The organism is Rhizobacter sp. SG703, assembly GCF_012275445.1.
Classification (GTDB): Bacteria; Pseudomonadota; Gammaproteobacteria; order Burkholderiales; family Burkholderiaceae_C; genus Rhizobacter.
In genome coordinates this window covers 376,432-486,837 of sequence record NZ_JAAZQK010000006.1, presented here as the reverse complement: position 1 = coordinate 486,837, position 110,406 = coordinate 376,432, and the positions used below count along the sequence as shown (strand labels likewise).

Here is a 110,406-nt window from a genome sequence, read left to right as displayed (position 1 = left end):
CGCCGCACTTGAGCAAAACCTCACGGCGCTCAGCGCCCGCCGAGCTTCGTCTTCACGTCCATGCCGACCTTCTTGTTGACGAACTGCAGCGTCGCGACCTTGGCCAGGTCGACCTCGCCCGGCTTGTACAGGCCGGCCTTCACCATCTGCGCGTAGAAGTCCTGGATGCGCTCCGCGCTCATCGCGCCGATGCCATTGCGCAGCGCCTCGCCCGAGTCGACGATGCCCTGCTGCTTCATCAGCGCGACCGACGCCTCGATCTCCGCCTCGGTCATCTCCGGGTTCTCCTTGATCATCATCGCGTTGGCCGCCTTGCGGTCGCCGTACAGGTAGTTGACCCAGCCGAGGATGGACGCGTCGACGAAGCGCTGCACCAGCTGCGGCTTGTCCCGGACGGTGTCGGTGCGCGCCTCGATCACCGTCGAATAGGTGCTGAAGCCATGGTCGGCCAGCAGGTGCACCACCGGCTTGAACTTGCCCTGGTTCTCGACGTAGATCGGCTCGGCCACGGAGTAGCCCTGCTGGATCGCTTTCGGGTTCGCGAGGAAGGGGCCGAGGTTGTAGTTGTAGGGCTTGAGCACCTCGTCCTTGAAGCCGTGCGTGACCTTCAGCCACTGCCACCAGCTGAACTGGCCGTCTTTCGCGATCAGCGCGAGCGGCGCCGTCTTCAGCTTCTCGAACGATTCATAGCCCTGCCCCGGGTGCGCGATCAGCGCCTGCGGGTCTTTCTGGAACATCGCGGCGACGACCACCGTCGGCACGCTATTCTTCACGTTGTCGAAGCTGTGCAGCAGGTTGCCGGTCATCAGGAAATCGATGCGGCCGGCCGGCAGCAGCGGGCGGTTGTTGACCTGCGGGCCGCCCTGCACCAGCGTCACGTCGAGCCCGAACTTCTTGTAGGTGCCGTCGGCCACTGCCTGGTAGAAGCCGCCGTGCGCGGCCTGCGCCTTCCAGTTGGTCGCGAAGCTGACCTTGTCTTGTGCGAAGGCGGCTGCGGCCGTCAAGGTCAACGCCAGTGCGGCGAGGCGGATCGTGTTCTTCATGGTCTCTCCTTGGATGGATCAATTCTCGGTGGCGTGCCAGCGGCCCAGCAGCAGGCGCGACACGGCATTGAAGCCGGCGAAGATCAGCACGCCGGTCAGCACCAGCAGGCTCAGCGCGGCGAACATCTTCGGCGTCTCGGTGCGGAAGCTCGCCTCCAGGATGCGCGAGGCGAGACCGGTCTCGCGGCCGGCGGCACCGGCCACCATCTCGGCCGTCACCGCGCCGATCAGGCTCAGGCCGCCGGAGATCTTCAGGCCGGCGACGAAATACGGCAATGCCGACGGCACCAGCAGCAGGCGCAGCCGCTGCCACGGCGTCGCGCGGTACAGCCGGAACAGCTCGCGCAGGTTCAGGTCGGCCGCGCGCAGCCCGACCACGGTGTTCGACAGGATCGGGAAGAACGCGACGATCCAGGCGCACAGCAGCAGCGCGGCGGTCGTGCTTTCGACGTAGATCAGGATCAGCGGCGCGACCGCGACGATCGGGGTCACCTGCAGCACCACCGCGACCGGAAAGAACGCCTCCTCGACCGGCCGCCACAGCGCGAACACCGCGGCGACCAGCACGCCGCCGGCGCAGGCCAGCAGCAGCGCGCCGAAGGTGATCTTCACGGTGAACCACCAGCTGCCGGCCAGCGACCCGAAGTTGCCGGCCAGCGTCTGCAGCACCAGGCTGGGCGCCGGCAGCGTGTAGTGCGGGATGTGGGCCAGGCGCACCAGTGCCTCCCACGCGGCCAGCAATGCGAGCAGGACGACGGCCGGGGCGATGCGGCGGCGCCAGGCCGGCTTCATGCGGTTGCCGCGTGCGCGGCCTCCAGCGAGCGCGAGACGGCGCGGCATTGCGCGACGTAGTCGTCGCTGTCGCGGAACCCGGCATCGTGCCGTGCCGGCCGGCGGACCTGGAACTCGGCGACGATGCGGCCGGGCCGGGCGCCCATCACCAGCACGCGTTGGCTCAGCGCCACCGCCTCCAGCACGCTGTGCGTGACGAACAGCACCGCCATCGGGCGCGCCTGCCAGGCGTCGAGCAGGTCGGCGTTCAGCCGCTGGCGGGTGATCTCGTCGAGCGCGGCGAACGGCTCGTCCATCAGCAGCAGGCGCGGCTGCGTGACCAGCGCGCGGGCGATCGATGCGCGCATCTTCATGCCGCCGGACAGCTCGCCGGGGAAGGCGTTCGCGAAGGCCTCGAGCCCCATGCGCTGCAGCAGCGGCATCACGCGCGCGGCGGCATTGCGCCGCGAGACGCCGGCCAGCCGCAGCGGCAGCCAGGCGTTGTCGAACACGCTGGCCCACGGCATCAGCGTCGGTTCCTGGAACACGAAGGCGGTGTCGCTCGCCGCATCGGCCCGCAGCGCCGGCGCCAGCACCTTGCCGGCACTCGCGCGATCGAGCCCGGCGACCAGCCGCAGCACCGTGCTCTTGCCGCAACCGGACGGGCCGAGCAGCGAGACGAATTCGCCCGGCTGCACGGCCAGCGACACCGACTGCAGGGCCTGCACGCCGTTGGCGAATCGCTTGTCGACCTGCTGCAGCGAGATCAGGGCATCGGAGGCATCTGACATAGGGTTGGCAGTGTGCCGCAGAACCCGTTCGCGTTAGGCTCCAGGGTCTGCTGCGGAGCTGCCGATGAATCACCTCGCCCTGCCTTCAGGAACCTCTGTGCCGACCCTGGGCCTGGGCACCTGGCGCATGGGCGAATCGGCCGCATCGCGGCGGGCCGAGGTGGCAGCGATCCGCCTGGCGATCGACCTTGGCTACCGGCTCTTCGACACCGCCGAGATGTACGGCGAGGGCGGCGCCGAAGAGGTGCTCGGTCAGGCCGTCGCCGAGGCGCTGCGTGCCGGCGCGGTGCGGCGCGACGAGTTGTTCATCGTCAGCAAGGTCTATCCGCACAATGCAAGCCGCACCGGCACCGCGGCCGCCTGCGAGCGCAGCCTGCAGCGGCTGATGCTCGACCACGTCGACCTCTACCTGCTGCACTGGCCCGGCTCGCACCCGCTGCACGACACGGTCGAGGCTTTCGAGCGCCTGCGGGCCCGAGGGCGCATCCGCGAGTGGGGTGTCAGCAACTTCGACGCAGACGACATGGCCGAGCTGTGGGGGTTGGATGGCGGCACGGCCTGCGCCACCAACCAGGTGTATTACTCGCTGGCCGAGCGTGGCGTCGAATTCGACCTGCTGCCGCGCCAGCGCGACCGGAAGGTCCCGCTGATGGCCTACAGCCCGCTTGCGCAAGGCGAACTGGCCGCGCACCCGGGCTTGCTGTCGCTCGCCGAATCCATCGGCGTGACGCCGACCCAGCTTGCGCTCGCGTGGGTGCTGCACCAGCCCGGCGTGATCGCGATTCCGAAGGCGGTGCGCGAGGCCCATCTGCGCGAGAACCTGGCCGCCGCCACCCTGAAGCTCGGCGCGGCCGAGCTCGCCGCGCTCGACCGGCTGTTCCCACCGCCGCAGCGCAAGACCTCGCTCGCGATGGTGTGAGGTCGGTATCCGGCACGCCCTGCGGTACCGCCCCGATTGACGCGGCGGGCCGGCTGCGGCGACACTGTCTTCCGCAAGGGGAGTAGCCCCCGATCAAGCCGCCGTCAGCACGGGCGCCGCTCCCGCGGTGCCCCGGCACTTGAGCAGTGCACGGACCCGAGGGACCGGCGCTGTGGGCAAGACCTTCACCCGCCGTGCATCCGCACGGCGTGCACTCCTGCAAGGTGAAGGACCATGGAACTCTTCTCAGCTGACTTCTTCTCGGCCTTGATGGCCATCGTGCTGCTCGACCTCGTGCTGGCCGGCGACAACGCGATCGTGATCGGCCTGGCCGCTCGCAACGTGCCGCCCCAGATGCAGCGCCGCGTGATCCTGTGGGGCACCGCCGGCGCCATCGTCATCCGCGCGCTGCTGACGCTGGTCGTCGTGTGGCTGCTGAAAATCCCCGGCTTCCTGCTGGCCGGTGGCCTCGCGCTGGTCTGGATCGCGTGGAACCTGACGCAGGACAACGATGGCGAAGGCCACAACATCAAGCCGCAGTCCACCGTGCGCGGCGCGATCCAGACCATCGTGATCGCCGATGCGGTGATGGGCGTCGACAACGTGCTGGCGATCGGCGGCGCGGCCCACGGCAGCATGCTGCTGGTGGTGCTGGGCCTGCTGATCAGCATCCCGATCGTGGTCTGGGGCAGCCAGCTGATCCTGAAGCTGGTCGACCGCTTCCCGATCATCATCGTCCTGGGCGCCGGCGTGCTCGGCTGGACCGCCGCGAAGATGATCAGCAGCGAGCCGCTGATCAAGTCGTGGTTCGAGCACCGGCACCTCGCGCACCTGGCGCTGTACCTGCTGTGCGTCGGCGGCGTCACGCTGCCGGCGCTGTGGCGCCACTGGAACGATCGCCAGCGCGAAACCGGCCTGCTGCTGGCGGTGATGGTGACCTGGCTCGGCGTGTTCGACCTGATCGAAGAGGCGATGGGCTGGGAAGACCAGCCGGTCGACACCTGGCAGTGGTGGCACGAGGGCATCGACCTGGTGATGTGGCTGGGCTGGGTGCCGGTCGCGGTGCTGGTGCACAAGCTGTGGGAGAAGCGGCATCCGAAGCCGCTGCCGGTGCACCCATGAAAACGGGGGCCGCGAGGCCCCCGTTTCGCTTTCACGCTTCAGCGGTGGATCACAGGCGCGTGACGCCTGGCACCCATCCGACGAGTTCGCCGTCGAGGTACAGCGCGCCTTCGGGCGCGCCGGACTGCGCGTAGAACTCGAGCACCGGCGGCAGCGGCGGTGCGGGCGGCGCCGGCGGCACTGCCAGGCGCTGGGCCAGTTCAGCGAGCACGGCGCTCGCGGACTTCAGGGCGGCCGCTGCGGTGCGGCGCGCGAGGGAGGAGCCGGGATGGCGCGGCGTCAGGGCGCGCCACGTCTGGGGCTTCGAGCTGGTCATGATGAGGTCCTTCGGCGGCAGCGCATCGGCGCTGCGGTGGATTCATGGGCTGTGGCGCAGCCTGGGGCTGAGCTGGTCGAGTTCGCGGCGTAGCGCGCGGCGCATGTCCTGTCGCGACGTGCCACCGGGCTGGTGGCTGCCGGCACGGCGGAAATGGGCGGGCGCCACCAGCGGATTGCGGGGCTTGCGGGCGGTGACAGTGATCTTGGTCATGAGACATCTCCTGTGCGGACGAGGACGGCAGGGCCGGAAAGCACGACGGCCCGGTGCGTGAAGCGACCGGGCCGTCGGGATGAGCGCGCGTGCGTCGCGAAGCTCAGCCGGCAAGCGGACCGGGCGGGGCCCGACGGCCACCGAGACACTGAAACGCCGGCACCGACGGCGCGACGGCGCGGCGGGCAAGGGCGGGGTTCAGTGCGAAGGCGATCAACGTGGGGACTCCGGGGTTGAGGGGCGGGGCGTCGCCGTGATCAAGGTGTTCATCACGGCTTGCGCATATGATAAACAATCGATTATCAATTTCAACCCCCTTGTTCAAAGGTGTGGGGCCGAATCAACGCTTTTTCTTGAGCGGCGCGATGCCGGCCTGCGTGCGCGCCCACAGGTCTTCGGCCGGCGGGGCCGGGCGGGGTGCCGCTGGGGCCGAGCGCGGCGGCGGTGCGGCCGGGGTTGGCGCATGGGCTGCCTCGGCCGGCGGCACCAGCACCTCGCCCAGCAGGTCGAGCAGCCGCGTGCGGGCCCGTTGCGGATGGCGGCGGTAGTAGGTCAGCACCAGCCCGACGATGAAGCGCTCGTCGTCGTCTTGCGGCACGTTGCGCAGCGCGTCGTCGGCGAGCGCCGGGGCGGGCTGTGAGCTGGCCGCGGCAAGGCTGGTCGCATCGTGCGGCTGGTCCATCCACCCGTTCGGTTTGTGGCACAGCACCTCGAACTGGCGCGCGAGCCGCTCGCCGATCTGCCGCGAGCGGCTCTTGATCTGGCTCCAGTAGCTCGGCTGGATCTGCAGGCGCTCGGCGAAGCGCCGCTCGAGGCCCCTCAGCGTGGCGGCATCCGGATGCTTGATGGTGTGGTGGACGAATTCATCGAAGAGGGCCAGCGCGTTGTCAAGGCGGATCTGGGCCACGTCACGGGAGCCGGATTGCATGGTGCTGCATGATAAATCTTCGTGCATCAGCAGATGCGGGCAGGGGCGTCGGCAAAATCACGCTCTTTCCGCCCACAACCCTTTCACGGCCGCGCAGCACCATGACGACCCTCGGAACCCCCCTCTCCCCCCAAGCCACCAAGGTGATGCTGCTCGGCAGCGGCGAACTGGGCAAGGAGGTGCTGATCGCGCTGCAACGCCTGGGCGTCGAGACGATCGCGGTCGACCGCTACGAGAATGCGCCGGGCCAGCAGGTCGCGCACCATGCTCGCACCATCACGATGAGCGACCCGGCGCAGCTGAAGGCATTGATCGAGGCCGAGCGCCCGATGCTGGTGGTGCCCGAGATCGAGGCGATCGCGACGCCGATGCTCGAGGAGCTCGAAGCCGCCGGCACCGTGCGCGTGATACCGACCGCCCGCGCCGCGCGCCTGACGATGGACCGCGAGGGCATCCGCCGCCTGGCCGCCGAGACGCTCGCGCTGCCGACCAGCCCGTATGTGTTCTGCGATTCGCTGGCCGAGCTGCAGGCGGCGATCGACGGCAAGATCGGCTACCCCTGCATCGTCAAGCCGGTGATGAGCAGCTCCGGCAAGGGCCAGAGCAAGATCGACGGCCCCGCCGACGTGAAGACCGCGTGGGACTACGCGATGGCCGGCGGCCGTGTCAGCCATGGCCGCGTGATCGTCGAGGGCTTCATCGATTTCGATTACGAGATCACCCAGCTCACCGTGCGCGCGCTCGGCGCCGGCGGCCAGGTCGAGACGCACTTCTGCGACCCGATCGGCCATGTGCAGGTGGCCGGCGACTATGTCGAGAGCTGGCAGCCGCACCGCATGACGCCGGCCGCGCTGGCGCGTTCGCGCGAGATTGCGAAGGCCGTCACCGACAACCTCGGCGGCCAGGGGCTGTTCGGCGTCGAGCTGTTCGTGAAGGGCGACATGGTGTGGTTCAGCGAGGTCAGCCCGCGCCCGCACGACACCGGCATGGTGACGATGATCACGCAGTGGCAGAACGAGTTCGAGCTGCATGCGCGCGCGATCCTCGGGCTGCCGGTCGACACCTCGCTGAAGAGCCCGGGCGCGAGCGCGGTGATCTACGGCGGCGTCGAAGCGAAGGGCATCGTGTTCGACGGCGTCGCCGATGCGATGCGCGTGCCCAACAGCGAGATCCGCCTGTTCGGCAAGCCGGAAAGCTTCAAGAAGCGCCGCATGGGCGTCGCGCTGGTGCACGACCAGGACGTCGAGGTGGCCCGCACGCAAGCGAAGCTGGCCGCAAGCAAAGTGAAGCCGCGAATCGCTTGAGATCAAGCAACGCCCGCGGAACCGGCTTTGCCGGGCCGCCGGGTGGCGCCCCTTGGGGGCAGGAGCGATTAGCGACTGGGGGGCTCCGTCAATCCTCGTCGCGGGCCTTGTACTGACCCATCAGCACCGTCTGCGCCGACGGCGGCACCGCCTCGTAGTGGCTCAGCTCCAGCGTGTAGCGCCCCTGCCCGCCGGTCATGCCGTTCAGCCGCGCCTGGTAGCCGTTCAGCTCCGACAGCGGCACCAGCCCGTGCACCGTGATGCTGCCGGCCTGCTCGGTGCGTGTGCCGTTGACCTGGCCGCGCTTGGCCGACAGGTCGCCAGTGATGTCGCCCATCGAGAAATCGGGCGCGGTGATTTCCACCTTCACCACCGGTTCCAGCACGATCGGCTGGGCCTTCAGCACCGCGTCGATGAAGGCCTTGCGGCCGGCCGTCACGAAGGCCACCTCCTTCGAATCGACCGAATGGTGCTTGCCGTCGTAGACGATCACGCGCACGTCCTTCACCGGGTAGCCGGCGATCACGCCGCTGTCGAGCACCTGACGCACCCCCTTCTCGACCGCCGGCAGGAACTGGCCGGGGATGGTGCCGCCCTTCACCTGGTCGACGAACTCGAAGCCCGCGCCGCGCGCGAGCGGCTCGATGCGCAGGAACACCTCGCCGAACTGGCCGGCACCGCCGCTCTGCTTCTTGTGCCGGTGGTGGCCCTCGGCCGGCAGCGTCACCGTCTCGCGGTACGCGATGCGCGGCGGCCGCGTCGACACCTCGCACTTGTAGGTCTCGCTCATGCGCTCCAGCAGCGTGCGCAGGTGCAGCTCGCCCAGGCCGTAGACCACCGTCTCGTTGGTGCTGGCCGCATGCTCGACCTTCAGGCACGGGTCCTCGTCGACCAGCTTCTGCAGGATCTCCCACATGCGCTGTTCGTCGCCGCGCCGCTTCGGCTCGATCGCGAGGCCGTGCACCGGCACCGGGAACTCCAGCGGCTTCAGGTGCAGGTGGTCGTCTTCGGCCGCGTCGTGCAGCACCGCGTCGAAGTGCATCTCGTCGACCTTCGCGACCGCGCACAGGTCGCCGGGGATGCCGCGCGGCACCTCGACGTGGTCCTTGCCCTGCAGCATGAACAGGTGCCCCACCTTGAACGGCTTGCGGCCGTCGCCGATGTAGAGCTGGCTGTCGCGCGTGACCGTGCCCTGGTGGATGCGGAAGATCCCCATCTTGCCGACATACGGGTCGACGGTGACCTTGAACACATGCGCGATCACGTGCAGCGACGCATCCGGCTGCGCATGCAATTCCTTCGCGTCGGCGCCTTCGCCCTTCAGGAACTGCGGCGGGTTGCCTTCGGTCGGGTTCGGCAGCAGCAGGTCGATCACGTCGAGCAGCTCGGCCACGCCGGCACCGTTGCGCGCCGACACGAAGCAGATCGGGATCAGGTGGCCTTCGCGCAGCGCCTGCTCGAGCGGCGCATGCAGCTCGCGCGGGTCGACGTCGCCGTCGTTCAGGTAGCGGTCGACGAAGCCGGGGTCGACCTCGACGACCTGCTCGACCAGCGCGCGGTGTGCGGTCTCCACAGATGAAAAATCCGCCTCGCCGGACGGATTGAAGAAGCAGTCGACCACCTGGGTGCCCTGGGCCGCGGGCAGATTCAGCGGCAGGCACTCCTTGCCGAAGGTGGCCTGGATCCGCGCGACCAGGCCCGGCAGGTCCAGCCCCAGCGCATCGATCTTGTTGACGATGATCATGCGGCACAGGCCGCGGTGCGCCGCCCAGTCCATCATGCGCGAGGCCATCATCTCGATGCCCGACTGCGCGTTGATCACGATGGCCGCGGTCTCGACCGCCTCCAGCGCCGTCATCGACTGGCCGACGCAATCGGGCATCCCGGGCGTGTCGATCAGGTGGATCTGCGAACCGCCATGCCGGAAATGCATCACCGTCGAATTCAGCGAGTGCTGCACGCGGCGCTCCAGCGGGTCGAAATCGCTGACCGTGGTGCCGCGGTCGAGGCTGCCGGGGGCGCCGATCGCGCCGGCCTTGCACAGCAGCGCCTCGGTCAGGCTGGTCTTGCCGGAGGCCGTCTGGCCGACCAGCGCCAGCGTCCGGATGGCCGCAATGCCGGCGTTCGCTGGGTTCGCAGCAGCCGCCGGGTTCGATGGGCTTGGCATGGCGCTCTCCTTTCGCGCCGCAGGCGCTGAGCGGTGAGGGGCCGGTCGAGGTTAGTGGATCGCCCCGCCTGCGGCAAGCGGGAGCACCCGCGGCTGTTTCAGGGCGTGTAGCTGGACGGCGTGCCCGGGCCGTGTCCTACAGCACCGCGCAGCCGTGGCCGACAGCCTGCCCCTGCAATGCGGGTCACAGTGTCCCGACAGGCAAGCGTCGATTGCCCGAAGGATCTGCCATGACCACCCAGCCGACCCCCGGCCAGAAGAGCGACACCACCGTGCGGCGCGACCAGGATTCCGAACCGCAGCTGCCGCATGAGCGCGACGAATCGAGCCAGCGCGACGACCAGCCGCGTCCGCGCATCGAGCAGGCGCACCGCGACGTCTCGCGTGGCCTTGTCGACACCGACCGCGGCCCGCCGGCGGACCGAGCCTACAGGAAGCAGAAGTAGCCCCGTTTCGCTCAAGCCCGAAGGACGGCCAGCCCCAGCTTCTCGAAGCCGCTGAGCGCCTTCTTCGGCGTGTCGCCGTCGACGATCAGCCCGGTCGCGGCGCTGCACGGCGCGATCGTGTACGCCGAAGCGCTCTGCAGCTTCTCGGCCGACGCCGGCACCCAGGTCTCGGCCGCCTGCGTCATCAGCGCGCGCTTGATGTGCGATTCCTCCAGGTCACCGGTCGACAGGCCGGCGCCGGTCGACACGCCGGTGACGCCCATGAAGTACAGGTCGGCCCGGATGCGGCCGATCGCCTCCAGCGCGCCGGCGCCCACGGCCACGACCGAATGCTTGAACAGCCGCCCGCCGATCAGCACGACCTCGACCCGCGGGTGCTCGACCAGTTCGAGCGCGATGGTCGGGCTGTGCGTGACGACCGTCGCGCGCAGCGTCGGGGCCAGCTGCCGCGCAATCTGCTGGCAGGTGGTGCCGCCATCGATGAAGACGATCTGCCCCGGCTGCACCATCGCGGCCGCCGCGCGCGCAATGCTCGCCTTGGCCTGCGGCTCGACCGCGCGCCGCGCCGAGAAATCGGCCACCGCGGCCGACGCCGGCAGCGCGCCGCCGTGCACCCGCTGCAGCAGGCCTTCGGCCGCGAGCGCGCGCAGGTCGCGCCGGATGGTGTCCTCCGACAGTCCCAATTCCTCGCTCAGCGTCGCGGCGACGACCTGACCATCCTGCCGCAGGCGGCCCAGGATCAGTTGCTTGCGTTGTTCGGTCAGCATGTCTGCGAGTTTGCACGAAAGTGCTTGACAGTGCACGAGTCTGCACGAATCATCGCGTTTCCATCCCGATCCCGGAGAACGCCGTGAACGACCGCGTGCGCATCGTCGACGTGAAAGTGCTGAGCGACGACTGGTACGTGCTCAGGAAGACGAGCTTCGACTTCCTGCGCAGCGACGGCAGCTGGCAGCGCCAGAGCCGCGAGACCTACGACCGCGGAAACGGCGCGACGATCCTGCTGTACAACCGCGAGCGGCGCACCGTGGTGCTGACGCGCCAGTTCCGCTTCCCGGCGTATGTCAACGGTACGCCCGACGGCATGCTGATCGAAGCCTGCGCCGGCCTGCTCGACCGCGACGACCCGGCCACCTGCATCCGCCGCGAGACCGAAGAGGAAACCGGCTACCGCATCGCCGAGGTGCGGCAGGTCTTCGAGGCCTACATGAGCCCCGGCTCGGTGACCGAGCGGCTGCACTTCTTCGTCGGCGCGTACGAGGCGCGCGACAAGGTGTCCGCCGGCGGCGGCGAGCAACACGAGGGCGAGGACATCGAGGTGCTCGAACCGACGCTCGACGAGGCGCTGGCCTGGGTCGCATCGGGGCGCATCCGCGATGGCAAGACCATCATGCTGCTGCAGTACGCGAAGCTGAACCGGCTGGTCGACTGATCAGCCGGCGTCGGAGGCCAGCCGCGACACCGGCACCGTCACGCGGCGGTCGATCGTGCCGTCCTTGCCCTGGTCGACGGTGATCGTCGCGAGCGCATCCGCGATCGACAGGCCGACCGCGACGCGCGGCAGCGTGATCGTCCACGCGCCGCCGGTCGGCAGCCCCGCGGCGTCATAGGTGGCGCTGCCCTGCGTGGCGACGGTGTAGCTCGACGAGCCGCTCGGCAGCGTCGCCGACAGGGTGTGCGTGCCATTGATCGAACTGGCTTGCAGCACGCCATTCACCAGGGTGGCCTGGCGCGTGATGTCGGCCGCGCTCAGCGTGAAGTTGCCGGTGCGGCCGTTGTAATGCGTCGTCAGCGCGAGGCTGGGCGATGTGAAGTGGCTGGTGAGTTGCGTCGTGCCGTTGCCGTCGGTGGTCGACGACACGCTGCGCGTGGTGATGCCGTTCAGCGAGGCGCTGCCGCGCGGCAGCGCGACCGACAGCCCGGTCGCTTCGGTCGTGACCGACAGCGTGCCTGCGGTGGCTTCGAGCACCGTCAACTCCAGCGCGCCGTTGACGACCGCCGCGCCCGCCGCGCCGCGGCAGTCCATGAAGGCCAGCGTGTAGACCTCGCCGGTGTCGAGCTGGCCGTTCAGCACGCTGCCGGCGCTGCCGCCGGCGATCGTGAGCAGCGCGGTACCGCCGCCGGCGCAGTCGACCGTCAGGTTCGTCACCGCCGAGGCGGAGACGCGTTGCGCCGCCTCATGCGCGGCGGCCACCGTGGCCTGCGTGGCCACCACCGATTGCGCGGCCAGCACGCTGGTGTCGAGTGCGGTCGCCGCGTCGCCGGAGAGCAGCGCGGCATTCGCGCCGTAGCTGGTGGCGGTGTCGGCGTCGAGCACCTCGTCGGCGGCATCGCTGCCGCCGCCGCCGCAGGCGGCCAGCGTGGACAAGGCAGCCAGCAGGGCCGCGCTCAGCAGCGTGAGCGGGGCGCGGGGGGTGCGGATCGGTCGGCTCATGGTGGGCTCCTGGGTCAGTGGTTGGTCTTCATTGAACGCGCTGCGCGGCGAGAGGGCGACCTCGCGGCGCGACAAATTGCGACGGCATTGAAACATCAGCCGAGCGTGACGCGCACGCGGTGCAGGCCGTCCACGCGCTCGAACGACAGCTCGCCGCCCAGCCGCGTCGCGACCTGCCGAACGATCGCCAGCCCGAGGCCGGCGCCGGGCCGCGCGCGGCTGCCGTCGCCGCGCGCGAACGCATCGGTCAGCCGCGCCGCGTCGCCGGCGGGGATGCCGTCGCCGGCGTCGTCGACCGTGATCCAGGCCTGCGCGGGCGAGCCGCCGACGCCCACCCGCACCGGCGCGCGGCCGTGCTTCAACGCGTTGTCGACCAGGTTGGCGAGCAGCCGCTCGACCAGCAGCCGGTTGGCATGCGCCCGCGGCAGCGTGGCCGGTGCGTCGATCGCGAGTTCGGCGGCCGGGCGTTCGAAGCCGGCCACCACCTGCCGCGCGACGGCGGCGAGATCCACCGTCTCGTCGCAGGCCAGTTCGCCGGCGCGCACGTGGTCGAGGAAGCTCTCGATCAGCCGGTCGGCGTCCCGCACGTTGCGCACGATGCCGGCACGGCGGGCCCGCGTCTCGTCGGTGTCGGGCAGCAGCTCGACGGCCAGGCGGATGCGGCCGAGCGGGCTGCGCAGGTCGTGCGAGACGCCCGCCAGCAGCACGGCCCGTTCGCGCTCGTGCTGCTGCAGCCGTGCCAGCAGGTCGCCGTAGGCGGCGTCGATCGCGGCGATCTCGGGGGACGCGGCCATCCGCTGCGTGGACGAGACCGGCTGCCCCGGCCGGTGCGACTGCATGCGCTCGCGCAACTGCTCCAGCGGACGCGTGAGGCGCCGCGTGAAGCGCCAGCTGACGCCGACGACCAGCGCGCTCGTGATCAGCAGCGCGAGCAGCGTACGCGCAGACCCGGCCGGCACCACCACCTGGCCGGCCACGCCCAGCCACCTGGCCGGCCGGTCCGCAGGCACCACGTGCAGCCACACCATCGGTTCGCCGCGGCCGGGGCCCAGCCGCACCTCGTCGACCGGCACGCCGCGTGCCAGCAGCGCCTGCCGCAGCGCGACGAAGCGCGGTGCGCTGCGCGCGGTGCGCCGCGTGTCCGGCGGAGCCTCGTCGCGCTGCTGCACCGCGAGGCTGTCAGGCACCGGCGGCGCCAGTCCTGCCGCCGCGGCCAGCGGCGACGCCCAGCGCTCGGCATACAGCGTGGCCACCGTCACGTTGCGCTCGATGTAGAACAGCAGCCCGAAGACGAGCGCGAGCGCGGCCACCAGCCCCAGCTGGGCGAGCAGCAGGCGCGCGAACAGGCTGTCGAAGCGGCGCATGGCGACGGGCCTGGTTCGGGTCAGCCGCGCGGCACGAAGACGTAGCCCTCGCCGCGCACGGTGTCGATCCATTCGGCGCCCGGCGCGGCCTCGGCCAGCTTGCGCCGCAGCCGCGCGACCTGCACGTCCACCGTGCGGTCCAGCGGCTTGTAGCTGCCGTTCTGCACCGCGTCGCTGAGCTGCTCGCGCGTCAACGGCTGGCCCGGCGTGCGCGCGAGGGCGGTCAGCAGCTTGTACTCGACGCTGGTCAGCGAGACCGCGGCGCTGCCGACCAGCACCTCGCGCTTCAGCAGGTCGATCGTCAGGCCGTCGAAGCGCAGCTGCGGCGCGTCGGCCCGGCCGGGCGCCTGGCGGCGCAGCAGCGCGCGCACCCGCGCCACCAGCTCGCGCGGCTCGAACGGCTTCGGCAGGTAGTCGTCGGCGCCGATCTCCAGCCCGAGCACGCGGTCCATCGGGTCGCCGCGCGCCGTCAGCATCACGATGCCGAGCCCGGGGTGGGCCGCGCGCCAGCGGCGGCAGAGCTCGAAGCCGTTGGCATCCGGCAGCATCACGTCGAGCAGCACCGCGTCGGGCCGCCATTGCGACAGCGCGCGCTCGCCGTCGCCGGCGGTCAGCACCGCGTGCACCGCCCAGCCCTCGCGCTCGAGCAGCTCGCACACCATGCCGGAGAGCTCGGCATCGTCGTCGACCATCAGGACCAGCGGCTTCATGGGGCGGCAGTCTACGGGGCGCCCGCCGGTGCGACGCGAACATTTCAGCGCTGTCGCAATTCGTCATCCGCGGGGCGCGGCGGCAGCGCGCTTCGGCGTTCCAATGCCGCCATCCCCTTGCCGGAGTCCGCCATGACGATGAAGTCGATCCTGATGTGCTTGTCGCTGCTCGCGCTGGCCGGCACGGCCGCCGCGCGCGATGCCAACCCGATGGCGCAGGCCTGCAAGGCCGACCACGCGAAGTTCTGCAAGTCGACGCCGCCCGGCGGCGGACGCATCGTCGACTGCCTGAAATCGCACGAGGCCGAGCTGGCGCCGGCCTGCAAGTCGGCGCTCGACACCGCATCGGCCTGTGGCCCCGAGGTCCGGAAGATCTGCGGCGACGCGAAGGGCAGCGCGGTGCGCGACTGCGTGAAGGCGCATGCCAGCGAGTTCAGCGAGGCCTGCCGGGCGACGCTGGCGAACCGCTGACGATTTCACTGCAGGGGCCGGTTTCAGCGCGTGCTGAAATGCCCCTTTCGAGTGAAACTGCCTTCGTCCGCGCGACCCCTTCCCCTACCATCCGCGCCAGCGCCCGTGAGGGCAGCCGCACTGGGACGAGGAAGGACCGAGGGAATGAGTTCACCGATCAAGGCGCAGCCGTCGACGCTGGTCGCCAAGCTGGCCCGGCCCAGCGCCGCGTACAGGCGCCATGCCTGGGCGGCCGTCGCCGCGCTCGCGGCCTTCATGCTGCTGTACCTCGGCCTCGCCGGCTGGTTCCTGTTCACCGCCTGGCGCCTCACGCTCGGCGCCGAGCATTCGTCCGGCGGCGCCGTCTGGGGCTGGGTGATCGGCGGCTGCGCCGCCTTCCTCGCGGTCTTCATGCTGAAGGCCGTCTTCTTCGTCAAGCAGGGCTCGCAGGACAACACGCTCGAGATCACCGCGGCCGAGCAGCCGCGCCTGTTCGAATTCCTGCACAAGCTGGCCGACCGGGCCGGCGCGCCGCGGCCGCACAAGGTGTTCCTGTCGGCGCGCGTCAATGCCGCGGTGTTCTACGACCTGTCGGTGCTGAACCTCGTGATGCCGTCGCGCAAGAACCTGGAGATCGGCCTCGGCCTCGTCAACGCGCTGACGCTGGGCGAGATGCGCGCGGTGCTGGCGCACGAGTTCGGCCACTTCGCGCAGAAGTCGATGGCGGTCGGCCGCTGGGTCTACGTCGCGCAGCAGATCGCCGGCCACCTGGTCGCGCGGCGCGACAAGCTCGACGCGTTCCTGAACGGCCTGTCGCGCTTCGACATCCGCATCGCGTGGGTCGGCTGGGTGCTCGGCGTGATCGTCTGGGCGATCCGCTCGCTGGTCGACAGCGCGTTCTCGGCGGTGCTGCTGGTGCAGCGCGCGCTGTCGCGCGAGATGGAGATGCAGGCCGACCTGGTGGCGGTGTCGCTGACCGGCAGCGATGCGCTGATCCATGCGCTGCACAAGCTGCAGGCGGCCGACGATTCGTGGGACCGCACGCTCGGTTTCATCGGCGGCGAGCACGCCAAGGAGCGCATCGCCCGCGATGCCTTCGCGATCCAGTCGCGCGTGATGCAGCGCATGGGCCAGGTGCTGAACGACCCGCAGTACCACCGCGTGCCGGCGCTGCCGGCCGAGAAACCGCAGCAGCACCGCCTGTTCAAGGCCGAGGTCGCGCAGCCGCCGCGCATGTGGCTGACGCACCCGCTGAACCACGAGCGCGAGGCCAATGCGAAGCGCCATTACGTGGCTGCGCCGTTCGACGACCGCAGCGCGTGGGCGCTGTTCGACGACGCGCCGGGCCTGCGCGAGCGCGTCACCGCGCAGCTGATCGGCGACACGAAACTCGCGCCGATCGCGATCGACGATTCGCTGCAGGCGCTCGACGAGCAGTTCGCCCGCGAAAGCCTGCAGGGCCGCTACCGCGGCGTGTACCTCGGCCGCTCGGTGACGCGCAGCGCGAAGCGCGCCGCCGAGCTGGTCGACCCGGCGCAGCGCGACGGCACGCGCGAGGCGCTCGCCGCGCTCTACCCCGAATCGCTGCTCGACGACGTGGCGCGGCTGCGCGAACTGGAGCGCGAGGTGGCCCAGCTGCGCGCGCTGGCGTCCGGCGCGCTGAAGGCCCCCGGCGGCGTGATCCGCCACCGCGACCGCACGCTGAAGCACGGCGAGCTGCCCGGCCTGCTGAAGCGCGTCGAGCGCGAGCACCGCCAGGTCGAGCAGCGCCTGCTGGCGCACGACAAGGCCTGCCGCAGCACGCATCGCGCCGCGGCGGCGCAGCTCGGCGGCGGCTGGGACGCCTACCTCGACGGCCTGCTCGCGCTGCTGCACTACGCCGATCACAGCGAGGCCAACCTGCGCGATGCGCAAGGCCTGCTGTCGAACGCCTGGCAGGTCGAGAGCGCGACGCGGCGCGTCGGCAAGGCCGGCGTCGCGCGGCTGGTCGTCGTCGCGAACCAGTTGCAGTCGGCCTTGCAGCGGGTGTCGGACCAGCGCGGTGCGGTGCTGCTCGACAGCACGCTGCGCGACAAGCTCGGTGTCGCGAGCTGGAGCGAACTGCTCGGCGAATTCAAGCTGCCGCCGACCAGCAAGGACAACCTGGGCGACTGGCTCGGCGTGGTCGACGGCTGGGTCGACCAGCTGGCCGGCGCCTGCGGCCGGCTGCGCTCGCAGGCGCTCGACCAGCTGCTGCGCACCGAAGCGGCGATCGCGCGGCATGCCCGCGGCGAGCCGGTGGCCGAGCTGTCGGTGGCGGCTCCTGAAGCGTCACGCGCGCCGGCGGATTACGACACGCTGCCGGCCGGCAGCGAGCGCGAACGGCAGACCCGCCTCGGCTGGCTCGCGCGCTTCCAGACGGCCGACGGCGCGCTGCCGGCGCTGGCGCGGCTCGGCGTGGCTGTCGGCATCATTGCCGCGGTGCTGGGCCTGGGCGGCTCGGTCGGCGATGCGCAGATCGTCGTCTACAACGCGCTGGGCACGCCGGTCGAGGTGTCGGTGGCCGGGCACAAGCTGGCCGTCGGCCCGAACGCGCTCGGCCGGCTGACGCTGCCGGCCGGCCAGATCGTGAAGGTCGAATCGCGCGCCGCCCGGGGCGCGCTGATCGAGTCGTTCGACGCCGATGCGAAGGGCAGCTTCGGCACCTACGTCTACAACGTCGCGGCGGCCGCGCCGCTGGTCGAGTGGACCGCGGTGTATGGCCGCACGCAGAGCATTCCGGAGCGCCTGCTCGGCACGCCGCGCTGGTCGTCGACCGGTGCGGAGCATGTGTTCGAGGAACCGCCGAAGACGATCAGCACGAAGGGCGGCGGCGGTACGCGCACCGTGCTGCAGGGCCTGGGCGACCTGTCGCCCGAACGGCAGCTGAATGCGCTGGCGAACGACGCGCAACGCCGCCAGCTGGTCGCCACGCACCTGCGCTGGGATGCGGCCGGCAGCGCACCAGCGATGGCATGGCTCGGCATGGTCGGCGACGATGCACAGTTGCTCGGGCTGCTGCGCGAGCGGCTGAAGACGACGCCCGACGACGTGGCGGCGCTGCGGGCCGAACAGGACGGCACGCGCGACACCGCGCACGCCGAGGTCTGCGCGCGCCATGTGGCGGCCAGTCGCGCCGCACCGGACAACCCGAACCTGCGCTATGCCGCGGTGCGCTGCGACACCGAGAACCCGCAGAAGTGGCAGGCCTTCATCGACGGGCATGCGCGCTGGCCGGCGCATGCGTGGTTCGGCTACGCCGCGGCGTATTCGGAGCTCGACTTCGGTCGGCTGGACGCCGGCCTGATCGGGCTCGGTGAAGCGCGCACCCGGTTGCCGCCGCTGGCCGAGCACATCGCGATCGACGAAGCACGGCTGCGGCGCTTCCTGAAACAGGACGACGCCAAACACATGGCCGAGCTGACGCATGCGTCGCCGATGCTGCGCCTGCGGCTGGCGATGGAGAGCGGCACGTCGACGGCCGACGAGCCGCTGCCGACCGAGTACGCCGAGCTGGCGCGCGGCCGCTTCGACGCCGCGGCCAGGGCCGCGGCCACCGGCACGGCACACCGCCAGGCGCGCCTGCTGCGGCTGGTGGCGGCATCCGATGGCGCGGACGCGCAGCTGGTGTCGCGCGCGATCGCGTTGCCGGCGGACCGAGGTGTCGACGACTCGACCGCCTGGCTGGCGGCAGCCGTCGCAGTGCGCGGCGGGCAGGACGTCGAGCCCTTCGTCGCGGTCGTCGCACGCCGTTCGCCGACCGATGCGGCGCTGATGCGGGTGTTCTTCGAGCAATTGCAGAAGACGCGCGATGTCGGCGTGGCCGACCGCGTGCTTGCCGAGGTGTCGTTCCAATGGCGGATGCAGGCGTATGCGGCCGGCGTCGTGTTGATGGGCCGCGAGGCGCCGTCGGCTTGGCGCGATGCGGCGCGCACGCTGTTGTTCGCCGACGAGCGGCCGTATTTTCTGTAGGCTGGATTTGCCCGCGGACTGCGAAAACTCTGCCGTTCGGGCTGAACCTGTCGAAGCCTGCGAACAGCGCTTCGACAGGCTCAGGGCGACCCTTCGACAGGCTCAGGGCGACCCTTCGACAGGCTCAGGGCGAACGGATTGGTGGGACTTTTCGCGAATCAACTCGATGAACGCCCGCAAGCCCGCCGGCACGTGCCGGCGCGTCGGGTAGTACAGGCAGATCCCGGCGTACGGCGGCGTCCACGCGTCGAGCAGGCGAACCAGCCGGCCCTGCTTCAGGTCCGCGCCGACATGCAGCTCCGACAGGTAGCCGATGCCGACCCCGGCCAGCACCGCGTCGCGCATCAGCGACGGCTCGTCGAGCGTGATCGGGCCGGGCACGTCCAGCGTCATCGCTTCGCCGTGCCGCTCGAACTCCCAGCGGTAGCGCGCGCCGCTCGCCAGGCGCCAGCGGATGCAGCGGTGCTGCATCAGGTCGCCCGGCGTGGCCGGCGTGCCGTGCGCCGCCACGTAGGCCGGCGACGCGACCACCGCGGTGCGCATCTCGCCGCTCATCGGCACCGCGATCATGTCGCGCGGCACCGCCTCGGCCAGCCGGATGCCGGCGTCGTAGCCCTCGGCCACGATGTCGATCAGCCGCCCGTCGGTCACCAGGTCGACCTGCATCTGCGGATAGCGCTTCAGGAACGCCAGCACGATCGGCTCGAACACGATGCGCGCCGCACCGACCGAGGTGTTCAGCCGCAGCGTGCCGGCCGGCGTGTCGCGCAGCAGGTTCACCGCTTCCATCGCGCCGCGGATGTCGCCGAGCGCCGGCGCGATGCGCGCGACGAACTGCTCGCCCGCCTCGGACAGCGCCACGCTGCGCGTCGTGCGATTGAACAGCCGCACGCCGAGCCGCGCCTCCAGCCCGGCCACCGCGTTGCTCAGCGCCGAGGTCGACATGCCCAGGTCGACCGCCGCTGCGCGGAAGCTGCCATGCCGCGCCACCGCCAGCACCGCTTCCAGCTCGACCAGGCCCGATCGGTGCATTGTCCTGATTTCCGAAATGAGTCGTGAGGCTTCGTGCAGCTTATCAAATCAATGGCCGGCACCTAGATTCGCTGCATCGCTTCACCACCGCAGGAAACCGACATGCACGACATCACCCGGCTCTACATCGACGGCGCGTTCGTGGCCCCGCACGGCCACGAGCGCTTCGACCTCTTCAACCCCGCCACCGAGGAACGCATCGGCCAGGTCACGCTGGGCGACGCCGACGACGTGCGGCGGGCGATTGCCGCCGCGAAGCGGGCGCTGCCCGGCCTGTCGGGCAGCCCGAAGGCCGAACGCGTCGCGATGCTGCGCCGCCTGCACCAGGCGGTGCTGGCGCGGGTCGACGACATCCGCGACGCGACCATCCTCGAATACGGCGGGCCGGTCTCGCGCGCGCAGTGGGGCGCTCAGTACGCCGCCGACGCCTTCCTGCTGGCCGCGCAGACGCTGGAGGACTACCCGCTCGAGCGGCGCATCGGCCGCGCCGAGGTCGTGATGGAAGCGGTCGGCGTGGTCGGGCTGATCACGCCGTGGAACGCGAACGCCGGCTTCATCTGCACCAAGCTCGCGACCGCGATCGCCGCCGGCTGCACCGCGGTGATCAAGCCCAGCGAGATGAGCGCGATCCAGACCCAGGTCGTCGCCGAGGCGCTGCACGCGGCCGGCCTGCCGCCGGGCGTGTTCAACATCGTCAACGGCCGCGGCGACGTGGTCGGGGCGGAGCTCGCCACGCACCCCGACATCGCGAAGATCTCGTTCACCGGCTCGACCGCGGTCGGCAAGGGCATCCTGCGCGCCGGCGTCGAGACGATGAAGCGCGTGACGCTGGAGCTCGGCGGCAAGTCGCCGACCGTGGTGCTGGACGACGCCGACATCGGCGACGCGGTGAAGCTCGCGGTGGCGGCCGGCTTCATCAACAGCGGCCAGGCCTGCATCGCCGGCACGCGCATCCTGGTGCCGCAGGCACGCATGGCGGCGTACGCGCAGCGCATCGGCGACGCGGTGGCGCAGCTGCGGGTCGGCGACCCGGCCGATCCGTCGACCGCGATCGGGCCGATGGTGAGCCGGCGGCAGTTCGATCGCGTGCAGCGCTACATCGGCCTCGGCATCGCCGAAGGCGCGCGGCTGGTGGTCGGCGGCGAAGGCCGGCCCGACGGGTTGTCGCGCGGCTGGTTCATCCGCCCGACGGTGTTCGCCGACGTGCGCAACGACATGACGATCGCGCGCGACGAGATCTTCGGCCCGGTGCTGTCCCTCATCGGCTACCGCGACGAGGAGGACGCGATCGCGATCGCCAACGACACGGTCTACGGGCTGCAGGCGTATGTGTCGTCGACGAACCCGGCCCGCGCTCGGGCGGTCGCGGCGCGGCTGCAGGCCGGCCGGGTGCAGATCAATGGCCTGCACCACGAGCCGCTGGCGCCGTTCGGCGGCTTCAAGCAATCGGGCCTGGGCCGCGAGTTCGGCGAGTTCGGACTCGAGGCCTTCCTCGAGGCGAAGAGCGTGCTCGGCGCCGCGTGAGCGTCATCAGGCGGGCTTGCGGTTCAGCAGGCTGAAGCCGTGGGTCCAGTGGTTGTTGGCGAAGCCGTAGCGGATCCAGATCATCGCGAGCGACTCCAGCAGGCGAGCCTGCTCGATGCCGCCCAGGTCGATCGCGCTGCGCCAGCCGAAGCTGCGCAGGATGGCCGCGACCTCGGCCTTGGCGCCGGCGTCGTTGCCGGCGATGAACATGTCCGGCGCGCCGTCGGCCAGCGCCGGCTGCACCATGTGGGCCGCGGTGATGATGTTGAAGGCCTTCACGACCTTCGAATGCGGCAGCAACCGCTGCACGGTTTCGCCGGCCGAGTCGGTGAAGCCGAGCGCGAGTGCCGGCTGGCCCGAGCTGAAGTCGACCGGGTTGACGGCGTCGATCACCGTCTTGCCGGCCAGCGCGTCGGCCAGTGCCGGCGTCAACGCGGTCTTCAGCGCGGCCCACGGCAGCGCGATGACGGCGCTGTCGGCCTGCCGCGCGGCATCGAGCAGGCCAGCCGCGGTGCTGCCGGGTGCGGCAGCCAGCGCGGCGCGGGTCTTGTCGCCGCCGGTGTCGCGGCTGCCGAACACCACCCGGTCGCCGCGGGCGATGAAGCCCTTCGCGAGGGTCGTGCCGACGGTGCCGTTGCCAAGGATGGCGAAGGTGGAAGAACTCATGGTGGGCTCCAGAAAGATGTCGATGTGGGCATTGTGCGAAGCCGACATCCTCAACGTAAGATCGTTGCTGGTTCATGAACTCATAACCCGAGGTTGAGAATGGACGCTGCGCAGCGGGTGCCGGCCATCTTGTCTTTCGTGCAGACCGCCGACCGTGGCAGCTTTGCCGCGGCCGCCAAGGCGCTGGGCATTTCGGGCGCGGCGGTCAGCAAGAACGTCGCATCGCTGGAAGCCTCGCTCGGCGTGCGGCTGCTGAACCGCACGACGCGGGTGCAGCGGCTCACGACCGAGGGCGAGGCCTTCCTGGCGCGGGCGCGCGTCGCGATCGATGCGCTGGATGCGGCGGTCGACGCGGTCGCCGCGCAGCGGGCCGAACCGAGCGGCCGGGTGCGCATCTCGTGCCCGAGCAACTATGGCCAGCACTTCCTGCTGCCGCTGATGCCGGGGCTGCGGGCGCGCCATCCGGGGCTGACGGTGGAGCTGGATTTCGACGACCGGCGGGTCGACCTGATCGCGCAGGGCTACGACCTCGCGCTGCGCGGCGGCAACGCCACCGATTCGAGCCTGGTGTCGCGGCCGGTCGGGCGGCTCGAGATGCTGCTGGTCGCGACACCGGCCTACCTCGCGAGCCACGGCGTGCCGCGACGCCGCGCCGACCTGCCGTCGCACGACGTCGCGATGGTGCGGTTCCTGAGCGGCGAGGTGTCGCCGTGGACCTTCCGCGAGCCCGATGGCTCGACCGTCGACATCTGGCCGGAGCGCTGCGTGATGACGATCTCGACCGGCGCCGCGGTGGAGACCGCGCGCATCGGCCTGGGCATCGTGCAGGTCGGGCTGCCGCAGGCCTGGCCGCTGCTGAAGTCGGGCGAACTGAAGGCGCTGCTGGTCGACGAGCATGTCGCGGGCGATCGCGAACTGGCGCTGCACTACCCGCACCGCGCGCTGGTCGCGCCGCGCGTGCGGGCGACGGTCGATCACCTGGTGGCGCAGCTCGCGTCGAGCGAGGCGCTGCACGTCACGCGCGAGGCCGTCAGGCCCTACGCTGCCTCATAGCGAGTACATCCGAGGTTGGCCCCACTTTCGCGCGTCTACTGGAACGCCACCTCCGCAAAACTGCGCAGCTTGCGGCTGTGCAGCTGATCCACCGTCTGCGCCCGCAGCAGCTCCACCGCCCGCATGCCGATGCGCAGGTGCTGGTCGACGCGTTCGCGGTAGAAGTGGTTCGCCATCCCCGGCAGCTTGATCTCGCCGTGCAGCGGCTTGTCGCTGACGCACAGCAGCGTGCCGTAGGGCACGCGGAAGCGGAAGCCGTTGGCCGCGATCGTCGCGCTCTCCATGTCGAGCGCCACCGCGCGGCTCTGGCTGAAGCGGCGTTCCGGCGTGCGCTGCGGCAGCAGCTCCCAGTTGCGGTTGTCGGTGGAGGCCACCGTGCCGGTGCGCAGGATGCGCTTCAGCTCGTAGCCGGTCAGCTGCGTGATGTCGGCCACCGCGGTCTGCAGCGCCACCTGGATCTCGGCCAGCGGCGGGATCGGCACCCACAGCGGCAGGTCTTCGTCGAGCACGTGGTCCTCGCGCACATAGCCATGGGCCAGCACGTAGTCGCCCAGCGCCTGCGTGTTGCGCAGCCCGGCGCAGTGGCCCAGCATGATCCACGCATGCGGGCGCAGCACCGCGATGTGGTCGGTGATGGTCTTCGCGTTGGCCGGGCCGACGCCGATGTTGACCATCGTGATGCCGGCGCCGTCCTCGCGCACCAGGTGGTACGCCGGCATCTGCGGCAGCCGCGGCGGGATCGAGCCCAGCTCGTCGCCCGGGCGGTGCGCGGTGCCGGTGCGCCGCGTGATCACGTTGCCCGGCTCGACGAACGCCAGGTACTGGCTCGCCGGATCGGCCATCGCCTCGTGGCCCAGGCGCACGAACTCGTCGATGTAGAACTGGTAGTTCGTGAACAGCACGAAGTTCTGGAAATGCTCCGGCGCGGTGCCGGTGTAGTGGCGCAGCCGGTGCAGCGAGTAGTCGACGCGCGGCGCGGTGAACAGCGACAGCGGGTGCGACTCGCCGGGCCGCGTCTCGTAGGTGCCGTTGGCGATCGCGTCGTCCATCGCGGCCAGGTCGGGCAGGTCGAACATGTCGCGCATCAGCAGCCGCCGCTCGGGGCCCAGGCTGCCTTCGAGGTGGTCGTGCTCGGCCAGCGAGAAGTGCACCGGGATCGGCTGGCTGCTGACGCCGACCTCGAGCGCGACGTTGTGGTTCTTCAGCAGCAGCCGGAACTGCTCGAGGTAGTAGCCGTTGAACAGGTCGGGCCGCGTCAGCGTGGTCTCGTAGGTGCCGGGGCCGGCGACGAAGCCGTAGCTCAGCCGCGAGTCGGCGCGCGCGACGGTATCGGTGTGCACGCGCACGAACGGGTAGCAGGCCCGCACATGCTCGGTCGGCGCGGTGCCCGCGACGAAGCTGTGCAACGCGCCGCGCAGCTGCGCCAGGCTCCGCTCGTAGATGGCCCTCACCTGCGCGAGCGCGGCAACCGGGTCGTTGAAGCGCTGGGTGGGGACCGGGCCGGCCGGCAGCGTGGGAGCAAGGGACATGGAGGGTTCCTGGAGCCGTTCGTGACTATTCTCGCGCGCCGCCATGTCCCGCGCCGCCCCGGGCTTCCTACAATTTGCGTCCATCAGAATCATTCGAGGAGGACGCTCATGCCCATCGCAGGCCTCGGGCTGCACATCGTCATCGCCCTGTTCTTCGCGGTTCACGCGGTGCGCAGCCGCCAGCAGACCTACTGGCTGTTCGTGCTGTTCTCGTTCCCCGGGCTCGGCAGCATCGTCTACTTCCTGGCGATCTACCTGCCCGATTCGCGGCTGGAACGCGGCGCGCGCAAGGCCATCACCGCGGCGGTGAAATCGCTCGATCCGACGCGCGAGCTGCGCGATGCCCGCGCGGCGTTCGAGTACACGCCGACCGCGCAGAACCAGATGCGGCTCGCCGCGGCGCTGTACGACGCCGGCGAGTTCGACGAATCGGCGCAGACCTGGGAGGCCTGCCTGAAAGGCCCGTTCTCGACCGACCTGGAGATCCGCCGCGGCGCCGCCCGCGCCAGCTTCGCGCGCGAGCGTCCGCAGGAGGCCATCAGCCACCTGAACGCGATCCGCGCCCAGGACGCGAGCTTCCGCGAGGAAGAGATGGCGCTGCTGATGGCCCGTTCGCTGGCGGCGGCCGGCCGCCATGGCGAGGCGCGCGAGGCGTTCGAGCAGGCGGTGGCGCGCTTCGGCAGCTTCGAGGCGCGTGCCGAGTTCGCGATCTGGGCGCTGGTGCAGCGCGAGACCGACCTCGCCGCTCGGCTGCAGGTCGAGATCCAGCGCGCGACCGAGCGCTGGAACCGCCACACCCGCGAGCTGAATGCCGAGCTGATGCGGCGCCTGCGCCTGGCGCACGAGCAGACGAAGGCGCCGCCGGCCTGATCGGCCGCCCGGCGGGATCGGGGCTCAGGCCGTCGCCGGCTCGCCCAGGTACACCCCGCGCGGGGCGGCCAGTCCCTGCCGCACGCCGCGGCTCAGGTCGTCGGCCAGCACCTCTTCGGCGCCGCTCGCGAGCGCGTCGACGACCTGCTGCGCCACCTGGTCCGGGTCGGCCTTCGGCGTGTCCAGGCCCTTCGTCATGTCGGTGTCCATGTAGCCGACATGCACTCCCACCACCTGCGTGCCCTGCGCGCGCAGCTCGCCGCGCAGCCCGTTGGTCAGCGACCAGGCGGCCGACTTGGTCGTGCTGTAGGTGGCGGCACTTGGGATGTTGACCCAGCTCAGCACCGACAGCACGTTGACGATCGCACCGCCGCCGTTGGCCTTCAGCACCGGTGCGAAGGCCTGGCTCAGCGCCAGCGGGCCGAAGAAGTTGGTCTCCATCTCGGCGCGCGCCGCCTCGGCACTGCCGGCCGCCAGCAGCGGCGAGCCGCGCGTGATGCCGGCGTTGTTGATCACGACGCTCACGTCCTGCAGGCGCGCGGCCGCGGCGGCGATGTCGGCCGGCTTCGTCACGTCGAGCTTGACCGCTTCGACCCCCGCGAGCGTGATGCTGGCCGGGTCGCGGGCCGCGGCATAGACCTTCTTCGCGCCGGCGGCGAGCAGCTGCTTGACCAGCGACTTGCCGAGGCCACGGTTGGCGCCGGTCACCAGGATGACGGCATTGCGGATGTTCATGGCGGGGTCCTTTCGAGGAACGTGAAGCGGTTTTAAATGACGGTCGTCATGATTGAATTATATGACGCACATCATTTATCATGTCAAGCGTCGTCTTCAGCACCCCTTGCCGGAAAGGTCGTCCCGCGATGAAAGTCAGCCGTGAACAAGCCCTGCAGAACCGCGAGCGGGTGCTGGCCGTGGCGGCGAGGTTGTTCCGCGAGCGCGGCTTCGACGGCATCGGCGTGGCCGACCTGATGAAGGGCGCCGGCATGACGCACGGCGGCTTCTACGGCCAGTTCGGCTCGAAGGAAGACCTGATGGCCGAGGCCTGTTCGCGGGTGTTCGAGGCCGGGGGGCAGCGCTGGCAGCGCGTCGTCGGCGATGCGGCGGCACGCAGCGAAGACGGCCTGGCCGCGCTGGCGCGCAGCTACCTGTCGGCCGAGCACCGCGACGAACCCGGCGACGGCTGCGCGGTCGCAGCGCTCGGCGCGGAGGCCGCGCGCCAGGGGCCGGCATTGCGGGCCGCGTTCACCGCCGGGGTGCGCGGCGCGGTCGACTTCATCGCCGCGCTGGTCGGCGGGCGCAAGGCGCGGCGGCGCGAGCGCGCGATCGTCGCGTATGCCGCGATGATCGGCGCGCAGGTGCTGGCCCGCGCGGTCGACGACGAGGCCTTGTCGAACGAGATCCTGCAGGCGGTCGCGGCGGACCTCGCCGGCGAGCCGGCCGCCGCCTGACGAGGGTCAGTTCGACTCGACTGTACTCAGCGCAGCGGCGCGAACAGCGTCGCGAGCCGGTCCGGCGTGCCGTCGATGCGCTGCAGCGACGGGTAGCGCAGCCCGCCGCGCCAGTCGATGCGCACGCTGCGGTAGAGGTCGCCCGACTTCAGCAGCAGCTCGAGCGGGCCGCCGGTCTTCGCGGCGGTGACGGCCTCCTTCAGCAGTTCTTCGGTGTATGCGCGGCCGTTGACGGCCAGCAGCGTCGCGCCTGGCGCCATGCCGGCGTCGAAGGCCGGGCTGCCCCAGTTGACGTTGCGCACCTTCGCGGCTTCGCCGATGTCGAAGCCGAGCGAGTAGCTGAAATCGGCCACCTTGTAGCCTGCCATCCGGGCCTTGTAGTGCTCGCTCGGCGTGTCGCTCCACGCGAGCTTCCAGCCGGCGGCAGCGATGCCGCCCATCGGCGCCGGGCGGTCGTTCGTGTCCAGCCGCTGGCGCAGGAAGCCGGCCCAGTCGTGCGGCTGCACGCGATTCAGTTCGCGCACCACGTCGTCGAAGGTGTAGGTCAGCGGCTGCACGCGCTTCGGCTCGGCACCGAAGAAGGCGCGTGCGAAGTCGTCGAGCGAGCGCCTGCCGTTCGAGCGCTCGCGGATCAGCATGTCGGCCTCCAGCCAGATCAGGCGCGATTCGTCGTAGTAGTCGGCCGAGCGTTGCCACGAGGTCCAGTCGCGGCGGCCGCGCGTGGCCCACAGCAGCGGCTCGTTGGTGGTGTCCTGCAGGTTGCGCCAGGCGCGGCCGGCGCGGGCATCGAGCAGGGCCGCGGTTTCGGCCAGCTCGTCGCGCGCGTCGGCCGCGCTCACCAGCCCGGAGCGTGCGGCCAGCACCGCGCCCCAGTACTGCGTCTGGCCTTCGTAGACCCACAGCAGGCTGTCGCGCATCGGCGTGTTGAAGTGCGGCGTCCACAGGTCGGCCGGGCGGCGGAACTTGCCGTTCCACGAATGGGTGTACTCGTGCGGCAACAGGTCGCGCCCGAACGAGCCCTTGCTCCAATCGGTGAAGTAGGCTGCCTTCACGCCGTTCTCGCTGGACTGGTGGTGCTCCAGCCCGATGCGGCCGAACTGGTCGCTGAGCGCCAGCAGGAACTCGTAGTGCGTGAAGTGCCGCGACGCGAACACCTTGTCGGCCTGCGTGACGAGCGCGCGGTGCGCCGCGAGCTGCTCCGGGCTGATGATCCCCTGCGACGCGCGGTCGGCGACCACGTTCAGGAACACCGGCGCGCGGCCGGCAGCCGCCGCACCGGGGTCGAGGTCCAGCCGTTGCAGGTGGCGGCCGGCGAACACCGGCGAGTCGACCAGCGTGTCGAGGTCGGTGGGCTTGAAGGCGAAGGTCGTGCCGCGTGTCGATGCCCCGTCTTTCGACGCCACGTCGAGCGCGGTGCCGGCCTGCCACCCGGTCGGCAGCGTCAGGCTCGGCTGCACCGCGATCTGCGCGGCGGCGTGGCCGGCCGGGTACAGCACGACCGCGTTCCATTGCACGCCGAGCATGTCGGGCGTGACGACCACCCGCTCGGTGCCGGCCTCCACCGGGGTCAGGAACTGGAACTCGATGTCGAGCGCCGTCGCACCGGCCGGCACTTCGACGTGGAAGGCTGCGCTGTCGACCGTGTCGCGCAACCACGCGACCGGCTTGCCGCCGGCGCTGATCTGCAGGCCGCCGAGCTGCGCGAGCGCCGCGCCGGGCGAATGCGTCCCCGGCAGCCAGCGCGGGTAGTACAGCGCGAGCGGGCCGGGCGAGGCGGGAATCCTCTCGCGCACGCGGAAGATCTTGCGGTCGAGGTCGGTGGCATCCACCGACAGCTGGATCACGCCCGGGTAGGGCGCGTCGCTCAAGGCCGGCAGGGTTTGCGCGGCGGCGATCTGAGCAAGGGTGGCCAGGGTCGCCAGGGTGATGGCGGCCACGGCGGTGCGAAGGGTCGGGGTCATCGGGGTCCTGTGAGTTGGATTGCGGACGATATTCGAAAACGCGCCGACGCCATCCCGTCCCGTCGCCGGATGGGAATCGGTGCTTCGTCACGCTGCCGGCGCCTGGGGGCGCAGCGGGTCGCGACGTGCCCGGATCCGTGGCGACAATCCGCGTTCCGCCTCGCTCGTTGCGGCGCCCCTCCGTCGCCATGGACCCCGCCACCGTCATCCTGATGCTCGCCATCCACCTGCTTGCCAGCAGCGGGCTGATGGCGCTCGTGTGGCGCCGCATGCCGGCTGCGCCGGGGCTGGGCCGCTGGGCGCTGGCGAGCGGGCTGTTCGGTGCGGCCTATCTGGCACGGCTGCTGGCCGGGCTGCAGGGCGTCGATGCGCTCGGCCTGGCGTCCGACGGCACGATGCTGCTCGCGGTGCTGCTGTTCGGCGACGGCGTGCGCGAGTTCGTCGGCCGGCTGCCGATGCCGCCGCGGCGGGTCGGCCTGCTGGCGCTGCTGATGTTCGGCGCCGAGGTCGCGGCGGCGCAAGTGGGTGGCGCGCAGGCGCGGCACGTCGCGCTGAACGCGATGATCGGCCTGCTGTACGCGCAGATCGCGTGGATCCTCGCGACCGAGCGGCGCCGCCAGGGCGCGCCGCTGCAGGCGCCGCTGGCGCTGCTGGTCGGGATCGTCGGTGGGCTGTCGGCGTTGACGCTGCTGCGCGGTGCCCACATCGCGCAGGCCGGCATGCCGGTCGCCTTCCACGGCCCGATGGCGAAGGTCTACTACCTCTTTGCGTCGGTCACCGCAGTGGTCACCGCGCTGACGCTGGTGTGGATGATGCTGCTGCGCCTGAACGGCCAGCTCGCCGACCTGGCGACCCGCGACGCGCTGACCGGCGTGTTCAACCGCAACGGCCTCGCGCAGGCGCTGAAGCAGCACTTCGGCCAGCGCCAGGCCGTGCCGCTGACGCTGCTGCTGGTCGACATCGACCACTTCAAGCGCATCAACGACACGCTCGGCCATGCCACCGGCGACGCGGTGCTGCAGGTCGTCGCGTGCGAACTGACGGCGCAGCTGCGCACCGGCGATTTCGTCGCGCGCATCGGCGGCGAGGAGTTCCTGATCGGCTGCGTCGGCGCCGACCCTGCCGTTGCGCTCGCACTCGCCGACCGGCTCAGGCGCACCATCGGCCGGCTGCAGGTGCCGGCGGCGGTCGGCAGCGAACGGGTCGGCTGCACCGCGAGCATCGGCGTGTCGGCCGCCTTCGACCGCTTCGACGGCTGGGAGCCGGCCGCGGCACAGGCCGACGAGGCGCTGTACCGCGCGAAGGCCGCGGGCCGCGACGGCGTGCAGTCGCACCTGGCGACGCTCGGAACCTGAGCCATGGCCACCGACCCGACGCCGCAGATGCGCATCGGCGAACTGGCCGAACGCACCGGCCGCAGCGTGCATGCGATCCGCTGGTACGAGGCGCAGGGACTGTCGGCCACCGTGCGCAGGTGGAGGCGCAGATCGCCGAATGGAAGACGGCGCTGAAAGTGGCCGACGACCTCTGCTGGACGATCACCGGCAGCTCGGCCTAGTCCGGCACCTGGCGCGGCAAGAAGGCGGTGCGCGAGCAACTGCTCGCCCCGCTGTTCGCGCAGTTCGACGGCACCTGCACCAACACCGCCGAGCGCTTCATCGCCGAAGGCGAGCACGTCGCGGTGCCGTGCCGCGGCCGGGTCGACACCCGGGCCGGCAAGCCCTGCGACAACCACTACTGCTTCGTGTTCCGGCTCGCCGCCGGTCAGCTGACCGAGGTGGTCGAGTACCTCGACACCGCGCTGGTCGATGCGGTGCTCGCGCCGTCGCCGGCCGCCGCCTGAGCGCCCATCTGGCGCAGCCAGGCGCCGGGCGCCAGCCCGGTCGCGCCCTTGAAGCGGCGACTGAAGTGGCTCTGGTCGGCAAAGCCGGCGTCCAGCGCCGCGAGCGCCGGCGCAACGCCGGCCAGCAGCAGGCGCTTCGCGTGCTCGAGCCGCACCGCGTTCAGGTAGACGTGCGGCGGCACGCCGAAGTGCCGGGCGAACGCGCGGCTCAGGTGCACCCGCGACAGCCCGGCCTCGCGCGCCAGTTCGGCCACCGACAGGTCGCGCGACGCATGGGCGCGGATGTGGTCGCGCACGCGCAGCATGCGCCGCGCGCCGGCGGCCAGCGGCTCGGCGTGCGTCGCCGGCGTCTCGCCATGGCGTTGCAGCAGGCGCACCAGCACGTCGGTGGTCAGGGCCTCGCCGCGCAGCGATTCCTGCGGCTGGCCGATGGCGGCCATCGCGCGCTGCAGCGCGGCGGCGGCCTGCGGGTCGTGCACCACCGGCTGCCGGAAGAAGGCGCTGGCCAGCGTGCCGGCCTCGCGCTGCAGGTGGCGCGGCAGCGCGGCCGGGTCGACATAGAGGATCGCGTAGCCGAAGCCTTCGTCGGTGCCGCGCTGCCCGTCGTGGGCCTCGTCGGGGTTGAACAGCAGCAGGTCGCCCGGCAGGCTGGCGTGGGCGGCACCGCGGCAGTGGAAGGTCTGCACGCCGCTGTGCGTGACGCCGATCGCGTACTGCGCGTGGCTGTGCCGCTCGAAGACGTGCTCGGTGAAATGCGCCTGCATCAGCGTGATGTCGGGCGTGGCGCCCGGCTGGAAGCGGGCCCAGTCGGAGGCACTCGGGGCGCCGGGGCCGCCGGAAGGCGCGGTGATCATGCGACAAGCGTACAAGACCCGCGCCGCGTGCGTCGGCAGACTGTGTGCGGTTTCACTCTGCACGCCAGGCTTCCATGAACGCGATCGACCTGCACGACAAGCTCGAACTTTTCGACGACCACTGGGCCCCGCACACCGTGGCCGAGTACAACGGCCACGACGTGATGGTGGTCAAGGTGGCCGGCGAGTACCGCTGGCACGCTCACCCCGACACCGACGATTTCTTCCTCGTGCTGAAGGGCCGGCTGCACATCGACCTGCCGGACGGCACGGTCACGCTCGGGCCGGGGCAGATGTTCATCGTGCCGCGCGGCGTGCAGCACCGGCCGTGGGCCGACGAGGAGACGCACATGCTGCTGATCGAGCCGACCGGCACGCCGAACAGCGGCGACGCGGCGACGGCAGCGCCTCGGCGCGTGCTGTGATGGCGCCAGGGCGGCAGACAAAGCGCCCGAACACGCGGCCGCACGGAACCGGCGCGCCCGCGCGGTCACCCACCACCGTCTTCCACCTTTGAACGGGCATCACGTCGTGGGAATCGGTCCGGTCGGTCCAGTCGCCAATGCCGATCACAAGGCCAGGGCCCTGTCGGCCTGGGCTGCGTCGCACGACCCGCTGCCGGACCCGCCGGACCGCCGGGCCTACCTCGTGCTGAAGGTCTCGAAATGCCGCGGCGGTGCCCGCTTCACGGTGGCAACGGCCTGCTTCGACGGATCGGACGGGAACGGCGTCGATGCGCTGGCCGACATCACCGGCGGCGACGCGTCGAGCGACGAAGGCCTGTCGACCGGCGCAACGCAAGAGCCCGGGCGCAAGGGCCGGCGGGGCGTGTCGCGCGCGCGTGGCGCGTCTCGCAGCGGGCGCCGCCGGCACGATGGGCGAGGCGACGACCGCGGGCGCGACGCCCCGCACGACGACAACGACGACGACACCGGGCCGGACGACGATGGCGCCTAAGCCCCCGGGCCTTCGGCGCCCTTCACCACCGCATAGCGCGCCAGCGTGCGCTCGCGCGCCTCGTCGTGCATCACGATCGGCAGCGGGTAGTTGTCGCCGAGCCGCACGCCGGCTTCCGCCAGCTCGATCGGCCGTGCGAGCCACGGCGCGTGGATCGCCTTGTCGGACAGCCCTGCCAGCACCGGCAGGTAGCGTCGGATGAACTTGCCGGCGGCATCGAACTTCTCGCTCTGGCTGACCGGGTTGAAGATGCGGAAATACGGCTGCGCATCGCAGCCGGTCGACGCGGCCCACTGCCAGCCGCCGTTGTTCGCCGCCAGGTCGTAGTCGTTCAGCTTCTCGGCGAACCAGCGCTCGCCCCAGCGCCAGTCGATGCCCAGGTCCTTGGTGAGGAAGCTGGCCACCACCATGCGCAGGCGGTTGTGCATGTAGCCGGTCTGGTTGATCTGCGCCATCGCGGCGTCGACCAGCGGGTAGCCGGTGCGGCCGTCGCACCAGGCGTCGAACAGTGTGTGGGCCTGTTTTCCGTGCTCCCAGCGGATCGCGTCGTAGGCCGGCTTGAAGCTCGCATCGACGACGCGCGGATGGTGGTGCAGCACCTGGTGGTAGAAATCGCGCCACACCAGCTCCGACAGCCACACCGCCGCGCCGGCCGAGCCGTGGTGCATGCGCTGCGCCGCCTCGCGCGCCAGCGTGCGGACCGAGACGGTGCCGAAGCGCAGGTGCATCGACAGGTAGCTCGGCCCCTTCACCGCCGGGAAGTCGCGCGCCTCGCCGTAGCGGCCGATGCGCGGCAGGAAGTCGTCCAGCAGCGCCTGCGCGCCGGCCTCGCCGGCGCCCTGGTGCAGCTCGCGCAGGTTGGTCGGTTCGAAGCCGATGTCGGCCAGCGACGGGACCCCGCCGCCGATGTTGTCGGCAACGTCGTCCGCCGGCGGCGCCAGCCGGTGCACGTAGCGGGCCACCGGGTAGGCGCTGAGGTAGAACGGCTCCAGCTTGCGCAGCCAGGCGTTCTTGTACGGCGTGAACACGCTGTAGGCCTTGCCGCTGCCGGTCAGCAGCTCGCTGCGTTCGAACACCACGTGGTCCTTCGCGGTGTGCAGCGCGATGCCCAGGTCGGCCAGCGCGCCGCGCACGCGCGTGTCGCGGGCCAGCGAGGCCGGCTCGTCGTCGTGGTTCGCGTACACCGCCTGCACGTGCAGCGCCTGCGCCAACCGCGGCAGCTCGTCACGCGCGACGCCGTGGCGCACCAGCAGCCCGGCGGCACCGGGCGCCAGCGCGCGCAGCCGGGCGTCGAGCGCGGCCAGGCTGTCGCGGATGAACTCCACCCGCCGGTCGGCGCGCGGCAGCGCATCGAGGATCTCGCGGTCGAAGACGAAGCCGCACCAGACCTTGCGCGCCGCCTTCAGCGCGAGGAACAACGCGGCATGGTCGTCGGCACGCAGATCGCGCCGGAACCACACCAGCGCCGAGTCCAGCGACGGCTCTGTAACCTTTTCCATCGGGCGAGTGTGCCGCAGTCATAAAATGCCGCCTTATGCCTGCCGCGACCATCAACCTGACCAACCAGTTCCTGATCGCCATGCCGGGCATGGCCGACGACACCTTCGCCGGCGCGGTGATCTACCTGTGCGAGCACACCGAGAAGGGCGCGCTCGGCCTGGTGATCAACAAACCGATCGACATCAAGCTGAAGAACCTGTTCGAGAAGGTCGAGCTGACCCTCGACCGCGCCGACCTGGCCGACGTGCCGGTCTACTTCGGCGGGCCGGTGCAGACCGAGCGCGGTTTCGTGCTGCACGAGCGGCTGGGCGGCGAAGCGGGCGAGGGCGGGCACTACAACTCGTCGCTGCAGATCCCCGGCGGGCTCGAGATGACCACCAGCAAGGACGTGCTGGAAGCGCTGTCGCACGGCGCCGGCCCGAAGAAGATCCTGGTCACGCTCGGCTACAGCGGCTGGAGCGCCGGCCAGCTCGAGGAAGAGATCGGCCGCAACGGCTGGATCAACGTCGGCGCGGCGCCCGAGATCATCTTCGACACGCCGGTCGAGCAGCGCTACGACAAGGCGCTGTCGCTGCTGGGCATCGACCCGCGCATGCTCTCGCAAGAGGCGGGGCATGCATGAGGCGGCCCGTTCGTTCCTGGCCTTCGACTTCGGCACGCTGCGCGTCGGCGTGGCCAGCGGCAACACCGTGACGCGCACCGCGACGCCGCTTCGCACCGTGGCGGCGGTCGGCGATGCGCGTTTCGCGGCCCTGGGCAAGCTGATCGCCGAATGGCAGCCGAGCGCGCTGGTGGTCGGCGTGCCGCTGCATCCCGATGGCGCACCGCACGAGAACACCGTGCGCGCCCAGCGCTTCGCGCGCCAGCTGCACGGCCGCTTCCGGCTGCCGGTGCACGAGGTCGACGAGCGCTACACCACCACCGAGGCCCATGCGATGGGGGCGAGCGACGTCGATGCGGCGTCGGCGGCCATCATCCTGGAGCAATACCTGCGAGCGCTTCCTTGAACTCCACCGACAGGACCACCTGATGGGCACACTGCATCTCGACGCCGAAGCGTTGTACAAGGACCTGCAAGCGGTCGTGCGCAACCTGCTGCAACCCGATACCGTGCTGGTCGGCATCTGGTCCGGCGGCGCCTGGCTGGCCGAGCGGCTGCACGAGCAGCTGAAGCTGCCGGGCGAGATCGGCGTGATCTCGAGCGCGCTGCACCGCGACGATTTCGCGTCGCGCGGCATGTCCAGCGCCGACCCGACGCGGCTGCCGTTCGAGGTCGACGGCCGGCCGGTGCTGCTGATCGACGACGTGCTCTACACCGGACGCACGACGCGCGCGGTCATCAACGAACTGTTCGATTTCGGCCGGCCGGCCAGTGTCACGCTGGCGGTGCTGGTCGACCGCGGCGGGCGCGAGCTCCCGATCCAGCCGGCGTACTCGGCGGCGCGCATCACGCTGCCGCGCGAGCAGCGCCTTCGTCTCGCCCGCGACGACGAAGGCCGATTCACCTTCGACATCCAGGAAGGCAGCTGATGCTCTCGAAGCGAAACCCGCAACTCAACGCGCACGGTGAACTGATCCACCTGCTCTCGATCGAGGGCCTGCCGCGCGCGGTGATCCACCACATCCTCGACACCGCGGGTACCTTCCTGAGCGTCAACGACCGCGACGTGAAGAAGGTGCCGCTGCTGCGCGGCAAGAGCGTGTTCAACCTGTTCTTCGAGAACAGCACGCGCACCCGCACCACCTTCGAGATCGCGGCCAAGCGGCTGTCTGCCGACGTGATCAACCTCGACATCGCCAAGTCGAGCGCGGCCAAGGGCGAGAGCCTGCTCGACACCATCGCCAACCTGTCGGCGATGCATGCCGACATGTTCGTCGTGCGGCACGGCGAGAGCGGCGCGCCCTACCTGATCGCGCAGCACTGCGCGCCGCACGTGCACGTGGTCAATGCCGGCGACGGCCGCCATGCGCACCCGACGCAGGGGCTGCTGGACATGTACACGATCCGGCACTTCAAGAAGGACTTCAGCAACCTGACGGTCGCGATCGTCGGCGACATCCTGCATTCGCGGGTCGCGCGCTCCGACATCCATGCGCTGACCACGCTGGGCGTGCCCGAGATCCGCGCGGTCGGCCCGAAGACGCTGGTGCCGGCCGACCTGAAGGAGATGGGCGTGCGGGTGTGCCACGACATGGCCGAGGGCATCCGCGGCGCCGACGTGATCATCATGCTGCGCCTGCAGAACGAGCGCATGAGCGGCGCGATGCTGCCGAGCGCCGGCGAGTTCTTCAAGAACTACGGGCTCACCGACGAGAAGCTCGCGCTGGCCAAGCCCGATGCGATCGTGATGCACCCGGGGCCGATCAACCGCGGCGTCGAGATCGATTCGTCGGTGGCCGACGGCAAGCAGAGCGTGATCCTGCCGCAGGTCACCTTCGGCATCGCGGTGCGCATGGCCGTGATGTCCACCATCGCCGGAAACAACGCATGAAACTCCTGATCAAGAACGGCCGGCTGATCGACCCGGCGTCGGGCCTGGACCAGACCGGCGACATCGCGATCGCGGCCGGCCGCATCGTCTCGCTGGGCGGCGTCAGCGCCGATTTCCACGCCAGCCGCACCCTCGACGCCACCGGCCTGGTGGTGGCGCCCGGGCTGGTCGACCTGGCCGCGCGGCTGCGCGAGCCGGGGCACGAGCACGAAGGCATGCTCGAGTCGGAGATGGCCGCGGCGGTGGCCGGCGGCGTGACCAGCCTGGTGTGCCCGCCCGACACCGACCCGCCGCTCGACGAGCCGGGTCTGGTCGAGATGCTGAAGTTCCGCGCGCGCAACCTGAACCACGCGCACCTGTACCCGCTGGGCGCGCTGACGCGCGGGTTGGCCGGCGAGGCCATCACCGAGATGGCCGAGCTGACGGAGGCCGGCTGCGTCGGCTTCTCGCAGGCCGACGCGCCGCTGACCGACACGCTGGTGCTGCAGCGCTCGATGCAGTACGCCGCCACCTTTGGCTACACGGTGTGGCTGCGGCCGCAGGATGCGCACCTGGGCAAGGGCGTGGCCGCGAGCGGCGCGCTGGCGACGCGGCTCGGCCTGTCGGGCGTGCCGGTGATCGCCGAGACGATCGCGCTGCACGTGATCTTCGAGCTGATGCGCGTGACCGGCGCGCGCGTGCACCTGTGTCGCCTGAGCAGCGCGGCCGGCATCGCGCTGGTGCGGCAGGCCAAGGACGAAGGCCTGCCGGTCACCTGCGATGTCAGCGTCAACCACCTGCACCTGACCGATGTCGACATCGGCTATTTCAATGCCGCGATGCGGCTGACGCCGCCGCTGCGCCAGCAGCGCGACCGCGACGCGATCCGCGCCGGGCTGGCCGACGGCACGGTCGATGCGCTGGTCAGCGACCACACGCCGGTCGACGAGGACAACAAGAACCTGCCGTTCGCCGAAGCCGAGCCGGGCTCGACCGGGCTGGAGCTGCTGCTGAGCCTGGCGCTGAAGTGGGGCGACGAGCAGCGGCTGCCGCTCGCGACGACGCTGGCGCGCATGACCTGCGACCCGGTGCGGGTGCTCGGCGAGAGCCTGGGCTCGCTCGGCTCGAGCGCAGGGCGGCTGGTGCAGGGCGGCATGGCCGACCTGTGCCTGTTCGACCCGAGTGCGCGCTGGACGGTGGAGCCGGCGAAGTTCCGCAGCCAAGGCCGGCATTCGCCGTTCTCGGGCTACGAGCTGCCGGGCCGCGTGGCGACGACCATCGTCGCCGGGCAGGTGGCGTTCGAAGCCGAACCACCCGGCTCGCCGCGTTGACCCCCGTGCGGACGCTGCGCGCCGCCTGGCGCATCGTGGCCTGCCTGGCGCACGTGCTGCGAGGGGTGCTGATCTGCGCCTTCATCTTTCCGTTCCTGAGCCCGGCGCGGCGCGTTGCGCGGGTCGGGCCGTGGTGCGCGGCGATGCTGCGGCGGCTGGGCATCCGCGTCGTCGTGCACGGCGAGGTGCATGCGGCGCCGGTGATGGTCGTCGCGAACCATGTGTCGTGGATCGACATCCTCGCGATCAACGCGGCCTGCACCGCGCGCTTCGTCTCGAAGGCCGACATCCGCCAGTGGCCGGTGATCGGCTGGCTGACGGCCTGCGGCGGCACGCTGTTCATCGAGCGCGAGCGCAAGCGCGACGCGATGCGCGTGGTGCACCAGGTGGCCGAAGCGCTGCAGGGCGGCGATGTGATCGCGGTGTTTCCGGAAGGCACGACCAGCGACGGGCACGGCGTGCTGCCGTTCCACGCGAACCTGCTGCAGGCGGCGATCACGACCGGCACGCCGGTGCAGCCGGTGGCGCTGCGCTATGCGGATGCGACGCATGCGGTGAGCCCGGCCGCGGCCTACATCGGCGACACCAGCCTGCTGCAATCGCTGTGGTGGGTGGTGATGGCCGAGGGCCTGACGGCGCAGGTGACGGTGCTGCCGGCGCATTACTCGGCGCATGCGCAGCGGCGGGAGTTGTCGGAGGCGGTGCGGGCGGGGATCGTGGGGAGTTTGCGTCTCGGGTGAGCGGGATCAGGGCCCATTTATTGGAACGGCGGCTTTATCCCGCTATTGACATGCAGAGTCGCAGAGCGACTCGCGGGGCGCAACCTTGGCCTGCGCCACCGTCCACTGCGATCCCGATTTGACAAGACGAAGTTCGACCTGAGCAGGTGTCAACGCATGAGTCGAAGTGGCAGCGATCGTGAAAAGCGCTTCGCCCTTTGCGCCGTTGTCTCCTACGACTTCCTCGATACGCGCTTCGTTCGTCCAAGAAAGGCGCGATGACGCGATGACTTCAAATCGTCGCTGCGCGATTTGTGAGTGGCGTAGCCAGTGGTCAGCCGACTCGTATGCGCTACTGCATTCCACCATCGCAAAGACAGTTGCATATGCGAGCCCGCCAAATACAAGAAATCCAACGACAACAAGCGCTCCGATCTTTATCCAACGGCTACTTTGCTTTGCACGCACACTTGCCTCCTCCAAATAGTGTCAGTTGCGTTCCAGTCGACACGGTCATGTTGATGCCGCTAAGGATGCGCTGATCAATGACGGTTCTGTCGAACAACGCCGGCGAGTGGCGACGACCAGAACTGCAGACACGATGCACATCCGCCCACTGGCAGCGGCGCCGAGGGTCGTTTGAGGCCTCCAGCGAGGCCGTCGCCTGTCATCAAGAGGCACCTCGGGCATGGAGGGCCATCAATCGCCTCTTGGCGATGACGATGTTGGCCAGCCCGAACAGCGCGAACAATTGCGCTTCGTTCTTCGCCAGCCCCTTGTAGCGAACCTTCCGCTGGCGGAACAGGTTCTTGATCATGTGGAACGGATGCTCGACCTTCGCACGAACGCTCGCCTTGAACTGCTCGACCTTGTCCAGCAACTGCGCCCACTTGCGCGTGAGGTCCAGCTTGCGGCGCTTGCCCGGTTGCATCGCCACGTGCCACTGCGGCCCTTGCGCCTCGGCGCGCTTGCCCACGCCGCGGTAGCCCGCATCGCCGAACGCAACGCCCTCCTTGCCATGCAGCAGTGCTCCGGCCTGCGTCACGTCGTTGACGTTGGCTGCCGTTCCCACCAGCGAGTGCACCAGACCCGACTCGGCATCCACCCCGATGTGCGCCTTCATCCCGAAGTGCCACTGGTTGCCCTTCTTCGCCTGGTGCATCTCGGGGTCTCTGCCTTGTCCTCGTTCTTCGTCGAACCGGGCGCGGCGACGATGGTCGGGTCAACGATGGTGCCTGCACGCATCAGCAGACCCTTCTCGCCCAGGTGCGCGTTGATCTCGTCGAACAGCGCCCGCGTCAGTTGTTGTCGTTGAGCAGCCGCCTGAACTTCAGCAGCGTCGTCGCGTCCGGCACCGACTCGTGCGACAGATCGATTGCGCGACTTCGTGGGCAACTGCCGTCCGACCCGACCACTCGTCGGGTACAGCGGCTCGATCACCGCCATCAGCGTCCACGGCACGATCCGCTCCATCTCGCCCAGAAACTTCTCGCGCCTCGTCTGCTTCTTCTTCATCGCGTACTCGGCGCTCGCAAAGCTGCGTTGGCTCATCGGTCTTTGCCTCTCAGTTCGATGCCCACCGGCATGCATACGGCGTGCCGGGATGCGGGGCTCAGCAATCGCCTGCTCACCGGCAAACCATGACGGTGGCGTGAACGAACTTGCGCCGCCAACGCGGCCGCAAAGCCTGCTTGCGGACCAAACTCCCATCGAAGCAAGCGTTCATGAGTGTGGGCAACGTCTACGTCGTCAAATTGGTGACTGTTGGTTCTGCTTGAAGTGCTCGACCACCACCGCCTCTTCGCAGTGCGTGCACATGTTCTTGAGCGACGTGGACAGATCCGCGCGTAAGCAGATAGCTACCCGACATGCAGTCCCACCCTCCAGGAACGCTCTTTCCAGGATGTCTTGAGGCACTTTCGGTTGCTCGCAAAGCTCAGCCAGAGCTGAACGCGCCAACTCCAAATTCGCCAACTCAAGCAAGAGACTAGAGAACTTGCGCAAATCGTTCTCGCTTGCTGGGAAGTCGACCTCCAACACAGCGTTTCTAGCTGCATCCCATTTCATAGCAAGCTCTTCAAATTGAACCCGAGACAAATCGGGCCGCACTTGGATCGTCACCATACCAATTACCTCCTTGGAAACAGCATCACGAGAAGCGCCCTCGTGCTATGGATTCTCGTAGTGCTTCTTCAACAGGCTCGGAGGTGGCGTTGTAGTGCCTCGCCCACTCGGTCCTTTAGACCATTCAATAGGTGGTTGGCTGGCCGGTGTTGAAGATGCATTTGCCTTCTCGCACTCTTCACAACTCCACAACTCAGACACAGGCCATAGTGCCCCATTAATCGCAGCACCCGGCCCCTTGGAGATTACGTCATACACCAATATGAAGGGAGCAAAGCATTTCACCGAATGCCCGGCCTTCTCCAAGAACTTCTTCCAGAGAAGCGTTTCCTTCTTCGACAGCTTGCCGACGACTTGCCCTGTGTTCTTGTTGAAAATGTTCCCCTCAACATCGACAACGTGGTTCTTGTCATAGATGTGTCCATGCGGACTGCTCGGCCAAGGATCAACGTCGTTTTTGTGAACCGTGATGTTCTCTCCGCCGAGTTTTATCTTCGCCAATCCGCCGGGATCGACGAAGCTCAGCGGATCTGCATCCACATATGCGTACGTCGACAAGCTGCCACTTGTCAACCCAATTGGATCACTCTGCGTGTAAATCCCACCCTTCTGGTCGTAGTAGCGGTTCCAGTTGTAGAACAGCCCACTCTCCTGATCCGCATACTGCCCCGGGAACCGCAGGTTCTGCGTAAAGACCCCCAGCCCGCTCGGGTTGGTCTCCGGTGCGGTCGTGCCAAAGGGCTCGGCCAGCCAGCGCCAGCGCACGCGGTTCTGCCGATCCACCACCACGCGCGGCGTGTTCAGGTGGTCGGTGTGGATGTAGAACACCAGCGGCTCGCCCGTGGGGTTCGCCGGGTCGGGCGTGAACATCGCCATCGGCGTGTCGCGCAGCCACACGTATTCGCGCAGCGCCGCGCCGTTCTGGTCGTACTCGCCCAGCACGTGCCCGGCCTGGTCGTATGCGAAGACCACCGTGCTCTGCGCCCCGGTGCTGCTCACCTTGCGCACCCGCTGCCCCGCCGCGTTGTAGGTGTAGCTCGTCGTCACCCCGGCCTTCGTCAGCGTCGCGAGCTGCCCGCGCAGGTTGTACGTCGCGGTGTAGCCCTCGCTGTCGGTCGTCGTATTGCCCGCGCTGTCGTAGCCGAAGCTCCTTGCCGGGTTCGTGATGCTCGTGGTCCGGTTGCTCGTCGCCTCCACGCTGTAGGCGCTCAGGCTGCCGTTCAGGCTGATGCCCGTGCGGTTGCCGTTGGCGTCGTAGCCGATGCCCCAGCTCGCCGTGGGCGTCGTGATGCTGGTCAACCGGCTGTTCTCGTCGTAGCCGAAGGCCTGGTCCAGCGCGGGCTGCGCCGTGCCGTCCGCGCTCAGGTGCGTGAAGCTCACGATGCGGCTCGCCTCGTCGTAGCGCACATCGCGCAACAGCTCGCCCAGCGGGTAGCGCACCGCGCGGCCCGCCAGGTCGTAGTAGCGCTCGTTCGCGATCTCGCCACCGGCCATCGCCCACCGCCAGCGTTTCACGGTGCCGGCGAACGGCGTCCACTCGATCTGCGTGACGAGCGCGTTGCCGCCCAGCGTGAGCCCAGTCACTTCGCCATCGACCCAGCTCAGCCCCAGTTGCCGCCCTGACGGGTAGCTCACCCCCGTCAGGTTGCCCAGCGTGTAGCTATAGCCCACCGTCTGCGTGAGTTGCGTGGCATTGCCGCCGGCCACCGCGTCCACGCGCTGCAGGTCGCTCGTGATCTCGCCCTGGTCGTCGTAGGCGTACTGCGCCGAGCCGCCCGGGTAGCTGCTGCTCGTCAGCCGCCCCACGCCGTGGCTGAAGCCCGCGCCGGTCTGGCTGTAGGTCAGGCTCACCGTCTCGCTCGGCTGCCCGCTCTTCGTCGCCACCGCCCCGGTCAGCCGGTCGCTCGCGTCGTAGCCGTACGTTGTCAGCACGCCGCGGCTGTCGGTGCGCGTCTTCAGGTTGCGAGAGGCGTCGTAGGTCAGGTTCTCGGTGCCGGTGTCCGGGCTGATCACCTGCGTCGCATCGCCGAAGCCGTTGCGCGGGTACTGCGTCGCGAGGTTCCTCGGGTCGGTGACCTGCGTCGTGCGGCTGCCGCTGTCGTACGCGAAGCGCGTCGTGCCGTTCTTCGGGTCGGTCGTGTCCTTCACGCGCTCCAGCGCGTCGTAGCTCAGCCGCGTGACGAGGTTCAGCGTGCCCGCCCCGCGGGTGATCTTCGTGCGGTTGCCCTGCGCGTCGTACTCATAGCGCTCCAGCGGCAGCGGCGACGTGGGCAGCGACGGGACGACCTGCGAGGCCGGCACCGCATCGGTCACGCCCGCCTGCTGCTCACGCCCGAGCGCGTCCATCAGCCGGTTCAGGACCTGCGTCAACTCGCCCGCCGGGTCCTTGACCCGCTGGTCGGTGCGGTTGCCGGCGTTGTCCAGCACGTAGTCGATGCGGTTGCCCTTCTTGTCGGTCACCGCCACCACGCGGTGGGCATCGTCGTACTCGTAGCCGATCCAGCTGCCGTCGGGCAGCGTCACCTTCGTCAGCAGGCCAGCCGTGTCATACGCGTATGCCGTGGTCTTGTCGCCCACCGTGCGGCTGAGCATGCGCTGGCGCAGGTCGTAGGTGTAAGTCGTGACGGTGCCGTCCGGGCTGGTGCTCTGCAGCACCTGACCGTACCTGTCGTGGCGGTCGAAGCGCGTCACCTCGCCGCTCGGCGACGTGATGCTCAGCAGGTCGCCCTGGGTGTGATCGGCCGTGGTCTGCGCTGCGCGCAGGTAATCGCTGGTGCCGGACGCCGTGCTGGCCGTCAGCACCCGACCGTCCACGTCGTACGTCCAGGTCTGCACCGTGTCGGTGGTGCCGGCCTGCCGCGTGGCAGCGAAGCCGAGGTGCCCGTCGGCATCCGTCGTCGCCTGCGTCACCTGCTTGCACAGCGCGGCGATCGGCTGGCCGTCCAGCAGCGTTGCCGCGGTCGGTGCGCAGCTCGCGACCGCGTTGGCGTTGGCATTGAACGGATCGGGCTGGCCGTGGTAAACGTAGGTCGTCATCCGGCCAGGCGCTGCCACCTTCGTCGGCAAGCTCCAGTCCGGGTGCCACTGCGTGCTGGTCTTCAGCGCCCCGGCCGGCAGCGTGGCGTTGGTGGCCGTGACCGCCGCGCAGTCCTGGCTCGTGCCCAGCGAGGCGACGCTCACCGTCTGCAGGTTGCGCGTCAGGTCGTTCAGGTCGCAGCGGCGCGTGCCGTTGAAGTCGTCCCGGCTCGCGATGTTGCCGTTCGCGTCGTAGGTCTGGCTTCGGCTGCTGGCCAGGCTGCCCGCCCCCGGCTGCTGCCCCTGCGCGCTGAAGTAGTTCTTGCCGTTCAGGCTGATCGCGCTCCACGTCGTCGTCTGCCCGCTCGGCTCGGTCATCACCATGCCCTGCGGCAGGTTCCAGGTGTGGAAGCGCGCCACGGCGTCGCCGAACGTCTGCTTCGTCACCTGGATGCTCGGCGGCGTCGTGTAGCTCACCGTGTACTTGTCCACCCCGCCCGCATGCTCGGTGCTGATCGCCCGGCCCTGGGCGTCGTAGCCGAAGGTCGAGTAGCGCAGCCCGCGCTCGTCGACCACGCCCGTCAGCGCCCACGGCAGCTCGGTGTTCTCGTACACGAAGCCCTGGGTCTTGCCATCCGCCCAGGTGATGCCCACCAGGTTGTTGCGGCTGTCGTGGCTCAGCGTCGTGACCTGGCCCGTCGCATCGGTGATGCTGCTCACCCGCGGCACGCCGCTGGTCGACAGCGTGTAGCCGAAGCTCAGGCGGCGGCCCCGGTTGTCGCTCACCTGGCTCAGCGTGCGCAGGCCGCTGGTGCTGCCGTACGTGAAGTCGATGCGCGTGCCGTCGGCCCAGGCCATCGTCGTCAGCACGCCCGTGCCGCTGGACGCGGTGTACGTCTCCTGCACGTTGCTGCCGCTGTCGGTGTACACGTACTCCCCGCCGGGCAGCTGCACGAAGCGGTCCTTGTTCCCCGGCTCCCCCACCCGCGGGCCGCCGTCGGTGCTCGTCATCGTCTTGACGACGCCGTTGCCGCGCGGGAAGACGGTGGGCACCGGCAGCCCGGGGGTTGAACCGGCGCCGATCGTGAACAGGGTCACCTGCCGGTGCAAGTTGCTGACCCACTGCAGGCTGCCCATCACGCCGGCGCGGTTCTCCACCGCGCCGATGTCGGTCAGCGCCCCCGATGCGGTCGGGATCCGGCTCGCGTTGTCGTAGGTGAAGCGCAGCGTCGTGTTGCCAATCGCGAGACCCGTGTCCACCTCCTCGCGCTTGACCCCGCGCAGCGGGTAGATCGGGTTTCCCTTGCACACCTCGCACTCGGGCGGCGGTGGGGCCGATGCGTACGGCACATCGGTTGCGGGCACGCACTGGGTCGCGGTGCTGTCGGGCGTATAGCCGTCGTTGCAGGTGCAGGTCGACGAGGTCGGCACCCCGGTGGCATTCGCCGGGCAGCTGTAGGCCCGGGCGTCGATCCAGCGTCCCGTCCACCAGACGGTCGTGCCCCAGCCGAAGACGTAGTCCCTGCAGTCCGCACAAAGGACGGTGTAGTAGGTGCCGTTGCCGTGATTGGTGCCGATGTACGCCCCGTCATCGACGCCGGCCGGCAAATATCGCAGCAGGCCCTTGCACGACGAGCCGCGCCCGAACGTCACCATGAACTCGACGCAGTTGGCCATGGTGGCTGCACCGAAGAGCTGAGCGACGTCGAACTCCACCGCCACCATCTCCGGCACGGGGATCGCATTGACCTCCCCCTCGGCTTGGGCCATGCAGGGCAGCAGGCACAACAACGCCATGCAGGTCATGCTCCGCAGTTGCCGCAACCACGCGCGCAGCCACCCAACGCACAGCACTCCACCCAGGCGGTGAAGGCCCGCTTGCTTCGTCATCAATGAACTCCTCGGCGACCTCAATGCACTTGTGCATCGCGCCCGAGGTACTTCTTCGGGAGACTGCTGAAACGCGAGCCGGCGGATTAGACGGGAAAGCCGTGAAGGCAACAAGACGGGTCAGGACGTCATCGCATCGATGTCGTGAACAGATGACAGTTGTTGACGATCGGCGGCGGATCTGGTTCTGGACCGGCAGCCGCACTCTTCGAGGACCGCAGGTCCTCGCCTCCACACTTTCTGCAACATCCGCCCGGACACTCGACCCCCTCCACAACCACCAGGGAGAACATCGATGTCATCGCACGAAACACCCGACGAAGAGCGTCGCGGTCCTTCCGGATTGACAACGCTGGAGCTGGCCGAACTGCTTCCGCCGCTCGAGCCGCTTCCCCCTCCACCGCTGTCAGCATTCGAACCGTCGCACACGTTCTGGAGCGTGCTGCCGCGGTTGGTGTTCAGCATCGCCTTCGGCACGCTCGCCGTGATGCATGTCGGCATCTTCCTGATGCGCGAGGACGAACCGGTCACGAACGGCAAGTGCCTGGAACTCGCCACCACGGTCGGCGCATTCGCGATCGCGGCGGTGCTTTGCGCACTGGCCAGCGCCGGCCTGCTGGCGAAGTTCAGGCAGCTGCTGCGCAACCGCCGCGCCGGTCAGGTCACCGGCGCCGGGTTGAACAGCACCAGCGCGTTGTGAAGCTTCCAGCGCTCGGCCCAGGTCTTCGAGCGGCCGCTGGCCACGTCGAGCATCAGGCGGAACAGCTCCCAGCCCACGTCTTCGATGCTCGCGTCGCCATCGGCAATGCGGCCGGCGTTGACGTCCATCAGGTCGTGCCAGCGCCGCGCCAGGTCGCTGCGCGTGGCCACCTTGATCACCGGGCATTCGGCCAGGCCATACGGCGTGCCGCGGCCGGTGGTGAAGACGTGCAGGTTCATGCCGGCCGCCAGTTGCAGCGTGCCGCAGATGAAATCGCTGGCCGGCGTGGCCGCGTAGGTCAGGCCCTTGGTCGCCAGCTTCTCGCCAGGCGACAGCACGCCGGTGATCGGCGCACTGCCGCTTTTCACGATCGAGCCCATCGCCTTCTCGACGATGTTCGACAGCCCACCCTTCTTGTTGCCCGGCGTGGTGTTCGCGCTGCGGTCGACGCGCCCCTTCTGCAGGTAGGCGTCATACCACGCCATCTCGCGCACCATCGCCTCGGCGATCTCCGGCGTTGCCGCCCGCGCGGTGAGCTGCGCAATGCCGTCGCGCACCTCGGTGGTCTCCGAGAACATCACGCTGGCGCCGGCCCGCACCAGCAGGTCGGTGGCAAAGCCCACCGCCGGGTTGGCGGTGACGCCGCTGAACGCATCGCTGCCGCCGCACTGCACGCCCACCACCAGGTCGCTGGCCGGGCAGGTCTCGCGACGGCGCCGGTCGAGCCGCTCCAGGTGCGTGCGCGCGGTCGTCATGATCGAGTCGATCATCGACATGAAGCCGACGTGCGCCTCGGCCTGCAGGCACACCACGTCCAGCGCGTCGGGTGACGTGGGGGTGCCGCGCTCGTCGCGGATCGAGATCGTGCCGGGTGGCAGCAGGCGCTCGGGCTGCAGCTTCTCGCAGCCCAGGCTGACCACCATCACCTCGCCGCCGAAGTTCGGGTTCAGGCTGATGTTGCGCAGCGTGCGGATCGGGATGATCGCGTCGGGCGCGTCGATCGCCACGCCGCAGCCGTAGGTGTGCTCCAGCCCCACCACGTCGTCGACGTTCGGGTAGCGCGGCAGCAGCTCGGCCTTGATGCGCTGCACCGCGAAATCGACGACGCCGGCCACGCACTGCACCGTCGTCGTGATCGCGAGGATGTTGCGCGTGCCGACCGAGCCGTCGGCATTGCGGTAGCCCTCGAAGGTGTAGCCGTCGAGCGGCGGCATCGGCGGCGCGGCGCGCGTGGCTATCGGCAGGCCGGTGAGTTCGCGCGCCTCGGGCATCTGCAGCAGCCGCTCGTGCACCCAGCTGCCGGCCGGGATGTCTTTGGCGGCCAGCCCGATGCTCACGTGGTAGCGCAGCACCGGCGAGCCGGCCGGCAGGTCGACCAGCGCCACCTTGTGGCCCTGCGGCACCGCATCGCGCAGCACCAGCCCGCTGTCCAGCACGGTGCCGGCGGGCAGCCCGCCGTCGTTGGCGACGATCGCGACGTTGTCGAGATCGTGCATGCGGATCGTCAACGCTTTGCGGGGCTCGCCCATCACCGGCTCCTTCAGGGTTTGACGTTGCCGTCCTTGACGATCTTGGCCCACTTGGTCAGCTCGGCGCGGCCGAACGCGGCAAACTGCTCCGGCGTGTTCGGCGTGTACTGCAGGCCCAGCGTCTCCATCTTCGCCTTCACGTCGGGCATCGCGATGATCTTTGCGACCTCGGCGTTCAGGCGCTTCACGATCGCCGGCGGCGTGCCGGCCGGCGCATAGAAGGCCTGCCAGCTGGCGACGTCGAAGCCCGCCACGCCGGCTTCCTGCAACGTCGGCACGTCGGGCATCGCGATGCTGCGCTTGGCCGAGGTCACCGCCAGTGCGCGCACCTTGCCGCTCTGCACGAAGGGCAGGGCCACCGTCACCGTCTCGAAGCTCATCGGGATCTGGTTGCCGATCACGTCCTGGATGGCCGGCGCGCTGCCCTTGTACGGCACGTGCGTCAGCTCGGCACCGGTCAGCAGCTTGAAGGTCTCGCCCGACATGTGCTGCGAGCTGCCCTGGCCGGACGATGCGAAGGCGATGTCGCCGGGCTTGGCCTTGGCCGCGGCGATCAGTTCCTTGACGCTCTTGTACGGCTGCTCGGTGCCGACCAGCAGCACGTTGGAGATGCTGCCCAGCAGGATCACCGGCGCGAAGTCCTTGGCCGCGTCGTACGGCATCTTCGGCTGCAGCACCGGGTTGATCGCGTGGCTCGCGATGGTGCCGAGCAGGAAGGTGTAGCCGTCGGGCGCCGACTTGGCGACCGAGTCGGCGCCGATCACGCCGCCGGCCCCGGCCTTGTTCTCGACCAGCACGGTCTGCTTCAGCGCACCCTGCAGCTTGTCGGCCAGCAGGCGCGCGAGGATGTCCGAGGTGCCGCCGGCCGCGAACGGCACGACGATGCGCACCGGCTTGTCGGGCCAGGAAGCCGGCGCGGCGTGCACGCCGAGGCTGGTGCCTGCCGCGGCCGCGGCCGCCAGGGCGAGAAGGGTTCGGCGAATGATCATGGGATGTCTCCTGCGAAGGGGTTTGACGGAGGGCCGGAGGTCAGCGCAGCACCACGCCCGGCAGCCACAGCGAGAACGCCGGCACGTAGGTGACCAGCATCAACGCGGCGATCAGCGCGCCGTAGAACGGCCAGATCGTCTTCATCACGGTGCCGACCGAGACGCCGCCGATCGCGCAGCCGACGAACTGCGTCGTGCCCACCGGCGGCGTGTTCAGCCCGAGCGCGCAGTTGATCAGCATCACCATGCCGAACTGGATCTCGCTCATGCCGTAGTGCTGGCAGATCGGCAGGAAGATCGGCGTGCACACCAGGATGGTGGCGGCCATGTCGAGGAAGGTGCCGAGCAGGAACAGGATGATGTTGACCAGCAGGAAGATCACCCACGGGCTGGACGTCACCGCCGACAGCGCCTGGCCGGTCAACGTGGGCACCTCGTACAGGCTGATGATGTAGCCGAAGGCCGCCGAGATGCCGATCAGCAGCAGCACGACGCCGGTGGTCTTCACCGCCTTCGCGGCCGCCTTCAGGAACTGCTCCCACTTCAGCGAGCGGTACACCACCACGCTGAGGATCAGCGCGTACAGCACCGCCACCGCCGCCGATTCGGTCGCGGTGAACACGCCCGACAGGATGCCGCCGAGGATCAGCACGACGACGAACAGCCCCGGCAGCGACGCCGCGAAGGTGCGCGCGACGATGCTCCAGCCCGGGAAGGTGCCGGCCGGGTAGCCGCGCTTCACTGCCACCAGGTAGGCCGCCGCCAGGTTGCACAGCGTCAGCACCAGTGCCGGGATCAGGCCGGCGAGGATCAGCTTGGCGATCGACACCTTGCCGCCGGCGGCCAGCGTGTAGATGATCATGTTGTGGCTGGTCGGCATCAGCGCGCCGACCAGCGCCGCATGGGTCGTCACGTTGACCGCGTAGTCGGCGTGGTAACCCTGCTTCTTCATCATCGGGATCATCACCGCGCCCATCGCCGAAACGTCGGCCACCGGCGAGCCGGAGACGCCGCCGAACAGCGTGCAGGCGACCACGTTCGACATGCCCAGGCCGCCGCGGATGTGGCCGACCGCCGCGTTCGCGAAGTTGACGATCTTGTCGGCGATGCCGCCGTACAGCATCAGCTCGCCGGCGAAGATGAAGAACGGGATCGCGAGGAACGAGAACACGTTCATGCCCGAGGTCATCTGCTGGAAGATGACCGCCATCGGCAGGCCTTCGTACAGGATGGTCGCGAGCGCCGACAGGCCGATCGAGAACGCCACCGGGACGCCGAGGATCAGCAGCCCGAAGAACGTGATGCAGAGAATGGTCAGTGCCATGCCGGTTCAACCTCAATGCCACGCAGCAAGGCCACGATGTGTTCGATGGAAAAAAGAATGATCAGCACGCCGGCCGCGATGAAGGGCACGTAGCGCCAGGACTCGGAGATGCCGAGCGTCGGGATCTTGTAGCCGCCCACCGAGTCGAACATCAGCGCGCAGTTCCACGCCATCAGCGCGCCGAACAGCATCGTCAGCAGGTGGATCAGGATCTCGGTCGGCCGTTTCGCCTTCTCGGGCAGCAGGAAGCCGAGCAGCTCCATGCCGATGTGGCCGGCGTCGCGCACGCCGACGGCGCAGCCGAGCATGGTCACGTAGAGCACCAGCACCAGCGCCAGGCTTTCGGCCCAGGTGGGCGTGCTGTTGAGCACGTAGCGGCCGAACACCTGGTAGAGCACGGCCGCGAGCAGCAGCACCAGGCCGGCCACGCCGAGCCGCAGGCAGGCCTTCGCGACGGCTGCGCAGAATTTCGTGTACATCGGGATTCCTTCACCGCGGCGGCACGGGCCGCCGCGGTGGATCAGAGAGGGAGACGCCAGAGCGCAGCGATTACTTCGTGTCCTGGATGCGCTTGACCAGGTCGCGCAGCTTCGGGTCGGCCAGGAACTTGTCGTACACCGGCTTCATCGCGGCCTGGAACGAGGCCTTGTCGACCTCGATGATCTGCGCGCCGGCGGCCTTCACGGTGGCCAGCGACTTCTCTTCGCGCTCGTCCCACAGCTTGCGCATGAAGGGCACCGATTCCTTCGCGGCCTGGCGGATCGCCTTCTGGTCGTCCGGGCTCAGCGTGTCGAACACGCGCTTCGAGAACAGCAGCACCTCGGGCGCCATCGAGTGCTCGGTCTTCGAGTAGTACTTGGCCACTTCGAAGTGGCGCGAGCTCTCGTACGACGGGTAGTTGTTCTCGGCGCCGTCGACCAGGCCGGTCTTCAGCGCGGTGTAGACCTCGCCGAAGGGCATCGGCGTGGCGTTCGCGCCCATCGCCTCGAGCAGCGCGACCCACAGGTCGGACTGTTGCACGCGCACCTTCAGGCCCTTGGCATCGGCCAGCGTCTTGATCGGCTTCTTCACCGTGTACATCGAGCGCGCGCCGCTGTCGTAGTAGGCCAGGCCGATGAAGCCCTGCGCTTCGCAGCTCTTCAGGATCTCTTCGCCGATCGGGCCGTCGAGCACCGCGCGCATGTGTTCCTTCGAGCGGAACAGGAAGGGCATGGTCGGCACCACGGTGGCCGGGCAGATGTTGTTCATCGGCGCGATGTTCACGCGCGTCATCGGGATCGCACCGATCTTGGTCTGCTCGATCGTGTCCTTCTCGGCACCCAGCGCGCCGTTGTTGAACACCTTGATGCTGTGCTTGCCGTTGGTCAGCTTCGACAGCGTCTGGCCCATCTGCTTGACGGCCAGCACGGTCGGGTAGTCGTCGGGGTGGATGTCGGTCGAGCGGAACTCGGTGGCGTGCGCCGTGCCGAGGGCGGCCAGTGCCAGCGCGGCGGCCAGCGTGCGGATCGTGTGGGTCATGGTCTTGTCTCCGGGTGGATGGGCTAACGAGTCTTCTGGAAGCAGGTCAGAAAGCGAAGGCGGCTTCGGGCAGGCCGGTCACGCCGGGTTCGGCGACGAACACCGCGCCGTCGGGTGCGTCGTCGGCCGCGCTCGGCAGCCGGATCGAGGTGATGAACAGGTGGCGCAGCTGCGGGCCGCCGAACGCGCACATCGACGGCTTGGGCACCGGCACCGGGATCGAGCGGTCGAGCCGGCCGTCGGGTGTGAAGCGGTGCACCAGGCCGGCGTCGTTGGCGCAGATCCAGTAGCCACCGTCGGCATCGACCGCGGCACCGTCGGGCCGGCCCGGGTGGCGGTTCATGTCGACGAATTCGCGGCGCTGCGTCGGCGTGCCGTCGGCGTCGAGGTCGAAGGCCCAGATGCGGCGCACGCTCGGGTGCGAATCCGACAAATACATCACCTCGCCGCGCGGGCTGAACGCCAGGCCGTTGCCGGTGATCAGGCCGGACACCAGCGGCGCCGACAGGCCGCGGCCGTCGAGCCGGAACAGCGCGCCGAACGGCGACGCGAGCGACATGTCGCGCACCATCGTGCTGGACCAGAAGCGGCCCTGGCGGTCGCAGCGGCCGTCGTTGAAGCGCATGCCGTCGCGCGGGTGCGCGATGCCGCACAGGCGCGTCGCGGTCAGGCCGGAGGCCGACAGCCGCAGCTGGAACACGCCGCTCTCCATCGCCGCCACCAGCCCGCCCTGCGCATGCAGCGCGAGGCAGGCGACGCGCTCGGCGCAGGCCCAGCTCTCGACGCGGCGCGTGGCCCAGTCGAAGCGGCGCACCTGGCGGCCTTCGATGTCGACCCAGTACAGCGCCTGCTCGGCCACCGACCACAGCGGGCTTTCGCCGACCTGGTCGCGCGACGCGTCGAGCCTGTCCATGCGCAGCGTCGAGCTCATCGGTGAGGTCATTCGAACGGGCCGGTGCGCACGAAGGCGCCGCCCTGGTACAGCACGGCCGGGTCGTTGTAGTCGAGCGGCGCCTGGCGCGCCTCGACCGCGGCGCGGAACGGCTCGGAACTGTCTTGGGGCACGTAGCCGAGGTGCCTGGCCTTGGTGTTGTCCCACCACTGCGTGCGGTTGTTCGACATGCCGTAGACCACGCTGTAGCCGACCAGCGGCGCCGTCAGGCACGACACCACCAGCCGCTCCAGGTCGTCGAAGCTCATCCAGGTGGCCAGCATGCGGCGGTCTTTCGGCTCGGCGAACGACGAGCCGATGCGCAGGCAGGCGGTCTCGATGCCGTAGCGGTCGAAGTAGAAGCGCGCGAGGTTCTCGCCGAATGCCTTGCTGACGCCGTACAGGCCGTCGGGCCGCGGCGCGGCGTCGGTGCCGAGCACCTCGTCTTGCCGGTAGAAGCCGGTCACGTGATTCGAGCTTGCGAACAGCACGCGCCTGACGCCGTGCTTGCGAGCCGCTTCGTACAGGTTGTAGGTGCCGACGATGTTGGCCTGCAGGATCGGGTCGAACGCCGCCTCGACCGACACGCCGCCCAGGTGCACGACGGCATCGACGCCTTCCAGCAGCCCATGCACCGCGGCGCCGTCCTGCAGCGCGACCTGGCTCAGTTCCTCGCCGGCCGCGGCCGTGCCGAGGTCGGCGAGGTCGGACAGGCGCAGCACGTCGCAATACGCCTTCAGGCGCGGCCGCAGCACGCGGCCGAGGCCGCCGGCAGCGCCGGTCAGCAGCAGGCGCTTGAAGCGCAGGGACGTCGTGGAGGACGGGGTCGAGGTCGGCGGGGTCGTCATCGGCAAGGGTTCTTTCACGGCCGACCGCGGATCCGCGCTGTCGGCAACAGGTACGTCATCAGTTGTCGTACAACATGCTGAATGATTCGTGACGACAGGGGGCTTGTCAAGCCAGCGGGATGAGGGTAATCCCGGGGCCGGCCTGCCCGTCCGCACCGGCAAACGGTGTCGTCGACCACGTACATTGTTGTACGACGACGAACCGTCGTTGTCGACCCGCAGAAGCCCGCTTGCCGCGCCGGCCGCGTGCCGTACAGTCGAAAGCCCTTTCAACGACCTTGCCATGAGCCGCCCGATGCACGTCCCGCCATCCCCTGCTGCGACCGACCTGCCGCGCCGCCGGCCGCGCAGCCTGGCCATCGGCCTGGTCGAGACGCTGAGCGCGCGCATCCGCGACAACGTGATGCGCTCGGGCGACAAGCTGCCGACCGAGGCCGCGATCATGGACGAGTTCGGCGTCAGCCGGACCGTGGTGCGCGAGGCGCTGTCGAAGCTGCAGGCCGGCGGGCTGGTCGAGACGCGGCATGGCGTGGGCACCTTCGTCGTCGGCAGCGGCGGCACGCAGAACTTCCGCATCGATCCGGAGCAGATCGCCACCGCCCGCGAGGTGATCGCGGTGCTCGACCTGCGCATCGGGCTCGAGGCCGAGGCGGCCGGGCTTGCGGCGGTGCGCCGCACCGATGCCAACATCGAGGTGATGCGCGGCGCGCTGGCCGCGTTCTCGTCGGCCATCGAGCACGACGGCGACGCGATCGCGCCCGACTTCCAGCTCCACATGGAGATCGCCCGGGCCACGCAGAACGTGCACTTCGTCGAGCTGATGACCTACCTGGGCACGATGATCATTCCGCGCGCCCGGCTCAACACCGCAAAGGTGGCCGGCGAGGGCCGGCGCGAATACCTGCACCGGGTGAACGTCGAGCACGAGAGCATCGTCAACGCGATCGCCGGGCGCGACCCGGAGGCGGCCCGCGCCGCGATGCGCACCCATTTGGCCAACAGCCGCGAACGCCTGCGCCGCGCCGACGGCAACGCAGCGCCCTGAACGCATCGGGGGCGTGCCCTCTTGAATCTGCGCAGGCCATGTTGTACGATGACTGACAACTGATCCGATAGTCTGCACTCATTTGGAGACGCGCATGTCACCCCAGGAACTCAAAACCACCATCTCGTCCGGCCTGCTGTCCTTCCCGGTGACGGACTTCGATGCGCAGGGCAACTTCCAGCCGTCGACCTATGCGAAGCGGCTCGAATGGCTGGCGCCGTATGGCGCGACCGCGCTGTTCGCGGCCGGCGGCACCGGCGAGTTCTTCTCGCTGGTCAGCGAGGAATACGGCCAGGTCATCAAGGTGGCGGTCGACACCTGCAAGCACAGCGTGCCGATCATTGCCGGTGTCGGCGGCCCGACCCGCCAGGCGATCGCGATGGCGAAAGAGGCCGAGCGCCTGGGCGCCAAGGGCCTGCTGCTGCTGCCGCACTACCTGACTGAAGCCGGCCAGCAGGGGCTGGTGGCGCACGTCGAGGCGGTGTGCAAGTCGGTGAAGATCGGCGTGATCGTCTACAACCGCGCGGTCTGCAAGCTCAGCGCGGCCAGCCTGCAGCAGCTGGCCGACCGATGCCCGAACCTGGTCGGCTTCAAGGACGGCGTCGGCGAGATCGAGGCGATGGTGACGGTGCGCCAGAAGCTGGGCGACCGCTTCGCGTACCTCGGCGGCCTGCCGACCGCGGAGGTCTATGCCGCGGCCTACAAGGCGCTGGGCGTGCCGGTGTACTCGTCGGCGGTGTTCAATTTCGTGCCGAAGACCGCGATGGATTTCTACCGTGCCGTCGCGGCCGACGACCGGGCGACGCAGAGCCGCCTGATCGACGACTTCTTCCTGCCGTACCTCGACATCCGCAACCGCCAGGCGGGCTACGCGGTCAGCATCATCAAGGCCGGCGCGACGCTGGTCGGCCACCCGGCCGGCCCGGTGCGCCCGCCGCTGACGGACCTGACGGGTGAAGAAGTCGAGATGCTGGCCGCGCTGATCAAGCGCCTCGGCCCGCAATAAGGGGCTGACATGTCTGAACACCTGAACTACATCAACGGCGCGTGGGTCGCCGGTTCGCGCTTCGTGCCGAACATCAACCCGTCAGACCTCGCCGACACCGTCGGCCAGTTCGCCAGCGCCACCGCCGCGCAGGTCGACGAGGCCGTGCAGGCCGCCCGCGCCGCGGCGCCGGCCTGGGGCGTCTTCAGCGTGCAGGCCCGGGCCGATGCGCTCGACCGCATCGGCAGCGAGATCCTCGCGCGCCGCGAAGAGCTCGGCATGCTGCTCGCCCGCGAGGAAGGCAAGACCAAGCCCGAAGGCATCGGCGAAGTCATGCGCGCCGGCAACATCTTCAAGTTCTTCGCCGGCGAATGCCTGCGCACGCCGGGCGAGCTGCTGCCGTCGGTGCGGCCGAACATCGGCGTCGAGATCACGCGCGAGCCGGTCGGCGTGGTCGGCATCATCAGCCCGTGGAACTTCCCGATCGCGATCCCCGCCTGGAAGATCGCGCCGGCCCTCGCCTACGGCAACTGCGTGGTGTTCAAGCCGGCCGACCTGGTGCCGGGCTCGGCCTGGGCGCTGGCCGAGATCATCTCGCGCGCCGGCCTGCCGGCCGGCGTGTTCAACCTGGTGATGGGCGCGGGCCGCGAGGTCGGGCAGGCCATCGTCGACCATCCCGGCATCGATGCGATCAGCTTCACCGGGTCGCAGGGCGTGGGCAAGCAGGTCGCGCAGGCCGCGGTCGCGCGCGGCGCGAAGGTGCAGCTGGAGATGGGCGGCAAGAACCCGCAGCTGGTGCTCGACGATGCCGACCTGAAGCAGGCGGTGGAGCTGTGCGCGCAGAGCGCGTTCTTCTCGACCGGCCAGCGCTGCACCGCATCGAGCCGCCTGATCGTCACCGCCGGCATCCACGACCGTTTCGTCGATGCGCTGGCCGAGCGCATGCGCGGCCTGAAGGTCGGCCATGCGCTGGGCGCCGGCATCGACATCGGCCCGGTGGTCTCGAAGGCGCAGCTGGAGCAGGACGAGCGCTACATCGAGCTCGGCCAGGCCGAAGGCGCGCGCCTGCTGGCGGGCGGCCAGCGCGTGAAGGCCGAGACCGACGGCTTCTTCCTGTCGCCGGCTCTGTTCGTCGAATCGACGCCGCGCATGACGATCAACCGCGAGGAGATCTTCGGCCCGGTGGCCTCGGTGATCCGCGTGAAGGACTACGACGAGGCGCTCGCGGTCTGCAACGACACGCCGTTCGGCCTGTCGGCCGGCATCGCGACCAGCTCGCTGAAGTACGCGACGCACTTCAAGCGCCACGCGCAGGTCGGCATGGTGATGGTCAACCTGCCCACCGCCGGCGTCGACTACCACGTGCCGTTCGGCGGCCGCAAGGGGTCGAGCTACGGCCCACGCGAGCAGGGCAGCTACGCCCGCGAGTTCTACACCGTCGTGAAGACGGCCTACACCGGGGTCTGAATCGGGGTCTGAACCGGGGCCTGATCCGGCGGGGGCCAGCGCACCGGGAGGTGACGCATGTCCTCTGGTGGGCGTCGCGCGCGCCGCCGACATCCACGCATGCCCCGGTGCCACCGCACCGCGAGGGCTGCGTGGAGGTTGCGATGGAGTTGCTCAGACTGGTTCAATCGCAGGTTCGCCTGGGGGCGCCGCTGCCGTGGGGCGTGCGTGACGAGGCTGGCGTGCTGCTGCTGGCCAAAGGCCATGTGTTCGTCGACGACGGCCAGATGCAGGCGCTGCTGCGGCGCGGCGCCTTCGTCGACCTCGAGGAGGTCAAGGCCGCGGCGCGGGCGGCGCAGTCGCCGCCCGCGCGCCCGGCCAACCTGTTCGACCTGTGGGAAAAGATGCTGTGGCGGCTCGACCGGCTGCTGAAGAGCCTGGCCGAGCCCGGCTTCCCGGCGCGCACCGACGAGTTCGCCGCCAGCTTGGTCGCGTTGATCGAGCGCGATCCCGACATCGGCATCTTCCTGTCGGTGCGCAAGGACCGGCCGCGCATGCTGCTGTACGGGCTGACGCATTCGCTGCACACCGCGATGCTGTGCTGCCTGATGGCACGGCGCCTCGGCTGGACCCCCGCGCGCACGCAGAGCCTCGTGAAGGCGGCGCTGACGATGAACATCGCGATGCTGGAACTGCAGGGCCGGCTGGCCGCGCAAGGCGTGCCGGCGATGCCGCCGCAGCTGGGCAAGGTGGCGCTGCATCCGCAGCAGGCCGTCGAGTTGCTGCAGGCGGCCGGCATCGACGACGCCGAATGGCTGCAGGCGGTCGCCGAACACCACGAGCGCCCGGGCGGCGGCGGCTACCCGAGCGGGTGCAAGAACCCCTGCGAGGCGGCGCGGGCGCTGCGGCTGGCCGATGTCTTCATGGCGCGCATCACGCCGCGCAGCAGCCGGCCGGCGATCAGCACGCAGGACGCGGCACGCCAGCTGTTCCAGGACGACGCCGGCGGGCCGTTGTCGATGGCGATCGTGAAGGAGCTGGGCATCTACCCGCCGGGCGACTTCGTGCAGCTGAAGAGCGGCGAGCGCGCGGTGGTGGTGCGGCGCGGCGACAGCGCCAGCACGCCGATCGCCGCCAGCATCACCGACCGCAGCGGCATGCCGGTGGTGCACACGACGCGGCGCGACACGGCGTGCCAGGAGTTCGCGATCGTCGCGGCGCTGCCCGACAAGTCGCTCGCGGCGCGGCTGCTGCCGGAGCGGCTGTACGGGCTGCCGGCCTAAGCCTTCTTGCCCTGGTTCGCGACGGCCGCGGCGGCGGCCGCTGCGGCCTCGGCATCGCCCAGGTAGTAGTGCCTGATCGGCTTCAGGTTCTCGTCGAGTTCGTAGACGAGCGGGATACCGTTCGGGATGTTGACGCCGACGATGTCGGCATCGGCGATCTCGTCGAGGTACTTCACCAGCGCGCGGATGCTGTTGCCGTGCGCGGCGATCACGATGCGCTTGCCCGCCTTGATGGCCGGCGCGACGCTGTCGTTCCAGAACGGCAGCACGCGCGCGACGGTGTCCTTCAGGCATTCGGTCAGCGGGACGTCTTCGGGCCGCAGCTTCGCGTAGCGGATGTCCTGGCGCTGGCCGCGCGGGTCGGCGGCGTCGAGCGCCGGCGGTGGCGTGTCGTAGCTGCGGCGCCAGACCAGCACCTGCTCGTCGCCGTACTGCCTGGCCATGTCGGCCTTGTTGAGCCCCTGCAGCGAGCCGTAGTGGCGTTCGTTCAGGCGCCAGCTGTGCACCACCGGCAGCCAGGTGCGGTCCATCTGGTCGAGCGCGTGCCACAGCGTCCAGACCGCGCGCTTCAGCACCGAGGTGTAGGCGATGTCGAAGTCGTAGCCTTCGGCCTTCAGCAACCGGCCGGCCTGCTTGGCCTGCTCGACGCCGGTCGGCGTCAGGTCGACGTCGGTCCAGCCGGTGAAGCGGTTTTCCAGGTTCCAGGTCGATTCGCCGTGGCGGATCAGCACGAGTTTGTACATGGCAGGCAGTGGTTGTGGGGCAGGCGGGGCGCGGCCCCGGGGAGGCAGACCGCCGAATTCTATAATTCGCGTTTGCTTCCAACCCTTGGGCCTCGCCTGTGAAATTCCTTCTCGACAACTGGTATCTGTTCGCGGTGGCCCTGGTGTCCGGCGGTCTGCTGCTGTGGCCCACGCTGCGCCGCGGCGCGCAGGGCGGGGCGCTGTCCACCGCCGATGCGGTGCACGTGATCAACCGCGAGAAGGGCGTGCTGATCGACGTCAGCGAGCCGGCCGAGTTCGCCGCCGGCCACCCCGCCGGCGCGAAGAACGTGCCTCTGGCACAGATCGAGACCTCGAACGCGCTGCCCAAGAACAAGGCCTTGCCTCTGGTGGTGGTGTGCGCGAGCGGCGCACGCGCCACCCGCGCGATCGGTATCCTTCGCAAGGCAGGCTACGAGAACGCTCGCGCACTGGCCGGTGGCCTGAAGGCGTGGCGCGAAGCGAACCTGCCGGTCGAGAAATCGGCCTGAGGTTTCCAGGGCCGTCGTCCAGGCCCGTCGTTGGAGCGAAGCGATGCAAGCCGTGAAGATGTACACCTCGATGGTGTGCCCCTACTGCCACCGCGCGAAGCAGCTGTTGAAGTCGCGCGGCGTCGACCAGATCGACGAAGTGCGCGTCGACCTGCAGCCGGGCTTGCGCGACGAGATGATCGAGCGCACCGGGCGCCGCACCGTGCCGCAGATCTTCATCGGCGACACGCATGTCGGCGGCTGCGACGACCTGATCGCGCTCGACCAGCGCGGCGGGCTGACACCACTGCTGTCGGCGGCCGCCGCCTGACGCGCCCCACGGCCTCTCGCGCGACCGTCCACACCAGGCGTTTCAATTCGCCCCCGGCGCCTCGGACATAATCCGCGCCGCAGCCCGCACATCCCGCTCGCGGGCTTTTTTCACTCGTCTTCGTCAATCGCGAGAGCACCATGTCCGACGACACCCAAACCCCCGTGTTCCAGATCCAGCGCCTGTACCTGAAGGACATGTCGCTCGAGCAGCCGAACTCGCCGCAGATCCTGCTGGAGCAGACGCAGCCCCAGGTCGACATCAACCTCGGCCTGGCCGCCGAGCCGGTCGCCGACGGCGTCTACGAAGTGAGCGTCACCGCCACCGTGACGACCAAGGTCGCCGACAAGACGCTGTTCCTGGTCGAGGCCAAGCAGGCCGGCATCTTCGAGATCCGCAACATCCCGGAAGACCAGCTGCAGCCGATCATCGGCATCGCCTGCCCGCAGATCATCTACCCGTACCTGCGCGCCGTCATCTCCGACATCTGCACGCGCGCCGGCTTCCCGCCGGTGCTGCTGGCCGAGGTCAACTTCCAGGCGATGTTCGAGGCACAGCAACAGCAGCAGGCCGCGAACGGCGCTGCGACGCCGTCGATCAACTGATTCGTCCGACCCGACCGACGCAGGGGCCGCGGTGAAGCTCACCGTTCTTGGAGCCGGCGCATGGGGCACGGCGGTTGCCGTGAGCACCTCGGCACGCCATGACACCCGCCTGTGGGTGCGCGATCCGCAGCAGTGCGAGCGCCTGCAGACGCGCGGCGAGAACCTGCGCTACCTGCCGGGCATCGCGCTGCCGCCATCGCTGGTGGTGTCGTCCGATTTCGACAGCTGCGTCGAGCATGCGCGCGGCGGGCTGATCATCATCGCGACGCCGATGGCCGGGCTGGCCGAGATGTTGCGCCGCCTGCCGGCCGACGCGAGCGGCGTGCTGTGGCTGTGCAAGGGCTTCCAGGACGGCACCGGCTGGCTCGGCCACGAGGTCGCGCGCGCGGTACGCCCGAACGACCGCCGCGTCGGCGTGCTGTCGGGCCCGAGCTTCGCGCTGGAGGCCGCGCTCGGCCGGCCGACTGCGCTGGTCGCCGCGAGCACCGATGCCGAGCTCTGCGAGCAGGCCGTCGCCGCGCTGCACGGCGAGAGCCTGCGCATCTACACCTCGAGCGACGTGGTCGGCGTCGAAGTGGGCGGCGCGGTGAAGAACGTGATGGCGATCGCCACCGGCATCGCCGACGGCATGGAGCTCGGCCTCAATGCGCGGGCCGCGCTGATCACGCGCGGGCTGGCCGAGATCACGCGGCTGGGCGTCGCGCTCGGTGCGCGGCCCGACACCTTCATGGGCCTGTCCGGCCTCGGCGACCTGGTGCTCACGGCCACCGGCGACCTGTCGCGCAACCGCAAGGTCGGCCTGCTGTTGGCCGAAGGCCTGCCGCTGCCGAAGATCCTCGTCGAGCTCGGCCACGTGGCCGAAGGGGTGGCCTGCGCCGCGACCGTGCTGCGCCGCGCGCGGGCACGCTCGGTCGACATGCCGATCACCGAAGCGGTGGTCAACGTGCTCGAGGGCCGCGGCACGCCCGAACAATCGATGCGCCTCCTGATGATGCGCGACGCGCGTCCCGAAAGCTGACCTGATGAGCCTGCCGAAACGTCGTGATGTCCTGGTGGCCGGCATGGCCGCCGCCCTGTCGGGCGCGCTGCCCGCCCGTGCGCAGGCCTGGCCGGCCCGCCCGATCCGCCTGGTCGTGCCGTTCCCGCCCGGCAGCTCGCCGGACATCATCGCGCGGCTGATCGCCGAGCCGCTCGCGCAGGCGCTCGGCCAGCCGATCGTCGTCGACAACAAGCCCGGCGCCGGCGGCAACCTCGGCACCGGCCTGGTCGCGAAGGCGGAGCCCGACGGCTACACCTTCCTGTTCACGATCCAGGGGCCGCTGGTGACCGCGCCGCTGCTGTCGAAATCGCTCGGCTACGACCCGCTGAAAGACCTGGTGCCGGTGACGCTGGTCGCGACCTCGCCGAACGTGCTGGTGGTCGACCCGAAGCTCGGCGTCGACACGCTGGCCGACTTCGTGCGCGTCGCGAAGCAGAAGAAGGGCCAGCTGAACTACGGCAGCGTCGGCAACGGCAGCGCGGCGCACCTGGCGATGGAGTCGTTCAAGGCGCGCGCCGGCCTCGACATCGTGCACGTGCCGTATCAAGGCTTTCCGCAGGTGGTCAACGCGATCCTGGCCGGCCAGGTGCAGGCCGGGTTCATGGTGCCCGGCATCGCGATCGGGCAGGTGAAGGCCGGCAAGCTGAAGGCACTGGGCGTCACGACGCTCGGCCGCTTCGGCGCGCTGCCCGACTTGCCGACGCTGGTCGAGCAAGGCTACGCCGGCTTCGAGGCGATCTCGTGGCAGGCGGTGCTCGCGCCAGCCCGCACGCCGCAGGCCGTGGTCGACCGGGTGTCGGCCGAGCTGGTGCGCATCATCAAGACCGACGAGGTGCGCGGCAAGATCCTCGGCCAGTACTTCAGCGCGGCGGGCACGGCGCCCGAGGCTCTGGCGGGCCTGATGAAGACCGAACGCGAACGCTGGGGCAAGGTCATCAAGGCCGCCGGCGTGCAGCCGGAATAGGAATAGGGCGCTCTACGCGCCGCCGGCGTAGCCGTTCTGGCGCCACGCCTCGAACACCGCGACCGCGACCGCATTGCTGAGGTTCAGGCTGCGCTGCCCGGCGCGCAGCGGCAGGCGCACGCGCTGATGCCCGGGAAACGTCTCGCGCAGGTCGGCCGGCAGCCCGGCCGTCTCCGATCCGAACACCAGCCAGTCGCCGGCCTGCCATTCGACCTCGGCGAATGGCCGGCTGCCGCGCGTCGTGAACGCGAACATTCGCGTCGGATCGGGCGTCGCGGCCTCGACGAACGCCGACCAGGAGGCATGCCGCCGCACCGGCGCGAACTCGTGGTAGTCGAGCCCGGCGCGCCGCAGCAGCCGGTCTTCCATCGAGAAGCCGAGCGGCTCGACCAGGTGCAGGGCACAGCCGGTGTTGGCCGCGAGCCGGATCACGTTGCCGGTGTTCGGCGGGATCTCCGGGTGGACGAGGACGATGTTGAACATGGCCGCGATTGTCAGTCGGCGGCCGACGGGCGCGGCGTGCGCGCGACGACCCAGGCTTCGACGCGCGCGACGCCGGCCTGCTTCAGCACCCGCGCCAGCTCGGCCAGCGTCGCGCCGCTGGTCATCACGTCGTCGACCAGCGCGACGTGCCGGCCGGCCAGCTCGCCGCGCCGCAGCGGCTCGACCGCGAACGCACCGCGCACATTGGCCGCGCGCCGCTCGGGCGGCAGGTCGAGCTGGTGCGCGGTGGCGCGCAGCCGCAGCAGCAGGCCGGCATCGGCGCGCGCCGGGCCGCCGGCGGCGAGCCGCCGAGCCAGTTCCCAGGCCTGGTTGAAGCCGCGCTCGCGCAGGCGTTCGACGGCCAGCGGCGCCGGCAGCAGCAGCTGCGGCCAGGGTGAGGCATCGCGCTGCCGTGCCGCATGCAGGCGCGCCGCCAGCGCATCGGCCAGGTCGAGCGCGCCGTTGAACTTGAAGCGGGTGATCAGCCCGGACCAGGGGTGCGCATAGCCGGCGCCGGCAAAGGCGGCATCGAACGGCGGCGGTGCCAGCACGCAGGCGCCGCAGGTCGCGACGCCTGCCGGCACCTCCAGCGCGCAACGGTGGCAGCGTGGTACGGGGACGGCGAAGCGCTGCACGCAACCCCGGCACACGCGGGCAGCGGCACCGGTCTCCCAGCCTTGGCACACCGCGCACAGCGAGGGCATGTGGCGGAGCAGGCGCGAGAAGATCACCGGCTCAATATACTGCCCGCCGATGAGCGATTCCCCTTCGGCCGATACCTCGCGACGCTTCGATCGCGCGGTCGTCGTGCGGGCGTTGCGCCGGCTGGCCGGCGCGCCGCAGGCGCCGTGGCTGCACGGCGAGATCGCGCGGCGCATGGCCGAGCGCCTGGCCATCGTGCGCAAGCAGCCGGATGCGATCGCCGACTGGTGGAGCTTCGGCGGCGCCGGCGCCGAGCACCTGGCGCGCGCCTACCCGCAGGCGCGGCGCCTCTTGGTCGAGCCGACTGCAGCGCTGCGCGAGCGCAGCGCGGCGCTCGCGAAGTCGCCCTGGTGGTCGCCGAAGCGCTGGAGCGGCGCGCCGGTGACGGTCGTCGCTGCCGACCAGGTCGAGCCCGGCAGCGTGCAGCTGGTGTGGGCCAACATGATGCTGCAGGCGGTGTTCGACCCGCCGGTGGTGCTCGGCCAGTGGCAGCGCGCGCTGGCGGTCGACGGCTTCGCGATGTTCTCGTGCTTCGGCCCGGACACGCTGAAAGAGCTGCGCGCGTTGTACCGCCGCCTCGACTGGCCGGTGCCGGCCGCCGATTTCGTCGACATGCACGACCTGGGCGACATGCTGGTGCGGGCCGGTTTCGCCGATCCGGTGATGGATCAGGAGCTGATCACGCTGACCTGGGCCGACCCGCAGGCGCTGCTGGCCGAGCTGCGCGGGCTGGGCGGCAACGCGGCGCCGGAGCGCTTCGCCGGGCTGCGCACGCCGCGCTGGCGCGCGCGCCTGCTGGCCGCGCTGCAGGCCTTGGCCGGGCCGGACGGCCGCATCTCGATGAGCTTCGAAGTGGCGTACGGCCATGCGTTCAAGGCGCCGCCACGGGTGCCGATGGCGGCCGAGACGACGGTGTCGCTGGACGACATGCGTGCGCTGGTGCGCGCGCGCCAGGGTTCAAGCTGAGGGCCTCGGGATGGCCGCCTGCGCTAAACTCGCGGGCTTGAAAAATGCGGTTTCGTCCGGGGTGCGCGGCCAGGGGTGCGGCAGCGGGTCGGGGGAACCGTCGAAGAACAGATCTCTGGAGGCAACTGGAGAAGGCGCAGTATGTCCACAAGCTCGTCGGCGGCGTGGCAGCCCTCGGCACCCCGGGCAGAGTTTCGCTTCGGTCACGAATCCCGCGGGGAGGGTGGCCCGGCAGGCTGGTCGATCGACTGGCGGCTCAAGCGCAACTGCTCGATGGCGCCCAGGCAGCTGCTCGCGTTCTACCTGTCGTTGTGCATCCTGTCGTTGGGCATTGCCACGATGTTCTGGTTCCAGGGCGCACGAATGATCATGACCTTCGCCTGGATCGAGTTGTTCGCCGTCGGGCTCGCGCTGTGGGTGGTCGCGCGCCACGCGACCGACAGCGAGAGCATCGTGCTGCGCAACGACCGGCTGACGGTGGAAGTCGCGAACGGGCAGCAGGTCGAGCGGGTGGAGTTCCAGCCCGCCTGGGTGCGGGTGGAACCCGCCCATGGCGACCAGTCGCTGATCGAGCTGTCGGGCCAGGGGCGTCGGATTGCGGTGGGGCGCTTCGTGCGGCCCGAGTTGCGCAGCCAGCTGGCGCAAGAGTTGCGCCATGCGCTGCGGCGCTGGCAACAAGGGGCGGCGCGGCCGTCTCCGGTGTGATTTTGGGAAAACTGAAACGACCATGATGAAGCAGACGAAAACACTTTGGCAGCGGGCGGGAGAACTCAGCCTCGGCCTGGGCGCCGCGTTGGCCACATCGGCTGCCATGGCCGTCAACAGCCTGCCGGGAGGGCCGGCCGTCAACCAGCTCGACCTGCACCCGCCGGTCACCGCGATCGCCGCCGAGCAGCGCTGGCTGCACTACTTCGTGATGATCATCTGCGTCGTGATCTTCCTCGGCGTGTTCGGCGTGATGTTCTATTCGATCATCAAGCACCGCAAGAGCAAGGGCGCGAAGCCGGCCAACTTCCACGAGAGCACGACGGTCGAGATCATCTGGACCATCGTGCCGTTCGTGATCGTGATCCTGATGGCGTTGCCCGCCACCAAGGTGGTGGTCGCGATGAAGGACACCAGCGCAGCCGACCTGACCGTCAAGGCCACCGGCATCCAGTGGAAGTGGGGCTACGACTACCTGAAGGGCGAAGGCGAGGGCATCGGCTTCGTCTCGACGCTCGACGTGACGCAGCGCGAGATGTCCGACTCCGGCAAGCCGTCGGGCGACGACTACCTGCTGAAGGTGGACAACCCGCTGGTCGTGCCGGTCGACAAGAAGGTGCGCGTGATCACCACAGCCACCGACGTGATCCATGCCTTCATGGTGCCGTCGTTCGGCATCAAGCAGGACGCGATCCCCGGCTTCGTGCGCGACACCTGGTTCCGCGCCGAGAAGATCGGCGACTACTACGGGCAGTGCGCCGAGCTGTGCGGCAAGGAGCACGCCTACATGCCGATCCACGTGAAGGTGGTGTCCGCCGAGGACTACACCAAGTGGGTCGACGGGAAGAAGAAGGAAATGGCCGCCGCGGCCGACGATCCGGCCAAGGTCTGGGAGCAGCCCGCGCTGCTCGCGCGCGGCGAGAAGGTGTACGCCGCCAACTGCGCCGCCTGTCACCAGCCGAACGGCAAGGGCGGCGGTCCGATCAAGCCGCTCGACGGTTCGCCGGTCGTGCAGGACACCGACAAGACCAAGCAGATCCACGTGGTGCTGAACGGCCAGAACAACGGCGCGATGCCATCGTGGAAGCAGCTGTCCGACACCGACATCGCCGCGGTCGTCACCTACACGAAGAACAACTGGTCGAACAAGACCGGCCAGACCGTGCAGCCGTCGGAAGTGCTCGCCGAGCGCAAGCAATAACGTACGCAACAGCGCAAGCAACAGCCAGCGTCGCCCAAAGGAACCTACCCATGAGCGCAGTTCTCGATCCCCACGGCCACTCGCATGATGCGCACGACGCGCACGGCGACGAGGCGCACCACCACCCGCACGGCTGGCGCCGCTGGGTCTACGCGACCAACCACAAGGACATCGGCACGCTGTACCTGCTGTTCTCGTTCACGATGCTGATGGTCGGCGGCATCCTTGCGCTGCTGATCCGCGCCGAGCTGTTCCAGCCGGGCCTGCAGATCGTCAACCCGCAGCTGTTCAACCAGCTGACGACGATGCACGGGCTGATCATGGTGTTCGGCGCGATCATGCCGGCCTTCGTCGGGTTCGCGAACTGGATGGTGCCGCTGCAGATCGGCGCGGCCGACATGGCCTTCGCGCGCATGAACAACCTGAGCTTCTGGCTGCTGATCCCGGCCGCGTTGATGCTGGTGGGTTCGTTCTTCATGCCCGGCGGTGCGCCGGCCGCCGGCTGGACGCTCTATGCGCCGCTGACGCTGCAGATGGGCCCGTCGATGGACGCCGGCATCTTCGCGATGCACATCATGGGCGCGAGCTCCATCATGGGCTCGATCAACATCATCGTGACCATCCTCAACATGCGCGCGCCCGGCATGACGCTGATGAAGATGCCGATGTTCTGCTGGACCTGGCTGATCACCGCCTACCTGCTGATCGCGGTGATGCCGGTGCTGGCCGGCGCCATCACGATGACGCTGACCGACCGCCACTTCGGCACCAGCTTCTTCAACCCCGCCGGCGGCGGCGACCCGGTGATGTACCAGCACATCTTCTGGTTCTTCGGCCACCCCGAGGTGTACATCATGATCCTGCCGGCCTTCGGCATCGTGAGCCACATCGTGCCGGCCTTCGCCCGCAAGCGCCTGTTCGGCTACACCTCGATGGTGTACGCCACCGCGTCGATCGCGATCCTGTCGTTCATCGTGTGGGCCCACCACATGTTCACGACCGGCATGCCGGTCACCGGCCAGCTGTTCTTCATGTACGCGACGATGCTGATCGCGGTGCCCACCGGCGTGAAGATCTTCAACTGGATCGCGACGATGTGGCGCGGCTCGATGACCTTCGAGACGCCGATGCTGTTCGCGGTCGGCTTCATCTTCGTGTTCACGATGGGCGGCTTCACCGGCCTGATCCTGTCGATGGCGCCGGTCGACATCCAGCTGCAGGACACCTACTACGTGGTGGCGCACTTCCACTACGTGCTGGTGGCTGGCTCGCTGTACGCGATGTTCGCCGGCTTCTACTACTGGGCGCCGAAGTGGACCGGCGTGATGTACAACGAGACGCGCGGCAAGATCCACTTCTGGGGCTCGCTGATCGCCTTCAACGTCACGTTCTTCCCGATGCACTTCCTGGGTCTCGCCGGCATGCCGCGCCGCTACGCCGACTACCCGATGCAGTTCGCCGACTTCAACATGATCGCGTCGATCGGCGCGTTCTGGTTCGGGCTGATGCAGGTCTACTTCTTCCTCTTCATCGTGCTGCCGTGCATGCGCGGCAAGGGCGAGAAGGCGCCGCAGAAGCCGTGGGAAGCTGCCGAAGGCCTGGAATGGGAAGTGCCGTCGCCGGCGCCGTTCCACACCTTCGAGACGCCGCCCAAGTTGAACGCTGCGGCCACCAAGGTGATCGGCTGATGACGCCGGAGCAGAAGAAGAACAACCGCCGGCTGGGCTGGATCCTGGCGTCGGTCGCGGTGGTCTTCTTCATCGGTTTCATGGCCAAGGCCGCTCTTTTCGGGCTTTGATCCGGATCTCGACGTCATGAGCGACCAAGGCCTCAAGACCGACAACCTCCGCATGGCCGGCAAGCTGGTCGTCGTGGCGGTCGCGATGGCCGGCTTCGGCCTGGCGATGGTGCCGATGTACCGCTCGATCTGCGAAGCGCTCGGCGTCAACGTGCTGTCGCTGTCGGAACGCGCGGTGCCGGGCAATTCGGACGCGACGCACAAGAACACGCAGGTCGATGCGAGTCGCACCATCACGGTCGAGTTCGATGCGAACGCGCACGGGCCGTGGGAGTTCAAGTCGATGCAGCGCTCGATCGACGTGCACCCGGGCGAGCTCGCGACGGTGATGTACGAGTTCCGCAACGTGCAGAACCGCACGATGACCGCGCAGGCGATCCCGAGCTATGCGCCGAAGCAGGCCTCGCCGCACTTCAACAAGCTCGAGTGCTTCTGCTTCAGCGAGCACACGCTGCAGCCGGGCGAATCGAAGCAGTGGCCGGTGGTGTTCGTGATCGACCCGAAGCTGCCGAAGGACGTCAAGACGATCACCTTGTCGTACACCTTCTTCGAAGTGGCGGGCGGCAAGGTGGCCGCCGCGCCGAACGAGCCGTCGGCGGTGAAGGGCGGCTCATGAGCGACGGATTGAAGGATGCGGTGAAGCGCCGCGGCTCGTTCCTTGCGACGATGAAGGCGGTCGCCTGGTCGTTCTTCGGGGTGCGCAAGTCGGGCGACTACGAGAAGGATGTGGAGCAGCTGAATCCGGTGCACCTGGTCATCGCGGGCGTGCTCGGCGCCGCGCTGTTCGTGATCGTGCTGGTGCTTCTGGTGCAGTGGGTGTTGTCCAGCGGTGTCGCCACCGCGGGCTGAAGAGTTGAAGAGAAACAGATCGGACTAGCAGGAGAAAACATGTCGTCAGCGACGCATTCGGGCCAGGCGCCCCACTACTTCGTTCCGGCGCCTTCGCGGCATCCGGTCATGGCCGCCTTCGGCCTGCTGATGGTGATCTTCGGCGGCGGCCAGTGGGTCAACGGCCACGGCTGGGCGGCGTACCTGGTGCTGTTCGGGCTGCTGTGGTGGGCCTTCGTGCTGAAGCAGTGGTTCGGCGATGCGATCGGCGAGAGCGAGGGCGGGCTGTACAGCGACCGCATCGACGTCTCGTACCGCTGGAGCATGAGCTGGTTCATCTTCTCCGAGGTGATGTTCTTCGGCGCGTTCTTCGGCGCGTTGTTCTGGGCGCGGCTGCATGCGGTGCCCAACCTCGGCAGCTTCGACAACGCGATCCTGTGGCCCGACTTCAAGGCGATCTGGCCGAGCTCGGGCGTCGGCATGACCGCGGCGCCGGCCGGCACCGTCGAGCCGTTCCGCACGATGGGCCCGTGGCCGATCCCGACCATCAACACCGCGCTGCTGCTGAGCTCGGGCGTCACGCTGACGATCGCGCACCATGCGCTGATCGCCGGCCACCGCGCGAAGACCATCGGCTTCATGTGGGTCACGGTGCTGCTGGGCATCCTGTTCCTGACGCTGCAGGGCTACGAATACCACCACGCCTACACCGAGCTGAACCTTAAGCTGTCGTCGGGCGTCTACGGCTCGACCTTCTTCATGCTGACCGGCTTCCACGGCTTCCACGTGTTCGTCGGCATGCTGATGCTGCTGTTCATCACGCTGCGGCTGCAGCGCGGGCACTTCACGCCGCAGCGCCATTTCGGCTTCGAGGGCGCCGCGTGGTACTGGCACTTCGTCGACGTCGTGTGGCTCGGCCTGTACATCGTCGTGTATTGGCTCTGAATAGACCCCCCAGTCCGGGCTCGGCCCCCGAGGGGCGCCTCCCTTGGCCCGGCGGAGCCGGATCCTGGGGAGTGGCTTGATGGAAGAGCGCCCTGCGGCGCTCTTTTTTTGCCTGCCGTGATCAGTTCGTGCGGATGCCGGTGGGTTGGATCCAGCCCATCCAGTAGCTGAACAGGATGATCGCGAACAGCAGCACCGACAGCCCGACGCGCACCGCGAGCGCGCGCATCATGTTGCCGCTCTTCGGCTTGCCGTCCCGGCCGTCGCGCATCATGAAGACCCCGGCGAACGCGAGCGCGCCGATGATGAAGACGAACGCGACGCCGATCAGGTATTTCATGGGCAACGATTATTCCACCGTGCACCGTTGCATCCCAGGCAGGGGCAAGGCATGCCGCGCATGAGCAGCGCCCGCCGGCGCGCTGCGATCGTGCTGCTCGCGACGCTCGTCGGCATGGCCATCACCGCACGGCTCGGCGTGTGGCAGTTGAGCCGCGCCGCCGAGAAGCGCGCACTGCAGTCGGCGCTCGACGAACGCGGCCACCTGCCGCCGCTCGACGACGCATCGCTCGCCAGCACCGCGGCGCAGGCGGAGCTGCAGCACTACCGCCCGGTGCGCCTGCGCGGCACCTGGCGCGCGCAGAACACCGTCTACCTCGACAACCGGCAGATGGACGGCCGCCCGGGCTTCTTCGTCGTCACGCCGCTGCTGCTGCCGGGCGGCGACGCGGTGCTGGTGCAGCGCGGCTGGGCACCGCGCGACATGGCCGACCGCACCCGCGTGCCGGTGGTGCCGACGCCGCCCGGCGAGGTCGAGCTGCTCGGCCTGATCGCCCCGCCGCCCGCCCGGCTGTTCGACTTTGCCGGCGGCGTGGCCGCTGCCATCCGGCAGAATCTCGAACCCGCGGCGTTTTCGCAGGAGATCGGTGTCCGGCTGCGGCCGCTGTCGGTGCAGCAGCAGGACACCCCGGGCGCGGCCGGCGACGGCCTGGCGCGCCGCTGGCCGGCCCCCGCGGTCGACATCCACAAGCACTACGGTTACGCGTTCCAGTGGTTCGCGATGTGCGCACTGATGGCAGGTCTGTATGTCTGGTTCCAACTCGTCCGCCCCCGGCTCCGGCGCCGCGCCTGATTCGCCGCTGAACTTCAGCGTGCATTCGCTGCCGTCGCCGGCGCTCGTCGACGCGCAGCGCCGCACCGCGGCCGGCCGGCTGCGCATGCTGCTGGTGCTCGCGGTGTGTGCCGCGCCGGTGATCGCGTCCTACTTCACCTACTTCGTGATCCGGCCCGAGGGGCGCACCAACTACAGCGAGCTGATCACGCCGTCGCGGCCGATGCCGGCCGACCTCGGGCTGCGCACGCTGGGCGGCGAGCCGGTCGCGGCCGAGGCGCTGCGCGGCCAGTGGCTGATCGTCGTCGTCGGCGATGCGGCCTGCGACGCGACCTGCGAGAAATACCTCTACCTGCAACGGCAGATCCGCGAGGCGCTCGGCCGCGAGAAGGAGCGCGTCGACAAGCTCTGGCTGGTCACCGACGCGCGCACGCCGCGGCCGGAGGTGATGCAGGCGATCTCGGTCGGCACGCCGGCCGCGGTGCTGCGCGTCCCGCACGAGCGGCTGGCGGCCTGGCTCGCACCGGCCGACGGGCAGGCACTCGCGCAGCACATCTACCTCGTCGACCCGATGGGGCAGTGGATGATGCGGGTGCCGCCGAACCCCGATGCCGCGCGGTTGAAGCGCGACATCGAGAAGCTGCTGCGCGCATCCGCGTCGTGGGACCAGCCCGGCCGACCGGCGCGGTGAGATGGGCGCAGTGGCGTCTTACGACCTGAGCCCGCTGGCGGTGATGGCGCTGGTGGCGCTGTTGCTGGCGACCGGCCCGCTGGTGTGGATCGCGCTGCGGCACCGGCGCGCGCACCCGGCCACACGGCTGCGCGCGCTGACGGTGATGACGCTGTTCCTGACCTTCGACCTGGTGCTGTTCGGCGCCTACACGCGGCTCAGCGATTCGGGCCTCGGCTGCCCCGACTGGCCCGGCTGCTACGGCCACGCCAGCCCGCTGGGCGCGCAAGGCCCCATCGAGGCGGCGCAGGCCGCGATGCCGAGCGGTCCGGTCACGCACGGCAAGGCCTGGGTCGAGATGGTGCACCGCTACCTCGCGAGCGCGGTCGGCGTGCTGATCATCGCGATCACGATCGCCGCCTGGCGGCAGCGGCGGCGCGATGCCCGTGCGCTGTCGCCCTGGTGGGCGACCGCGACGCTGGCCTGGGTCTGCGTGCAGGGCGCGTTCGGCGCGTTGACCGTCACGATGAAACTGTTCCCCGCCATCGTCACGCTGCACCTGCTCGGCGGGCTCGGGCTGCTGATGCTGCTGGCGGTGCAGGCGCAGGCCGACGACCGCCCGCCGCTGGCGGTGCCGGCCTCGCTGCGCCGCGCGGTGTGGGCGGTGCTCGCGATCGGCCTCGCGCAGGTGGTGTTGGGCGGCTGGGTCAGCACGAACTACGCGGTGCTCGCGTGCACCGATTTCCCGACCTGCCAGGGCGCGTGGTGGCCGGCGATGGACTTCGGCCACGGCTTCGCGGTCTGGCGCGAACTGGGCGCCGGCAAGGACGGCGGCTACCTGCCGTTCGCCGCGCTGACCGCGATCCACGTGGTGCACCGCCTCGGCGCGGTCGTCACGCTGTCGGCGCTGCTGCTGCTGGCCTGGCGGCTGCACGCGAGCGGTGATCCGGCACTGCGCCGCTGGGCGCTGCGCTGCGCGGCGATCGCGGCATGGCAACTCGCCAGCGGGCTCGGCAACGTGGTGCTGGGCTGGCCGCTGGTGGCGGCGCTGGCCCACACCGGCGGCGCCGCGGCGCTGCTGACACTGCTCGCGGCCCTGCTCGCGCGGGCGCATGTGGACGTTTTGTCCGTCGGGCGGCGTTCCGCTGCCACGCCTGCCTGGAGGCACGCCTCGTAAAATCGGCGGTTCGTTCCCATGTCCAACACCTTGACTCCCCCTGCTGCCACGACCACTCCCGTCGCGCGCCCGTCGCGCTGGCGGCAGTTCTACGCGCTGACCAAGCCGCGCGTGGTGCAGCTGATCGTGTTCTGCGCCGTCATCGGCATGCTGCTGGCGGTGCCGGGGCTGCCGGACTGGCGCCTCGCGTTGGCGGGCACCGCCGGCATCTGGCTGGTCGCCGCAGCCGCGGCAGCCTTCAACTGCCTGGTCGAGCAGCACATCGACGCCAGGATGGCGCGCACCGCGTGGCGGCCCACCGCCAAGGGCGAACTGACCAACACGCAGACGCTGCTGTTCTCCGGCGCGCTGTGTGCCGTCGGCAGCGCGATCCTCTACCTGCTCGTGAACCCGCTGACGATGTGGCTGACCTTCGCCACCTTCGTCGGCTATGCGGTGATCTACACCGTGGTGCTGAAGCCGCTGACGCCGCAGAACATCGTGATCGGCGGCGCGTCGGGCGCGATGCCGCCGGTGCTTGGCTGGGCCGCGATGCGCGGCGACGTCGGCCCCGAGGCGCTGATGCTGTGCCTGATCATCTTCCTGTGGACGCCACCGCATTTCTGGGCGCTGGCGCTGTACCGTGTCGAGGACTACCGCAAGGCTGGCCTGCCGATGCTGCCGGTCACGCACGGCAACGAGTTCACCCGGCTGCAGGTGCTGCTGTACACCTTCGTGCTGTTCGCGGCCACGCTGCTGCCCTTCGTGTTCGGCATGAGCGGCTGGATCTACCTGGCCGCGGCCGTCGTGCTGGGCGCGATGTTCACCGGCTACGCCTGGAAGCTGTGGCGCGAGTACTCCGATGCGCTCGCGCGCCGCACCTTCCTGTTCTCGATCTACCACCTGTCGCTGTTGTTCACCGCGCTGCTGGTGGACCACTACCTGAGCCCCCTGCTGTGATGATGATTCAACGCCGACTGTTCGTGCTCGCGCCCCTGGTCGTCACAGGGGCTGGCCTGCTGGCCGCCTGCGACAAGCTGCCGCCGTCGGCATCGTCGACGCCGGCCTTCAAGGCGGTCGACATCACCGGTGCCGACTACGGCAGCGGGCTGTCGCTGCCCGACCAGAACGGCAAGACCCGCACGCTGGCCGACTTCAAGGGCAAGCTGGCGGTGGTGTTCTTCGGCTACACGCAATGCCCCGACGTCTGCCCGACCACGATGGCCGAGCTGGCGCAGGTCAAGAAGGCGCTCGGTGCTGACGGCGACAAGGTGCAGGGCATCTTCATCACGATCGACCCGGAGCGCGACACGCCGGAAATCCTGAAGGCCTACATGGGCAGTTTCGATCCGAGCTTCGTCGCGCTGCGCGGAACGCCCGAGCAGACCGCCGCGGTGGCCAAGTCGTTCAAGGTGTTCTACGCCAAGGTGCCCGGCAAGACCGAAGGCAGCTACACGATGGACCACACCGCCGGCTCGTACGTGTTCGACACGACCGGCAAGCTGCGCTTGTTCACGCGCTATGGCAGTGGCAGCGAGGCGCTGCAATCGGACTTGAAGGCCTTGCTCGGCAGCGCGTGAAAACGCCGGCCTGAAAAAGAAAAGGGCCCTGCGGGGCCCTTTCTGCTGACCGCCAGCCGCCGTGTCAGGCGGCGGCTTCGGTCAACGCCTTGCGCATCTTCTTCATCGCGGCGACTTCGATCTGGCGGATGCGCTCGGCGCTGACGCCGTACTCGCCGGCCAGGTCGTGCAGCGTCATGCCGCCCGAGCTGTCGTCGTTCACCTTCAGCCAGCGCTCCTCGACGATGCGGCGGCTGCGGGCGTCGAGCGCGTCGAGCGCCTGGGCGATGCCGTCGCCGGCCAGCCAGTCGCGGCGTTGCGCTTCGATCACGCGGGTCGGCTCGCTGCTGTCGTCCGCCAGGTAGGCGATCGGCGCGTAGCTCTCCTCGCCGTCGTCGCCCTGCGGTTCGAGCGCGATGTCGCCGCCGGACAGGCGGGTTTCCATCTCGAGCACTTCCTCGCGCTTGACGTTCAGCTGCTGCGCGACGCGGTCGATCTCGGTCTGCGTCAGCGTCGCCCGGTGGGTCGAGCCGTCGACGGCGTCTTCCTTCATGCTCTGCTTCATCGAGCGCAGGTTGAAGAACAGCTTGCGCTGGGCCTTGGTCGTCGCGACCTTGACCATGCGCCAGTTCTTCAGGATGTACTCGTGGATCTCGGCCTTGATCCAGTGCATCGCGTAGCTGACAAGGCGCACGCCCTGATCGGGGTCGAAGCGCTTGACGGCCTTCATCAGCCCGACGTTGCCTTCCTGGATCAGGTCGCCGTGCGGCAGGCCGTAGCCGAGGTACTGGCGCGAGATCGACACCACCAGGCGCAAGTGCGACAGCACCAGCTTTCCGGCGGCTTCGACATCGCCGTTCTCGCGCAGCCGGCGTGCGTAGGACACTTCTTCCTCGTGTGTCAGCAGCGGGATCCGGTTGACCGCGGACATGTACGCGTCGAGGTTGCCCAGCGAGGGCACCATCGCGAACGGGTCGCGCAGGGTCAGGGCGTTTTCGGGGGACAGGGTGTTCGTGAGGGTCATGGAAGCATCAGACATGCTGAATTTCCTTTCGTTCCCTTGATATTAGCACTCGACTTCCGAGAGTGCTGACGACGCCGGGGCGTCCATCCGTCAGAGGGTCAGTGTGAGCGAATACTTGCAACAAAACGGCGGCAAATCTTGTTCCTGACCCCACTGGGTGCAAGGCTTTGCGATTATTCTGGTGGATTCCAACCACGGTGCCGTCCGGTGCCTTCGAGGAGAACATCACGATGAAGACCTGCCGTTTGCTGAAGAGTTTCGTGGTATCTGCCGCAACAGTGTGTTGCTGGACGGTACATGCCGCGTCGATCGCGCCGGCCGCGGCCCAGAACGGCATGGTGGTCACCGCGCAGCATTACGCGACGCAGGTCGGCGTCGACGTGCTGAAGAAGGGCGGCAACGCGGTCGATGCCGCGGTGGCCGTGGGTTACGCGCTGGCGGTGGTCTACCCGGCGGCGGGCAACCTGGGCGGTGGCGGTTTCATGACGATCCAGCTGGCCGACGGCCGCAAGACCTTCCTCGACTTCCGCGAGAAGGCGCCGCTGGCCGCGACGCCGAACATGTACCTCGATGCGAGCGGCAACGTCGTCAAGGGCCTGAGCACCACCGGCCACCTCGCGGTCGGCGTGCCCGGCACGGTGTCGGGCTTGGAGATGGCGCGGGCGAAGTACGGCACGATGAAGCGGTCGCAGCTGATCGCTCCTGCCATCACCTTCGCCGACAAGGGCTTCGTGTTGCAGCAGGGCGATGTCGACATGCTGCTGACCGCCACCGAGGATTTCCGCAAGGACCCGGCGTCGGCGTCGATCTTCCTGAACAAGGGCCAGCCGTTCGAGCCCGGCCAGCGCCTCGTGCAGAAGGACCTGGCGAAGACGCTGCGGCTGATCTCGCAGAAGGGCGAAGACGGCTTCTACAAGGGCACGGTCGGCGCGGCCATCGTCGCGTCCAGCCAGGCCGGCAAGGGCATCCTGACGCAGGCCGACCTCGACCAGTACAAGACCCGCGAACTGCCGCCGGTCGAGTGCGACTACCGCGGCTACCGCATCGTCTCGGCACCGCCGCCGAGCTCGGGCGGCGTCGTGATCTGCGAGATCCTGAACGTGCTCGAGGGCTATCCGCTGAAGGACCTCGGCTTCCGCTCGGCGCAATCGGTGCACTACCAGATCGAGGCGATGCGGCATGCCTACGTCGACCGCAACAGCTACCTGGGCGACCCCGATTTCGTCAAGAACCCGCTCGACCGGCTGCTCGACAAGGGCTATGCCGAGAAGATCCGCGGCGCGATCGATCCGGCCAAGGCCGGCGTGTCGAAGGACATCAAGCCCGGCGTCGAACCGCACGAAGGCAGCAACACCACGCACTATTCCATCGTCGACAAGGACGGCAACGCGGTCGCCGTGACCTACACGCTGAACGACTGGTTCGGCGCCAAGGTCACCGCGGCGAAGACCGGCGTGGTGCTGAACGACGAGATGGACGACTTCACCGCGAAGATCGGCGTGCCGAACATGTACGGCCTGGTGCAGGGCGAAGCGAACGCCATCGCCCCGGGCAAGCGCCCGCTGAGTTCGATGAGCCCGACGATCATGTCGCGCGACGGCAAGCCGGTGATGGTCACCGGCACGCCGGGCGGCAGCCGCATCATCACGGTGGTGGTGCACACGATCCTGAACGTCGTCGACTACGGGATGAACGTGCAGGAGGCGGTCGATGCGCCGCGCTTCCACCAGCAGTGGCTGCCGGAGACGACCAACGTCGAGGTCAATGCGCTGAGCCCCGACACCCGCAAGATCCTGACCGACATGGGCCACAAGCTGGGCGCTCCGCAGCCGGCCAACCATGTCGCGGCGATCCTGGTCGGCGCGCCGTCGCTCGGCGGCAAGTCGGTCGGCAAGAACCGGTTCTATGGCGCGAACGACCCGCGCCGCAACACGGGCCTCGCCGCGGGCTTCTAGCCGGCCGGATCCTCGCGGGGGATCGGTCGGTGTACCCACCGACCGCAGGGCTGTCATCCCTGGCCGGGCCGAGCGCCGGGCCGCCCCAAGCCGGCCCGGATCGCCGCGGGGGGATCGGTCGGTGTACCCACCGACCGAGGGGCTGTCATCCTCTAGCCGAAGCGTGTTTCGACGTCGTCGAGCACCGCATCGACGACGCCGAGCAGCTGGCTCACGCTGACCGGCTTGGTCAGGTACTGCCGGGCGCCGGCCGCCATCGCGGTCTCGATCTGGCTGGCCAGTGCGTCGGCCGACACCACCACCACCGGGATGCTCGCGGTGCCGGGGTCGGCCTTCAGGTGGCGCAGCAACTCCATGCCGTCGATGTCGGGCAGGTGCATGTCGAGCAGGATCAGGTCGGGCCGGCGCGCGCGTATCGCCGCCAGCCCGTCCAGCCCGGTCACCGACACGTCGAACTGCACCTGCGGCCGGCGCGCCAGGATGCCGCGCATCACCTCGACGTTGGTTTCGTTGTCCTCGACGTAGTGGACGATGCGCTGGTGGTAGCTGCCGGTGGCCGGGGCGATCTCGTCCAGCCCGGCCGGCGCGCTGTCGGCGGGGTTGGCCCGCGGCAGCGTCAGGATGAACGACGAGCCTTCGCCGGCGGTGCTGCGCGCACGCACCGCGCCGCCCATCAACTCGGCCAGCCGCTGGCTGATCACCAGCCCGATGCCGGTGCCTTCGAGCGACGAGCGCTCGCGCCCGAGCCGGTTGAACGGCTGGAACAGCTGCGACAGCTGCTGCGGCGTCATGCCCAGCCCGGTGTCGGTGATCGTGATCTCGACGCTGTCGCGCTGCCCGCCCGCCGTGCTGCGCCGTGACGCCACGTGGATGCGGCCGCCCTCGGTGTTGTACTTCACCGCATTGCTCAGCAGGTTGATCAGGATCTGCTTCACGCGGGTGGCGTCGCCGGTGACGCGCTCGGCGTTGTCGGCCAGCTCCTGCGTGATCGTGATGCCGCGGCGCCGAGCGTCCTGCTCGACGAGCGACAGCGCCGCGGCGACCGCCTCGTGCAGGTCGATCGCGTCGGCCTGCAGGTTCAGCGTGCCGGATTCGATGCGCGACAGGTCGAGCACGTCGTTGATCATGTCGAGCAGGTGCCAGCCGGCGCTCTGGATCTGCGTGACCCACGGGCGCTGTGCGATCGGTAGCGGGTGGTTCTGGTCCAGCTCGAGCAGCTGCGCGAAGCCGAGCATCGCGTTCAGCGGCGTGCGCAGCTCGTGGCTCATGCGCGACAGGAAATCGCTCTTCGCGCGGTTCGCCGCCTCGGCCAGCTCGCGCGCTCGCTCGGCCTCGGCCAGCCGCAGGTGCTCGGTGATGTCCTCGACCACGCCGACGATGCGCCGCGGCTGGCCCTGCAGGTCGCGCAGCAGCGTGACGATGGTCTGCACCCACACCTGGCGCCCGTCGCGCGTCACGTAGCGGCCCTGGCGTCGGTACATCGGGATCTCGCCGCGCAGCAGCTGGCTCGTCATCTCGAGGTCCTGCGAGCGGTCGTCGGGGTGCGTCAGCGCGGCGACGTTCATGTCGACCAGCGCCTCGGCGCTGTAGCCGGTCAGCGCGCAGTACTGCGGGTTCACCTGCTTCACGTTGCCGTGCAGGTCGGTGTAGACGACGCCGATCGGCACGTGGTTCAGGATGTTGCGGAAGCGCTGCTCGCTCTCGCGCAGGTCGGCCTCGGTGCGCTGGCGCTCGGCGATCTCGCGCTGCAGCGCGGCGGTGCGGTCGTTGACCGCGACTTCGATGCGGCGGGTGCGGCCGGTGACGGTCAGCATCAGCGCGCCCAGCATCGAGGTGGCGAGCAGCCCGACCAGCGAGAACAGCAGCGCGTTGCGCTCGCGCACGTGCGGCACCGCGGAGCGCGACGAAGTGACGCGGATGTCCCACTGCCGCCCGGCAAACGCGAACGAGCGCACGTGGGACAGGTCGGCCGACTGCGTCTCGCAGCCGATGGTGCCGGCCAGGCGCCGCCGTTCGGCGATCGGGTCGGTGTCGACGATGCAGACGTCGAGGTAGTGCGGCAGCGTGCCCTTGAACGCCTGCAGCGCGTCGTCCATGCGCAGCGTCACGAACACCACGCCGCGCGCCGCCGCGACCCGGTCGCTGACGGTGGTCGGCATGCCGGCGTAGACGGCCTGGTAGATCACGACGCCGGTCTGCGTGCCGGCGCCGTCCTGCGTCAGCAGGAAGCCGGCGCTGGCGGCCGGCCGGTCGGTGCGCACCGCCGAATCGATCGCCATGCGCGCGGCGGCGATCGACCGGGTGTTGACGCCCAGCGCCGCGGCGTTCGCCTGCTGCGGCTCGATGTAGCGGATCGCCGCGACGGTGTCGTCGGGCGCCGGCTTGAAGCCGGAGTCGAAGCGGTCGAACACGCGGTAGCCGGGCAGGCCGGTCGCGCGTACCCGGGCCTCGAAGGCCGGCACCTGCGAGCGCGGCATCAGCTCGGTCCAGCCGAGCGCCTGCAGGTGGCCGCCGACCTCGAGCCAGGCGGCCGCGGCGCGGTGCATTTCCTCGCGCGTCACGTCGTCGGACGAGATCATCACGCCGCGCAGCGCTTCGAGCGCGTGCAGCGGGTACTGCAGCTGCGCGGCGAGGTTGGACGACGCATGGATCGCATCGCGATCGAAGGCAGCCTGCACGCGGGCGTCTTCCCATTGCGCGACCTGGCGCACGCCGAGCGCCATCAGCAGCGTCGCGATGCCGAGCGTCAGCCCGACGGTGCGGCGGCGCGCGGCCCATTCGTCGCGCGGCCGGCCGATCAGCGTCAGCGCGACCGGCGTGCCGATCAGCACGCCGAGCGCATCGCCGGCCCACCAGGTCCACCAGCTGAAGACCAGTTCGTCGAGCGGCTGGCGGCCGGCCAGCCACAGCGCAAGCGTCGCGACGCTGCAGCTGACGAGGCTCGCGGCGATCGCGCCGAGCCCGAAGAAGACCGCGATGTCGCGCGGTTCGTTCAGCGTGACCGGCTGCGGCAGGAAGCGCTGCACCAGCACGCTGGCCAGCGCCGCCTGCAGCGTGGCGCCGACGGCGATGGCGGCCGGCACCGCGAGGCCTGCGAGGGTCCACCCGCCCTGGTCGATCGCGATGCCGGCGTTGACCAGGAAGGCGCCGACCAGCACGCCTGGCAGCATCCGCCATCCGTAGACCAGCAGGCAGGCCAGCGCGATGCCGGCGGACGGGTACAGCGGCGACGCGAGGCTGGGCGGAATCGCCAACGCCAATGCGGCCCAGCCGACCACCGCATAGGCGACGGCGGTGCCCGCGAGCGCGAACGGCCAGTCCGGCCAGTTCGTGGTGGGGCGGGGCGTCGCTGGCGTCATCGAATCGATGGGGCGAGGTGGGGGCGAGGGGAGCCTATCACCTCGGTGCGGTCCTCAGTCGGTGCCAAACGACGTGGCGCGCATCGTCAGGCGACTTCGTGTCCGCTGCCGGCCTGCCAGATCTCGGTCCACGATTCGGCGTCGAGCTTCAGCTGCAACGCGGCCAGCGCCTCGCGGATCGCCTCCAGCCGCTGCGAGCCGGTCAGCGGGTGCGGGCGGGTCGGGTGGCGCAGCAGCCAGGCGTAGGCGACCGTCGCTGCGCTGACGCCGTGGCGCTGGCCGACCGCCTGCAGCGCGGCCTGCACGCGGCGCGAGCGTTCGTCGCTGCCGGTCAGCAGCTTGCCGCCGGCCAGCGGCGACCAGATCATCGGACGCAGGCGCAGCCGCTGGCATTGGTCGAGCGTGCCGTCGTGCAGCGGCGACAGGTGCAGCGGGTGCAGTTCGATCTGGTTGGTGGCCAGCGCGATGCGGCTGTTCAGCAGCTCGAACTGCGCCGGCGTGAAGTTGGACACCCCGAAGGCCCGCACCTTGCCGGCCTGGCGCAGCGCGGTGAAGGCCTCGGCCACGTCGTCGGCCTCCATCAGCGGATCCGGACGGTGGATCAGCAGCAGGTCGAGGTGGTCGGTCTGCAGCGCGCGCAGCGAGTTCTCGACGCTGCGGGTGATGTGCGCCGGCGAGGTGTCGTAGTGCTTCACCCGGTGCTCCGGCCGCGCCTCGCCGACCAGCTTGATGCCGCACTTGCCGACCAGCTGCATGTGCTGGCGCAGCATCGGCTTCAGCGCGAGCGCCTCGCCGAACAGCGCCTCGACCCGGTAGCCGCCGTAGATGTCGGCATGGTCGAAGCTCGTCACGCCGAGTTCCATGCACTGCTCGATCCAGCGCACGCGCTGTTCGGCGTCCCAGCCCCAGTCGGCCATGCGCCAGGCACCGGCGACGATCGGGGAAAGGGCGAGGTTGGGGGCGTTGACGGGGCTCATGATGGCTTCAGGCTGTCGGCGGTGGAGGGTGAGTGGCACATGGGCGCGGGTCAGCAGTGTGCGCCCGCGCGCCGGGGAAAGTCAGAGGGTAACAGTCCGTTTCGCTTGCATTGCCTGGGGCGAATCCCGACGATATCGACGCCAGAATGCGCGCCGCCCTGTCCCGACTCCACGGATCCATCCCTTGCTTTTCCGCTGCCTCCGATTCCCCCGCCTGCCGCGGCCGTCGCTGCGCGCCATGCTGATGGCCGTGCTGGTGACGGCGCTGCCGGCGTGGTGCGCCGCGGCCACGCTGCAGCTGACGGTGCAGGGGCCGGCGCGCAGCCTGGCCGAAGGGGCGGAGTTCCGCGTCGACGCCACCGGGCAGCAATCGCCGCAGGCGGTGCTGGCCGAAACCGAGGGCTGGCAGCGCCTGCCCGACGACGAACTGTTCGGTGCGCGCTGGCCGGCCGTGACCTGGGTGCGTTTCAGCGTGCAGGTGGGCGCCGGCAGCGAGGCCGACTGGTTCCTCGAGTTGCCGCATGCGACGCTGATGCGCGCCGAGGTCTACCGCGTCGGCCCCGAGTCGCGCCTCGGCACGCCGCAGGCGAGCGGCGTGCTGACGCCGATCTCGCAGTGGCCGGTGCGCGCGTCGCTGCCGGTGTTCCAGCTGCATGCCGATGCGCAGCGGGCGACCACCTACCTGCTGCGGCTGGAGCACCCCGCCACGCTCGGCGGCGCGCCGCTGATCCGCAGCCCGCGCGACCTGCTCGAAAGCCAGGGCATGGCCCAGCTGTTCATCGGCGCGTACTTCGGCCTTGCGCTGCTGGCGCTGCTGTACGTCGCGGTGCAGGCGGTGGCGCACCGCGACGGCACGCTCGGCTGGTGCAGCGCCTACCTGGTCGCGATGATCCTGACGCTCGCCTGCCTGAGCGGCCAGGTGCACCAGACGCTGGTCGGCGAGGAGCCGGCGCTGAGCATCCTGCTGCTGATGCTGAGCCCGGTGCTGCTCGGCGCGGTCGGGCTGGGCTTCCTGCGCTCGGCGGTGCCGCAGGCGGTGATCGGTCCGCTCGAGCGCGCGCTCGTGTGGCTGTGCGTCGTGCTGGCGGCGGTGCTGACGCTGGCCTACCCGTTGCTCGACCTGGCCGAGCGCTGGTTCCTGACGCGCTCGTTCGGCGCGCTGTCGATGCTGGTGGGCGGCGGGCTGCTGGTGCGCTCGCTGCGCTGGCAGCTGCCGCACGTGCGCTGGCTGGCGGCCGGCCAGATCGTGCTCGGCGCCGGGGCGGCACTGCCGTTGCTGAAGGGCTTCGGCTTCGTGCCGAGCGGCCTGTTCTCGCAATACGGGCTGCTGTTCGCGAGCGCGATCGACCTGCCGCTGCTGCTGTATGCGATGTCGCTGCTGCGGCGCGACCACGACGTGGTGTCGGCGCGCCTGCGCGAGGCCGCGCAGTACGACCCGCTGACCGGCCTGCTGCGCCCGAAGGACTTGCTGCCGCGGCTGGCGCAGATGAAGTTCCGCAGCCAGCGGCACGGCATCCGCAGCGCGGTCGTGATGTTCGAGGTGGTGAACCTGCGCGACATCCGGCTGCGCCAGGGCGCGTCGATCGCCGAGCAGGCGCTGCTGATGGCCGGCCGGCAGGTGCAGCAGGGCATGCGCGCGTCGGACGTGGTGGTGCGCTTCAACGAGCAGCGCGTGGTGGCGCTGCTGGACGGGGTGGCCAATCCGGGCGAGGTCCTGATGATCGTGCACCGCATCATCCACCAGGCCCAGCACTACACCGGCGAACTGCCGGGTGCCGAGACGCTGCAGATGCACGCGGTGGTGGCGCACCTGCCGGAAGACCGGCGCGACACGCCGCAGGCGCTGGTCGACGCGCTGGTGTCGCACCTCGGCCGCATGCGCCCGGGCAGCGGCGCGCGGCTGCGCCAGCTGACGACGATCGCGCCGCAGCGCCAGCGGCCGCGCTGGTGGCGGCGGTGGCTGAAGACGCGGCCGTGGGAGGCGGGGGCGGAGTAGCTGAGCCGCGGGACCTAGACGTTGAACAGGAAGTTCATCACGTCCCCGTCCTTCACCACGTACTCCTTGCCTTCGGCGCGCATCTTGCCGGCGTCCTTCGCGCCCTGTTCGCCCTTGAACGCGATGAAGTCGTCGAAGCCGATGGTCTGCGCGCGGATGAAGCCGCGCTCGAAGTCGGTGTGGATCACGCCGGCCGCCTGCGGCGCGGTGTCGCCGATGTGGATGGTCCAGGCGCGCACTTCCTTCACCCCGGCGGTGAAGTAGGTCTGCAGCCCGAGCAGGCTGAAGGCGGCGCGGATCAGGCGGTTCAGGCCCGGCTCGCTCTGCCCCATCTCCTGCAGGAACATCAGCCGGTCCTCGTCCGGCATGTCGGCCAGCTCGGCCTCGGTCTTCGCGCAGATCGCCACCACCGGCGCCTTCTGGCCCTCGGCATACGCGCGCAGCTTGTCGAGGTACGGGTTGTTCTCGAAGCCGCCTTCGTCGACGTTGCCGACGAACATCGCCGGCTTCGCGGTGATCAGGCACAGCGGCTTCAGGATCACCAGTTCTTCCTTGCTGAAGCTGATGCCGCGCACCGGCTTCGCTTCGTTCAGCGCGGCCTGGCACTTCTGCAGCACGTCGACCAGCTTGGCCGCTTCCTTGTCGTTGCCCGACTTCGCCGCCTTGATCGAGCGCTGCAGCGTCTTCTCCACCGTGGCCAGGTCGGCCAGGCACAGCTCGGTCTGGATCACCTCGATGTCGGAGATCGGGTCGACGCGGCCGGCGACGTGGATCACGTTCTCGTCGTCGAAGCAGCGCACCACGTTGACGATCGCATCCGTCTCGCGGATGTGGGCCAGGAACTGGTTGCCCAGGCCTTCGCCCTTCGAGGCACCGGCCACCAGCCCGGCGATGTCGACGAACTCGACGATCGCCGGCACGATGCGCTCGGGCTTCACGATCGCCGACAGCGCCTGCAGCCGCGGGTCGGGCAACTCGACGATGCCGACGTTCGGCTCGATGGTGCAGAACGGGTAGTTCTCGGCCGCGATGCCGGCTTTCGTCAGCGCGTTGAAAAGGGTGGACTTGCCGACGTTGGGCAGGCCCACGATGCCGCATTTGAGGCTCATGGAGGGGGCTTTCGCTGGTCGAGAGAGAGAGGGGCGAATTTTAGTCCGTCCCTCTACACTGCCCGTTTTCCTGTCCCGCCAATCCCTTCGAGGACCTTCCGATGCTCGAACTCCTGCGCCTGAATCCGCACTCCAAGGACCTCGGCGGCGGCTTCACCGTGCGCCGGCTGCTGCCCGCGGCGCAGCAGCAGTCGGTCGGCCCCTTCCTGTTCTTCGACCACTTCGGGCCCATCACCGCCCAGCCGAGCGACAACCACGACGTGCGCCCGCACCCGCACATCGGGCTGGCCACCGTCACCTACCTGTTCGAAGGCGCGATGCTGCACCGCGACAGCACCGGCATCGTGCAGCGCATCGAGCCCGGCGCGATCAACTGGATGACCGCCGGCCGCGGCATCGCCCACTCCGAACGCGCCCCCGACGACCTGCGCCACGTGGCGCGGCGCAGCCACGGGCTGCAGCTGTGGGCCGCGCTGCCGGCCGAGCACGAGGAAGACGCGCCGGGCTTCTCGCACACCGCGGCCGCGACGATCCCGTCGGTGGTGGTCGGCGACACCACGGTGCGGGTGCTGATCGGCAGCGCGTTCGGCGCGGCCTCGCCGACGCCCACGCTGTCGCCGACGCTCTATGCCGACCTGGCACTGCCGCCCGGCGGCCGCCTGCAGGTGCCCGCGGCGGCACCGCAGCGCGCGCTGTACGGCGTCGACCACGGCTTCACGCTCGACGGCCAGGCCGTCCCGGCGGGCGAGATGGTCGTGCTGCCCGGCGGCGCCCAGCCGCTGCTCGAGGCGCCGCAGGGCGCGCGCGTGATGCTGATCGGCGGCGAGCCGCTCGGCCACCGCTTCATGTGGTGGAACTTCGTGTCCAGCCGCAAGGACCGCATCGCCGAAGCCGCCGACGATTGGGCGGCCCAGCGCTTTGCCGGCGTGCCCGGCGAGACCGAGTTCATTCCGCTGCCGGAGCGCCGGCCCTGAGGTCGGCGCGGGTGGGCGCCGATGAGGCGGCGGCCGGCGCACCGCGGCGCAGCATCAGCACGTTGCCCAGCACCGCCAGCGCCGCGCCGATGCCGGTCAGCGCATCCGGCCGGTAGTGCTCGAAGGCCGTCGAGACGACCAGCGCCAGCAGCGGCGTCATCACGCCGATGCTGCCGGCCGGACCGGGTCCGAGGCGCTGCATCAGCGTCAGGAAGCAGGCGAAGGTCAGCACCGATCCGGCCAGTGCGAGGTACAGCAGCGCGATCCACCAGGACGCGATCGCCGGCAGCGCCATCGGCTGCCCGCCGGCCAGCGCCGCGATGAAGCAGCACAGCGCGCCATACAGCATGCCAAAGCCGAGCGCCGGCCAGAACGGCAGGCCGCGCGCGCCATTGCGGCTCGCCGCGAGGCTGCCGACCCCCGACAACAGCACCGCGCCGACCGTGAACAGCGCGCCGAGCGCCGTGCCCGACGCATCGCGGGCGTGGCCGAATTCCGGCCAGAACACCAGCGCGACGCCGGCCAGCCCCAGCAGGCCGCCGGCGATGAAACGCGGCGTGATCGCGACGCCGAACAGCCCCCTGGCGCCGAGCCCGGCGATCAGCGGCGACGCCGAATAGCCGACCGCGACCAGCCCCGACGGCAGCAGCCGCTCGGCGTGGTACACGCACAGGTACGACACGCCGTACAGGAACACGCCCTGCAGCGCGAACCAGGCGTGCTGGCGCGGCGCGAAGCGCAACGACACGCCGCGCGCCGCGGCGAACGCCAGGATCACCGCGCCGGCCAGCGCGAAGCGCAGCGCGACGCCGAACTCCGGCGTCGTGACGCCGACCTGCCACGTGATGGCATGCCAGGTCGTGCCCCAGGTCAGCACGCAGATGGCGAACAGCTGCCAGTTGCGCAGGCGCGTCACGTCCGGTGCCGACCTCAGAATCGAATGCTGGCGCTGCCGACCATGCCGGCACGCAACCCGCATTCGATGCCCTCGACGATCACCGCGTTCATGCCGAAGGTGATCTTGCCGTCGAGGCGCTCGTCGGCGCGGTAGGTCGACAGCGTGTCGCCCGGTTCGTGTCCCGGCTCGCCGGTCTCGGGGTCGACGTTCGGGATCGGGCAGCGCGGGCAGGGCTTGACCAGCCGCAGCCGCACCGGCCCCTCGGGCGTGTCGAAGCGGATCTCGTCGAGGAAATCCTCGCCATGCGACTCGAGCCCGTCGAGCACCAGGTTCGGCCGGAAGCGCGCCATCGTCATCGCCGCGACGCCCTTGCGCGCGAGCCGTTCGTTCAGTTCGTCGAGCGAGGCCTGCGACACCACCAGCAGCGGGAAGCCGTCGCCGAACGCGTTCTCGGCGTCGATCTCGCCGGTCCATTGCTTGCTCGACAGCCGCTTCTGCTCCGGGTCGAAGCGCGCCAGGCGCAGCGGGAACTTCACGTCACCGGCGTCATTGGAGGGGGGCGCAAGGAAATCGCTGAACCACTGCGCCGCCAGGTCGCCCATGTCGTAGGCCGCGACGGTGTCGTTCCACACGGTGACGCGGTTCGGCGCCTCGACCGCATCGAGCGCCAGGTGCAGCGCCAGCATGCCGGGCGCGCGCAGCACGAGTTCGGTGTGCTTCAGCGTCGTGCGGACCAGCGCCATGCGCGGCAGCTCGCGCTGGCTGACGAAACGGCCGGCCGCGTCGACCGCCATCCACGCGCGGTCGAACTCGAGCCCGGTCTCGATCAGCAGCGATTCGTCGAGCGCGACGCCGGCACAGCTCTTCACCGGGTAGACGTGCACGCTGCGCAACGTGACGGCGACATCTCCCTCCGACAACTCGCTCACTTGAACAACCCCTTCAGCTTGTCTTTCAACTGGTCCTTGGTCGACGGCTGCGGGCCCGAGGCCGCACCGCTCGCCGGCGCCGGCAGGCCGAGCTTGCCGCGCAGGCTCTCCTTCAGCTTCTCCTCGGCCTTGCCGGCCACCTCGCTCTTGATCACCTGGGCCGCGATCTGCGACCACTGGATCCGCCAGTCGATCGCATCGAACGGCCCGGTCAGCAGCACCGGCACCGTGACGCCCTTCAGCGCCGCGAGGTCGGCGCCGTCCTGGCCCTTCGTGGTGTTGGCGACCGTCGCGCGCGCGGTGTAGTCGATGCGGCCGCGGCCGACGTCGAGCGCGCCCGAGCCGTTGAGCCGCAGGAACGGGCTCTTCGCATCGAGGTCGGCGTTGCGCGCGATGCCGTCGGTGATCACGAAGCTGGCCGTCAGCTCGGAGAAATCGGTCTTCTCGGTCTGCGTGGCCTTCTGCGAGCTGTCCTGCTTCATCGACAACGCCGCCTTGGCCTGGCGCAGGCTCTTCGCGAGGTTCACGCCCTTGATCGCCCCGTCGCGCAGCTGCAGCGCGGCGGTGCCCTTCAGCCGCGCCTTCATCTCGTTGACGCTGCGGCCGGCGGTCTCGACGTCGGCGACGACGCGGCCGGTGCCTTCGAGGATGTCCTTCTTCGCGACGTCCTTCAGCAGCGTGTTGACGTTGACGCCGTTGGCGGTCGCCTTCACCGCGATGCGGCTCGCGCGCGCATCGGCGAACGCGGTCGCGTCGAGCACGCCGCCCCAGGTCTTGCCGTACAGCTTGCTGACGCGCAGCATGCCGCCCTGCAGCGACGCTTCGAGCGCGGCATCGCTGACGCGGTAGGTCTGGTACGCGAAGCTGCCGATGTGCAGGCTGAACTCGCCCTGCAGCGCGCGCAGCGGCGACAGGTCGACCGGGGTGTCGGCGGCGGGCTTGTCGCCGGCGGCGGGAGCCGGCGTGGCCGCGGCGGTCGAAGACGGCGGCAGCAGCCGGTTCAGGTCGAGCGCCTCGAAGTTGGCCGAGGCCTTCACGGTGATCGGCGTGCCGGCCAGCGTGACGTTGCCGTCGCTGCGGAACGGGTTGGCATTGATCTGCCCGGCCAGCGACCAGTGCGCCGCCTGCGCCGACGCATCGGCCTTGCCGCGCATGTCCAGCACCAGCGGCTGCAGCGACGGCTCCTGGATCTTCAGCTGGGCCGCCAGCGCGTCGAGCGCGAACGCGCTCTTCGCCGGCTGCAGCTGCAGGTCGGCGCGCACCGTGCCCGCCAGCTCGCGCTGGCCGGCGTTGCCCGCGCCGGTGCCCTTCATGCTGCCCTTGAAGGTCGCCTCGAAGCCGGGCACCTTGACCATGTCGAAGCTGCCGCCCGGCGCGGCCGACTTGAAGCTGGCGTCGACCGCAGTCGGCCCTTCGAGCGACAGCTTGCCGCTGAGCGCGCTGCCGGTCAGCGCCTCGCCCTTGACGTTCAGCTCCGGCCAGTCGAGCGTGGCCGACAGCGGCTGGCCGCCCTGCGTGCCGGCCAGCTTGACCTGCAGCGCGTTCAGCGCCAGGTTGCGCGCCGCCGGGTCGAACGCGAAGTGCTTGATCTGCACCCGGCTGCCGGCCAGCTTCAGCGAGCCGAGCGTGGCGCCGAGCCCGAGGTCGAGGTCCTGCGCGTCGAGCGTGCCGCGCTGCCCGTCGTAGCCCAGCGCGCCCTGGATCTTGACGTCCATCGCCTGCACGCCGAACGCGTCGCCCTGCCAGCCGAGCTGCATGTCGCGCAGCTTCACGCCCTGCTGCGCAAGCAGCAGCGTCAGCTTGGTCTCGCCGCTCAGCTTGCCCTTGACGGCCGGCGCCTTCATCGCGAACTCGGCCTGCAGCTTGACCGGCGATTCCACCTGGTCGGCGAGCCGGCCGGTGTGCAGCGAATTCAGCGTGACCTCGCCGGACAGCTGGTCGCGCTCGTCGCGCAGGCTCAGGCGCAGGTCGTCGAGCTGCACGCTGCTGACGTCGAAGCGCAGCGGGGCGCTCGAACCGGCCGGCTGGCTGGCCGTTGACGCCGGGGCGCCGGGCGGCGTGTCGCCGGCAATCAGGTCGTCGATGTTGGTCTTGCCCTGTGCATCGCGGCGGTACACCAGCCGCAGCCCGCGGGCGCTGACGTGGTCGACCACCAGCTGCTGGCGCAGCAGCGGCAGCACCGCGACCGACAGCGAGGCCTCGTCGAGCGCGGCGAATTCGTCGGCGCGGCCTTTTTCGCTCAGCTTGACGGCCGACAGCTGCACCGCGAGGCGCGGGAACACCGACAGCTTGATCGGCCCGTCGATCGCCAGCGTGCGGGCGCGGTGGGTTTTCATCCAGTCGATCGCGAGGCCCTTGTAGGCGTTCGGGTCGAAGGTCGAGACCAGCCAGGCGAGCACGGCACCGAGCAGCAGCACCAGCACCGCCAGTGCCAGCAGGAGTTTGCGGATCCAGGGTTTCATCAGTCGGTCGACCGCAGGGGTGCAGCGTGGGGGCACCGATTCTGCCCTCAAGGGCGCCAGGGTGGTGCCGATCCCTACAATGAAACCTCATGAAACGCTTCGATCTGTGTGTCCGAGGGGCCGGCATCGTCGGCCAGGCGCTCGCCTTGTCGCTGGCCCGCCAGGGCCTGCGCGTCGCGCTGGTGCCCGATGCCGTCGCCCATGCCGGCGAGGACGTGCGGGCCTATGCGCTGAACCGCGCGTCGGTCGCGCTGCTGGGCGCGCTGAAGGTCTGGGAGGCGTTGCCGCCCGGCGCGGCGACCGCAGTGCACGAGATGCGCGTCGAAGGCGATGCGGCCGGCGCCGCGCTCGAATTCTCGGCCTGGCAGCAGCACGTGGCCGAGCTGGCCTTCATCACCGACGTGGCCGCGCTGGAACAGGCGCTCGCCACCGCGGTGCGCTACTCGCCGCATGTCGAGCTGCTGGCGCCCGACGCCGACGTGCAGGCGCCGCTGACCGCCTTGTGCGAAGGCAAGGCGTCGGCCTCGCGGGCCGCGCTGGGCGTGCGCTTCGAGCGCCACGACTACGGGCAGGTCGCGATCGCGGCGCGCCTGGTGGCCGACCAGCCGCACCGCCACACCGCGCGGCAGTGGTTCCGTGCTCCCGACATCCTCGCGTTGCTGCCGTTCGATTTGCCGCAGCCGGGTTGTTCGCATGCGCTGGTCTGGTCGCTGCCGCAGGCCCGGGCGCAGGCGCTGCTGGCGCTCGACGCTGCGGCGTTCGAGCAGGAATTGAACGATGCCACCGGCGGCGCCTGCGGCCGGCTGGCGCTGGCCTCGGCGCGCGCCGGCTGGCCGCTGGTGCAGGCGAGCGCCAGCGCCTGGTGCGGCCCCGGCTGGGTGCTGCTGGGCGATGCGGCGCATGTGGTGCACCCGCTGGCCGGGCAGGGCCTGAACCTCGGGCTGGCCGACGTGGCGTCGCTGTCGGCGGTGCTGGCGGCGCGCGAACCGTGGCGCGAGCTGTCCGACGCCAAGCTGCTGCGCCGTTACGAACGCTCACGCCTGGCCCCGACCCGGGCGATGGGAGAATTGACCGGCGGTCTGTGGCGGTTGTTTTCGACGGACCAGGCCGCGGTGCGGGAACTTCGCAACCGCGGCATGACTCTGGTCAACCACCTGTCCCCGCTGAAGCGCTGGCTGACCGCCCGGGCGCTCGACACCTGATTGAAGGCCTTGCCATGCTGCGCACACCGCTGACCCGATCCTTCCTCGCCGCCGCGTTGGCGCTGGCCCCGCTGGCCCACGCCGACGAGGCGCAGATCCGCAAGAACCTCGCCGAGCGCCTGACCAACCTGCCGAAGATCGACGAGGTCGGCAAGACGCCGATCCCCGGCCTCTACGAAGTGCGCATGGGCACCGAGATCCTCTACACCGACGAGCAGGGCAACTACCTGATCGAGGGCTCGCTGATCGACACGAAGGCGCGCACCAACCTGACCGAGGCGCGCATCAACAAGCTGACCGCGATCGACTTCGCGAGCTTGCCGCTGAAGGACGCGATGGTCTGGAAGAACGGCACCGGCGCGCGCCGCATCGCCGTCTTCGCCGACCCGAACTGCGGCTACTGCCGCCGCTTCGAGGCCGACCTGCAGAAGATCAAGGACGTCACCGTCTACACCTTCCTGTACCCGATCCTCGGCGGCGATTCGCCGCAGAAGTCGCGCGACATCTGGTGCTCGAAGGAACCGAGCAAGGCATGGCTCGGCTGGATGCTGCGCAGCGAGCAGCCGCCGCGGTCGATGGGCAACTGCGAGACGCCGTTCGAGCGCAACCTCGCGATGGGCAAGAAATACCGCATCAACGGCACGCCGGCGCTGGTGTTCGCCGACGGCACGCGCTTCCCCGGCGCGATGCCGCTCGACCAGATCGAGAAGCAGCTGGTCGCCAGCAGCAAGTAGTTCCACTGCGCAGGGCGGCCCCTGCGGTGACAATGGCGCCCGCAGAAACCGCTGCGCGAGCGCCTGCTCGCGACCTGATCCCATGATTTCCTACCGCATCGAGATCGCCGATGTGCACGCGCACCAGTTTCGCGTCACGCTCACCGTGCCGCAGCCGGCGGCGCAACAGCGCCTGAGCCTGCCGGCCTGGATCCCCGGCAGCTACCTGGTGCGCGAGTTCGCGCGCCATCTGTCGCAGTTGCAGGCGCGCCAGGGCTCGCGCGAGCTCGCGCTGCAGCAGCTCGACAAGGCCACCTGGCTGGCGCCCTGCGACGGCCGCGGCGCGCTGACCGTCAGCTACCTGGTCTATGCGTTCGACACCTCGGTGCGCACCGCCTTCCTCGATGCGCGGCGCGGCTTCTTCAACGGCACCAGCACCTTCCTGCGGGTCGAAGGGCGCGAGGCCGAGGCGCATGCCGTCGAGATGCGCGGGTTGCCGAAGGGCTGGCGCGTGGGCACCGCGCTGCCGGCCGTCAAGACCGATGCGCGCGGCCAGGGCCTGTACCAGGCGGGCGACTACGACGAGCTGGTCGACCACCCGGTGGAGCTGGGCGACTTCTGGCGCGGCGAGTTCAAGGCGGCCGGCGTGCCGCACGAGTTCATCGTGGCCGGCGCACTGCCCGACTTCGACGGCGAACGCCTGCTGGCCGATGCACGCCGCATCTGCGAGGCCGAGATCGCGTTCTGGCATGGCCGCAGGAAGCCGCATTTCAAGCGCTACGTGTTCATGCTGAACGCGGTGGACGACGGCTACGGCGGGCTGGAGCACCGGGCCAGCACCGCGCTGATCGCCGCGCGGCGCGACCTGCCGCAGCGCGCGCGGGCCGATGCCGATCCGAAGGCCGCGGGCGAGCCGGGCGACGGCTACGTGACGCTGCTCGGGCTGATCAGCCATGAATACTTCCACACCTGGAACGTCAAGCGCCTGCGCCCGGCCGAGTTCGCCCGCTACGACTACACGCAGGAGAACTACACCGAGCTGCTGTGGTTCTTCGAGGGCTTCACCTCGTACTACGACGACCTGCTGCTGTTGCGCGCCGGCCTGATCGACGAGGCGCGCTACCTGAAGCTGCTGGCCAAGACGGTGACCGGCGTGCTGGCCGCGCCGGGCCGCCAGGTGCAGAGCGTCGCGCAGGCGAGCTTCGATGCCTGGGTCAAGTACTACCGCGGCGACGAGAACACGCCGAACGCGACGATCAGCTACTACACGAAGGGCTCGCTGGTCGCGCTGGCGCTCGACCTGACGCTGCGCACGCGCGGCCAGGGTTCGCTGGACGACGTGATGCGCGGGCTGTGGGCGCGCAGCGACGGCGGGCCGATCTCGCAGGACGACATCGCGGCGGTGCTGCACGAGGTGGGCGGCCGATCGATGGCGAAGGAGCTGCAGGCCTGGGTGCACGGCACCGGCGACCTGCCGCTGAAGGAGCTGCTGCAGCGCGTCGGCGTCCGCTGGACGCAGCAGGCGCCGACGCTCGCGCAGCGGCTCGGCCTGCGGGTCTCCGAGAGCGCGCTGACCGGCATCAAGGTGAGCCATGTGCTGCGCGGCGGTGCGGCCGAAGCGGCCGGGCTCGCGGCCGGCGACGAACTGCTCGGCGTCGACGACTGGCGGCTGCGCCGGCTCGACGACCTGCTGCGGCTGCTGCCGGACGACGGCACGGCGACGCTGCTGGTGTCGCGCGACCAGCGCCTGCTGCACCTGCCGCTGGCGGCCGCCGCGGCGCCGGACAGCGGTGCGGTCGCGCTGTCGCCCGCACCCGTGTCCGACACGCCTTCCGCCGCCGCCGCGCAGTCCCTGCGGCAGGCATGGATGCGCGGCTGACCGGACGCTTGCGCGCGACGCCCCGGCGCCGCGCGGCGTTGCTGACGCTGGTGCTGGGCGTGCTGGCGGTGCACGGCTGCGTGACGCGCCAGCTCGCCGACCGGATGGGCGCGTTCTCGGTGGCGCCGATGCCGCAGCGGCTGCAGGTGGCCTACGTGCGCGAGCTGCAGCCGACGGTGCCGGTCGCTGTCGTGCCGGCGCCGAAGCCGCCGCCGAAGCGGGTGGCACGCGCGGCTGCCGCTGCGCCGGCGCTGCCGTCGCCGGTCGAACCCGCCGCGTCGGCCGTACCGGTCGAGCCGGTACCCGAGCCCGTCCGCGAGCCCGTCCCCGAGGTCGTCGCCGCGGCCGAACCCGAACCCGTCGCCTCGGCGCCTGCCGCGGCCGCCTCGGCACCGCTGCCCGAGCCGTCGCCGGTCGCCGTCGACGGCGCGGCCTCCGCGCCGGCCGCGTTCGAATGGCCCGGCTCGACCCGCCTCAGCTACGTGCTGACCGGCAATTTCCGCGGACACGTCGACGGCGAGGCGCAGGTCGAATGGATCCGCGACGGCAACCGCTACCAGGTGAACGTCGACGTGGTCATCGGGCTGTCGTTCGCGCCCACGGCATCGCGCCGGCTGACGAGCGAAGGCCAGCTGACCGCCGATGGCCTGTACCCGACCCGCTACGACCAGCTGACCCACGTGATGCTGCGCGACGACCAGCGCGTGTCGATGCAGCTGCTGCCCGATGCGGTGGTGCTGGCCAACGGGCAGCGCCGCATCCGCTGGCCGGGCGTGCAGGACACCGCGAGCCAGTTCGTGCAGCTGACCTGGCTGTTCACGACGCAGCCGCAGAAGCTGCGCACCGGCGAGAGCGTCGAGATCCCGCTGGCGCTGCCGTTCCGCGTCGAGCCGTGGACCTACGACGTGCTCGAGGAGGAGACGCTGTACACCGACTTCGGCGAGGTGCCGGCCTTCCGCGTGAAGCCGCGCCGGCAACCGCGCGGCGGCGACCTGATCCCCGAGATGTGGATCGCGCCGAGCATGCGCTACCTGCCGCTGCGCATCCGCATCCACCAGGACGCCGACACCTGGGTCGACCTGATGATCAAGCGCAAGCCCGAACTCGCGGCGTCGTGAGCGTGACCTGCCTACACTGTTGCCAGAACATCCACCGAAGGAGACTCCGATGAGCTACGAATGCATCGTCACCGACGTCCAGGGCAGCGGTCCGCTGCGCATCGGCGTCGTCACGCTGAGCCGGCCGAAGCAGCTGAACGCGCTGAACGACACGCTGATGAACGAGCTCGGCGCGGCGCTGAAGGCCTTCGATGCCGACGAGACCATCGGCTGCATGGTGGTCACCGGCAGCGAGAAGGCCTTCGCGGCGGGGGCCGACATCGGTGCGATGGCGGGCTGGAACTTCATGGACGTCTACAAGAGCGACTACATCACGCGCAACTGGGAGACCATCCGCAGCGTGCGCAAGCCGGTGATCGCCGCGGTGAGCGGCTTCGCGTTGGGCGGCGGCTGCGAGCTCGCGATGATGTGCGACTTCATCATCGCGGCCGACAGCGCGAAGTTCGGCCAGCCGGAGATCAAGCTCGGCATCATCCCCGGCGCCGGCGGCACGCAGCGGCTGCCGCGCGCGATCGGCAAGGCCAAGGCGATGGACATGGTGCTGACCGGCCGCATGATGGACGCCGCCGAGGCCGAGCGCGCCGGGCTGGTGTCGCGCGTGGTGCCGGCGGCCGAGCTGCTGAGCGTGACGCTGGCGGCCGCGCAGGCGATCTGCGAATTCGGCGGGCCGAGCGTGATGATGGCCAAGGAGGCGGTGAACCGCGCCTACGAGGGCCCGTTGTCGGAGGGCATCCAGTTCGAGCGCCGGATGTTCCACGCGCTGTTCGCGACCGAGGACCAGAAGGAAGGCATGGACGCCTTCGTCAACAAGCGCAAGCCGGCCTTCAAGCACCGCTGAGCCCCGAAGGCTCAGTCGGCGTTGCGGTACACCAGCAGCCGCCCCTTGTACGCTGCGTGCGTCGCATCGGCCGCCTGCTGCAGCGGTTCTTCCTGCAGCGAGAAGCCCATCGCCGCCATCTGCTTGCTGAACTTGGCGCGGTTGCCGCGGTTCGGGTCGACGATCCAGACCTCGGCGCGCTGCGCGACGTGGCGGCCGATGAAGCCGGCGAGCAGCCCGCCGTCATCGCGCTCGTAGAGGATGTCGCTGCCGATCACCAGCTCGAAGCGGCCGCTGAGGGTCTGCTGGTCCTGCGGCACCGGCGGCAGCAGGTCGGTCGCCGATTCGGACCACTGGCCATGCCGGTAGGCCATCGGCGGCAGCTGGTTCAGGCGCAGGTTCTCGGCCAGGAACTCGGCCGCCAGCGGATGGCAGTCGCTGGCCGTCACGTCGGCACCGCGGCGGTGGCTCACCAGGCTCGCGAGCGCGAGGCCGCAGCCGATCTCGAGGATGCGCTCGCCCGCCACCATCGTCCGCGCCGCCATGCGCCCGGCCAGTTGCAGGCCGGACGGCCACAGCAGCCCGAACAGCGGCCACGCGGCCGACGAGATGCCCTGGCTGAGCGCCAGGCCCTGCGGGTCGGAGAACTGCTGGCGGTCCAGCAGCGAGCGAATGTGCAGGTCGGGCACGCCGTCGACGGCGATGTCCTCGTGCTTGATCAGGTATCCAGGCATCCGGCAGTGTAGGCGCCCGGCGGCGTCGAGCGCGGCTCTCGGCGAGGCCGGGAGCCGTCGATCTCAGCTTTCCTTGCGCAGCGACGGGAACAGGATCACGTCGCGGATGCTCGGGCTGTCGGTGATCAGCATCATCAGCCGGTCGATGCCGATGCCGCAACCGCCGGTCGGCGGCATGCCGTATTCGAGCGCGCGGATGAAGTCGGCGTCGTAGAACATCGCCTCTTCGTCGCCGGCCTCCTTGTTGGCCGCCTGCGCGTGGAAGCGGGCCGCCTGGTCCTCGGCGTCGTTCAGCTCCGAGAAGCCGTTCGCGTACTCGCGGCCGGTCATGAAGAGCTCGAAGCGCTCGGCGATGCCGGGGTTGGCGTCGGATGCGCGGGCCAGCGGCGACACCTCGACCGGGTAGTCGATGATGAAGGTCGGGTGCCAGAGCTTCTCTTCGACCGCGGCCTCGAACAGCCCGAACTGCAGCTCGGGCAGGTTCCAGTGCGCCGGCGCTTCCTCGCCCAGCGACTTCAGCGTCGCGCGCAGCACCTGCGCATCGCCGGCTTCGGCTTCGCTCAGGCCGGCGTGCACCACCAGCGAATCGCGCACCGTCAGCCGCGTGAACGGCTTGTCGAGGTCGACCGGCTTGCCGGCGTAGCTGAGGCTGGCCGAGCCGGTCGCCTGGCGCGCGGCATGGCGCAGCACCTGCTCGGTGAAGTCCATCACGTCATGGTGGTTCCACCAGGCCGCATAGAACTCCATCATCGTGAACTCGGGGTTGTGGCGCACCGAGATGCCTTCGTTGCGGAAGTTGCGGTTCACCTCGAACACCCGCTCGAAACCGCCGACCACCAGCCGCTTCAGGTACAGCTCGGGCGCGATGCGCAGGAACATCTCCTGGTCGAGCGCGTTGTGGTGGGTGACGAAGGGCTTGGCATTCGCGCCGCCGGGGATCGGGTGCAGCATCGGCGTCTCGACCTCCATGAAGCCGTGCTCGAGCATGAAGTGGCGGATCGAGCCGAGCGCCTTGCTGCGCGCGACGAAGCGCTTGCGCGCCTCTTCGTCGGTGATCAGGTCGACGTACCGCTGGCGGTACTTCTGCTCCTGGTCGGCCATGCCGTGGAACTTGTCCGGCAGCGGCCGCAGGCTCTTGGTCAGCAGGCGCAGCGTGGTCACGCGCACCGACAGCTCGCCGGTCTTGGTGCGGAACAACGTGCCTTCGGCACCGAGGATGTCGCCCAGGTCCCAGTGCTTGAACGCGGCATAGACCTCGTCGCCCAGCGCGTCCTTGGTGACGAACAGCTGCAGGCGGCCGGTCGAGTCCTGCAGCGTCGCGAAGCTGGCCTTGCCCATCATCCGCTTCAGCATCATCCGCCCGCCCAGGCTGACGACGATGCCCTGCGGTTCCAGTTCTTCGTTCGGGATCTCGCCGTACTTGCGGATCAGGTCGAGCGCATGGTGCTTCGGCTTGAAGTCGTTCGGGAACGCGACGCCCTGCTGGCGGATCGCGGACAGCTTCTCGCGGCGTTCGGCGATCAGCTTGTTTTCGTCTTCGGGCGGCTGGGGAGGGGTGGTCTGGGTCATGAAGGGCTCTGGAAATGCGCCGCAATTTTAGGCGGACGGCCCGGGATTCCCCGGCCGGGGCGCGCCCGGCCGAATAAAATCGCCCGTTTGCCCCGCGGGGCCCCTGCCTTCGAGACCCATGCCGACACCCTCCATCATCCGTGACCGCAAGCTGCGCCTGGCGCTGGTGGGCTGCGGGCGCATCGCGCAGAACCACATCGCCGCGCTGAAGCAGCATGCCGACCGCGCCGAATGGGTGGCGGTCTGCGACAACCAGCCCGAGCTGCTGGCCAAGGCGGTTGCGCTGACCGGTGCGCAGGGCTTCTCGTCGCTCGACGCGCTGCTGGCAGCGAGCGATGCCGACCTGGTGGTGCTGGCCACGCCGAGCGGGCTGCACCCGCGCCAGGCGATCAAGGTCGCGCAGGCCGGCCGCCACGTGCTCAGCGAAAAGCCGATGGCGACCAAGTGGGACGAGGGCGTCGCGATGGTGCGCGCCTGCCGCGATGCCGGCGTCAAGCTGTTCGTCGTCAAGCAGAACCGGCTCAACGCGACGCTGCAGCTGGTCAAGCGCGCGGTGGACCAGGGTCGCTTCGGCAAGCTCGCGATGGTGACGGTCAACGTGTTCTGGACCCGTCCGCAGGCGTATTACGACGCGGCGCCGTGGCGCGGCCGCTGGGACATGGACGGCGGCGCCTTCATGAACCAGGCGAGCCACTACGTCGACATGGTCGACTGGCTGGTCGGCCCGGTCGACAACGTGCATGCCTACACCGCGACGCTGTCGCGCAACATCGAGGCCGAAGACACCGGCGTGATGAGCCTGCGGCTGCGCAGCGGCGCGCTGGCCTCGATCAACGTGACGATGCTGACGCACAACAAGAACTTCGAAGGCAGCATCACGCTGCTCGGCGAGCGCGGCACGGTGCGGATCGGCGGCGTGGCCGTCAACAAGATCGAGCACTGGGAGTTCGACACGCCGCACGACGACGACGCGAAGGTGGCCGACGCCAGCTATGGCGTCACGTCGGTCTACGGCCCCGGCCACCCGCTGTACTACGACAACGTGATCAACACGCTGCGCGGCGAGGCGCATGCCGAGGTCGACGGCTACGAGGGGCTGCGCTCGCTCGAGGTGCTGATCGCCGGCTACCGCTCGGCGCGCGACGGTGTGCGGGTCGGCCTGCCGCTGGTGTTTTGATGATCCATCCGTCCGCCATCGTCGACGACGGCGCGCAGCTCGGCGCCGGCACCCGCGTCTGGCACTTCGCCCATGTCTGCGCCGGCGCCCGCATCGGCGACGGCTGCTCGCTGGGCCAGGGCGTCTACGTCGGCAACGACGTGCGCATCGGCCACAACGTGAAGATCCAGAACAACGTGTCGGTCTACGACGCGGTGACGCTCGAAGACGACGTGTTCTGCGGCCCGAGCATGGTCTTCACCAACGTCTACAACCCGCGCTCGGCGGTCACGCGCAAGAACGAATACCGCCGCACGCTGGTGCGCCGGGGCGCGACACTGGGCGCCAACTGCACCATCGTCTGCGGGCACACGGTGGGCCGCTACGCCTTCATCGGCGCCGGCGCGGTGGTCCACCGCGACGTGCCGGATTTCGCGCTGATGGTCGGCGTGCCGGCCCGCCAGGCCGGCTGGATGAGCCGGCACGGCGAGCGGCTCGCGCTGCCGCTTGCCGGCGATGGCGAGGCCGCCTGCCCCGCCACCGGCGAGCGCTACGTGCTGCGCAACGGCGTGTGCCAACCTGCAGAGGAAGTTCAAGCATGAGCCGCGACAAGCTCGATTTCGTCGACCTGAAGACGCAGTACGCCGCGCTGAAGGGGCCGATCGCCGAGCGCATGCAGCGCGTGCTCGACCACGGCCAGTACATCATGGGCCCCGAGGTCGCCGAGCTCGAGGCACGGCTCGCCGCGTACACCGGCGCACGCCACTGCATCACGGTGGCCAGCGGCACCGAAGCGCTGCTGATCGCGCTGATGGCGCTCGACCTGCGGCCGGGCGACGAGGTCGTCACGACGCCGTTCACCTTCGCCGCCACCGCCGAGATGATCGTGCTGCTCGGCGGCGTACCGGTGTTCGTCGACATCGAACCCGACACCTGCAACATCGACGTCTCGCGGATCGAGGCGAAGATCACGACGCGCACCCGCGCGATCATGCCGGTGAGCCTGTACGGCCAGGCGGCCGACATGGACGAGATCAATGCGATCGCGCAGCGCCACGGCCTGCCGGTGATCGAGGACGCGGCGCAGAGCTTCGGGGCCGATTACGGTGGCAAGGACGGCGTGAACCGCAAGAGCTGCAACCTGAGCACCTTCGGCTGCACCAGCTTCTTCCCCAGCAAGCCGCTCGGCTGCTATGGCGACGGCGGCGCGATCTTCACCAGCGACGACCGCCTCGCGCAGGCCTGCCGCGAGATCCGGGTGCACGGGCAGAGCGCCCGCTACACGCACACCCGGGTCGGCGTCGGCGGCCGCATGGACACGCTGCAGTGCGCGGTGGTGCTGGCCAAGCTCGAGCGCTTCGACTGGGAGATCGATCGCCGCCTCGCGATCGGCGCGCGCTACAACGAACTGCTGGCCGGCCGGCTGCCGGTGGTCGCACAGCGGCCCGGCCGCAACAGCGTCTATGCCCAGTACACGGTGTTCGTCGACGACCGGCCGGCCGTGCAGGCGGCGCTCACCGCGCAGGGCATCCCGACCGCGGTGCACTACCCGCGTCCGGTGCACCGCCAGCCGGCCTATGCGGCTTATGCGGCCCACGCGCCGGCCGACGGCTGCCCGCAGGCCGACCGGGTCGCCGAGCGCTGCCTCAGCCTGCCGATGAGCGCCGACCTGAGCGCTGCCGACCAGGACCGCGTGGTCGCCGCGCTCGTTGCTGCTGCGCGCCGCTGACCGCATGGCCGACGCGCCGCTGCCTTCGCCGACGCGCGGCCTGCTGCGGGCCAGCCTGACGCTGGCAGCCGGCGGCGCACTGGCGCAGGCGCTGCCGCTGCTGCTCGGTCCGCTGCTGACGCGGCTGTTCACGCCGGCCGAGTTCGGCCACTACCACCTGTTCGCCGCGGTCGCCGCCAACCTCGGCGTCGTCGCCTGCGGCCGCTATGAATTCGCGCTGCCGATGGCCGCCGACGATGGCGAGGCCGACGCGCTGCGCCGCATTGCGCTGCGCCTGCTGGGCGCGACGACCGCGCTCGCCGCGCTGGGCGCGGGTGGCTGGGCGCTGGCTGGTGCCGGGGCCTGGGTCGCGTGGCTGCCGCTCGCGGTGGCGGCGGCCGGCGCGGTGTCGCTGGCCACGCTGTGGGCGACGCGGGCACAGCGGTTTCGCGCGCTGGCCGCGGCCCGCGTGCTGCAGTACGGCGGCGCCGCGGCGGCCCAGGTGCTGGCCGGGTTCGCCGGTGCTGGGTTGACCGGCCTGATCGTCGCGCCGATCGCGGCCGCGGCCGTCGCCACCGCGGTGCTGCGGCTGCCATGGCACGGCGCGCTGCCGCAGGCCCCGGCGCTGGCCGGCGTGATGCGCCGCCACCGCGACTTTCCGCTGCTGAACACGCCGCATGCGTTTGCCGGCGCGCTGCAGGACACGCTGAGCCTGGTGCTGATCGCCGCGCTGCTCGGCCCGGCCGAGGCCGGCTTCTGGGGACTCGCGCTGCGCTACCTGAAGGCGCCGGCCACGCTGGTCGGCAGCGCGGTGTCGCAGGCGCTGTACCCGAAGCTGGCCGCGGCCGGCCCGACGCCCGAGGCCCGCCGCGCGGTGCGCCGCGTGATGGGCCTGCTGGCGCTGCTGGCCGCGCCGCTGGTGCTGCTGCTGTGGGTGGCGGGCCCGTGGGCCTTCGAGGCCGCGTTCGGCCCGGCTTGGCGCGAGGCCGGCGTGCTGGCCCGGGCGCTCGCGCTCTACGTCGGCCTGCATTTCGTCGCCAGCCCGCTGGCCGTCGTCACGATGGCGTGGCAGGCCCAGGCCTGGGCGCTGAAGCTCGCGCTCGCGGGGCAGCTGGCCTTCGTCGCCGCGCTGGCCGCCGGCCTCGCGCTGGGCGACCTGGCCGGGGCCGGCTGGGCGGTGTCGGCGGCGATGGCCGGCTACTTCGGCGTCTATTTCTGGTGCCTGGCGCGCTGGCCGATGCCGACCGTCGGTGCGGATGCCGCGCTGCCGGCCCCTTCTTCCGCGACACGATGAAGAACCTGCTGCGATCCGTGCTGAACCGCTGGCGGCGGCGCCTGGCCCGGCTGCTGATCTACCGCATCGTGTTCGGCGAACGCTCCGGCGGCCGGATGCTGGCGAACACCCGCATCTCGCCGGCCAGCTGCATCGAACACGAGGAGCGGCTGGTGCTCGGCGACCACGTCTACATCGGCCCGTTCAACTTCATCGAGGCCAGCGGCGGCATCACGCTCGGCGACGGCGTGCAGCTGACCAGCCACTGCAGCCTGGTGACGCATGCGTCGCACCGCTCGCAGCGCCTGCTCGGCGAGGGCTACACGAACTGGCCGGCCGCCCAGCCGCGGCCCGGCTGGATCGCCGGGCCGATCGAGATCGGCGCCTGGTCGTTCATCGGGCCGCACAGCCTGATCGAGGCCAACACGAAACTCGGCCGCGGCACGCTGGTCTGCGCCGGCAGCTTCGTGCGTGGCGAGTACCCGGACTTCGCGGTGCTCGAAGGCCGGCCGGCGCGCGTCGTCGGCGACACCCGGCGCGCCGATGCGCGGCTGCTCGACCAATACCCGACGCTGCGGCCGCTGTACGAGGCCTGGGCCGGCGAGGTGCCGCCGCGATGACGCTGAAGCTGGTGCTGATCGGCGATGGCGAAAGCCCGCACCTGCTGAAGTGGGCGCGCGCGCTGCACGGCCGGGTCGAGCTGTGGGCGGTGTCGAGCCGCGGTTTCGACGCGGGCTTCGATGCGGTGCTGCCGGCAGCTCGCCGGCTGGCGCTGGACACGCGGCCGGATTTCGCCGGCGGCAACATCGGGCTGCTGCGCCAGCTGCCGCGGGTCATTCGCTGGCTGCGCGCGATCGGGCCCGACTGGCTCGCACCGCATTACCTGAGCTCGCACGGCACGCTGGCCTGGCTGGCGCTGCGGCTGGGCGGCGTGCGGGCGCGCATCGCCGGCTCGGCCTGGGGCTCGGACATCCTGGTCGCACCGGTGCGCAGCGCGCCGATGCGCTGGCTGACCCGGCGCGTGCTGGCCGCCTGCAGCCTGGCCACCAGCGATTCGGCACACATGGCCGGGCGCATGCGGGCGCTCGGCGCCGGCGAGGTGATGGTGTTTCCGTTCGGGCTCGAAGCGCTGCCGCCGGCCGCAGCGGGCAAGCAGCCGGCGCTGTTCTTCGCGAACCGCGGCCTGGAGCCGGTCTATGCGCCCGGGCGCGTGCTCGATGTCTTTGCGTCGCTGGCCGCCGGCTGGCCCGAGGCGCGCCTGGTGGTCGCCCACGACGGGTCGCTGCGTGCCGCGCTCGAGGAGCGTGCCGGCCGGCCCGACCTGGCCGGGCGGGTGCAGTTCGTCGGCCGGCTCGATGCGGCGACGCAGGCGCAGTGGTACGACCGCGCGCGCTGGTACCTCAGCCTGCCGGTCAGCGATTCGGTGTCGGTTTCGGTGCTCGAAGCGATGGCCCACGGCTGCATCCCGCTGCTGTCGGACCTGCCGGCCAACCGCGAGCTGGTGCAGGACGGCTGCAATGGCGTCGTGCTGTCCGATGGCGAACGGCCGATGCCGCAGCGCCTGAGGCCGCTCGCCGAGCGTGCCGACGAGGTCGCGGCGGGACTGCGCGCCTGGGTCGCCGCGCATGCGATGTTCGACGACAGCGTCGCGGCCTATGTGCGCCGGCTGGAGGAACTGTCGTTTCACGGGAACGGCGCGCAATGAACATCCTGTACCTGAACCACTACGCCGGCACGCCGGCGCTCGGCATGGAGTACCGGCCCTACTACCTGGCGCGCGAGTGGGTGCGTGCCGGCCACCGGGTGCGCATCGTCGCGGCGACCGTCTCGCACGTGCGCTCCCGCGAGCCGGCGCCGGGGCGCGAGGCGGTCGACGGCATCGACTACGACTGGATCGCCGCGCCGCGCTACCGCGGCAACGGGATCGACCGCGTGCGCAACATCGCGGTGTTCCTGGCGCGGGTCTGGCGCCGCACCGCGGCGCTGGTCGACGAGTTCCGGCCCGATGTCGTGATCGCCTCCAGCACCTACCCGATGGACATCTGGGTGGCGCGCCGCATCGCGCGGCGGGCCCGCGCGACGCTGGTGTTCGAGGTGCACGACCTGTGGCCGTTGTCGCCGATCGAGCTGTCGGGCATGTCGCCGCGGCACCCGTTCGCGCTGCTGTGCCAGAAGGCCGAGGACGATGCCTACCGCGATGCCGATGTCGTGGTGTCGATGCTGCCGAAGGTGGCCGATCACATGGCCGCGCACGGGCTCGACCTGCGCAAGCTGCACGTCGTGCCGAACGGCATCTCGCCGGACGACTGGGCCGGCGAGCCGGCGCCGCTCGACCCCGCCATTGCGGCCCACATCGCGGCGCAGAAGGCGCAGGGCCGCGCGGTGGTCGGCTATGCCGGCTCCCACGGGCTGCCGAACGCGCTCGACGTGCTGCTCGATGCGGCGGCGCTGGTGCGCGACGAGCCGGTGGCCTTCGTGCTGGTCGGCGATGGCATGGAGAAGGCGCGGCTCGCGCAGCGCGTGGCCGCCGAAGGGCTGGGCCGCGTGGCGCTGTTCGCGCCGATCCCGAAGACGCAGATCCCGACGCTGCTGCGCGAGGTCGACATCGCCTACATCGGCTGGCAGCGCACGCCGATCTACCGCTTCGGCATCGCGCCGAACAAGCTGATGGACTACATGATGGCCCGCTGCGCGGTGCTGCATTCGGTCGAAGCCGGCAACGACCCGGTGGCCGAGGCCGGCTGCGGCGTGACGGTGGCGCCGGAAGACGCGACGCAGGTGGTGCGCGGACTGCGCGACCTGCTGGCGGCGGGGCCCGAGGCGCGGCGCGCGATGGGCGAGCGCGGCCGGGCGTTCGTGCTGGCGCACCACAGCTACCCGGTGCTGGCGCGCCGCTTTGCCGACGCGATGCAGGGGGCACGTCCGTGAGCAGCCACGAGCCCGACCAGGTGGCCGAACGCTATGCGCGCCGCCAAGTGGGCGACCGCTACAGCATGATGCGCCCGGAGGTGTGGCAGACGGTGCACGAGCGGCAACGCGCGATGCTCCGGCTGTTCGCGCGGCACGGCGTGCGCGAGCTGCCGGCGCTGCGCCTGCTGGAGGTCGGCTGCGGGCACGGCGGCAACCTGCTGGAGCTGCTGCGGCTGGGCTTCGCGCCCGACCACCTGACCGGCATCGAGCTGCTGCCCGAGCGCGCCGCGCAAGCCCGCCGCTGCCTGCCGGCGGCACTGGCGCTGCATGCAGGCGACGCACTGCAGGCCCCGATCGCCGAGGCGTCGCAAGACATCGTGTTCGCTGCCACCGTGTTCTCGTCGCTGCTCGACGATGGGTTCCAGCAGCGGCTGGCGGATGCGATGTGGCGCTGGGTGAAGCCGGGCGGCGCGGTGCTCTGGTACGACTTCACCGTCGACAACCCGCGCAATCCGGATGTGCGCGGCGTGCCGCTGTCCCGGCTGGAGGCCTTGTTTCCGCACGGGCGCGTCGATCGTCTGCGCGTCACGCTGGCGCCGCCGGTCGCGCGCGCGGTCGCACCGCTGCACCCTGCGCTCTACACTCTCTTCAACACCTTGCCGGCGCTGCGCACCCACGTGCTCGCCTGGATTGCCAAGCCCTGACCATGTCTGCCAACCTGCCGTTCCTCCCCTTCGCGCTGCCCGAGATCGGCGACGAAGAAATCGCCGAAGTCGTCGACACGCTGAAGTCCGGGTGGGTCACGACCGGCCCGAAGACCAAGCGCTTCGAAGAAGATTTCACCGCCTTCCTCGGCGACCCGGGCCTGCACTCGATGGCCGTCAACTCGGCCACCGCCGGCCTGCACCTGGCGCTCGAGGCGCTGGGCATCGGCCCGGGCGACGAGGTCATCACCACCACCCACACCTTCACCGCCACCGCCGAGGTGGTGCGCTACCTCGGCGCCGACGTGGTGCTGGTCGACATCGACCCGGCCACGCTGTGCATCGACGCCGCCGCGGTCGAGGCCGCGATCACGCCGCGCACCAAGGCCATCGTGCCGGTGCACTACGCCGGGCTCGCGGCCGACATGCAGTCGCTGCTGGCGCTGGCGAAGCGGCACGGGCTGAAGGTGGTCGAGGATGCGGCGCATGCGCTGCCGACGACCGTCGGCGGCCGGCTGGTCGGCACGCTGGATTCCGACGTCACGGTGTTCAGCTTCTACGCCAACAAGACCATCACCACCGGCGAGGGCGGCATGGTCGTCACGCGCGATGCCGAGCTCGCGAAGCGCATCAAGGTGATGCGGCTGCACGGCATGAGCCGCGATGCGTTCGACCGCTTCACCGCGAAGGTGCCGAGCTGGTACTACGAGATCGTCGCGCCGGGGTTCAAGTACAACCTGACCGACATCGCTTCGGCGCTGGGGATCCACCAGTTGAAGCGGGCGCGGGCGTTCCAGCAGCGGCGCACCGAGCTCGCGGCGCGGTACGGCGAGGCGCTGGCCGGCCTGCCGGTGATCCTGCCGCCGCAGCCGCCCGTGGGCGAACAGCATGCGTGGCACCTGTACGTGCTGCGGCTGGCCGATGATGCGAAGGTGACGCGCGACGTGCTGATCGAGCGCCTGTTCGCGGCCGGCATCGGCTGCAGCGTGCATTACATCCCGCTGCACCTGCAGCCGTACTGGCGCGATCGCTACGACCTGAAGCCGGCGCAGTTCCCGAAGTCGCAGCATGCGTACGAGCGGATGCTGAGCCTGCCGTTGTACACGCGGATGACCGATGGCGATGTGCAGCGCGTGGCCGACGTGATCCGCGGCGTGCTGTCCTGACACGATGGCCAAGCGGGTCTTCGATGTGCTGATGTCGGCTCTGGGCCTGCTGCTGCTGTCGCCGCTGCTCGCGGCGATCGCGCTGTGGATCAAGCTCGATTCGCCGGGGCCGGTGTTCTTCCGGCAGGAGCGTGTCGGGCGCTTCGGACGCAGCTTTCGCATCCACAAGTTCCGCACGATGCGCCACGCCGCGGCCGACACCAGCGTGCAGCTGACCGTCGGAGCGGATGCGCGCATCACGCGCGCCGGTCGTCTGTTGCGCCGAGCCAAGCTCGACGAGCTGCCCCAACTGATCGACGTGCTCGCCGGCAGCATGAGCCTGGTCGGGCCACGCCCGGAGGTGCCGCGCTACGTCGCGCTGTATCCGCCGGCGCTGCGCGCCAAGGTGCTCAGCCTGCGGCCGGGAATCACCGACGCGGCCTCGCTCGCCTACCGCAACGAGTCCGAGGTGCTGGCTGCCTCCGATGATCCCGAGCGCGCCTATGCCGAGGTGATCCTTCCTGCTAAGCTGCGGCTAGCCGCGGACTACGCTGATCGCGCCTCACTGGCCTACGACATGCGACTGATCCTGTTGACGATCAAGACGCTGCTGCTGCAACGATGACGCCTTCCTCTCACATGACGTCGCCCGGCTTCTGGAACCGCTTTGATCGGCTGCTGGCCAGGTTGCGACTGCGCCGCCGGCCGCTGACGATGCTGGTCGACGGCGTGGTCATCGCCCTCGCCTGGAACATCGCCTATCTGTTTCGCCTGGGCTTCGAGCGCTCCTGGCAGGCGCGTCCCGTTTACGACCACTGGGTGATGCTGGCGGTGACGGGCGCCTACCTCGCGGTGCTCTGGATGGCCAGGGTGCCCAACGCGATGTGGCGCTTCTCGGGCTTCGGCGAGCTGAAGCGTCTGCTGCTGACCTGCGCGGTGGCGGGACTGCTGAGCGCCGTCTGCGTGCTGATGCTGCGGCTGGCGCAGGTGCCGCGTACCGTGCTGGTGCTGCACCCGCTGATTTCGCTGATCGGACTGTGCATGGCTCGCCTGGGCTACCGCATGCTGTACGAGCACGTGCGCTCGCGCATCACCGGCAGCGACAGCGAAGTGCGGCGGGCTGTGGTGCTCGGTGCCGGCGAGGCGGCCAGGCTGCTGCTCGCGGGTCTGCACCAGGAGGGGTGGACGGTGCTCGGGTTGCTGGACGACGATCCCGCCAAGCAGGGTGCGCGGATATTCGGCGTGCCGGTGCTGGGCACGCTGGACGACCTGCCGGGGCTGGCGGTCCTCCCCGAGGCGACCCATGTGATCACGGCGATGCCCGGTGCCAGTGCGATCCAGCGCCGCCGGGCCATCGAACTGGCCGCGGCGAGCGGCCTGCCGGTGCTCACGGTGCCGTCGTTCAGTGAGCTGCGAAGCGGAGCGGCTCGGATCGAACGGGTGCGCAGCATTGAACCCGAAGACCTGCTCGGACGCGACCCGGTGCGCCTGGACGAGGCGGGCATCTCGGACCTGGTCAGCGGCAAGGTGGTGCTGGTGACGGGCGCCGGCGGCTCGATCGGTTCCGAGCTGTGCCGCCAGCTGGCGCTGTACGGGCCGGCCAAGCTGGTGCTGTACGAACTCAGCGAATTCGCGCTGTACCAGATCGAGCAGGGGCTGTCCGAATCGCATCCGCACCTGCCGCTGGTGCGGCTAATGGGCGACGTGAAGAATCTCGCCCACCTGCAGGCCACGTGCGAACAGCATCGCCCGCAGCTGGTGTTCCATGCCGCGGCCTTCAAGCACGTGCCGCTGATGGAAGACGACAACGCCTGGGCTGCGCTGCAGAACAACACACTCGGCACCTGGCATGCCGCGACCGCGGCAGCCCGATCGGGCGCCGAGCGCTTCGTGCTGATTTCGACCGATAAGGCCGTCAATCCGACCAATGTGATGGGTGCCAGCAAGCGGGCCGCGGAGATGGTGTTGTCGCACATGGCCACGCAGGGATTCAGCACGCGCTTCGCGGCCGTGCGCTTCGGCAACGTGCTCGGCTCCAGCGGCAGCGTGATCCCAAAGTTCAAGGCGCAGATCGCCAAGGGCGGGCCGATCACGGTCACGCACCCGGAGATCACGCGGTACTTCATGACGATCCCGGAAGCCTGCCGACTGGTGCTGCAGGCCGCCGCGCTGGCCGACAGCGGCCAAGTCTACGTGCTGGACATGGGCGAACCGGTGAAGATCGTCGACCTGGCGCGCGACATGATCAGGCTGTCGGGCCACCACGAGAACGAGATCAGCATCGTCTACAGCGGCTTGCGCTCGGGCGAGAAGCTTTACGAGGAACTGCTGGCCGACACCGACCAGACGCTTCCCTCGCGGCACCCTCGCCTGCGCATTGCCAAGTTGCAACCGCAGGCCGACGGCGTGTGGGCCGACGACTTGTTGCAATGGCTGCGCAGCGACGAGGTGGCACCCCTCAGTTCGGCCGTGCGGGAACGGCTGCGCAAGTTTGTCGCTGAATACCAGATGCAATGACCGCTCGACCTGATGTACTGATGATCCCGCGATCGCGGCTGCGCGAGTTGCTGCTGCCGGCGATCTTGCGCTATGCCGCGCTATTGTGCGTTGCGAACTTGCCGTACTGGGTACTCGGCCGCTTTTTTTTCCTCGACCGGGCCTGGTTCAGTGTCGACTCCGTGGTGGTGGCCCTGGCGTCGGGCCTGGGTCCCAGCGTGGGCTTGGCCGTGCTGTGCGTGTCGTGGCTCGCCGACGCGGTGACTTCGGCCTCCCGGATCTACTTCTTCGGCTCGGTCGGGTCGTTCGTGGATGCCACGCGCTTCGCGGGCCGCCTGGATCTGTTGGCATTCGTCAGCTGGCAGAACGCTGCCGTGCTGCTGGCCTTCTGCACCTGTGCTGCGATGAGCTGGCGGCTGATGCGCCGGCGCATCGATTGGCGGGCGGCGCTCATCGTGTCGCTGCCGATCGTGCTGCTCGACGTGTTGAACGGCTCCTCCTACCTCTCGATGCGGGCGTCCCGTATCGAGGCCGAGAACGTCGCCTCCAGTCCGTTGCTCACGGTTGCACGGGCCGTTGCCGTGGCCCGGCCGCCGGGACCGCTGGACACCCTGCCGAAGGGCGAATCCGTCTCCGACGTGGTCGACGT

104 protein-coding genes and 3 pseudogenes (1 of these 107 only partly in view) are annotated in these 110,406 nt (G+C 69.9%); 65 read left to right on the top strand and 42 right to left on the bottom strand.

Features of this window, described 5'->3' with window-relative positions; all coding sequences use genetic code 11:
• Window positions 1-29: 29 nt before the first annotated feature.
• The 3 genes from FHT26_RS15555 to FHT26_RS15545 are packed head-to-tail and all read right to left on the bottom strand — an operon-like array spanning window position 30 to window position 2,605.
• Entirely contained in the window at window positions 30-1,043 is a 1,014-nt protein-coding gene (locus tag FHT26_RS15555; RefSeq protein ID WP_168561001.1) for an ABC transporter substrate-binding protein, read from the bottom strand.
• Between the two features lie 18 nt (window positions 1,044-1,061).
• Entirely contained in the window at window positions 1,062-1,835 is a 774-nt protein-coding gene (locus tag FHT26_RS15550) for an ABC transporter permease (protein ID WP_246867893.1), read from the bottom strand.
• Window positions 1,832-2,605, bottom strand: a complete 774-nt coding sequence (locus FHT26_RS15545) for an ABC transporter ATP-binding protein (RefSeq protein ID WP_168560999.1) — start codon at window positions 2,603-2,605, stop codon at window positions 1,832-1,834. The genes FHT26_RS15550 and FHT26_RS15545 overlap by 4 nt, the downstream gene beginning before the upstream one ends.
• A 64-nt stretch (window positions 2,606-2,669) precedes the next feature.
• On the opposite strand from FHT26_RS15545, the gene FHT26_RS15540 reads away from it, so the two are divergent.
• Window positions 2,670-3,524, top strand: a complete 855-nt coding sequence (locus tag FHT26_RS15540) for an aldo/keto reductase (RefSeq protein WP_168560998.1) — start codon at window positions 2,670-2,672, stop codon at window positions 3,522-3,524.
• 234 nt (window positions 3,525-3,758) lie between these two features.
• Window positions 3,759-4,394: pseudogene (locus FHT26_RS15535) on the top strand (TerC family protein); the annotation flags it as partial.
• A gap of 301 nt (window positions 4,395-4,695) precedes the next feature.
• On the opposite strand, the gene FHT26_RS15530 reads toward FHT26_RS15535, so the two are convergent.
• From FHT26_RS15530 to FHT26_RS15520, 3 genes are all read right to left on the bottom strand, one after another.
• Window positions 4,696-4,962 carry a hypothetical protein gene (locus FHT26_RS15530; RefSeq protein ID WP_047590824.1) on the bottom strand — a complete coding sequence of 89 codons (267 nt, stop codon included), beginning with the start codon at window positions 4,960-4,962 and terminating at the stop codon, window positions 4,696-4,698.
• Between the two features lie 42 nt (window positions 4,963-5,004).
• Window positions 5,005-5,175 (bottom strand): hypothetical protein, encoded by a 171-nt coding sequence (locus tag FHT26_RS15525; protein WP_168560996.1) that lies wholly within the window; start codon window positions 5,173-5,175, stop codon window positions 5,005-5,007.
• Window positions 5,176-5,515: 340 nt separating this feature from the next.
• Entirely contained in the window at window positions 5,516-6,082 is a 567-nt protein-coding gene (locus FHT26_RS15520; RefSeq protein WP_349238157.1) for a hypothetical protein, read from the bottom strand.
• 122 nt (window positions 6,083-6,204) lie between these two features.
• Here FHT26_RS15520 and purT point away from each other — a divergent pair, with 122 nt between their 5' ends.
• Window positions 6,205-7,407 (top strand): formate-dependent phosphoribosylglycinamide formyltransferase, encoded by a 1,203-nt coding sequence (purT, locus tag FHT26_RS15515; protein WP_168560995.1) that lies wholly within the window; start codon window positions 6,205-6,207, stop codon window positions 7,405-7,407.
• An 88-nt stretch (window positions 7,408-7,495) separates the two neighbouring features.
• Here the strand turns inward: purT and fusA are convergent, their stop codons facing one another.
• Window positions 7,496-9,574, bottom strand: a complete 2,079-nt coding sequence (gene fusA / locus FHT26_RS15510; protein ID WP_168560994.1) for an elongation factor G — start codon at window positions 9,572-9,574, stop codon at window positions 7,496-7,498.
• A gap of 230 nt (window positions 9,575-9,804) precedes the next feature.
• On the opposite strand from fusA, the gene FHT26_RS15505 reads away from it, so the two are divergent.
• Window positions 9,805-10,020, top strand: a complete 216-nt coding sequence (locus tag FHT26_RS15505; protein WP_168560993.1) for a hypothetical protein — start codon at window positions 9,805-9,807, stop codon at window positions 10,018-10,020.
• Window positions 10,021-10,031: 11 nt separating this feature from the next.
• On the opposite strand, the gene FHT26_RS15500 is transcribed toward FHT26_RS15505, so the two are convergent.
• Window positions 10,032-10,787 (bottom strand): DeoR/GlpR family DNA-binding transcription regulator, encoded by a 756-nt coding sequence (locus tag FHT26_RS15500; protein WP_168560992.1) that lies wholly within the window; start codon window positions 10,785-10,787, stop codon window positions 10,032-10,034.
• Window positions 10,788-10,855: 68 nt separating this feature from the next.
• On the opposite strand from FHT26_RS15500, the gene nudK reads away from it, so the two are divergent.
• Complete coding sequence (gene nudK, locus FHT26_RS15495) at window positions 10,856-11,452, top strand: GDP-mannose pyrophosphatase NudK (RefSeq protein WP_490362792.1); 597 nt, start codon at window positions 10,856-10,858, stop codon at window positions 11,450-11,452.
• On the opposite strand, the gene FHT26_RS15490 is transcribed toward nudK, so the two are convergent.
• The 3 genes from FHT26_RS15490 to FHT26_RS15480 all read right to left on the bottom strand — a co-directional run bounded on the left by FHT26_RS15490 (window position 11,453) and on the right by FHT26_RS15480 (window position 14,528).
• A complete protein-coding gene (locus tag FHT26_RS15490) occupies window positions 11,453-12,454 on the bottom strand; it encodes a hypothetical protein (protein WP_168560991.1) in 1,002 nt (333 codons plus the stop codon).
• Between the two features lie 95 nt (window positions 12,455-12,549).
• Window positions 12,550-13,818, bottom strand: a complete 1,269-nt coding sequence (locus tag FHT26_RS15485; RefSeq protein WP_168560990.1) for an ATP-binding protein — start codon at window positions 13,816-13,818, stop codon at window positions 12,550-12,552.
• Window positions 13,819-13,838: 20 nt separating this feature from the next.
• Window positions 13,839-14,528 carry a response regulator transcription factor gene (locus FHT26_RS15480; RefSeq protein ID WP_168560989.1) on the bottom strand — a complete coding sequence of 230 codons (690 nt, stop codon included), beginning with the start codon at window positions 14,526-14,528 and terminating at the stop codon, window positions 13,839-13,841.
• Between the two features lie 132 nt (window positions 14,529-14,660).
• Between FHT26_RS15480 and FHT26_RS15475 the strand changes: the two genes are divergently transcribed.
• Window positions 14,661-14,999 (top strand): cysteine rich repeat-containing protein, encoded by a 339-nt coding sequence (locus tag FHT26_RS15475; RefSeq protein ID WP_168560988.1) that lies wholly within the window; start codon window positions 14,661-14,663, stop codon window positions 14,997-14,999.
• Between the two features lie 144 nt (window positions 15,000-15,143).
• Window positions 15,144-18,968, top strand: coding sequence for a M48 family metallopeptidase (locus FHT26_RS29545; protein ID WP_210427408.1), 3,825 nt, complete (start codon window positions 15,144-15,146; stop codon window positions 18,966-18,968).
• A gap of 102 nt (window positions 18,969-19,070) precedes the next feature.
• Here FHT26_RS29545 and FHT26_RS15465 read toward each other — a convergent pair whose 3' ends face one another.
• Window positions 19,071-20,000: a LysR family transcriptional regulator gene (locus FHT26_RS15465; RefSeq protein WP_168560987.1), complete on the bottom strand. Its 930-nt coding sequence runs from the start codon at window positions 19,998-20,000 to the stop codon at window positions 19,071-19,073.
• A gap of 102 nt (window positions 20,001-20,102) precedes the next feature.
• Between FHT26_RS15465 and FHT26_RS15460 the strand changes: the two genes are divergently transcribed.
• On the top strand, window positions 20,103-21,524 hold the full coding sequence (locus FHT26_RS15460) for an aldehyde dehydrogenase family protein (RefSeq protein WP_168560986.1): 1,422 nt from the start codon (window positions 20,103-20,105) through the stop codon (window positions 21,522-21,524).
• 6 nt (window positions 21,525-21,530) lie between these two features.
• On the opposite strand, the gene FHT26_RS15455 is transcribed toward FHT26_RS15460, so the two are convergent.
• Window positions 21,531-22,190: an NADPH-dependent F420 reductase gene (locus FHT26_RS15455; protein WP_168560985.1), complete on the bottom strand. Its 660-nt coding sequence runs from the start codon at window positions 22,188-22,190 to the stop codon at window positions 21,531-21,533.
• A 99-nt stretch (window positions 22,191-22,289) separates the two neighbouring features.
• Between FHT26_RS15455 and FHT26_RS15450 the strand changes: the two genes are divergently transcribed.
• Window positions 22,290-23,243 carry a LysR family transcriptional regulator gene (locus tag FHT26_RS15450; RefSeq protein WP_168560984.1) on the top strand — a complete coding sequence of 318 codons (954 nt, stop codon included), beginning with the start codon at window positions 22,290-22,292 and terminating at the stop codon, window positions 23,241-23,243.
• A 35-nt stretch (window positions 23,244-23,278) separates the two neighbouring features.
• Here the strand turns inward: FHT26_RS15450 and FHT26_RS15445 are convergent, their stop codons facing one another.
• The gene (locus tag FHT26_RS15445; protein WP_168560983.1) at window positions 23,279-24,772 is read right to left on the bottom strand and encodes an AMP nucleosidase; all 1,494 of its coding nucleotides are present in this window, start codon (window positions 24,770-24,772) and stop codon (window positions 23,279-23,281) included.
• A gap of 108 nt (window positions 24,773-24,880) precedes the next feature.
• On the opposite strand from FHT26_RS15445, the gene FHT26_RS15440 reads away from it, so the two are divergent.
• Complete coding sequence (locus FHT26_RS15440; protein WP_168560982.1) at window positions 24,881-25,642, top strand: hypothetical protein; 762 nt, start codon at window positions 24,881-24,883, stop codon at window positions 25,640-25,642.
• Window positions 25,643-25,666: 24 nt separating this feature from the next.
• Here FHT26_RS15440 and FHT26_RS15435 read toward each other — a convergent pair whose 3' ends face one another.
• Window positions 25,667-26,377: an SDR family oxidoreductase gene (locus FHT26_RS15435; protein ID WP_168560981.1), complete on the bottom strand. Its 711-nt coding sequence runs from the start codon at window positions 26,375-26,377 to the stop codon at window positions 25,667-25,669.
• 128 nt (window positions 26,378-26,505) lie between these two features.
• Here FHT26_RS15435 and FHT26_RS15430 point away from each other — a divergent pair, with 128 nt between their 5' ends.
• Window positions 26,506-27,093, top strand: a complete 588-nt coding sequence (locus FHT26_RS15430; RefSeq protein WP_168560980.1) for a TetR/AcrR family transcriptional regulator — start codon at window positions 26,506-26,508, stop codon at window positions 27,091-27,093.
• A 26-nt stretch (window positions 27,094-27,119) separates the two neighbouring features.
• On the opposite strand, the gene FHT26_RS15425 is transcribed toward FHT26_RS15430, so the two are convergent.
• Entirely contained in the window at window positions 27,120-29,054 is a 1,935-nt protein-coding gene (locus FHT26_RS15425; protein WP_168560979.1) for a M61 family metallopeptidase, read from the bottom strand.
• A gap of 188 nt (window positions 29,055-29,242) precedes the next feature.
• On the opposite strand from FHT26_RS15425, the gene FHT26_RS15420 reads away from it, so the two are divergent.
• The 3 genes and pseudogenes from FHT26_RS15420 to FHT26_RS15410 all read left to right on the top strand — a co-directional run bounded on the left by FHT26_RS15420 (window position 29,243) and on the right by FHT26_RS15410 (window position 30,897).
• Complete coding sequence (locus FHT26_RS15420) at window positions 29,243-30,409, top strand: GGDEF domain-containing protein (protein ID WP_168560978.1); 1,167 nt, start codon at window positions 29,243-29,245, stop codon at window positions 30,407-30,409.
• A gap of 27 nt (window positions 30,410-30,436) precedes the next feature.
• A pseudogene (locus FHT26_RS30355) lies at window positions 30,437-30,529 on the top strand (MerR family DNA-binding transcriptional regulator); the annotation flags it as partial.
• Between the two features lie 110 nt (window positions 30,530-30,639).
• Entirely contained in the window at window positions 30,640-30,897 is a 258-nt protein-coding gene (locus FHT26_RS15410) for a nuclear transport factor 2-like protein (protein WP_168560976.1), read from the top strand.
• Here FHT26_RS15410 and FHT26_RS15405 read toward each other — a convergent pair.
• The gene (locus tag FHT26_RS15405; RefSeq protein WP_168560975.1) at window positions 30,819-31,751 is read right to left on the bottom strand and encodes an AraC family transcriptional regulator; all 933 of its coding nucleotides are present in this window, start codon (window positions 31,749-31,751) and stop codon (window positions 30,819-30,821) included. The genes FHT26_RS15410 and FHT26_RS15405 overlap by 79 nt on opposite strands.
• A 74-nt stretch (window positions 31,752-31,825) precedes the next feature.
• Between FHT26_RS15405 and FHT26_RS15400 the strand changes: the two genes are divergently transcribed.
• Together FHT26_RS15400 and FHT26_RS15395 are read left to right on the top strand one after the other, a co-directional pair.
• Entirely contained in the window at window positions 31,826-32,176 is a 351-nt protein-coding gene (locus FHT26_RS15400; RefSeq protein WP_168560974.1) for a cupin domain-containing protein, read from the top strand.
• A 106-nt stretch (window positions 32,177-32,282) separates the two neighbouring features.
• Window positions 32,283-32,708 (top strand): hypothetical protein, encoded by a 426-nt coding sequence (locus FHT26_RS15395; protein ID WP_168560973.1) that lies wholly within the window; start codon window positions 32,283-32,285, stop codon window positions 32,706-32,708.
• Here FHT26_RS15395 and FHT26_RS15390 read toward each other — a convergent pair.
• Window positions 32,705-34,207, bottom strand: a complete 1,503-nt coding sequence (locus tag FHT26_RS15390) for a cryptochrome/photolyase family protein (protein WP_168560972.1) — start codon at window positions 34,205-34,207, stop codon at window positions 32,705-32,707. The genes FHT26_RS15395 and FHT26_RS15390 overlap by 4 nt on opposite strands.
• 35 nt (window positions 34,208-34,242) lie before the next feature.
• Between FHT26_RS15390 and FHT26_RS15385 the strand changes: the two genes are divergently transcribed.
• The 6 genes from FHT26_RS15385 to FHT26_RS15360 are packed head-to-tail and all read left to right on the top strand — an operon-like array spanning window position 34,243 to window position 38,750.
• Window positions 34,243-34,830 (top strand): YqgE/AlgH family protein, encoded by a 588-nt coding sequence (locus FHT26_RS15385; RefSeq protein ID WP_168560971.1) that lies wholly within the window; start codon window positions 34,243-34,245, stop codon window positions 34,828-34,830.
• Window positions 34,823-35,215, top strand: coding sequence for a Holliday junction resolvase RuvX (gene ruvX, locus FHT26_RS15380; RefSeq protein WP_168560970.1), 393 nt, complete (start codon window positions 34,823-34,825; stop codon window positions 35,213-35,215). Before FHT26_RS15385 ends, ruvX begins: the two co-directional genes overlap by 8 nt.
• A 22-nt stretch (window positions 35,216-35,237) precedes the next feature.
• Entirely contained in the window at window positions 35,238-35,738 is a 501-nt protein-coding gene (pyrR, locus tag FHT26_RS15375) for a bifunctional pyr operon transcriptional regulator/uracil phosphoribosyltransferase PyrR (RefSeq protein WP_056810685.1), read from the top strand.
• Entirely contained in the window at window positions 35,738-36,700 is a 963-nt protein-coding gene (locus tag FHT26_RS15370; RefSeq protein ID WP_056810687.1) for an aspartate carbamoyltransferase catalytic subunit, read from the top strand. The genes pyrR and FHT26_RS15370 overlap by 1 nt, the downstream gene beginning before the upstream one ends.
• On the top strand, window positions 36,697-38,010 hold the full coding sequence (locus FHT26_RS15365; protein WP_168560969.1) for a dihydroorotase: 1,314 nt from the start codon (window positions 36,697-36,699) through the stop codon (window positions 38,008-38,010). Before FHT26_RS15370 ends, FHT26_RS15365 begins: the two co-directional genes overlap by 4 nt.
• Before the next feature lie 5 nt (window positions 38,011-38,015).
• On the top strand, window positions 38,016-38,750 hold the full coding sequence (locus FHT26_RS15360) for a 1-acyl-sn-glycerol-3-phosphate acyltransferase (RefSeq protein ID WP_168561048.1): 735 nt from the start codon (window positions 38,016-38,018) through the stop codon (window positions 38,748-38,750).
• Window positions 38,751-38,792: 42 nt separating this feature from the next.
• Here the strand turns inward: FHT26_RS15360 and FHT26_RS15355 are convergent, their stop codons facing one another.
• The 4 genes and pseudogenes from FHT26_RS15355 to FHT26_RS15340 form a co-directional block, all read right to left on the bottom strand.
• Window positions 38,793-39,197 carry a hypothetical protein gene (locus tag FHT26_RS15355; protein ID WP_168560968.1) on the bottom strand — a complete coding sequence of 135 codons (405 nt, stop codon included), beginning with the start codon at window positions 39,195-39,197 and terminating at the stop codon, window positions 38,793-38,795.
• A 202-nt stretch (window positions 39,198-39,399) separates the two neighbouring features.
• Window positions 39,400-40,280 (bottom strand): annotated as a pseudogene (locus FHT26_RS15350) (IS5 family transposase).
• A 198-nt stretch (window positions 40,281-40,478) separates the two neighbouring features.
• Entirely contained in the window at window positions 40,479-40,853 is a 375-nt protein-coding gene (locus tag FHT26_RS15345) for a hypothetical protein (protein ID WP_168560967.1), read from the bottom strand.
• A gap of 45 nt (window positions 40,854-40,898) precedes the next feature.
• Entirely contained in the window at window positions 40,899-45,665 is a 4,767-nt protein-coding gene (locus tag FHT26_RS15340) for an RHS repeat protein (protein WP_168560966.1), read from the bottom strand.
• 388 nt (window positions 45,666-46,053) lie between these two features.
• On the opposite strand from FHT26_RS15340, the gene FHT26_RS15335 reads away from it, so the two are divergent.
• Entirely contained in the window at window positions 46,054-46,458 is a 405-nt protein-coding gene (locus FHT26_RS15335) for a hypothetical protein (protein ID WP_168560965.1), read from the top strand.
• On the opposite strand, the gene garD is transcribed toward FHT26_RS15335, so the two are convergent.
• The 7 genes from garD to FHT26_RS15300 all read right to left on the bottom strand — a co-directional run bounded on the left by garD (window position 46,416) and on the right by FHT26_RS15300 (window position 53,597).
• Window positions 46,416-47,987, bottom strand: coding sequence for a galactarate dehydratase (gene garD, locus FHT26_RS15330; protein WP_168560964.1), 1,572 nt, complete (start codon window positions 47,985-47,987; stop codon window positions 46,416-46,418). The two genes, FHT26_RS15335 and garD, sit on opposite strands and share 43 nt — an antisense overlap.
• A gap of 11 nt (window positions 47,988-47,998) precedes the next feature.
• Window positions 47,999-48,976, bottom strand: coding sequence for a tripartite tricarboxylate transporter substrate binding protein (locus FHT26_RS15325; protein WP_168560963.1), 978 nt, complete (start codon window positions 48,974-48,976; stop codon window positions 47,999-48,001).
• 40 nt (window positions 48,977-49,016) lie between these two features.
• The gene (locus FHT26_RS15320) at window positions 49,017-50,300 is read right to left on the bottom strand and encodes a TRAP transporter large permease (protein ID WP_056816006.1); all 1,284 of its coding nucleotides are present in this window, start codon (window positions 50,298-50,300) and stop codon (window positions 49,017-49,019) included.
• Complete coding sequence (locus FHT26_RS15315; RefSeq protein WP_168560962.1) at window positions 50,291-50,779, bottom strand: TRAP transporter small permease; 489 nt, start codon at window positions 50,777-50,779, stop codon at window positions 50,291-50,293. Before FHT26_RS15315 ends, FHT26_RS15320 begins: the two co-directional genes overlap by 10 nt.
• 70 nt (window positions 50,780-50,849) lie before the next feature.
• A complete protein-coding gene (locus tag FHT26_RS15310; RefSeq protein WP_168560961.1) occupies window positions 50,850-51,818 on the bottom strand; it encodes a TRAP transporter substrate-binding protein in 969 nt (322 codons plus the stop codon).
• 46 nt (window positions 51,819-51,864) lie between these two features.
• Window positions 51,865-52,749 (bottom strand): SMP-30/gluconolactonase/LRE family protein, encoded by an 885-nt coding sequence (locus FHT26_RS15305; RefSeq protein ID WP_168561047.1) that lies wholly within the window; start codon window positions 52,747-52,749, stop codon window positions 51,865-51,867.
• Window positions 52,750-52,757: 8 nt separating this feature from the next.
• Entirely contained in the window at window positions 52,758-53,597 is an 840-nt protein-coding gene (locus FHT26_RS15300) for an NAD-dependent epimerase/dehydratase family protein (protein WP_168560960.1), read from the bottom strand.
• Between the two features lie 283 nt (window positions 53,598-53,880).
• On the opposite strand from FHT26_RS15300, the gene FHT26_RS15295 reads away from it, so the two are divergent.
• From FHT26_RS15295 to FHT26_RS15280, 4 genes are all read left to right on the top strand, one after another.
• On the top strand, window positions 53,881-54,642 hold the full coding sequence (locus tag FHT26_RS15295) for a FadR/GntR family transcriptional regulator (RefSeq protein WP_246867891.1): 762 nt from the start codon (window positions 53,881-53,883) through the stop codon (window positions 54,640-54,642).
• A 94-nt stretch (window positions 54,643-54,736) separates the two neighbouring features.
• Window positions 54,737-55,648, top strand: coding sequence for a 5-dehydro-4-deoxyglucarate dehydratase (gene kdgD / locus FHT26_RS15290; protein ID WP_168560959.1), 912 nt, complete (start codon window positions 54,737-54,739; stop codon window positions 55,646-55,648).
• 9 nt (window positions 55,649-55,657) lie between these two features.
• Window positions 55,658-57,094 (top strand): aldehyde dehydrogenase family protein, encoded by a 1,437-nt coding sequence (locus tag FHT26_RS15285; protein WP_168560958.1) that lies wholly within the window; start codon window positions 55,658-55,660, stop codon window positions 57,092-57,094.
• A gap of 143 nt (window positions 57,095-57,237) precedes the next feature.
• The gene (locus tag FHT26_RS15280; RefSeq protein WP_210427406.1) at window positions 57,238-58,356 is read left to right on the top strand and encodes an HD-GYP domain-containing protein; all 1,119 of its coding nucleotides are present in this window, start codon (window positions 57,238-57,240) and stop codon (window positions 58,354-58,356) included.
• On the opposite strand, the gene gpmA is transcribed toward FHT26_RS15280, so the two are convergent.
• Complete coding sequence (gene gpmA / locus FHT26_RS15275) at window positions 58,353-59,099, bottom strand: 2,3-diphosphoglycerate-dependent phosphoglycerate mutase (protein ID WP_168560957.1); 747 nt, start codon at window positions 59,097-59,099, stop codon at window positions 58,353-58,355. The genes FHT26_RS15280 and gpmA overlap by 4 nt on opposite strands.
• Before the next feature lie 98 nt (window positions 59,100-59,197).
• Between gpmA and FHT26_RS15270 the strand changes: the two genes are divergently transcribed.
• The 5 genes from FHT26_RS15270 to FHT26_RS15250 all read left to right on the top strand — a co-directional run bounded on the left by FHT26_RS15270 (window position 59,198) and on the right by FHT26_RS15250 (window position 62,526).
• The gene (locus FHT26_RS15270) at window positions 59,198-59,608 is read left to right on the top strand and encodes a rhodanese-like domain-containing protein (protein ID WP_168560956.1); all 411 of its coding nucleotides are present in this window, start codon (window positions 59,198-59,200) and stop codon (window positions 59,606-59,608) included.
• Between the two features lie 43 nt (window positions 59,609-59,651).
• A complete protein-coding gene (gene grxC, locus FHT26_RS15265) occupies window positions 59,652-59,918 on the top strand; it encodes a glutaredoxin 3 (RefSeq protein WP_056815985.1) in 267 nt (88 codons plus the stop codon).
• A gap of 140 nt (window positions 59,919-60,058) precedes the next feature.
• The gene (secB, locus tag FHT26_RS15260; RefSeq protein ID WP_168560955.1) at window positions 60,059-60,523 is read left to right on the top strand and encodes a protein-export chaperone SecB; all 465 of its coding nucleotides are present in this window, start codon (window positions 60,059-60,061) and stop codon (window positions 60,521-60,523) included.
• 31 nt (window positions 60,524-60,554) lie between these two features.
• Window positions 60,555-61,541: an NAD(P)H-dependent glycerol-3-phosphate dehydrogenase gene (locus tag FHT26_RS15255; RefSeq protein WP_168560954.1), complete on the top strand. Its 987-nt coding sequence runs from the start codon at window positions 60,555-60,557 to the stop codon at window positions 61,539-61,541.
• A gap of 10 nt (window positions 61,542-61,551) precedes the next feature.
• On the top strand, window positions 61,552-62,526 hold the full coding sequence (locus FHT26_RS15250) for a tripartite tricarboxylate transporter substrate binding protein (protein ID WP_168561044.1): 975 nt from the start codon (window positions 61,552-61,554) through the stop codon (window positions 62,524-62,526).
• Window positions 62,527-62,538: 12 nt separating this feature from the next.
• Here the strand turns inward: FHT26_RS15250 and trmL are convergent, their stop codons facing one another.
• Window positions 62,539-63,009, bottom strand: coding sequence for a tRNA (uridine(34)/cytosine(34)/5-carboxymethylaminomethyluridine(34)-2'-O)-methyltransferase TrmL (gene trmL, locus FHT26_RS15245; RefSeq protein ID WP_168560953.1), 471 nt, complete (start codon window positions 63,007-63,009; stop codon window positions 62,539-62,541).
• A gap of 11 nt (window positions 63,010-63,020) precedes the next feature.
• Entirely contained in the window at window positions 63,021-63,713 is a 693-nt protein-coding gene (locus FHT26_RS15240) for a ComF family protein (RefSeq protein WP_168560952.1), read from the bottom strand.
• A gap of 49 nt (window positions 63,714-63,762) precedes the next feature.
• On the opposite strand from FHT26_RS15240, the gene FHT26_RS15235 reads away from it, so the two are divergent.
• The 8 genes from FHT26_RS15235 to FHT26_RS15205 all read left to right on the top strand — a co-directional run bounded on the left by FHT26_RS15235 (window position 63,763) and on the right by FHT26_RS15205 (window position 70,154).
• Window positions 63,763-64,677, top strand: coding sequence for a class I SAM-dependent methyltransferase (locus FHT26_RS15235; RefSeq protein ID WP_246867890.1), 915 nt, complete (start codon window positions 63,763-63,765; stop codon window positions 64,675-64,677).
• 141 nt (window positions 64,678-64,818) lie between these two features.
• Window positions 64,819-65,382 carry a DUF2244 domain-containing protein gene (locus FHT26_RS15230; RefSeq protein WP_168560951.1) on the top strand — a complete coding sequence of 188 codons (564 nt, stop codon included), beginning with the start codon at window positions 64,819-64,821 and terminating at the stop codon, window positions 65,380-65,382.
• Window positions 65,383-65,407: 25 nt separating this feature from the next.
• The gene (coxB, locus tag FHT26_RS15225) at window positions 65,408-66,583 is read left to right on the top strand and encodes a cytochrome c oxidase subunit II (RefSeq protein ID WP_168560950.1); all 1,176 of its coding nucleotides are present in this window, start codon (window positions 65,408-65,410) and stop codon (window positions 66,581-66,583) included.
• Between the two features lie 50 nt (window positions 66,584-66,633).
• Window positions 66,634-68,271: a cytochrome c oxidase subunit I gene (ctaD, locus tag FHT26_RS15220; protein ID WP_168560949.1), complete on the top strand. Its 1,638-nt coding sequence runs from the start codon at window positions 66,634-66,636 to the stop codon at window positions 68,269-68,271.
• Window positions 68,271-68,381 (top strand): cytochrome oxidase small assembly protein, encoded by a 111-nt coding sequence (locus FHT26_RS29535; protein WP_210427404.1) that lies wholly within the window; start codon window positions 68,271-68,273, stop codon window positions 68,379-68,381. Before ctaD ends, FHT26_RS29535 begins: the two co-directional genes overlap by 1 nt.
• Window positions 68,382-68,397: 16 nt before the next feature.
• Entirely contained in the window at window positions 68,398-68,997 is a 600-nt protein-coding gene (locus FHT26_RS15215) for a cytochrome c oxidase assembly protein (protein ID WP_168560948.1), read from the top strand.
• Window positions 68,994-69,230: a DUF2970 domain-containing protein gene (locus FHT26_RS15210; protein ID WP_056815966.1), complete on the top strand. Its 237-nt coding sequence runs from the start codon at window positions 68,994-68,996 to the stop codon at window positions 69,228-69,230. Before FHT26_RS15215 ends, FHT26_RS15210 begins: the two co-directional genes overlap by 4 nt.
• 39 nt (window positions 69,231-69,269) lie before the next feature.
• Window positions 69,270-70,154, top strand: coding sequence for a cytochrome c oxidase subunit 3 (locus FHT26_RS15205; RefSeq protein WP_168560947.1), 885 nt, complete (start codon window positions 69,270-69,272; stop codon window positions 70,152-70,154).
• A 121-nt stretch (window positions 70,155-70,275) separates the two neighbouring features.
• On the opposite strand, the gene FHT26_RS15200 is transcribed toward FHT26_RS15205, so the two are convergent.
• A complete protein-coding gene (locus FHT26_RS15200; protein ID WP_168560946.1) occupies window positions 70,276-70,494 on the bottom strand; it encodes a twin transmembrane helix small protein in 219 nt (72 codons plus the stop codon).
• 60 nt (window positions 70,495-70,554) lie between these two features.
• Here FHT26_RS15200 and FHT26_RS15195 point away from each other — a divergent pair, with 60 nt between their 5' ends.
• The 5 genes from FHT26_RS15195 to FHT26_RS15175 are packed head-to-tail and all read left to right on the top strand — an operon-like array spanning window position 70,555 to window position 74,671.
• Window positions 70,555-71,286, top strand: a complete 732-nt coding sequence (locus tag FHT26_RS15195; RefSeq protein WP_349238155.1) for an SURF1 family protein — start codon at window positions 70,555-70,557, stop codon at window positions 71,284-71,286.
• Window positions 71,240-71,956, top strand: a complete 717-nt coding sequence (locus tag FHT26_RS15190) for an SCO family protein (protein ID WP_168560944.1) — start codon at window positions 71,240-71,242, stop codon at window positions 71,954-71,956. Before FHT26_RS15195 ends, FHT26_RS15190 begins: the two co-directional genes overlap by 47 nt.
• Window position 71,957: 1 nt before the next feature.
• Window positions 71,958-73,112, top strand: coding sequence for a COX15/CtaA family protein (locus FHT26_RS15185; RefSeq protein ID WP_168560943.1), 1,155 nt, complete (start codon window positions 71,958-71,960; stop codon window positions 73,110-73,112).
• A gap of 18 nt (window positions 73,113-73,130) precedes the next feature.
• On the top strand, window positions 73,131-74,051 hold the full coding sequence (gene cyoE / locus FHT26_RS15180; RefSeq protein WP_168560942.1) for a heme o synthase: 921 nt from the start codon (window positions 73,131-73,133) through the stop codon (window positions 74,049-74,051).
• Window positions 74,052-74,053: 2 nt separating this feature from the next.
• Entirely contained in the window at window positions 74,054-74,671 is a 618-nt protein-coding gene (locus FHT26_RS15175) for an SCO family protein (RefSeq protein ID WP_168560941.1), read from the top strand.
• Window positions 74,672-74,735: 64 nt separating this feature from the next.
• Here FHT26_RS15175 and rpoH read toward each other — a convergent pair whose 3' ends face one another.
• Window positions 74,736-75,689, bottom strand: a complete 954-nt coding sequence (gene rpoH, locus FHT26_RS15170; RefSeq protein WP_168560940.1) for an RNA polymerase sigma factor RpoH — start codon at window positions 75,687-75,689, stop codon at window positions 74,736-74,738.
• 215 nt (window positions 75,690-75,904) lie between these two features.
• Between rpoH and ggt the strand changes: the two genes are divergently transcribed.
• On the top strand, window positions 75,905-77,629 hold the full coding sequence (gene ggt, locus FHT26_RS15165) for a gamma-glutamyltransferase (protein ID WP_168560939.1): 1,725 nt from the start codon (window positions 75,905-75,907) through the stop codon (window positions 77,627-77,629).
• A 152-nt stretch (window positions 77,630-77,781) separates the two neighbouring features.
• On the opposite strand, the gene FHT26_RS15160 is transcribed toward ggt, so the two are convergent.
• Both FHT26_RS15160 and FHT26_RS15155 read right to left on the bottom strand, forming a co-directional pair.
• Complete coding sequence (locus FHT26_RS15160) at window positions 77,782-80,988, bottom strand: CHASE domain-containing protein (RefSeq protein ID WP_168560938.1); 3,207 nt, start codon at window positions 80,986-80,988, stop codon at window positions 77,782-77,784.
• 86 nt (window positions 80,989-81,074) lie between these two features.
• A complete protein-coding gene (locus tag FHT26_RS15155; protein ID WP_168560937.1) occupies window positions 81,075-81,965 on the bottom strand; it encodes an aldo/keto reductase in 891 nt (296 codons plus the stop codon).
• Between the two features lie 238 nt (window positions 81,966-82,203).
• Between FHT26_RS15155 and FHT26_RS15150 the strand changes: the two genes are divergently transcribed.
• Window positions 82,204-83,961: a sensor domain-containing diguanylate cyclase gene (locus FHT26_RS15150; RefSeq protein WP_168560936.1), complete on the top strand. Its 1,758-nt coding sequence runs from the start codon at window positions 82,204-82,206 to the stop codon at window positions 83,959-83,961.
• A 14-nt stretch (window positions 83,962-83,975) separates the two neighbouring features.
• On the opposite strand, the gene ychF is transcribed toward FHT26_RS15150, so the two are convergent.
• On the bottom strand, window positions 83,976-85,070 hold the full coding sequence (gene ychF / locus FHT26_RS15145; RefSeq protein WP_168560935.1) for a redox-regulated ATPase YchF: 1,095 nt from the start codon (window positions 85,068-85,070) through the stop codon (window positions 83,976-83,978).
• Between the two features lie 101 nt (window positions 85,071-85,171).
• On the opposite strand from ychF, the gene FHT26_RS15140 reads away from it, so the two are divergent.
• Window positions 85,172-86,044 (top strand): pirin family protein, encoded by an 873-nt coding sequence (locus FHT26_RS15140; RefSeq protein WP_168560934.1) that lies wholly within the window; start codon window positions 85,172-85,174, stop codon window positions 86,042-86,044.
• On the opposite strand, the gene FHT26_RS15135 is transcribed toward FHT26_RS15140, so the two are convergent.
• The 3 genes from FHT26_RS15135 to FHT26_RS15125 are packed head-to-tail and all read right to left on the bottom strand — an operon-like array spanning window position 86,016 to window position 90,333.
• Window positions 86,016-86,960, bottom strand: coding sequence for an EamA family transporter (locus FHT26_RS15135; protein WP_168560933.1), 945 nt, complete (start codon window positions 86,958-86,960; stop codon window positions 86,016-86,018). The two genes, FHT26_RS15140 and FHT26_RS15135, sit on opposite strands and share 29 nt — an antisense overlap.
• Window positions 86,961-86,974: 14 nt before the next feature.
• Complete coding sequence (locus FHT26_RS15130; protein ID WP_490362791.1) at window positions 86,975-87,871, bottom strand: MOSC domain-containing protein; 897 nt, start codon at window positions 87,869-87,871, stop codon at window positions 86,975-86,977.
• Window positions 87,868-90,333, bottom strand: a complete 2,466-nt coding sequence (locus tag FHT26_RS15125; protein ID WP_168560932.1) for an AsmA family protein — start codon at window positions 90,331-90,333, stop codon at window positions 87,868-87,870. Before FHT26_RS15125 ends, FHT26_RS15130 begins: the two co-directional genes overlap by 4 nt.
• An 89-nt stretch (window positions 90,334-90,422) precedes the next feature.
• Between FHT26_RS15125 and FHT26_RS15120 the strand changes: the two genes are divergently transcribed.
• The 5 genes from FHT26_RS15120 to FHT26_RS15100 all read left to right on the top strand — a co-directional run bounded on the left by FHT26_RS15120 (window position 90,423) and on the right by FHT26_RS15100 (window position 96,083).
• Window positions 90,423-91,535 (top strand): FAD-dependent monooxygenase, encoded by a 1,113-nt coding sequence (locus tag FHT26_RS15120; RefSeq protein WP_168560931.1) that lies wholly within the window; start codon window positions 90,423-90,425, stop codon window positions 91,533-91,535.
• Window positions 91,536-91,549: 14 nt separating this feature from the next.
• Window positions 91,550-92,269, top strand: coding sequence for a DsbC family protein (locus FHT26_RS15115; RefSeq protein ID WP_168560930.1), 720 nt, complete (start codon window positions 91,550-91,552; stop codon window positions 92,267-92,269).
• A gap of 82 nt (window positions 92,270-92,351) precedes the next feature.
• Window positions 92,352-94,127 (top strand): M61 family metallopeptidase, encoded by a 1,776-nt coding sequence (locus FHT26_RS15110; RefSeq protein WP_168560929.1) that lies wholly within the window; start codon window positions 92,352-92,354, stop codon window positions 94,125-94,127.
• On the top strand, window positions 94,112-95,245 hold the full coding sequence (locus tag FHT26_RS15105) for a DUF3108 domain-containing protein (RefSeq protein WP_168560928.1): 1,134 nt from the start codon (window positions 94,112-94,114) through the stop codon (window positions 95,243-95,245). The genes FHT26_RS15110 and FHT26_RS15105 overlap by 16 nt, the downstream gene beginning before the upstream one ends.
• A 49-nt stretch (window positions 95,246-95,294) precedes the next feature.
• Complete coding sequence (locus tag FHT26_RS15100; protein ID WP_168560927.1) at window positions 95,295-96,083, top strand: enoyl-CoA hydratase; 789 nt, start codon at window positions 95,295-95,297, stop codon at window positions 96,081-96,083.
• An 11-nt stretch (window positions 96,084-96,094) separates the two neighbouring features.
• On the opposite strand, the gene FHT26_RS15095 is transcribed toward FHT26_RS15100, so the two are convergent.
• Window positions 96,095-96,796: a class I SAM-dependent methyltransferase gene (locus tag FHT26_RS15095; protein WP_168560926.1), complete on the bottom strand. Its 702-nt coding sequence runs from the start codon at window positions 96,794-96,796 to the stop codon at window positions 96,095-96,097.
• A gap of 63 nt (window positions 96,797-96,859) precedes the next feature.
• Window positions 96,860-98,365 (bottom strand): lysine--tRNA ligase, encoded by a 1,506-nt coding sequence (lysS, locus tag FHT26_RS15090; RefSeq protein ID WP_168560925.1) that lies wholly within the window; start codon window positions 98,363-98,365, stop codon window positions 96,860-96,862.
• Window positions 98,366-98,483: 118 nt separating this feature from the next.
• Between lysS and FHT26_RS15085 the strand changes: the two genes are divergently transcribed.
• The 12 genes in view from FHT26_RS15085 to FHT26_RS15030 are tightly spaced (at most 4 nt apart) and all read left to right on the top strand, a layout consistent with a single transcriptional unit that may run on beyond the window.
• Entirely contained in the window at window positions 98,484-99,542 is a 1,059-nt protein-coding gene (locus FHT26_RS15085; protein WP_168560924.1) for a Gfo/Idh/MocA family protein, read from the top strand.
• Complete coding sequence (locus FHT26_RS15080; protein WP_168560923.1) at window positions 99,539-100,123, top strand: acyltransferase; 585 nt, start codon at window positions 99,539-99,541, stop codon at window positions 100,121-100,123. Before FHT26_RS15085 ends, FHT26_RS15080 begins: the two co-directional genes overlap by 4 nt.
• Entirely contained in the window at window positions 100,120-101,250 is a 1,131-nt protein-coding gene (locus FHT26_RS15075) for a DegT/DnrJ/EryC1/StrS family aminotransferase (protein WP_168560922.1), read from the top strand. The genes FHT26_RS15080 and FHT26_RS15075 overlap by 4 nt, the downstream gene beginning before the upstream one ends.
• Window positions 101,251-101,254: 4 nt before the next feature.
• The gene (locus FHT26_RS15070; RefSeq protein WP_168560921.1) at window positions 101,255-102,523 is read left to right on the top strand and encodes a lipopolysaccharide biosynthesis protein; all 1,269 of its coding nucleotides are present in this window, start codon (window positions 101,255-101,257) and stop codon (window positions 102,521-102,523) included.
• Complete coding sequence (locus FHT26_RS15065) at window positions 102,520-103,122, top strand: acyltransferase (protein ID WP_246867889.1); 603 nt, start codon at window positions 102,520-102,522, stop codon at window positions 103,120-103,122. Before FHT26_RS15070 ends, FHT26_RS15065 begins: the two co-directional genes overlap by 4 nt.
• Window positions 103,119-104,207, top strand: a complete 1,089-nt coding sequence (locus tag FHT26_RS15060) for a glycosyltransferase (RefSeq protein ID WP_168560920.1) — start codon at window positions 103,119-103,121, stop codon at window positions 104,205-104,207. The genes FHT26_RS15065 and FHT26_RS15060 overlap by 4 nt, the downstream gene beginning before the upstream one ends.
• On the top strand, window positions 104,204-105,430 hold the full coding sequence (locus FHT26_RS15055) for a glycosyltransferase family 4 protein (RefSeq protein ID WP_168560919.1): 1,227 nt from the start codon (window positions 104,204-104,206) through the stop codon (window positions 105,428-105,430). Before FHT26_RS15060 ends, FHT26_RS15055 begins: the two co-directional genes overlap by 4 nt.
• Window positions 105,427-106,116 carry a class I SAM-dependent methyltransferase gene (locus FHT26_RS15050; RefSeq protein ID WP_349238154.1) on the top strand — a complete coding sequence of 230 codons (690 nt, stop codon included), beginning with the start codon at window positions 105,427-105,429 and terminating at the stop codon, window positions 106,114-106,116. Before FHT26_RS15055 ends, FHT26_RS15050 begins: the two co-directional genes overlap by 4 nt.
• Window positions 106,117-106,118: 2 nt before the next feature.
• Window positions 106,119-107,282: a DegT/DnrJ/EryC1/StrS family aminotransferase gene (locus FHT26_RS15045; RefSeq protein WP_168560918.1), complete on the top strand. Its 1,164-nt coding sequence runs from the start codon at window positions 106,119-106,121 to the stop codon at window positions 107,280-107,282.
• A gap of 4 nt (window positions 107,283-107,286) precedes the next feature.
• Complete coding sequence (locus FHT26_RS15040) at window positions 107,287-107,886, top strand: sugar transferase (protein WP_168560917.1); 600 nt, start codon at window positions 107,287-107,289, stop codon at window positions 107,884-107,886.
• Window positions 107,883-109,778 (top strand): polysaccharide biosynthesis protein, encoded by a 1,896-nt coding sequence (locus FHT26_RS15035; RefSeq protein ID WP_168560916.1) that lies wholly within the window; start codon window positions 107,883-107,885, stop codon window positions 109,776-109,778. Before FHT26_RS15040 ends, FHT26_RS15035 begins: the two co-directional genes overlap by 4 nt.
• On the top strand, window positions 109,775-110,406 hold the beginning of the coding sequence (locus tag FHT26_RS15030) for an LTA synthase family protein (RefSeq protein WP_168560915.1). It continues 769 nt past the right edge of the window; the window shows 632 of its 1,401 coding nt (coding positions 1-632); it begins with the start codon at window positions 109,775-109,777; the stop codon falls past the right edge of the window. The genes FHT26_RS15035 and FHT26_RS15030 overlap by 4 nt, the downstream gene beginning before the upstream one ends.

What these genes read in the sequence shown, in the direction of transcription:
- FHT26_RS15555 (WP_168561001.1), bottom strand. Translation starts at nt 1,043, where the DNA reads ATGAAGAACACGATCCGCCTCGCCGCACTGGCGTTGACCTTGACGGCC.
- FHT26_RS15550 (WP_246867893.1), bottom strand. Translation starts at nt 1,835, where the DNA reads ATGAAGCCGGCCTGGCGCCGCCGCATCGCCCCGGCCGTCGTCCTGCTC.
- FHT26_RS15545 (WP_168560999.1), bottom strand. Translation starts at nt 2,605, where the DNA reads ATGTCAGATGCCTCCGATGCCCTGATCTCGCTGCAGCAGGTCGACAAG.
- FHT26_RS15540 (WP_168560998.1), top strand. Translation starts at nt 2,670, where the DNA reads ATGAATCACCTCGCCCTGCCTTCAGGAACCTCTGTGCCGACCCTGGGC.
- FHT26_RS15530 (WP_047590824.1), bottom strand. Translation starts at nt 4,962, where the DNA reads ATGACCAGCTCGAAGCCCCAGACGTGGCGCGCCCTGACGCCGCGCCAT.
- FHT26_RS15525 (WP_168560996.1), bottom strand. Translation starts at nt 5,175, where the DNA reads ATGACCAAGATCACTGTCACCGCCCGCAAGCCCCGCAATCCGCTGGTG.
- purT (WP_168560995.1), top strand. Translation starts at nt 6,205, where the DNA reads ATGACGACCCTCGGAACCCCCCTCTCCCCCCAAGCCACCAAGGTGATG.
- fusA (WP_168560994.1), bottom strand. Translation starts at nt 9,574, where the DNA reads ATGCCAAGCCCATCGAACCCGGCGGCTGCTGCGAACCCAGCGAACGCC.
- FHT26_RS15505 (WP_168560993.1), top strand. Translation starts at nt 9,805, where the DNA reads ATGACCACCCAGCCGACCCCCGGCCAGAAGAGCGACACCACCGTGCGG.
- FHT26_RS15500 (WP_168560992.1), bottom strand. Translation starts at nt 10,787, where the DNA reads ATGCTGACCGAACAACGCAAGCAACTGATCCTGGGCCGCCTGCGGCAG.
- FHT26_RS15490 (WP_168560991.1), bottom strand. Translation starts at nt 12,454, where the DNA reads ATGAGCCGACCGATCCGCACCCCCCGCGCCCCGCTCACGCTGCTGAGC.
- FHT26_RS15485 (WP_168560990.1), bottom strand. Translation starts at nt 13,818, where the DNA reads ATGCGCCGCTTCGACAGCCTGTTCGCGCGCCTGCTGCTCGCCCAGCTG.
- FHT26_RS15480 (WP_168560989.1), bottom strand. Translation starts at nt 14,528, where the DNA reads ATGAAGCCGCTGGTCCTGATGGTCGACGACGATGCCGAGCTCTCCGGC.
- FHT26_RS15475 (WP_168560988.1), top strand. Translation starts at nt 14,661, where the DNA reads ATGACGATGAAGTCGATCCTGATGTGCTTGTCGCTGCTCGCGCTGGCC.
- FHT26_RS29545 (WP_210427408.1), top strand. Translation starts at nt 15,144, where the DNA reads ATGAGTTCACCGATCAAGGCGCAGCCGTCGACGCTGGTCGCCAAGCTG.
- FHT26_RS15465 (WP_168560987.1), bottom strand. Translation starts at nt 20,000, where the DNA reads ATGCACCGATCGGGCCTGGTCGAGCTGGAAGCGGTGCTGGCGGTGGCG.
- FHT26_RS15460 (WP_168560986.1), top strand. Translation starts at nt 20,103, where the DNA reads ATGCACGACATCACCCGGCTCTACATCGACGGCGCGTTCGTGGCCCCG.
- FHT26_RS15455 (WP_168560985.1), bottom strand. Translation starts at nt 22,190, where the DNA reads ATGAGTTCTTCCACCTTCGCCATCCTTGGCAACGGCACCGTCGGCACG.
- FHT26_RS15450 (WP_168560984.1), top strand. Translation starts at nt 22,290, where the DNA reads ATGGACGCTGCGCAGCGGGTGCCGGCCATCTTGTCTTTCGTGCAGACC.
- FHT26_RS15445 (WP_168560983.1), bottom strand. Translation starts at nt 24,772, where the DNA reads ATGTCCCTTGCTCCCACGCTGCCGGCCGGCCCGGTCCCCACCCAGCGC.
- FHT26_RS15440 (WP_168560982.1), top strand. Translation starts at nt 24,881, where the DNA reads ATGCCCATCGCAGGCCTCGGGCTGCACATCGTCATCGCCCTGTTCTTC.
- FHT26_RS15435 (WP_168560981.1), bottom strand. Translation starts at nt 26,377, where the DNA reads ATGAACATCCGCAATGCCGTCATCCTGGTGACCGGCGCCAACCGTGGC.
- FHT26_RS15430 (WP_168560980.1), top strand. Translation starts at nt 26,506, where the DNA reads ATGAAAGTCAGCCGTGAACAAGCCCTGCAGAACCGCGAGCGGGTGCTG.
- FHT26_RS15425 (WP_168560979.1), bottom strand. Translation starts at nt 29,054, where the DNA reads ATGACCCCGACCCTTCGCACCGCCGTGGCCGCCATCACCCTGGCGACC.
- FHT26_RS15420 (WP_168560978.1), top strand. Translation starts at nt 29,243, where the DNA reads ATGGACCCCGCCACCGTCATCCTGATGCTCGCCATCCACCTGCTTGCC.
- FHT26_RS15405 (WP_168560975.1), bottom strand. Translation starts at nt 31,751, where the DNA reads ATGATCACCGCGCCTTCCGGCGGCCCCGGCGCCCCGAGTGCCTCCGAC.
- FHT26_RS15400 (WP_168560974.1), top strand. Translation starts at nt 31,826, where the DNA reads ATGAACGCGATCGACCTGCACGACAAGCTCGAACTTTTCGACGACCAC.
- FHT26_RS15390 (WP_168560972.1), bottom strand. Translation starts at nt 34,207, where the DNA reads ATGGAAAAGGTTACAGAGCCGTCGCTGGACTCGGCGCTGGTGTGGTTC.
- FHT26_RS15385 (WP_168560971.1), top strand. Translation starts at nt 34,243, where the DNA reads ATGCCTGCCGCGACCATCAACCTGACCAACCAGTTCCTGATCGCCATG.
- ruvX (WP_168560970.1), top strand. Translation starts at nt 34,823, where the DNA reads ATGCATGAGGCGGCCCGTTCGTTCCTGGCCTTCGACTTCGGCACGCTG.
- pyrR (WP_056810685.1), top strand. Translation starts at nt 35,238, where the DNA reads ATGGGCACACTGCATCTCGACGCCGAAGCGTTGTACAAGGACCTGCAA.
- FHT26_RS15370 (WP_056810687.1), top strand. Translation starts at nt 35,738, where the DNA reads ATGCTCTCGAAGCGAAACCCGCAACTCAACGCGCACGGTGAACTGATC.
- FHT26_RS15365 (WP_168560969.1), top strand. Translation starts at nt 36,697, where the DNA reads ATGAAACTCCTGATCAAGAACGGCCGGCTGATCGACCCGGCGTCGGGC.
- FHT26_RS15345 (WP_168560967.1), bottom strand. Translation starts at nt 40,853, where the DNA reads ATGGTGACGATCCAAGTGCGGCCCGATTTGTCTCGGGTTCAATTTGAA.
- FHT26_RS15340 (WP_168560966.1), bottom strand. Translation starts at nt 45,665, where the DNA reads ATGGCGTTGTTGTGCCTGCTGCCCTGCATGGCCCAAGCCGAGGGGGAG.
- FHT26_RS15335 (WP_168560965.1), top strand. Translation starts at nt 46,054, where the DNA reads ATGTCATCGCACGAAACACCCGACGAAGAGCGTCGCGGTCCTTCCGGA.
- garD (WP_168560964.1), bottom strand. Translation starts at nt 47,987, where the DNA reads ATGGGCGAGCCCCGCAAAGCGTTGACGATCCGCATGCACGATCTCGAC.
- FHT26_RS15325 (WP_168560963.1), bottom strand. Translation starts at nt 48,976, where the DNA reads ATGATCATTCGCCGAACCCTTCTCGCCCTGGCGGCCGCGGCCGCGGCA.
- FHT26_RS15320 (WP_056816006.1), bottom strand. Translation starts at nt 50,300, where the DNA reads ATGGCACTGACCATTCTCTGCATCACGTTCTTCGGGCTGCTGATCCTC.
- FHT26_RS15315 (WP_168560962.1), bottom strand. Translation starts at nt 50,779, where the DNA reads ATGTACACGAAATTCTGCGCAGCCGTCGCGAAGGCCTGCCTGCGGCTC.
- FHT26_RS15310 (WP_168560961.1), bottom strand. Translation starts at nt 51,818, where the DNA reads ATGACCCACACGATCCGCACGCTGGCCGCCGCGCTGGCACTGGCCGCC.
- FHT26_RS15305 (WP_168561047.1), bottom strand. Translation starts at nt 52,749, where the DNA reads ATGAGCTCGACGCTGCGCATGGACAGGCTCGACGCGTCGCGCGACCAG.
- FHT26_RS15300 (WP_168560960.1), bottom strand. Translation starts at nt 53,597, where the DNA reads ATGACGACCCCGCCGACCTCGACCCCGTCCTCCACGACGTCCCTGCGC.
- FHT26_RS15295 (WP_246867891.1), top strand. Translation starts at nt 53,881, where the DNA reads ATGAGCCGCCCGATGCACGTCCCGCCATCCCCTGCTGCGACCGACCTG.
- kdgD (WP_168560959.1), top strand. Translation starts at nt 54,737, where the DNA reads ATGTCACCCCAGGAACTCAAAACCACCATCTCGTCCGGCCTGCTGTCC.
- FHT26_RS15285 (WP_168560958.1), top strand. Translation starts at nt 55,658, where the DNA reads ATGTCTGAACACCTGAACTACATCAACGGCGCGTGGGTCGCCGGTTCG.
- FHT26_RS15280 (WP_210427406.1), top strand. Translation starts at nt 57,238, where the DNA reads ATGGAGTTGCTCAGACTGGTTCAATCGCAGGTTCGCCTGGGGGCGCCG.
- gpmA (WP_168560957.1), bottom strand. Translation starts at nt 59,099, where the DNA reads ATGTACAAACTCGTGCTGATCCGCCACGGCGAATCGACCTGGAACCTG.
- grxC (WP_056815985.1), top strand. Translation starts at nt 59,652, where the DNA reads ATGCAAGCCGTGAAGATGTACACCTCGATGGTGTGCCCCTACTGCCAC.
- secB (WP_168560955.1), top strand. Translation starts at nt 60,059, where the DNA reads ATGTCCGACGACACCCAAACCCCCGTGTTCCAGATCCAGCGCCTGTAC.
- trmL (WP_168560953.1), bottom strand. Translation starts at nt 63,009, where the DNA reads ATGTTCAACATCGTCCTCGTCCACCCGGAGATCCCGCCGAACACCGGC.
- FHT26_RS15240 (WP_168560952.1), bottom strand. Translation starts at nt 63,713, where the DNA reads ATGCCCTCGCTGTGCGCGGTGTGCCAAGGCTGGGAGACCGGTGCCGCT.
- FHT26_RS15235 (WP_246867890.1), top strand. Translation starts at nt 63,763, where the DNA reads ATGAGCGATTCCCCTTCGGCCGATACCTCGCGACGCTTCGATCGCGCG.
- FHT26_RS15230 (WP_168560951.1), top strand. Translation starts at nt 64,819, where the DNA reads ATGTCCACAAGCTCGTCGGCGGCGTGGCAGCCCTCGGCACCCCGGGCA.
- coxB (WP_168560950.1), top strand. Translation starts at nt 65,408, where the DNA reads ATGAAGCAGACGAAAACACTTTGGCAGCGGGCGGGAGAACTCAGCCTC.
- ctaD (WP_168560949.1), top strand. Translation starts at nt 66,634, where the DNA reads ATGAGCGCAGTTCTCGATCCCCACGGCCACTCGCATGATGCGCACGAC.
- FHT26_RS29535 (WP_210427404.1), top strand. Translation starts at nt 68,271, where the DNA reads ATGACGCCGGAGCAGAAGAAGAACAACCGCCGGCTGGGCTGGATCCTG.
- FHT26_RS15215 (WP_168560948.1), top strand. Translation starts at nt 68,398, where the DNA reads ATGAGCGACCAAGGCCTCAAGACCGACAACCTCCGCATGGCCGGCAAG.
- FHT26_RS15210 (WP_056815966.1), top strand. Translation starts at nt 68,994, where the DNA reads ATGAGCGACGGATTGAAGGATGCGGTGAAGCGCCGCGGCTCGTTCCTT.
- FHT26_RS15205 (WP_168560947.1), top strand. Translation starts at nt 69,270, where the DNA reads ATGTCGTCAGCGACGCATTCGGGCCAGGCGCCCCACTACTTCGTTCCG.
- FHT26_RS15200 (WP_168560946.1), bottom strand. Translation starts at nt 70,494, where the DNA reads ATGAAATACCTGATCGGCGTCGCGTTCGTCTTCATCATCGGCGCGCTC.
- FHT26_RS15195 (WP_349238155.1), top strand. Translation starts at nt 70,555, where the DNA reads ATGAGCAGCGCCCGCCGGCGCGCTGCGATCGTGCTGCTCGCGACGCTC.
- FHT26_RS15190 (WP_168560944.1), top strand. Translation starts at nt 71,240, where the DNA reads ATGTCTGGTTCCAACTCGTCCGCCCCCGGCTCCGGCGCCGCGCCTGAT.
- FHT26_RS15185 (WP_168560943.1), top strand. Translation starts at nt 71,958, where the DNA reads ATGGGCGCAGTGGCGTCTTACGACCTGAGCCCGCTGGCGGTGATGGCG.
- cyoE (WP_168560942.1), top strand. Translation starts at nt 73,131, where the DNA reads ATGTCCAACACCTTGACTCCCCCTGCTGCCACGACCACTCCCGTCGCG.
- FHT26_RS15175 (WP_168560941.1), top strand. Translation starts at nt 74,054, where the DNA reads ATGATTCAACGCCGACTGTTCGTGCTCGCGCCCCTGGTCGTCACAGGG.
- rpoH (WP_168560940.1), bottom strand. Translation starts at nt 75,689, where the DNA reads ATGTCTGATGCTTCCATGACCCTCACGAACACCCTGTCCCCCGAAAAC.
- ggt (WP_168560939.1), top strand. Translation starts at nt 75,905, where the DNA reads ATGAAGACCTGCCGTTTGCTGAAGAGTTTCGTGGTATCTGCCGCAACA.
- FHT26_RS15160 (WP_168560938.1), bottom strand. Translation starts at nt 80,988, where the DNA reads ATGACGCCAGCGACGCCCCGCCCCACCACGAACTGGCCGGACTGGCCG.
- FHT26_RS15155 (WP_168560937.1), bottom strand. Translation starts at nt 81,965, where the DNA reads ATGAGCCCCGTCAACGCCCCCAACCTCGCCCTTTCCCCGATCGTCGCC.
- FHT26_RS15150 (WP_168560936.1), top strand. Translation starts at nt 82,204, where the DNA reads ATGCTGATGGCCGTGCTGGTGACGGCGCTGCCGGCGTGGTGCGCCGCG.
- ychF (WP_168560935.1), bottom strand. Translation starts at nt 85,070, where the DNA reads ATGAGCCTCAAATGCGGCATCGTGGGCCTGCCCAACGTCGGCAAGTCC.
- FHT26_RS15140 (WP_168560934.1), top strand. Translation starts at nt 85,172, where the DNA reads ATGCTCGAACTCCTGCGCCTGAATCCGCACTCCAAGGACCTCGGCGGC.
- FHT26_RS15125 (WP_168560932.1), bottom strand. Translation starts at nt 90,333, where the DNA reads ATGAAACCCTGGATCCGCAAACTCCTGCTGGCACTGGCGGTGCTGGTG.
- FHT26_RS15120 (WP_168560931.1), top strand. Translation starts at nt 90,423, where the DNA reads ATGAAACGCTTCGATCTGTGTGTCCGAGGGGCCGGCATCGTCGGCCAG.
- FHT26_RS15115 (WP_168560930.1), top strand. Translation starts at nt 91,550, where the DNA reads ATGCTGCGCACACCGCTGACCCGATCCTTCCTCGCCGCCGCGTTGGCG.
- FHT26_RS15110 (WP_168560929.1), top strand. Translation starts at nt 92,352, where the DNA reads ATGATTTCCTACCGCATCGAGATCGCCGATGTGCACGCGCACCAGTTT.
- FHT26_RS15105 (WP_168560928.1), top strand. Translation starts at nt 94,112, where the DNA reads ATGGATGCGCGGCTGACCGGACGCTTGCGCGCGACGCCCCGGCGCCGC.
- FHT26_RS15100 (WP_168560927.1), top strand. Translation starts at nt 95,295, where the DNA reads ATGAGCTACGAATGCATCGTCACCGACGTCCAGGGCAGCGGTCCGCTG.
- FHT26_RS15095 (WP_168560926.1), bottom strand. Translation starts at nt 96,796, where the DNA reads ATGCCTGGATACCTGATCAAGCACGAGGACATCGCCGTCGACGGCGTG.
- lysS (WP_168560925.1), bottom strand. Translation starts at nt 98,365, where the DNA reads ATGACCCAGACCACCCCTCCCCAGCCGCCCGAAGACGAAAACAAGCTG.
- FHT26_RS15085 (WP_168560924.1), top strand. Translation starts at nt 98,484, where the DNA reads ATGCCGACACCCTCCATCATCCGTGACCGCAAGCTGCGCCTGGCGCTG.
- FHT26_RS15075 (WP_168560922.1), top strand. Translation starts at nt 100,120, where the DNA reads ATGAGCCGCGACAAGCTCGATTTCGTCGACCTGAAGACGCAGTACGCC.
- FHT26_RS15070 (WP_168560921.1), top strand. Translation starts at nt 101,255, where the DNA reads ATGGCCGACGCGCCGCTGCCTTCGCCGACGCGCGGCCTGCTGCGGGCC.
- FHT26_RS15065 (WP_246867889.1), top strand. Translation starts at nt 102,520, where the DNA reads ATGAAGAACCTGCTGCGATCCGTGCTGAACCGCTGGCGGCGGCGCCTG.
- FHT26_RS15060 (WP_168560920.1), top strand. Translation starts at nt 103,119, where the DNA reads ATGACGCTGAAGCTGGTGCTGATCGGCGATGGCGAAAGCCCGCACCTG.
- FHT26_RS15055 (WP_168560919.1), top strand. Translation starts at nt 104,204, where the DNA reads ATGAACATCCTGTACCTGAACCACTACGCCGGCACGCCGGCGCTCGGC.
- FHT26_RS15045 (WP_168560918.1), top strand. Translation starts at nt 106,119, where the DNA reads ATGTCTGCCAACCTGCCGTTCCTCCCCTTCGCGCTGCCCGAGATCGGC.
- FHT26_RS15040 (WP_168560917.1), top strand. Translation starts at nt 107,287, where the DNA reads ATGGCCAAGCGGGTCTTCGATGTGCTGATGTCGGCTCTGGGCCTGCTG.
- FHT26_RS15035 (WP_168560916.1), top strand. Translation starts at nt 107,883, where the DNA reads ATGACGCCTTCCTCTCACATGACGTCGCCCGGCTTCTGGAACCGCTTT.